105 protein-coding genes and 8 tRNA genes are annotated in these 106,675 nt (G+C 34.9%); 86 read left to right on the top strand and 27 right to left on the bottom strand.

Annotation, left to right across the window (positions count from 1 at the left end; translation table 11 throughout):
* Positions 1-116 precede the first annotated feature (116 nt).
* Complete coding sequence (locus tag H9636_RS07905; RefSeq protein ID WP_191707078.1) at positions 117-887, bottom strand: TSUP family transporter; 771 nt, start codon at positions 885-887, stop codon at positions 117-119.
* A 166-nt stretch (positions 888-1,053) separates the two neighbouring features.
* Here H9636_RS07905 and H9636_RS07900 point away from each other — a divergent pair, with 166 nt between their 5' ends.
* From H9636_RS07900 to H9636_RS07835, 14 genes are all read left to right on the top strand, one after another.
* Positions 1,054-1,401 carry a PadR family transcriptional regulator gene (locus H9636_RS07900; protein ID WP_191707077.1) on the top strand — a complete coding sequence of 116 codons (348 nt, stop codon included), beginning with the start codon at positions 1,054-1,056 and terminating at the stop codon, positions 1,399-1,401.
* Positions 1,388-2,383: an HAAS signaling domain-containing protein gene (locus H9636_RS07895; RefSeq protein ID WP_191707076.1), complete on the top strand. Its 996-nt coding sequence runs from the start codon at positions 1,388-1,390 to the stop codon at positions 2,381-2,383. Before H9636_RS07900 ends, H9636_RS07895 begins: the two co-directional genes overlap by 14 nt.
* 563 nt (positions 2,384-2,946) lie before the next feature.
* Positions 2,947-4,590: a peptide ABC transporter substrate-binding protein gene (locus tag H9636_RS07890; protein WP_191707075.1), complete on the top strand. Its 1,644-nt coding sequence runs from the start codon at positions 2,947-2,949 to the stop codon at positions 4,588-4,590.
* Positions 4,591-4,687: 97 nt separating this feature from the next.
* Positions 4,688-5,617, top strand: a complete 930-nt coding sequence (locus tag H9636_RS07885; protein ID WP_191707074.1) for an ABC transporter permease — start codon at positions 4,688-4,690, stop codon at positions 5,615-5,617.
* Complete coding sequence (locus H9636_RS07880) at positions 5,617-6,552, top strand: ABC transporter permease (RefSeq protein WP_191707073.1); 936 nt, start codon at positions 5,617-5,619, stop codon at positions 6,550-6,552. Before H9636_RS07885 ends, H9636_RS07880 begins: the two co-directional genes overlap by 1 nt.
* Before the next feature lie 14 nt (positions 6,553-6,566).
* Positions 6,567-7,622 carry an ABC transporter ATP-binding protein gene (locus tag H9636_RS07875; RefSeq protein WP_191707072.1) on the top strand — a complete coding sequence of 352 codons (1,056 nt, stop codon included), beginning with the start codon at positions 6,567-6,569 and terminating at the stop codon, positions 7,620-7,622.
* Positions 7,612-8,526, top strand: coding sequence for an ABC transporter ATP-binding protein (locus tag H9636_RS07870; RefSeq protein WP_191707071.1), 915 nt, complete (start codon positions 7,612-7,614; stop codon positions 8,524-8,526). Before H9636_RS07875 ends, H9636_RS07870 begins: the two co-directional genes overlap by 11 nt.
* A gap of 568 nt (positions 8,527-9,094) precedes the next feature.
* On the top strand, positions 9,095-10,717 hold the full coding sequence (locus H9636_RS07865) for a peptide ABC transporter substrate-binding protein (RefSeq protein WP_191707070.1): 1,623 nt from the start codon (positions 9,095-9,097) through the stop codon (positions 10,715-10,717).
* A gap of 124 nt (positions 10,718-10,841) precedes the next feature.
* Positions 10,842-11,771, top strand: a complete 930-nt coding sequence (locus H9636_RS07860) for an ABC transporter permease (protein ID WP_191707069.1) — start codon at positions 10,842-10,844, stop codon at positions 11,769-11,771.
* Positions 11,771-12,706, top strand: coding sequence for an ABC transporter permease (locus H9636_RS07855; RefSeq protein WP_191707068.1), 936 nt, complete (start codon positions 11,771-11,773; stop codon positions 12,704-12,706). Before H9636_RS07860 ends, H9636_RS07855 begins: the two co-directional genes overlap by 1 nt.
* A gap of 15 nt (positions 12,707-12,721) precedes the next feature.
* Positions 12,722-13,780, top strand: a complete 1,059-nt coding sequence (locus H9636_RS07850) for an ABC transporter ATP-binding protein (RefSeq protein WP_225230135.1) — start codon at positions 12,722-12,724, stop codon at positions 13,778-13,780.
* Positions 13,770-14,678, top strand: coding sequence for an ABC transporter ATP-binding protein (locus tag H9636_RS07845; RefSeq protein WP_191707066.1), 909 nt, complete (start codon positions 13,770-13,772; stop codon positions 14,676-14,678). Before H9636_RS07850 ends, H9636_RS07845 begins: the two co-directional genes overlap by 11 nt.
* A 361-nt stretch (positions 14,679-15,039) precedes the next feature.
* Positions 15,040-16,107: a ribosome small subunit-dependent GTPase A gene (gene rsgA / locus H9636_RS07840; RefSeq protein ID WP_191707065.1), complete on the top strand. Its 1,068-nt coding sequence runs from the start codon at positions 15,040-15,042 to the stop codon at positions 16,105-16,107.
* Positions 16,108-16,315: 208 nt separating this feature from the next.
* On the top strand, positions 16,316-16,924 hold the full coding sequence (locus tag H9636_RS07835) for a DedA family protein (protein WP_191707064.1): 609 nt from the start codon (positions 16,316-16,318) through the stop codon (positions 16,922-16,924).
* Between the two features lie 39 nt (positions 16,925-16,963).
* On the opposite strand, the gene H9636_RS07830 is transcribed toward H9636_RS07835, so the two are convergent.
* On the bottom strand, positions 16,964-18,172 hold the full coding sequence (locus H9636_RS07830) for an MFS transporter (protein ID WP_191707063.1): 1,209 nt from the start codon (positions 18,170-18,172) through the stop codon (positions 16,964-16,966).
* Between the two features lie 418 nt (positions 18,173-18,590).
* On the opposite strand from H9636_RS07830, the gene H9636_RS07825 reads away from it, so the two are divergent.
* On the top strand, positions 18,591-19,835 hold the full coding sequence (locus tag H9636_RS07825; RefSeq protein ID WP_191707062.1) for an MFS transporter: 1,245 nt from the start codon (positions 18,591-18,593) through the stop codon (positions 19,833-19,835).
* A gap of 47 nt (positions 19,836-19,882) precedes the next feature.
* On the opposite strand, the gene H9636_RS07820 is transcribed toward H9636_RS07825, so the two are convergent.
* From H9636_RS07820 to H9636_RS07800, 5 genes are all read right to left on the bottom strand, one after another.
* The gene (locus tag H9636_RS07820; RefSeq protein ID WP_191707061.1) at positions 19,883-21,067 is read right to left on the bottom strand and encodes an NAD(P)/FAD-dependent oxidoreductase; all 1,185 of its coding nucleotides are present in this window, start codon (positions 21,065-21,067) and stop codon (positions 19,883-19,885) included.
* Positions 21,068-21,104: 37 nt separating this feature from the next.
* The gene (locus H9636_RS07815) at positions 21,105-21,527 is read right to left on the bottom strand and encodes a DUF1641 domain-containing protein (protein ID WP_191707060.1); all 423 of its coding nucleotides are present in this window, start codon (positions 21,525-21,527) and stop codon (positions 21,105-21,107) included.
* 403 nt (positions 21,528-21,930) lie between these two features.
* On the bottom strand, positions 21,931-22,500 hold the full coding sequence (locus H9636_RS07810) for an isoprenylcysteine carboxyl methyltransferase family protein (protein WP_225230134.1): 570 nt from the start codon (positions 22,498-22,500) through the stop codon (positions 21,931-21,933).
* A 1-nt stretch (position 22,501) separates the two neighbouring features.
* On the bottom strand, positions 22,502-23,584 hold the full coding sequence (locus H9636_RS07805) for a type III polyketide synthase (protein WP_191707059.1): 1,083 nt from the start codon (positions 23,582-23,584) through the stop codon (positions 22,502-22,504).
* Between the two features lie 180 nt (positions 23,585-23,764).
* A complete protein-coding gene (locus H9636_RS07800) occupies positions 23,765-24,529 on the bottom strand; it encodes a MerR family transcriptional regulator (protein WP_191707058.1) in 765 nt (254 codons plus the stop codon).
* Positions 24,530-24,711: 182 nt separating this feature from the next.
* Here H9636_RS07800 and H9636_RS07795 point away from each other — a divergent pair, with 182 nt between their 5' ends.
* The 4 genes from H9636_RS07795 to H9636_RS07780 all read left to right on the top strand — a co-directional run bounded on the left by H9636_RS07795 (position 24,712) and on the right by H9636_RS07780 (position 28,474).
* On the top strand, positions 24,712-25,344 hold the full coding sequence (locus tag H9636_RS07795; RefSeq protein ID WP_191707057.1) for a TrkA C-terminal domain-containing protein: 633 nt from the start codon (positions 24,712-24,714) through the stop codon (positions 25,342-25,344).
* 179 nt (positions 25,345-25,523) lie between these two features.
* A complete protein-coding gene (locus H9636_RS07790; protein ID WP_191707056.1) occupies positions 25,524-26,723 on the top strand; it encodes a quaternary amine ABC transporter ATP-binding protein in 1,200 nt (399 codons plus the stop codon).
* Positions 26,716-27,567: an ABC transporter permease gene (locus H9636_RS07785; protein ID WP_191707055.1), complete on the top strand. Its 852-nt coding sequence runs from the start codon at positions 26,716-26,718 to the stop codon at positions 27,565-27,567. Before H9636_RS07790 ends, H9636_RS07785 begins: the two co-directional genes overlap by 8 nt.
* Positions 27,568-27,580: 13 nt before the next feature.
* Positions 27,581-28,474: a glycine betaine ABC transporter substrate-binding protein gene (locus H9636_RS07780; RefSeq protein ID WP_191707054.1), complete on the top strand. Its 894-nt coding sequence runs from the start codon at positions 27,581-27,583 to the stop codon at positions 28,472-28,474.
* A gap of 42 nt (positions 28,475-28,516) precedes the next feature.
* On the opposite strand, the gene H9636_RS07775 is transcribed toward H9636_RS07780, so the two are convergent.
* Positions 28,517-29,512: a YeiH family protein gene (locus H9636_RS07775; protein WP_191707053.1), complete on the bottom strand. Its 996-nt coding sequence runs from the start codon at positions 29,510-29,512 to the stop codon at positions 28,517-28,519.
* 97 nt (positions 29,513-29,609) lie between these two features.
* Between H9636_RS07775 and H9636_RS07770 the strand changes: the two genes are divergently transcribed.
* Complete coding sequence (locus tag H9636_RS07770; RefSeq protein ID WP_191707052.1) at positions 29,610-30,482, top strand: LysR family transcriptional regulator; 873 nt, start codon at positions 29,610-29,612, stop codon at positions 30,480-30,482.
* 15 nt (positions 30,483-30,497) lie between these two features.
* Here the strand turns inward: H9636_RS07770 and H9636_RS07765 are convergent, their stop codons facing one another.
* The 5 genes from H9636_RS07765 to H9636_RS07745 form a co-directional block, all read right to left on the bottom strand.
* Positions 30,498-30,947, bottom strand: a complete 450-nt coding sequence (locus H9636_RS07765) for a hypothetical protein (protein WP_191707051.1) — start codon at positions 30,945-30,947, stop codon at positions 30,498-30,500.
* Positions 30,948-31,345: 398 nt separating this feature from the next.
* On the bottom strand, positions 31,346-32,047 hold the full coding sequence (locus H9636_RS07760) for an ABC transporter permease (protein WP_191707050.1): 702 nt from the start codon (positions 32,045-32,047) through the stop codon (positions 31,346-31,348).
* The gene (locus tag H9636_RS07755; RefSeq protein WP_191707049.1) at positions 32,044-32,892 is read right to left on the bottom strand and encodes an ABC transporter ATP-binding protein; all 849 of its coding nucleotides are present in this window, start codon (positions 32,890-32,892) and stop codon (positions 32,044-32,046) included. The genes H9636_RS07760 and H9636_RS07755 overlap by 4 nt, the downstream gene beginning before the upstream one ends.
* A gap of 147 nt (positions 32,893-33,039) precedes the next feature.
* Positions 33,040-33,990 carry a LytTR family transcriptional regulator DNA-binding domain-containing protein gene (locus H9636_RS07750; RefSeq protein WP_191707048.1) on the bottom strand — a complete coding sequence of 317 codons (951 nt, stop codon included), beginning with the start codon at positions 33,988-33,990 and terminating at the stop codon, positions 33,040-33,042.
* A 141-nt stretch (positions 33,991-34,131) separates the two neighbouring features.
* Positions 34,132-34,998, bottom strand: coding sequence for an AraC family transcriptional regulator (locus H9636_RS07745; RefSeq protein ID WP_191707047.1), 867 nt, complete (start codon positions 34,996-34,998; stop codon positions 34,132-34,134).
* Between the two features lie 178 nt (positions 34,999-35,176).
* Between H9636_RS07745 and H9636_RS07740 the strand changes: the two genes are divergently transcribed.
* The 10 genes from H9636_RS07740 to H9636_RS07695 all read left to right on the top strand — a co-directional run bounded on the left by H9636_RS07740 (position 35,177) and on the right by H9636_RS07695 (position 44,985).
* Positions 35,177-36,430, top strand: coding sequence for an MFS transporter (locus H9636_RS07740; RefSeq protein ID WP_191707046.1), 1,254 nt, complete (start codon positions 35,177-35,179; stop codon positions 36,428-36,430).
* A gap of 61 nt (positions 36,431-36,491) precedes the next feature.
* Complete coding sequence (locus H9636_RS07735; protein WP_191707045.1) at positions 36,492-37,331, top strand: putative RNA methyltransferase; 840 nt, start codon at positions 36,492-36,494, stop codon at positions 37,329-37,331.
* A gap of 76 nt (positions 37,332-37,407) precedes the next feature.
* Positions 37,408-37,962 carry a lysophospholipid acyltransferase family protein gene (locus tag H9636_RS07730; RefSeq protein ID WP_191707083.1) on the top strand — a complete coding sequence of 185 codons (555 nt, stop codon included), beginning with the start codon at positions 37,408-37,410 and terminating at the stop codon, positions 37,960-37,962.
* Between the two features lie 51 nt (positions 37,963-38,013).
* Complete coding sequence (locus H9636_RS07725) at positions 38,014-38,472, top strand: low molecular weight protein-tyrosine-phosphatase (protein ID WP_191707044.1); 459 nt, start codon at positions 38,014-38,016, stop codon at positions 38,470-38,472.
* 125 nt (positions 38,473-38,597) lie between these two features.
* Positions 38,598-39,317 (top strand): YebC/PmpR family DNA-binding transcriptional regulator, encoded by a 720-nt coding sequence (locus H9636_RS07720; protein WP_191707043.1) that lies wholly within the window; start codon positions 38,598-38,600, stop codon positions 39,315-39,317.
* A gap of 162 nt (positions 39,318-39,479) precedes the next feature.
* Positions 39,480-41,228 carry a methyl-accepting chemotaxis protein gene (locus H9636_RS07715; RefSeq protein WP_191707042.1) on the top strand — a complete coding sequence of 583 codons (1,749 nt, stop codon included), beginning with the start codon at positions 39,480-39,482 and terminating at the stop codon, positions 41,226-41,228.
* Between the two features lie 151 nt (positions 41,229-41,379).
* Entirely contained in the window at positions 41,380-43,077 is a 1,698-nt protein-coding gene (locus H9636_RS07710) for a M3 family oligoendopeptidase (RefSeq protein WP_191707041.1), read from the top strand.
* A 140-nt stretch (positions 43,078-43,217) separates the two neighbouring features.
* Positions 43,218-44,297, top strand: a complete 1,080-nt coding sequence (locus tag H9636_RS07705; RefSeq protein ID WP_191707040.1) for an AI-2E family transporter — start codon at positions 43,218-43,220, stop codon at positions 44,295-44,297.
* Positions 44,298-44,339: 42 nt separating this feature from the next.
* Positions 44,340-44,798, top strand: coding sequence for a hypothetical protein (locus H9636_RS07700; RefSeq protein WP_191707039.1), 459 nt, complete (start codon positions 44,340-44,342; stop codon positions 44,796-44,798).
* Positions 44,799-44,811: 13 nt separating this feature from the next.
* Positions 44,812-44,985 (top strand): hypothetical protein, encoded by a 174-nt coding sequence (locus H9636_RS07695; protein ID WP_191707038.1) that lies wholly within the window; start codon positions 44,812-44,814, stop codon positions 44,983-44,985.
* A gap of 97 nt (positions 44,986-45,082) precedes the next feature.
* On the opposite strand, the gene H9636_RS07690 is transcribed toward H9636_RS07695, so the two are convergent.
* From H9636_RS07690 to H9636_RS07680, 3 genes are all read right to left on the bottom strand, one after another.
* Complete coding sequence (locus tag H9636_RS07690; RefSeq protein WP_191707037.1) at positions 45,083-46,099, bottom strand: inorganic phosphate transporter; 1,017 nt, start codon at positions 46,097-46,099, stop codon at positions 45,083-45,085.
* Positions 46,100-46,117: 18 nt separating this feature from the next.
* Entirely contained in the window at positions 46,118-46,738 is a 621-nt protein-coding gene (locus tag H9636_RS07685; RefSeq protein ID WP_191707036.1) for a DUF47 domain-containing protein, read from the bottom strand.
* 228 nt (positions 46,739-46,966) lie between these two features.
* Entirely contained in the window at positions 46,967-48,127 is a 1,161-nt protein-coding gene (locus H9636_RS07680; protein WP_191707035.1) for a class I SAM-dependent methyltransferase, read from the bottom strand.
* A 269-nt stretch (positions 48,128-48,396) separates the two neighbouring features.
* Here H9636_RS07680 and putP point away from each other — a divergent pair, with 269 nt between their 5' ends.
* The 11 genes from putP to zupT all read left to right on the top strand — a co-directional run bounded on the left by putP (position 48,397) and on the right by zupT (position 60,398).
* Complete coding sequence (putP, locus tag H9636_RS07675) at positions 48,397-49,890, top strand: sodium/proline symporter PutP (protein WP_191707034.1); 1,494 nt, start codon at positions 48,397-48,399, stop codon at positions 49,888-49,890.
* 123 nt (positions 49,891-50,013) lie between these two features.
* A complete protein-coding gene (hflX, locus tag H9636_RS07670; protein WP_191707082.1) occupies positions 50,014-51,291 on the top strand; it encodes a GTPase HflX in 1,278 nt (425 codons plus the stop codon).
* Between the two features lie 265 nt (positions 51,292-51,556).
* On the top strand, positions 51,557-53,044 hold the full coding sequence (locus tag H9636_RS07665) for a peptide MFS transporter (protein ID WP_191707033.1): 1,488 nt from the start codon (positions 51,557-51,559) through the stop codon (positions 53,042-53,044).
* A 305-nt stretch (positions 53,045-53,349) separates the two neighbouring features.
* Entirely contained in the window at positions 53,350-54,207 is an 858-nt protein-coding gene (locus H9636_RS07660; RefSeq protein WP_191707032.1) for a DUF6612 family protein, read from the top strand.
* Between the two features lie 264 nt (positions 54,208-54,471).
* Entirely contained in the window at positions 54,472-55,425 is a 954-nt protein-coding gene (locus H9636_RS07655) for an ABC transporter permease (protein WP_191707031.1), read from the top strand.
* Complete coding sequence (locus H9636_RS07650; RefSeq protein ID WP_191707030.1) at positions 55,415-56,368, top strand: iron chelate uptake ABC transporter family permease subunit; 954 nt, start codon at positions 55,415-55,417, stop codon at positions 56,366-56,368. Before H9636_RS07655 ends, H9636_RS07650 begins: the two co-directional genes overlap by 11 nt.
* On the top strand, positions 56,365-57,129 hold the full coding sequence (locus H9636_RS07645) for an iron ABC transporter ATP-binding protein (RefSeq protein WP_191707029.1): 765 nt from the start codon (positions 56,365-56,367) through the stop codon (positions 57,127-57,129). The genes H9636_RS07650 and H9636_RS07645 overlap by 4 nt, the downstream gene beginning before the upstream one ends.
* A 177-nt stretch (positions 57,130-57,306) precedes the next feature.
* Entirely contained in the window at positions 57,307-58,332 is a 1,026-nt protein-coding gene (locus H9636_RS07640; RefSeq protein ID WP_191707028.1) for a siderophore ABC transporter substrate-binding protein, read from the top strand.
* A gap of 62 nt (positions 58,333-58,394) precedes the next feature.
* Positions 58,395-58,706 (top strand): antibiotic biosynthesis monooxygenase family protein, encoded by a 312-nt coding sequence (locus H9636_RS07635; RefSeq protein WP_191707027.1) that lies wholly within the window; start codon positions 58,395-58,397, stop codon positions 58,704-58,706.
* 126 nt (positions 58,707-58,832) lie between these two features.
* Complete coding sequence (locus H9636_RS07630) at positions 58,833-59,450, top strand: phosphatase PAP2 family protein (protein WP_191707026.1); 618 nt, start codon at positions 58,833-58,835, stop codon at positions 59,448-59,450.
* 129 nt (positions 59,451-59,579) lie between these two features.
* A complete protein-coding gene (gene zupT, locus H9636_RS07625) occupies positions 59,580-60,398 on the top strand; it encodes a zinc transporter ZupT (RefSeq protein WP_191707025.1) in 819 nt (272 codons plus the stop codon).
* Between the two features lie 68 nt (positions 60,399-60,466).
* Here zupT and H9636_RS07620 read toward each other — a convergent pair whose 3' ends face one another.
* The 3 genes from H9636_RS07620 to thrC form a co-directional block, all read right to left on the bottom strand.
* Complete coding sequence (locus H9636_RS07620; RefSeq protein ID WP_191707024.1) at positions 60,467-61,114, bottom strand: NAD(P)-dependent oxidoreductase; 648 nt, start codon at positions 61,112-61,114, stop codon at positions 60,467-60,469.
* 180 nt (positions 61,115-61,294) lie between these two features.
* Positions 61,295-62,212 (bottom strand): homoserine kinase, encoded by a 918-nt coding sequence (thrB, locus tag H9636_RS07615; protein ID WP_191707023.1) that lies wholly within the window; start codon positions 62,210-62,212, stop codon positions 61,295-61,297.
* Positions 62,209-63,261 carry a threonine synthase gene (gene thrC, locus H9636_RS07610; RefSeq protein WP_191707022.1) on the bottom strand — a complete coding sequence of 351 codons (1,053 nt, stop codon included), beginning with the start codon at positions 63,259-63,261 and terminating at the stop codon, positions 62,209-62,211. The genes thrB and thrC overlap by 4 nt, the downstream gene beginning before the upstream one ends.
* 268 nt (positions 63,262-63,529) lie before the next feature.
* On the opposite strand from thrC, the gene H9636_RS07605 reads away from it, so the two are divergent.
* The 3 genes from H9636_RS07605 to H9636_RS07595 all read left to right on the top strand — a co-directional run bounded on the left by H9636_RS07605 (position 63,530) and on the right by H9636_RS07595 (position 66,929).
* Positions 63,530-64,690: an MFS transporter gene (locus H9636_RS07605; RefSeq protein WP_191707081.1), complete on the top strand. Its 1,161-nt coding sequence runs from the start codon at positions 63,530-63,532 to the stop codon at positions 64,688-64,690.
* A gap of 281 nt (positions 64,691-64,971) precedes the next feature.
* Positions 64,972-65,814 (top strand): MurR/RpiR family transcriptional regulator, encoded by an 843-nt coding sequence (locus H9636_RS07600; RefSeq protein WP_191707021.1) that lies wholly within the window; start codon positions 64,972-64,974, stop codon positions 65,812-65,814.
* A 191-nt stretch (positions 65,815-66,005) separates the two neighbouring features.
* Positions 66,006-66,929, top strand: a complete 924-nt coding sequence (locus H9636_RS07595; protein WP_191707020.1) for a manganese-dependent inorganic pyrophosphatase — start codon at positions 66,006-66,008, stop codon at positions 66,927-66,929.
* 46 nt (positions 66,930-66,975) lie between these two features.
* On the opposite strand, the gene H9636_RS07590 is transcribed toward H9636_RS07595, so the two are convergent.
* Positions 66,976-68,361 carry an FAD-dependent oxidoreductase gene (locus H9636_RS07590; RefSeq protein WP_191707019.1) on the bottom strand — a complete coding sequence of 462 codons (1,386 nt, stop codon included), beginning with the start codon at positions 68,359-68,361 and terminating at the stop codon, positions 66,976-66,978.
* 123 nt (positions 68,362-68,484) lie between these two features.
* Between H9636_RS07590 and H9636_RS07585 the strand changes: the two genes are divergently transcribed.
* Both H9636_RS07585 and H9636_RS07580 read left to right on the top strand, forming a co-directional pair.
* Positions 68,485-69,189 carry a DsbA family oxidoreductase gene (locus H9636_RS07585; RefSeq protein ID WP_191707018.1) on the top strand — a complete coding sequence of 235 codons (705 nt, stop codon included), beginning with the start codon at positions 68,485-68,487 and terminating at the stop codon, positions 69,187-69,189.
* Positions 69,190-69,324: 135 nt separating this feature from the next.
* Positions 69,325-69,963, top strand: a complete 639-nt coding sequence (locus tag H9636_RS07580) for an FMN-dependent NADH-azoreductase (RefSeq protein WP_191707017.1) — start codon at positions 69,325-69,327, stop codon at positions 69,961-69,963.
* Positions 69,964-70,009: 46 nt separating this feature from the next.
* Here the strand turns inward: H9636_RS07580 and H9636_RS07575 are convergent, their stop codons facing one another.
* Positions 70,010-70,357, bottom strand: a complete 348-nt coding sequence (locus H9636_RS07575; RefSeq protein WP_225230133.1) for a DUF2500 domain-containing protein — start codon at positions 70,355-70,357, stop codon at positions 70,010-70,012.
* Between the two features lie 328 nt (positions 70,358-70,685).
* Here H9636_RS07575 and H9636_RS07570 point away from each other — a divergent pair, with 328 nt between their 5' ends.
* From H9636_RS07570 to H9636_RS07530, 9 genes are all read left to right on the top strand, one after another.
* Positions 70,686-70,994, top strand: a complete 309-nt coding sequence (locus tag H9636_RS07570) for a winged helix-turn-helix transcriptional regulator (protein ID WP_191707016.1) — start codon at positions 70,686-70,688, stop codon at positions 70,992-70,994.
* 78 nt (positions 70,995-71,072) lie between these two features.
* Positions 71,073-71,993, top strand: a complete 921-nt coding sequence (murB, locus tag H9636_RS07565; protein ID WP_191707015.1) for a UDP-N-acetylmuramate dehydrogenase — start codon at positions 71,073-71,075, stop codon at positions 71,991-71,993.
* A 56-nt stretch (positions 71,994-72,049) separates the two neighbouring features.
* On the top strand, positions 72,050-72,808 hold the full coding sequence (locus H9636_RS07560; protein ID WP_191707014.1) for an exodeoxyribonuclease III: 759 nt from the start codon (positions 72,050-72,052) through the stop codon (positions 72,806-72,808).
* Positions 72,809-72,953: 145 nt separating this feature from the next.
* Positions 72,954-73,238, top strand: a complete 285-nt coding sequence (locus H9636_RS07555; RefSeq protein ID WP_191707013.1) for a late competence development ComFB family protein — start codon at positions 72,954-72,956, stop codon at positions 73,236-73,238.
* Positions 73,239-73,404: 166 nt separating this feature from the next.
* On the top strand, positions 73,405-73,815 hold the full coding sequence (mntR, locus tag H9636_RS07550) for a transcriptional regulator MntR (protein WP_191707012.1): 411 nt from the start codon (positions 73,405-73,407) through the stop codon (positions 73,813-73,815).
* Positions 73,816-73,857: 42 nt separating this feature from the next.
* Positions 73,858-74,712 carry a CvfB family protein gene (locus tag H9636_RS07545; protein WP_191707011.1) on the top strand — a complete coding sequence of 285 codons (855 nt, stop codon included), beginning with the start codon at positions 73,858-73,860 and terminating at the stop codon, positions 74,710-74,712.
* Positions 74,713-74,923: 211 nt separating this feature from the next.
* Positions 74,924-75,838 carry a DUF1002 domain-containing protein gene (locus tag H9636_RS07540; protein WP_191707010.1) on the top strand — a complete coding sequence of 305 codons (915 nt, stop codon included), beginning with the start codon at positions 74,924-74,926 and terminating at the stop codon, positions 75,836-75,838.
* 90 nt (positions 75,839-75,928) lie between these two features.
* Positions 75,929-76,210, top strand: a complete 282-nt coding sequence (locus H9636_RS07535) for a GNAT family N-acetyltransferase (RefSeq protein ID WP_191707009.1) — start codon at positions 75,929-75,931, stop codon at positions 76,208-76,210.
* Positions 76,211-76,627: 417 nt separating this feature from the next.
* Positions 76,628-76,933: a hypothetical protein gene (locus tag H9636_RS07530; protein WP_191707008.1), complete on the top strand. Its 306-nt coding sequence runs from the start codon at positions 76,628-76,630 to the stop codon at positions 76,931-76,933.
* Between the two features lie 71 nt (positions 76,934-77,004).
* On the opposite strand, the gene H9636_RS07525 is transcribed toward H9636_RS07530, so the two are convergent.
* Positions 77,005-78,525, bottom strand: a complete 1,521-nt coding sequence (locus H9636_RS07525) for a succinate CoA transferase (protein WP_191707007.1) — start codon at positions 78,523-78,525, stop codon at positions 77,005-77,007.
* 293 nt (positions 78,526-78,818) lie between these two features.
* Positions 78,819-79,469, bottom strand: coding sequence for a LytTR family DNA-binding domain-containing protein (locus tag H9636_RS07520; protein WP_191707006.1), 651 nt, complete (start codon positions 79,467-79,469; stop codon positions 78,819-78,821).
* 501 nt (positions 79,470-79,970) lie between these two features.
* On the opposite strand from H9636_RS07520, the gene H9636_RS07515 reads away from it, so the two are divergent.
* The 3 genes from H9636_RS07515 to H9636_RS07505 all read left to right on the top strand — a co-directional run bounded on the left by H9636_RS07515 (position 79,971) and on the right by H9636_RS07505 (position 82,669).
* Complete coding sequence (locus H9636_RS07515) at positions 79,971-80,765, top strand: helix-turn-helix transcriptional regulator (protein WP_191707005.1); 795 nt, start codon at positions 79,971-79,973, stop codon at positions 80,763-80,765.
* Positions 80,766-80,905: 140 nt separating this feature from the next.
* A complete protein-coding gene (yidC, locus tag H9636_RS07510; RefSeq protein WP_191707004.1) occupies positions 80,906-81,658 on the top strand; it encodes a membrane protein insertase YidC in 753 nt (250 codons plus the stop codon).
* Between the two features lie 180 nt (positions 81,659-81,838).
* The gene (locus H9636_RS07505) at positions 81,839-82,669 is read left to right on the top strand and encodes a M15 family metallopeptidase (protein WP_191707003.1); all 831 of its coding nucleotides are present in this window, start codon (positions 81,839-81,841) and stop codon (positions 82,667-82,669) included.
* A 28-nt stretch (positions 82,670-82,697) separates the two neighbouring features.
* Here H9636_RS07505 and cls read toward each other — a convergent pair whose 3' ends face one another.
* Entirely contained in the window at positions 82,698-84,152 is a 1,455-nt protein-coding gene (gene cls, locus H9636_RS07500; RefSeq protein ID WP_191707002.1) for a cardiolipin synthase, read from the bottom strand.
* Positions 84,153-84,229: 77 nt separating this feature from the next.
* Positions 84,230-85,021, bottom strand: a complete 792-nt coding sequence (locus H9636_RS07495) for a YwqG family protein (protein ID WP_191707001.1) — start codon at positions 85,019-85,021, stop codon at positions 84,230-84,232.
* A 459-nt stretch (positions 85,022-85,480) separates the two neighbouring features.
* Between H9636_RS07495 and H9636_RS19250 the strand changes: the two genes are divergently transcribed.
* Positions 85,481-85,612 (top strand): Lmo0850 family protein, encoded by a 132-nt coding sequence (locus H9636_RS19250; RefSeq protein WP_263604146.1) that lies wholly within the window; start codon positions 85,481-85,483, stop codon positions 85,610-85,612.
* Positions 85,613-85,676: 64 nt separating this feature from the next.
* On the opposite strand, the gene H9636_RS07490 is transcribed toward H9636_RS19250, so the two are convergent.
* Positions 85,677-86,867, bottom strand: a complete 1,191-nt coding sequence (locus tag H9636_RS07490) for an FtsW/RodA/SpoVE family cell cycle protein (RefSeq protein WP_191707000.1) — start codon at positions 86,865-86,867, stop codon at positions 85,677-85,679.
* Positions 86,868-87,062: 195 nt separating this feature from the next.
* Between H9636_RS07490 and H9636_RS07485 the strand changes: the two genes are divergently transcribed.
* From H9636_RS07485 to H9636_RS07455, 7 genes are all read left to right on the top strand, one after another.
* Entirely contained in the window at positions 87,063-87,812 is a 750-nt protein-coding gene (locus tag H9636_RS07485; protein ID WP_191706999.1) for a hypothetical protein, read from the top strand.
* A 168-nt stretch (positions 87,813-87,980) separates the two neighbouring features.
* Positions 87,981-89,054, top strand: coding sequence for a D-alanine--D-alanine ligase (locus tag H9636_RS07480; protein ID WP_191706998.1), 1,074 nt, complete (start codon positions 87,981-87,983; stop codon positions 89,052-89,054).
* A gap of 11 nt (positions 89,055-89,065) precedes the next feature.
* Positions 89,066-90,430, top strand: coding sequence for a UDP-N-acetylmuramoyl-tripeptide--D-alanyl-D-alanine ligase (locus H9636_RS07475; RefSeq protein WP_191706997.1), 1,365 nt, complete (start codon positions 89,066-89,068; stop codon positions 90,428-90,430).
* Between the two features lie 104 nt (positions 90,431-90,534).
* Positions 90,535-91,230, top strand: a complete 696-nt coding sequence (locus H9636_RS07470; RefSeq protein ID WP_191706996.1) for an alpha/beta hydrolase — start codon at positions 90,535-90,537, stop codon at positions 91,228-91,230.
* A 353-nt stretch (positions 91,231-91,583) separates the two neighbouring features.
* Positions 91,584-93,089: a DEAD/DEAH box helicase gene (locus H9636_RS07465; protein ID WP_191706995.1), complete on the top strand. Its 1,506-nt coding sequence runs from the start codon at positions 91,584-91,586 to the stop codon at positions 93,087-93,089.
* A gap of 109 nt (positions 93,090-93,198) precedes the next feature.
* Positions 93,199-93,678: a PH domain-containing protein gene (locus tag H9636_RS07460; protein ID WP_191706994.1), complete on the top strand. Its 480-nt coding sequence runs from the start codon at positions 93,199-93,201 to the stop codon at positions 93,676-93,678.
* Positions 93,668-95,146: a PH domain-containing protein gene (locus H9636_RS07455; protein ID WP_318241007.1), complete on the top strand. Its 1,479-nt coding sequence runs from the start codon at positions 93,668-93,670 to the stop codon at positions 95,144-95,146. The genes H9636_RS07460 and H9636_RS07455 overlap by 11 nt, the downstream gene beginning before the upstream one ends.
* Positions 95,147-95,188: 42 nt before the next feature.
* On the opposite strand, the gene H9636_RS07450 is transcribed toward H9636_RS07455, so the two are convergent.
* Complete coding sequence (locus H9636_RS07450; protein ID WP_191706992.1) at positions 95,189-95,797, bottom strand: rhomboid family intramembrane serine protease; 609 nt, start codon at positions 95,795-95,797, stop codon at positions 95,189-95,191.
* 61 nt (positions 95,798-95,858) lie between these two features.
* On the opposite strand from H9636_RS07450, the gene acpS reads away from it, so the two are divergent.
* The 20 genes from acpS to H9636_RS07350 all read left to right on the top strand — a co-directional run bounded on the left by acpS (position 95,859) and on the right by H9636_RS07350 (position 106,506).
* A complete protein-coding gene (acpS, locus tag H9636_RS07445; protein ID WP_191706991.1) occupies positions 95,859-96,212 on the top strand; it encodes a holo-ACP synthase in 354 nt (117 codons plus the stop codon).
* 141 nt (positions 96,213-96,353) lie between these two features.
* Entirely contained in the window at positions 96,354-97,328 is a 975-nt protein-coding gene (locus tag H9636_RS07440; protein WP_404817744.1) for a LolA family protein, read from the top strand.
* 93 nt (positions 97,329-97,421) lie between these two features.
* A complete protein-coding gene (gene alr, locus H9636_RS07435; protein ID WP_191706989.1) occupies positions 97,422-98,543 on the top strand; it encodes an alanine racemase in 1,122 nt (373 codons plus the stop codon).
* Positions 98,544-98,743: 200 nt separating this feature from the next.
* Complete coding sequence (locus tag H9636_RS07430) at positions 98,744-98,974, top strand: transcriptional regulator (protein WP_225230136.1); 231 nt, start codon at positions 98,744-98,746, stop codon at positions 98,972-98,974.
* A gap of 4 nt (positions 98,975-98,978) precedes the next feature.
* Entirely contained in the window at positions 98,979-99,329 is a 351-nt protein-coding gene (locus tag H9636_RS07425) for a type II toxin-antitoxin system PemK/MazF family toxin (RefSeq protein ID WP_122972929.1), read from the top strand.
* A 298-nt stretch (positions 99,330-99,627) separates the two neighbouring features.
* Entirely contained in the window at positions 99,628-100,017 is a 390-nt protein-coding gene (locus H9636_RS07420; protein WP_191706987.1) for an anti-sigma regulatory factor, read from the top strand.
* Positions 100,018-100,021: 4 nt separating this feature from the next.
* The gene (locus H9636_RS07415) at positions 100,022-101,026 is read left to right on the top strand and encodes a PP2C family protein-serine/threonine phosphatase (RefSeq protein WP_318241008.1); all 1,005 of its coding nucleotides are present in this window, start codon (positions 100,022-100,024) and stop codon (positions 101,024-101,026) included.
* Between the two features lie 69 nt (positions 101,027-101,095).
* Entirely contained in the window at positions 101,096-101,431 is a 336-nt protein-coding gene (locus H9636_RS07410) for an STAS domain-containing protein (protein WP_191706985.1), read from the top strand.
* On the top strand, positions 101,418-101,891 hold the full coding sequence (rsbW, locus tag H9636_RS07405; protein ID WP_191706984.1) for an anti-sigma B factor RsbW: 474 nt from the start codon (positions 101,418-101,420) through the stop codon (positions 101,889-101,891). Before H9636_RS07410 ends, rsbW begins: the two co-directional genes overlap by 14 nt.
* Positions 101,869-102,648, top strand: coding sequence for an RNA polymerase sigma factor SigB (gene sigB, locus H9636_RS07400; protein WP_191706983.1), 780 nt, complete (start codon positions 101,869-101,871; stop codon positions 102,646-102,648). Before rsbW ends, sigB begins: the two co-directional genes overlap by 23 nt.
* Before the next feature lie 165 nt (positions 102,649-102,813).
* Positions 102,814-104,988: a Tex family protein gene (locus tag H9636_RS07395; RefSeq protein ID WP_191707079.1), complete on the top strand. Its 2,175-nt coding sequence runs from the start codon at positions 102,814-102,816 to the stop codon at positions 104,986-104,988.
* A 100-nt stretch (positions 104,989-105,088) separates the two neighbouring features.
* Positions 105,089-105,553 carry a SprT family protein gene (locus tag H9636_RS07390; RefSeq protein WP_191706982.1) on the top strand — a complete coding sequence of 155 codons (465 nt, stop codon included), beginning with the start codon at positions 105,089-105,091 and terminating at the stop codon, positions 105,551-105,553.
* 211 nt (positions 105,554-105,764) lie between these two features.
* Positions 105,765-105,839, top strand: a tRNA-Asn gene (locus H9636_RS07385).
* Position 105,840: 1 nt separating this feature from the next.
* Positions 105,841-105,915: transfer RNA gene (locus tag H9636_RS07380), tRNA-Glu, on the top strand.
* A 29-nt stretch (positions 105,916-105,944) separates the two neighbouring features.
* Positions 105,945-106,020 (top strand) — tRNA-Asp (locus tag H9636_RS07375).
* 1 nt (position 106,021) lies between these two features.
* Positions 106,022-106,096 (top strand) — tRNA-Gln (locus H9636_RS07370).
* Between the two features lie 8 nt (positions 106,097-106,104).
* Positions 106,105-106,179, top strand: a tRNA-Lys gene (locus tag H9636_RS07365).
* Between the two features lie 56 nt (positions 106,180-106,235).
* Positions 106,236-106,321 (top strand) — tRNA-Leu (locus tag H9636_RS07360).
* Positions 106,322-106,341: 20 nt separating this feature from the next.
* Positions 106,342-106,418: transfer RNA gene (locus tag H9636_RS07355), tRNA-Arg, on the top strand.
* A 14-nt stretch (positions 106,419-106,432) separates the two neighbouring features.
* A tRNA-Gly gene (locus H9636_RS07350) sits at positions 106,433-106,506 on the top strand.
* The last annotated feature ends 169 nt before the right edge of the window (positions 106,507-106,675 follow it).

The raw sequence follows: 106,675 nt of genomic DNA, 5'->3' as shown, positions 1-106,675 counted from the left end.
AAATACCCGAAAAACGTTCAAAATTACAAAAGGCCTTCAGAATGTGACCATTCTGAAGGCCTTTTGTCGACAATCTGAATCGAGATTGCTTTAGGGCATCTCGATTTTATTTTTGTTTAATTAGCAAAATAATCATATGTATTTTTAGCTAATAGAAGTACGGTTACGGTGATAAATAATATTCTTACATATCCACTACCTTGTTTAATAGCAAATTTAGAGCCACAAATTGCTCCGATAATTTGCGCTACCCCCATAATAAGACCGTAAGCAAAATTAATTTGCCCTAAAAATAGAAACATGACAAGGGCTCCGATATTACTTGCAAAGTTTAACAGCTTTGAGTTTCCGGCAGCTTTTAAAAAGTCAAATCCAATCATAAGAAAAGCGAAGATAAGAAAGGAACCAGTACCAGGACCTAGAAAGCCATCGTAAAATCCTATAGCCGCAACGAGGGCAATAAAGCCTATATATTTTTTAGGAGATAGTTTTTTATATGTAGATATATTTCCCCAATCTTTTTTAAAAAAAGTGTAGACAGCGACAGCTGCTAACATGATTAACATTAATGGTTTTAATACATTTGGATCCATTAAATGTACCGTCCATGCCCCAAAAGCAGATGCAATAAAGACAATTGGGAAAATTTTAGCGATTGGTTTTAGATCAATATTTCCAGAACGATAAAAAGTAATCGTACTCGTTAAAGAACCTAAAGTACCAGCTAACTTATTTGTGGCTACGGCTGCTGATGGGCTTAACCCCGTAAACATGAGCGCTGGCAACGAAATAATTCCCCCTCCGCCTACGACAGAATCGATAAAGGCAGCTAAAAATCCGAACAGAAATAAAATAATAATGAGTGATAAATCCAAGTCAAATAGCATCCTACAACCTTCTTTCTCTATACAACAGAAATCGTATAGGAAAATAAAGTGGAAGTAAATAGCCGGTTGTTAAAAATTTTCAACTAATTAAATAATATAATTTGTATCATAATACTGTATCATATACACTGTATAACGCATAGTATATATAGTAGGGGGTGGCATTTTGAGCAATTTACTGGATTCATTAAGCACTGAATTAAGAAGAGGTACATTGACTTTGGCTGTTTTAAGTCAATTACAAACGCAACAGTATGGTTATTCGTTAGTCCAGTCACTAGAAGGTTCTGGGGTTACAATCGAGCAAAGTACGTTATATCCATTACTCCGTCGATTGGAGAAACAACAGCTTGTTGAGAGTAGTTGGGATACGACGGAAGCAAGGCCGAGGAAATATTATATATTAACAGATTACGGGTTAGAAGTTTATAAAGAGTTAAAAAATGAATGGCTGAGTAATTCTAAACAATTATACAAATTGCTGAAAGGAGATGGTTTAAGTGAATTTGATTGATGTATACATTCATGAAGTGACACGAAGGTTACCAGAAAAAAGTCGTGAAGATATTGGGTTAGAGTTGAAATCTAGTATAGAGGATATGCTGCCAGAGGGACATTCGGAAAAAGATATAAAACAAGTGCTAGATCAACTAGGGAACCCTGCTACTTTAGCAAGTAATTATAGTGACCGTCCAATGCATCTAATCGGACCAAAGTATTTTGATCTTTATATTTCGTTTCTGAAAATGATTGTTCCAATTGCCGCAGTAATTGCTTTAATTTCTGTAGCGGCAACACAATTTTTAGCATTTGAACGGGGAGATACAGTACTTAATGTTGCACTGGATATTTTCGTTCTTAGCATTTGGAGAATTATAGAAGTATTCATCCAAGTATTCTTTTGGCTAACAGTAATGTTTGCTATAGTGGAACGGGTAGATGGGATAAAGGATAACCAACCACGGACAATGAGTTTAAATAAATGGACCTCAGATGACTTAAAAAATATAGTTTATATTCCAAAGAAAAGAGCCATTTCAAAAAGATATATATTCGTTAGTTTATTATGGACTGCTATTTGGGCAACATTTTACTTTTTTGCCAGCCATTTAGTAGGAGTATATGAAAAAACAGATGAAGGTCTTACATTCATTATGCCTTCCTTGAATCAAGATGTATTAAATTCATTTTCGTCATTAGTTGTCATCGTTATCGGGGCGGAGATTGCATTAGCCCTATATCAATTGTTTAAGGGGCAATGGACGAAGAAGGTTGCCATGTTAAATGTTCTGCGGGAAGTGATTGGATCGATTGTGTTAATTATCGTTATAATTCATCCTAACTTATTTAATCCCGATTTCTTAACATATTTAGCGGATAATTTTACTATTTCAAGTGAAGATGTGAGGAAGTTTATTATCATGGCGGTCATGCTATTTCCTATCTTCTCGATTTGGAATTGTGTGGATGGTTTTAGAAAAGCAAATAGCCGGTAAAAAGAAGGGGTGTCTTGGCTTTTTAAGACACCTTGATATTATTGTTTTGAAAGGGATATTTCCTTCATGATTGAATGGTTTTTAAGGAGATGGGGGTTTAATCAACCTTTCATAATCCTTTTTTCCTACTTGCATTCAGTTTGTACTAAACATTTTTCCTTAACAAAGTGGCGGAAAATTTTAAAAAAATGTATTTTTCCTAATAAAACATTTCTATAGTACTATTTTACATTTTTTAACATTTGCGAAGTGGAATTACGGGATAAGTATTAACACTTTATATTAATTGAATATTCTGAAATTAGAATGAAAACCTTTGTATAATCGTATGTTTTAATGAATATGCTTTTTAAGAAATAGTTTTTATTCCTTCGATATATTCGCAATTCAAAGTAATAGATAGATAAACTGTCAGAATAATAGCAATTATATTAGGATAGTGATTTATTTAAATTTTCTTAGAAAAATGAATTTTTAGTTTATTTATAAAAAAATCTTTGCTATGATGTTTATGTTAATCCTATTATCTGAAAATAGGGAATAAACAAAAAAGGGGGATTCTCGTGAAAAAAAGAAATCTATTTTTAATGTTGATGTTACTAGCTTTAACTCTAGTATTAGCAGCTTGTAACTTCGGCTCTGAAAAAGAATCTACAGATGATACAAAAGAAGGAGCTTCTGAAGAGGGCGGTTCAAAAGAACTGAACTTAGTCATTCCATCAGAACCACCTTCATTACATCCACAATTAGCAACAGATAGTACTTCGAATGCAATTTTACAAAACGTATTTGAAGGTTTAACTACTCTTAAAGATGGCGAAGCTATCGAGGCAGCAGCAGAGAAAATTGACGTTAGTGAAGATCAATTAACTTATACGTTCACTTTACGTGATGCAAAATGGTCAAATGGTGACCCTGTCACTGCTGAAGATTTCGAATATGCTTGGAAATTTGCTTTAGATCCTAAAAATGCATCTGAGTATGCATCAATTCTGTACCCAATTAAAGGTGCACAAGCTTATAACCTTGGAGAAGGAAAAGTAGAAGATTTAGGAATTAAAGTAATAGATGAAAAAACTTTGGAAGTTACTTTAGAAAACCCAACTCCTTATTTCTTAGAGTTAACTGCATTTAAAACATATTATCCAATTCACAAAGCAACTGCAGAAGCTAACAAAACTTGGTATGCTGAAGCTGGTGATTCTTATGTAACAAACGGTCCATTCAAATTAACGGACTGGCAACATAGCGGTTCCATTACTTTAGAGAAAAATGAAAATTATTGGGAAGCTGACAAAGTTGCTTTAGATAAAGTGAACATTTCGATGGTTGAATCTGAAACAACTACAGCAACAATGTTTGATGCTGGTGAAATTGATTGGATCGGTTCTCCATTCCAAACAATTGGATTAGATGTGATCGATCGTTATAAAGAAGAAGGAATTTTAAACATTTCGGATCATGCTGCTATTTATGTATATAAATTTAATACAACAGAAGGTCCAACAGCGAACGCGAACATCCGTAAAGCGTTAACGCTGGCAATTGATCGTCAAGGTTTAATCGATAACGTTACAAAAGGGGAACAAACGCCTGCATTAGGTATGGTTCCTTCAGCGGTAAAAGGTTTTGAAGAAGATCGTGGTTACATGAAAGATAATGATATTGAAGAAGCGAGAAAAGCATTAGATGCAGGTTTAAAAGAACTTGGTCTATCTGATCCAAGCGAACTGAAACTAAAACTTTCATTTAACACGAGTGAAGCTCATGCTGCGATTGCCCAATTCATTCAAGAAGGTTGGCGTACAAATCTAGGTATCGAAGTAACTCTTGATAACTCAGAGTGGCAAGTGTTCCTAGATAAGTTAAGTAACCTAGATTTCCAAATTGGCCGTTTAGGTTGGATTGCAGACTATAACGATGCTTACACATTCTTAGAAATGTACGATTCTGCAGAAAACGGTAACAACGATACTGGTTGGGAAAATGCAGAATATGCAGAGTTACTTAAACAGTCTAATGCTGAAACAGATCCTGCTAAACGTCTTGAATTGTTGAAACAGGCTGAAAGCATTATTATGTCTGAAACTCCGGTTGCACCAATTTATTACTACACAAATCTTTCAGTTAAGAAAGACTACGTTAAAAATATGGAACAAAATGCACTTGGTAACATGTACTTAAAATATGTAGATATTGAAAAATAATCTATTAAATTAGGAAAAGGTTACTAACATTTGAGGCTGCTTTCTATCGAGTAATCGATTCAGAGCAGCCTTTTAATATGAAAAGGAGGGGAAAATAATGTTGCGGTATATTTTTAAGCGATTAATTTATATACTCATTGCTTTATTTATTATCGTTTCAGCTACATTCTTTTTAATGAAATTAGCACCCGGTAGTCCGTTTGCTAGTGAACGGGATTTTCCAGCGGAAATAGAAGCCCAATTAAACGCAAAGTATGGATTAGATAATCCTTGGTATATTCAATATAAAGATTATTTAGTAGATACCATTAGCTTTGATTTTGGTGAATCGATGAAATATAAAGGTCGTTCTACTAACGATATTATTTCAGAAAGTTTTCCTATTTCATTAACATTGGGAATCGAAGCGATGATATTATCGATCGGTTTAGGTGTTTTACTAGGAGTAATTGCAGCTCTATACCATAATCGTTGGCCAGATTATTTAGCGACAACAATTGCCGTTCTAGGTATTTCAGTACCTTCATTTATATTAGCTGGTTTAATGCAATATTTTTTAGCGTACAAATTAGGCATGTTTCCTGTAAGTGGGTGGAAAGGGTTTAACTATAGTATTTTACCAGCCCTCGCAATTGCTATTACCCATGCAGGTTTTATAGCGAAATTGATACGTTCTAGTATGCTTGAACAAGGAAATAGTGATTATGTAAAAATGGCTCGTGCTAAAGGTCTTGGAAAATGGACGACCGTATTCCGCCATACGTTAAGAAATGCATTGCTACCAGTTGTTACATATTTAGGCCCGCTTACAGCTGGAGTTGTAACGGGAAGCTTTATTGTTGAACAAATTTTTGCTATCCCAGGATTAGGAAGACACTTCGTTACAAGTATTACGAATCGTGATTATACCGTTATTATGGGTACTACTGTCTTCTATTCTATTATCCTATTATTTGCAGTTTTAATTGTCGATATTTTATACAGTGTAATTGATCCGCGGATAAAGCTGAAAGGAGCGAAAAAATAATGGCACAAAACGACCAATCATTTGAACAAATTTCACCGGATAAGTTTAAAATTGTCGGCGGCCGTTCGGATGAAAATGAAAAATTAGCTGATAAATCCGTGTCTTTTTGGAAAGAGGTGGTGCTTCGCTTCTCTCAAAATAAATTAGCGATTTTTGGGTTAATCGCGTTATTCGTTATTGCATTATTAGCTATTTTCGTACCAGTTTTTTCTCCTTATAGTTACCGGGAACAATTAGGGTTATATAATGCAGCGCCATCAGCTGCCCATTGGTTTGGTACGGATGATTTAGGACGAGATGTTTTCGTTCGTGTATGGCAAGGGGCACGTATTTCCTTATTCATCGGGATTACTGCTGCGATTATTGATTTAATTATCGGTGTTTTATGGGGAAGTATTTCAGGCCTTGCAGGTGGAAGGTTGGATAACATTATGATGCGTATTGCCGATGTTTTATCTGCTGTTCCTTATTTACTAGTCGTTATTATTTTGCTAGTTGTACTACAACCAGGTCTATTGCCGATGATTATTGCGTTATCGATTACAGGTTGGATTAATATGGCTCGTATCGTACGTGGTGAAGTATTATCAATTAAAAATCAAGAATATGTGCTAGCTGCCCGTACTCTTGGTGCAAATACTTGGCATTTAATTAAAAGGCATCTTGTACCGAATGCCCTAGGTGCCATATTAGTGACGATGACTTTAACGATTCCGTCAGCTATCTTCACAGAAGCCTTTTTAAGTTATTTAGGTTTAGGTGTTCCTGCACCAAGGGCAAGTTGGGGTACGATGGCCTCTGAAGGGAATAAGGCATTAACTTCAGCACCATGGCGACTGTTCTTCCCAGCGTTCTTTATCTCATTAACAATTTTTGCATTTAATGCTGTTGGGGACGGATTACGTGATGCCCTCGATCCAAAATTACGTAAATAGAAGAAGGTGAAAAGATGACAAAAAAGTTATTAGAAGTAAATGACTTGAAAATAAATTTTAAAACGTATGCGGGAGTAGTACAAGCGGTTCGAGGAGTAAGCTTTGAACTGTATGAGGGAGAAACGTTAGCGATTGTTGGGGAATCCGGTTCAGGGAAAAGTGTTACAAGTAATGCGATTATGAAGCTCATACCACAGCCTCCAGGAGTATATGCGGGTGGACAAATAGTATTAGAAGGTCGGGACTTAATTCCATTATCAGAGAAAGAAATGTCAAAGGTTCGGGGAAATGATATTGCGATGATTTTCCAAGATCCGATGACCGCCCTAAACCCTACGATGAGGGTGGGAAGACAAATTACAGAAGTGATTTTAAAACATAAAAAGATTTCGAGTTCTGAGGCAAAGGATAGAGCATTGAAATTGTTAGAATTAGTTGGAATCCCAATGCCAGAAAAACGTTTCCGTCAATATCCACATGAATTTAGTGGTGGGATGCGTCAACGTGTCGTTATTGCCATCGCGTTAGCGGCAGACCCAAAATTATTGATTGCCGATGAACCGACAACAGCTCTTGACGTAACGATTCAAGCGCAAATTTTAGAATTAATGAAAGACATTCAAAAGAAAAGTAAAACATCGATAATATTCATTACCCACGATTTAGGTGTCGTAGCGAATGTAGCAGATCGAGTAGCGGTTATGTATGCAGGACAAATTGTTGAATATGGAACGGTAAATGATATTTTCTATAATCCGAAACATCCATATACATGGGGGCTTTTAGGTTCGATGCCAGACTTGAAAAACAATGTAAAAGAAGAATTGCGAACAATTCCAGGTTCACCACCAGATTTAATTCATCCACCTCAAGGAGACGCTTTTGCGCCGCGTAATGAATTTGCGATGGCGATTGATTATGAAATGGAACCGCCAATGTTCCAAGTATCCGAAACCCATTATGCAAAAACGTGGCTATTACACCCAGATGCTCCGAAAATACCTATACCAGAAGAGATTGCGCGTAGAATAGAAGGTTATTTAAAGGAGGAGCAAGATGATGGCAAATAAGTTGCTTGAAGTAAAAAACTTAAAACAGTATTTTGGTTCTCCTAATAATCCGATAAAAGCTGTAGATGGAATTAGCTTTGATATATATGAAGGGGAAACATTAGGGTTAGTTGGTGAATCGGGATGTGGTAAATCTACAACGGGAAGATCCATTATCCGTCTTTACGACATAACGGATGGAGAAATACTCTTTAAAGGGAAAAATATTCATGCAGGAAAATCTCGTAAAGAGTTAAAAGAATTTAACCGTGAAATGCAAATGATCTTCCAAGATCCGTACGCTTCATTAAATCCACGTATGACGGCTGGGGAAGCGATTAGTGAAGGTTTCGACATTCATGGTCTTTATAAAGATAAAAAAGAACGTCGTGAACATATCGGAAATTTACTAGAGGCAGTTGGTTTAAACCGAGAACATGCCAATCGTTATGCCCATGAATTTTCCGGTGGTCAACGTCAACGGATAGGGATTGCACGGGCATTAAGTTTAAATCCAAGCTTTATTATTGCCGATGAACCAATTTCAGCACTAGACGTATCGATTCAAGCACAAGTTGTAAATTTATTGAAAAGAATACAAAAGGAACGTAACTTAACGTACTTATTTATCGCCCATGATTTATCCATGGTGAAGTATATTAGTGATCGTATTGCAGTAATGTATAGAGGGAAAATTGTAGAGCTTGGTGAATCTGATGAAATTTATAATAATCCTATCCATCCATATACAAAATCATTACTTTCCGCAGTTCCACTTCCAGATCCACTAACAGAAAGAGTACGTGAAAGAATTCCTTATGTACATGAGGAAACAGATGAATCTGCAAAGCTTCATGAGGTCCTTCCAAAACATTTTGTTTATGGAACGGAAAGTCAAATGAATAAATGGAATAAAAGGCGATAGTGAAAAAAACTTTTAATAGAATATCGAAGGGAAATGAAAAATCATTCCTCTCCTGTTTTGTATGGAACCATACATTGTCAGAGAGGAATGATTTTTTTATGTTTTTTAATAGAAAAAGATTACCAAACAAATTACTTCATTAAGTTTATGTAGAATTGGGTATTTAAATGGATGGGAAATAGTATGAAAGACACCCTTTATTTAAGATAAAATTACTAGCTTTGATGGATAAAAAAATCGTTTTGATATAGTAGAAAATTATTATTATTCCGATAATTTATTATCGAAAATTTAAACGATTCATTATATTCAGAAAACAATAATAACTATTATAATTGAAATATTCTGAATTATTCGATACAGAAAATGGTAAAAAAAGAAGAAAAAACAATGTTTTCAGAGAATTTTTTAATAATTATTTAGAAAAATAAAATTTTTGTTTATTTAGCAATAATTTTTTGTTAATATAATATTTATTGAAGCGTATATTTTCTGAAAAATGAAAATTACTAATCAAAGTTTACTGAAAAATGGGAAATATATTACTAGTCAGTTAGGAGGATTTTTTATGAAGAAAAATAGTTTTCTACTATTATCAATGTTATTAGCTCTATCTTTAGTATTAGCAGCTTGTAACTTTGGAGGATCAGAAAAAAGTAGTGATAGTGGATCTGAAGAAAAGGAACTTAATTTAGTTATTCCATCAGAACCACCTTCATTACACCCACAATTAGCAACAGATAGTACTTCTAATGCGATTTTACAAAACGTATTTGAAGGTTTAACAACTATCAAAGATGGTGAAGTTGTCGAGGCAGCAGCAGAAAAAATTGACGTAAGTGAAGATCAATTAACTTATACGTTCACTTTACGTGATGCAAAATGGTCAAATGGTGACGCTGTTACTGCAGAAGATTTTGATTACGCTTGGAAATTTGCATTAAACCCAGAAAATGCATCAGAGTATGCTTCAATACTTTACCCAATTAAAGGGGCACAAGCTTACAACCTTGGAAAAGGTACAGTAGAAGATTTAGGAATTAAAGTAGTAGATGAAAAAACTTTAGAAGTTACTTTAGAAAACCCAACTCCTTATTTCTTAGAGTTAACGGCTTTCAAAACATATTACCCAATTCACAAAGCAACTGCAGAAGCTAACAAAACTTGGAATGCAGAAGCTGGCGAATCTTATGTAACAAACGGACCATTCAAATTAGCTGATTGGAAACATAGCGGTTCCATTACTTTAGAGAAAAACGAAAATTATTGGGATGCTAAAAATGTTGCATTAGATAAAGTGAATATTTCAATGGTAGAAAACGAAGCAACTGCTTCAACAATGTTTGACGCTGGTGAAATTGATTTCTTAGGTTCTCCATTCCAAACAGTTGGATTAGATGTGATCGATCGTTATAAAGAAGAAGGAATCTTAAACATTTCAAATTATGCTTCTATTTATGAGTATAAATTTAATACAACAGAAGGACCAACGGCTAACGTGAACATCCGTAAAGCGTTAACGCTGGCGATTGATCGTCAAGGTTTAATCGATAATGTTACAAAAGGGGAACAAACTCCTGGATTAGGTATGGTTCCTGCAGCAATCAAAGGATTTGAAGAAGATCGCGGTTACTTCAAAGATAATGATATTGAAGAAGCGAAAAAAGCATTGGATGCAGGTTTAAAAGAACTTGGTCTATCTGATCCAAGTCAACTTAAATTAAAACTTTCATTTAATACAAGTGAAGCTCATGCAGCTATTGCCCAATTCATCCAAGAAGGATGGCGTGCAAATCTAGGTATCGATGTAACTCTTGATAACTCAGAGTGGCAAGTATACTTAGATAAAGTATCAAACTTAGATTACAATATCGCACGTATGGGTTGGATTGCTGACTACAACGATGGTTACACATTCTTAGAAATGTACAATTCTGCTGAAAACGGTAACAATGATACAGGTTGGGAAAATGCAGAATATACAAAATTACTTGAACAGTCTAATAGTGAAACAGATCCTGCTAAACGTCTTGAATTGTTAAAACAGGCTGAAAGCATTATTATGTCTGAATATCCAGTTGCACCAATTTATTACTACACAAATCTTTCAGTTAAGAAAGACTACGTTAAAAATATGCAACTAGATGCACTTGGTAACATGTATCTTAAATATGTAGATATTGAAAAATAATCAATATTTTTTAAAGTTACTATTTACTATGTAATAGTACTTAGGCTGCTTAATTCGAATATCGATGAAAAGCAGCCTTTTGTACCTTTATTATTTTCAACTATCCTAAAAGGAGGGGACATATTTGCTAAAGTATATTTTAAAAAGATTAGTATATATCCTAATCGCGCTATATATTATCGTAACTGCAACATTTTTCTTAATGCAACTTGCTCCGGGTAGTCCGTTCGCAAGTGAACGTGATTTCCCACCAGAAATTGAAGAACAACTGAATGCGAAATATGGATTAGATAATCCTTGGTACATTCAATATAAGGATTATTTAATCGATACTGTGACGTTTGATTTCGGAGAATCAATGAAATATAAGGGTCGCTCAACTAATGATATGATTTCAGAAAGTTTCCCTATCTCATTAACATTGGGAATCGAGGCGATGATATTATCGATCGGTATGGGCGTGTTACTAGGGGTTATTGCAGCTCTTTACCATAACCGATGGCCAGATTATTTAGCGACAACAATTGCAGTTTTAGGTATTTCGGTACCTTCGTTTATATTAGCTGGTTTAATGCAATATTTTTTAGCGTACAAATTAGGCATGTTCCCTGTAAGTGGATGGAAAGGGTTCATTTATAGTATTTTACCGGCCTTTGCCATTGCTATTACCCATGCAGGTTTCATTGCAAAACTGACTCGCTCAAGTATGTTGGAGCAAAATAGCAGTGATTATGTAAAAATGGCTCGTGCTAAAGGGCTTGGAAAATGGACAACAGTATTTAAGCATACGTTACGAAATGCTTTATTACCGGTTGTTACTTACTTAGGACCATTAACTGCTGGGGTTGTTACAGGTAGTTTTATTATTGAACAAATCTTTGCCATCCCAGGATTAGGAAAACACTTCGTAACAAGTATTACGAACCGTGATTATACCGTTATTATGGGTACTACTGTTTTCTATTCTATTATCCTATTATTTGCTGTTTTAATCGTCGATATTTTATACAGTGTAATTGATCCGCGGATAAAGCTGAAAGGAGCGAAAAAATAATGGCACAAAACAATCAACAGTTTGAACAAATTTCACCGGACAAATTTAAGATTGTCGGTGGGCGTTCGGATGAAAATGAAAAATTAGCTGATAAATCCGTGTCCTTTTGGAAAGAGGTAATTCTTCGCTTCTCTCAAAATAAATTAGCAATTTTTGGATTAATTGCGTTAGTTGTTATTACATTATTAGCTATTTTCGTACCAGTTTTTTCTCCTTATAGTTACCGGGAACAATTAGGGTTATATAATGCAGCGCCATCAGCTGCCCATTGGTTTGGTACGGATGATTTAGGACGAGATGTTTTCGTTCGTGTATGGCAAGGGGCACGTATTTCCTTATTCATCGGGATTACTGCTGCGATTATTGATTTAATTATCGGTGTTATATGGGGAAGTATTTCAGGTCTTGCAGGTGGAAGATTAGATAACATTATGATGCGTATTGCCGATGTTTTATCTGCTGTTCCTTATTTACTAGTCGTTATTATTTTACTAGTTGTACTACAACCAGGGTTATTACCGATGATTATTGCGTTATCGATTACAGGTTGGATTAATATGGCCCGTATCGTACGTGGTGAAGTATTATCGATTAAAAACCAAGAGTACGTTTTAGCTGCGAGAACTTTAGGGGCTAATACAGGACATTTAATTATGCGTCATTTAGTGCCGAATGCACTAGGTGCCATATTAGTGACGATGACTTTAACAATTCCGTCAGCTATCTTCACAGAAGCTTTTTTAAGTTATTTAGGTTTAGGTGTTCCTGCACCAAGGGCGAGTTGGGGTACGATGGCCTCTGAAGGGAATAAGGCATTAACTTCAGCACCGTGGCGACTGTTCTTCCCAGCGTTCTTTATTTCATTGACAATTTTCGCATTCAATGCTGTTGGGGACGGATTACGAGATGCACTAGATCCAAAATTACGTAAATAGAAGAAGGTGAAAAGGATGAGTAAAAAATTGTTAGAAGTTAATGATTTGAAAATTAACTTCAAAACATATGCAGGGATTGTACAAGCTGTTCGGGGAGTAAGCTTTGAACTGTATGAGGGAGAAACGTTAGCAATCGTTGGAGAATCCGGTTCAGGGAAAAGTGTTACGAGTAATTCGATTATGAAGTTAATTCCTCAGCCGCCTGGAATATATGCAGGTGGACAAATTTTATTTGATGGCCGCGACTTAGTTCCATTATCTGAGAAAGAAATGGCGAAGGTTCGAGGAAACGATATTGCGATGATTTTCCAAGACCCAATGACGGCTTTAAATCCGACAATGCGTGTAGGACGACAAATTACGGAAGTGATTTTGAAACATAATAAAGACGTTTCAAAGGCTGAAGCAAAAGAGCGCGCGATTAAATTGTTAGAGCTTGTTGGAATTCCAATGCCAGAGAAACGTTTCCGTCAATATCCACATGAATTTAGTGGTGGGATGCGTCAACGTGTTGTTATTGCCATCGCGTTAGCGGCAGATCCAAAATTATTGATTGCCGATGAACCGACAACAGCTCTTGACGTAACGATTCAAGCACAAATTTTAGAATTAATGAAAGATATTCAAAAGAAAAGTAATACTTCGATTATTTTTATCACCCACGATTTAGGTGTTGTTGCAAACGTAGCAGATCGAGTAGCGGTAATGTATGCAGGACAAATCGTAGAGTATGGAACAGTAAATGATATTTTCTATAATCCGAAACATCCGTATACATGGGGTCTATTAGGTTCGATGCCAGACTTAAAAAATAATGTAAAAGAAGAATTACGTACAATCCCAGGGTCACCGCCAGACTTAATTCATCCGCCACAAGGGGATGCTTTTGCGCCGCGTAATGAATTTGCGATGGCGATTGATTATGAAATGGAACCACCAATGTTCCAAGTATCTGAAACTCATTATGCAAAAACGTGGCTATTACATCCGGATGCACCAAAAGTTCCGGTACCAGAAGCAATTCAACAAAGAATTGAAGGTTATTTAAAGGAGGCTGAAGAGAGTGGCAAATAAGTTACTTGAAGTAAAAAACTTAAAACAATATTTCGGTTCTTCAGCTAACCCGATTAAAGCGGTTGATGGTATTAGTTTTGACGTCTACGAAGGGGAAACGCTTGGTTTAGTAGGGGAATCAGGTTGTGGGAAGTCTACTACCGGCCGTTCAATTATCCGTTTATATGATATAACGGACGGTGAAATTTTATTTAAAGGGAAAAATATTCACGCAGGAAAATCTCGTAAAGAGTTAAAAGAATTTAACCGAGAAATGCAAATGATCTTCCAAGATCCGTATGCTTCATTAAATCCTCGTATGACAGCTGGGGAAGCAATTAGTGAAGGTTTCGACATTCATGGTCTATATAAAGATAAAAAAGAACGTCGTGAACATATCGGAAATTTATTAGAGGCAGTTGGTTTAAACCGAGAACATGCCAATCGTTATGCCCATGAATTTTCCGGTGGTCAACGTCAACGGATAGGGATTGCACGGGCATTAAGTTTAAATCCAAGCTTCATTATTGCCGATGAACCAATCTCAGCTCTAGACGTTTCAATTCAAGCACAAGTAGTCAACTTATTGAAAAAACTACAAAAGGAACGTAATTTAACGTACTTATTTATCGCCCATGATTTATCCATGGTGAAGTACATAAGTGATCGTATCGCTGTTATGTATAGAGGGAAAATTGTAGAGCTCGGTGAAGCGAACGAAATATACAATAATCCAATTCATCCATATACAAAATCACTATTATCAGCGGTACCACTTCCTGATCCGTTAACGGAAAGAAAACGCCAAAGAATTCCGTACGTACATGAAGAAACAGATGAGCAATTAAGTGTTCATGAAGTATTACCAAGCCATTTTGTACTTGGCTCAGATAGTCAAATTAAAAAATGGACAAAATAATTGGGAGGGACATTCTCGTAAAAGAGATGTCCCTTTCATTATTTCGATAAATAGAACTTCTAATGGTACTCTAACTTTAAATTGACATTTCTGGAAAATAAGAATATAATAAACAGAATAATAAGAAAAGAGAGGTGTAGTATTATGGCAAATATATATTCGATTGTTGAAAAGCGATTTGGTTTGTCTAATTTCACTCACCTCAATAATGGATTTTAAAACGACCTCGCATATTAGGCTTGGGAGTATTTTAATTTACCTCTTGAACGTGATGAACCCTTATGACTGCCAAATCGCAGCTTATAAGGGTTTTTAATATGCGGAAAATAACCGCTAATTCATTATTCAGGAGGAATATCCATTGAACTTAAAATCTTTAGGTTTTACAACATACTTTGAAGAACAATATAACTCGTTTTTAAAAGAGGAAAAATATAAAAATTGTGTCCCTGCCAGAGTTCTTTTAGAACATAAACATTCCTATCGAGTACTTTCAGAGCAAGGCGAGTGGTTATCAACAGTAGCGGGACATTTAGCTTATGAATCGTATTCTCAAGCGGATTTCCCTGCTGTCGGGGACTGGGTGTTAGTAGAAAAAATGGATGGTGAGGAAAGAGCAATCATTCATAAAGTCTTTAAACGGAAGTCGCAGTTTTCAAGGAAAATTGCCGGTAGAAAAGTGGAAGAACAAATCGTCGCATCGAATGTGGATATCGTTTTCCTTGTCATGAGTTTAAATGCAGATTTTAACATTCGTCGATTAGAACGTTACTTAATAGCAGCATGGGATTCAGGTGCGACCCCTGTCATTGTTTTAACGAAAGCGGATTTATGTGAAAATGTTGATGATTATATACAGCAAACAGAAGCGATTGCCTTAGGTGTTGATATATTTATTACAAGTTCTTTTACAGGGGAAGGGATTGAACAAATCCGAGCATTTTTTAAAGAGGGAGTAACGGGCGCATTGCTAGGTTCCTCGGGTGCTGGAAAATCTACTTTAATGAATGCTTTATATGGTGAGGATATTATGAAAGTATCCGGTATTCGGGAAGATGATGCAAAGGGAAGACATACAACAACTCATAGAGAGTTAGTATTTTTACCTGGTTGTGGGTGTTTGATTGATACACCAGGAATGAGAGAATTGCAATTATGGGATCAAGGTGAAAGCTTAGCTTCAAGTTTTCAAGATATCGAAGATTTGTCAGCAAGTTGCCGTTATCGAGACTGTACCCATAAAAAAGAACCGGGATGTGCAGTCGTTCGTGCAATTGATGACGGGGATTTAGAATTCTCTAGGTTACAAAGTTACTTCAAACTCCAAAAGGAACTTGCCTTTATCGAACGAAAGACAAATACCCAAGAAAAACTAGCTGAAAAGAGAAAATGGAAGCAAATTTCAAAGGGGTTTAAGAAAAAGCATTAGTATTTTTTATCCTTTTACTTTGGAACCATTTTCCTTCAAGAAAGTCATATATAATAAAGCCAATCGATTTTTTTCGTTGGCTTTTTTCATTTTTATTCATGTATTTCTTAAAGAAAATTTGAATAGGGTTGTATAATAGAGTAGCATTAGATTGGAATTAGGAGAATAAATGAAAGAAAAAATATGGATGAAAATAAGGAGAGTATGAATGGAAAATTGGATTACTACGGTTATGGAGGAGTTTGGATACATAGGTGTTTTCTTATTAATCATGTTAGAAAATTTATTTCCTCCAATACCGTCAGAAGTTATTTTAACCTTTGGTGGTTTTATGACGACACAAACGGATTTATCTATCTTTGGAGTAGTTGTCGCATCTACAATTGGTTCAGTAGTAGGGGCAATCATTCTTTATGGAATCGGTGCTCTTGTTGGTATTAAAAGAATCGAACGATTTGTGGATCGATGGGGGAAAGTTTTACGTCTCACAAGCAAAGATATTCATAAAGCCAATTCTTGGTTTGAAAAGTATGATGTATGGACCGTATTCTTCTGCCGCTTTATTCCTTTAATCCGTAGCTTAATTTCATTACCAGCTGGTCTAGCGAAAATGAACTTCTTTACCTTCCTTTTACTCACAACGTTAGGAACGTTAATTTGGAATATGGTATTAGTAAACATAGGTGCTGCTGTCGGAGAATCATGGGAAACGATCGTTCATTATATGGACATCTATTCAAATATAGCGTATGCAGCTCTTGCGATTATTTTCATTGTCGTCGTGATTCGATTTTATCAAAAGAAGATGCGAAGTTAAAAAATGGAGGCACCTAATTAAAAGGTGCCTCCAATATTTTTACACTGGTTTATCAACTTTGTCCTTCGGTAAAAAGAATGCAACGATAAGGAGCAGTGGTAAAACGGAAACGATTTGAATGGTCGTTTCAATACCAATTTTATCAAGTAAGAAGCCGATAACGACCGCACCAATTGCACCCATCCCAAAGGCAAAGCCTGTTGTAAGACCAGCCATTGTCCCAATTTTGCTTGGTACTAATTCTTGGGCATATACAACCGTAACGGAGAAACTAATCATAATAAGCGTTCCGATAATAATTAAGAAAATAAGTACAACCCAAATAGGCATATATGGTAATAGTAAGCAGAAAGGAAGGGGACCTACTACCGAAAGAATAATCACGTTCTTTCTTCCGATACGGTCAGAAAGTGACCCTCCAAAAAAAGTACCGATCACACCAAAGGCCATAAAGATAAATATAAACACTTGGCCGGTTTTTAAAGTTAAATCATAATGGTCCATTAAGTAAAAAACGTAAAAGTTCGTAATGTTCGTTGTATAAAAAGAGCGGGCAAATATAATGGTAAGTAATAACCCTAGTGCAATACCCACTTGTTTTTTAGTTAATGGAGGTAAGGATGAAATTAATATTTTTTTCTTTTTTTTCTCCAATTTTTCTGCCTCTAATTGTCGTATATACCATCTAGATATTTGGAGAAGGAGGGCAATACCAATCGCTGCTAAAAGTAATACAATGGCTGCCCCATGTTGACCGTAAACATTTAAAATAAAGGCACTAATTAATGGCGCAAGGGCTTGTCCTGAATTTCCCCCTACTTGATAAATCGACTGGGCAAGACCCCGTTTATTCCCAGCGGACATAAAGGAAACGCGAGATCCTTCAGGATGGAAAACAGCTGAACCAAAACCTAAAAATAGAACAGAAATTAAAATAAGCCAATAACTTTCTGCTAAAACAAGAAGCAATAAGCCAACAAAGGAACTCATCATTCCAATAGGTAATGCAAAGGGCATCGGTTTTTTATCACTAACGAATCCTACTACTGGTTGAAGAGCAGAAGAAAACATATTTAAAACAAAGGAGATAATTCCTAACTCAGTAAAGGATAAACCTAAATCTCGTTCTAGAAGTGGGAACATGGCTGGTACTACGGATTGCATCGTATCATTAATTAAATGGGCTACTCCAATTGCAATCATAACAGGATAAATCGGATTGTTTAAAGTTGCTTTTGTATCACTCATTTTTTCACACCTTCATATTTGACTCGTATTTACAATTATACCCCTCTCATCTCATTTTCATATAGATATTTATAGTTATGGAAAATATTATGCTATAATGGGCTTACTTAAAGGAATGGAGGGTTTCAAAATGCAATCAGTTAGACTACGTTTCCAAAATTCGAACCGTTAATGAAAATACGTTCAAACCTCAATTGATTTGTGGGGTAAATGGAATTGGTCTAACTTTTAACGAACAACTTATTTCAAAAGTCTTCACTTTGAATAAGTATTATCAACTGGCATTTTGTTAATCAATGATCCATTTACTTAAAACTAGAAATATCCACCTGTATTTTGGTTTCAGAATAGTATTAGAGTTAACGATTCTAAGCGATTTGACAAAAATAAAATCAATTAGAAAAGGATGTTTAATTTAATGAATCAAAATGAACAGGTAATGAATGAAAATTGGAAGAAAAACATTACGCTCTTTCTAGGAAGCCAAACGATATCGCTATTTGGTTCATCTTTAGTGCAATATGCGATTATGTGGTATATCACATTAACAACTCAATCAGGAATCATGATGACAATTTCGATTATATGTGGTTTTGTTCCTACTTTTTTCCTTGCACCTTTTGCAGGGGTATGGGCAGATCGATTTAATCGTAAATATTTAATTATCATAGCGGATTCGATGATTGCGATTTCAACATTAATTTTAGCCATCTTATTTTTAAATGGTTATAATTCGATGTGGTTATTGTTTGTTATGTACGCAGTAAGAGCGATAGGTACAGGAATACAAACCCCAGCAGTTGGTGCAATACTGCCTCAAATCGTACCGGAAGATAAACTGACAAAAGTAAATGGGGCAAATGGTAGTATACAGGCATTTGTCATGTTACTTTCACCGATGATTAGTGCAGGATTATTGTCCGTGACAACATTAGAAATGATATTCTTTATCGATGTGATTACAGCTGCCGTAGCAGTACTCACTTTGCTATTCTTTTTAAAAATTCCCCCTCATGCAAAAGCAATGGAGTTACAGAAAGTTGGATATTTTAACGACTTTAAAGAGGGTTTAAGCTATATTCATCATCATGCGTTTTTAAAGAAATTTTTTACGTTTTTTGCCTTTTTCTTTGTGTTAGCTGCTCCTGCCTCCTTTTTAACACCATTACAAGTAACGCGAACCTTTGGAGCAAATGAATGGTATTTATCTGCGATTGAGGTTGCCTTTTCTATTGGAATGATAGTAGGTGGGATCATAATTGCTTCTTGGGGAGGATTTAAAAACAAAACCCATACGATGGCTTTATCCGCATTTGTTTTTGGACTTTGTACATTGCTATTAGGAATCGTTCCGGTTTTTTGGATCTACTTAATTTTTATGGGCATTGTTGGAGTGGTAATGCCATTGTTTAATACGCCGGCAACCGTTTTACTTCAAGAAAAGGTCGAGCAGGATTTTTTAGGTAGAGTTTTTGGTGTATTAACGATGATCTCAACTTCCATGATGCCATTGGGAATGTTAGTATTTGGACCGATTGCTGATATAATCGCGATTGAATGGCTGTTAATTGGTACAGGTATTTTCATTTTCATATTAGGCTTCTTCCTATTAGGAAATAAGGTTTTAATAGAAGCGGGAAAACAAAATGAAAACGTAGAATAAATAAAAAGAAGATTTCGTTCGTTAACGAAATCTTCTTTTTTGTGTAATTAGTATGCTAAGCCGTATAAAGCTTTAATATGTGCTAAGTAACGAACGTGACTTGCTTCTTTCATTAATGAAGCTGGAAGACCTTTTAAAGGAATATTGTTGCCACCAACTGTTGCTACACCATCTTTGCGTCCAAGGCTAGCAAGAGTACCAGAGTTAACAGGGCTAAATACTTCTAGTTTTTGACCTTCGATTGTTGCATATAAATTGTAACCAGCAGTTTCACCCATTTGCCATGCAATTTGTGCAGTAGGTGCGAATAGTGGACGACCACCATCAGCTGGTAAAGCAACAGAAGCATCACCTACAACAAATACTTCTGGATGAGAAGTAGATTGTAAGTATTCGTTAATGATTGCTTTACCACGGTCACAAGCTAAACCTGATTCTTGAACAAGAGGAAGAGCTGCAACGCCACCTGTCCAAATGAATGTGTTTGCTTCGATTACCGTACCGTCTTTTAATGAAATTTTGTTTCCTTCCACGCCCGTAACAGGAAGGCCAGTTAAGAATTCAACACCACGAGCTGATAAGCTTTCAGTAGCGCGTTGGATTAAGTCATCTGGAAGTACTGGTAAGATTTTTGGACCTGCTTCAACTAACTTAATGTTTAAGTCTTTAAAGTCGATACCGTATTTTCTAGCAACTTTCGGGAAGTTATCAACGATTTCACCAACTAATTCAACACCAGTTAGACCGCCACCGCCGATAACGATTGTTGCATCTGCAGGATTTTTTGATTTAGCATAAGCAGCAATTTTACTTTCGATATGTTTGTTAATACGATTTGCATCTTCAACAGATTTTAATACCATGCTGTTTTCTTCTAATCCAGGAATTCCGAAGAAACCAGTTTGGCTACCAAGGGCAACAACTAAGTTGTCGTATGATAATACAGAACCATCTGCTAAATAAACTTCTTTATTGGCAACTGAGAATGATTTCACTTCTTGGATAACTACATTAACATCTTTATCTTTAAATAGTTTAGTTAAAGGGAACGAAATTGCAGGTTCTGAAATAGTACCACCTGCAAGACGGTGTAATTCTGTAATAAGCTGATGAGTTGGGTATTTGTTTACTACTGTAACTTTTGCTTCATCTTTATTTAAATATTTACGTAATGTTAGAGCAGTTAATAATCCACCATAACCTGCACCTAAGATGACGATTTCTTTTGACATGATTAATCCTCCGTCCATACGATTGTTTAAAAGTGAACTAGCTTTGTGATTTGCGTTCTGCTTGGATTTCTAAAAATGCATTGGCGAAACGGAAAAGTTTTTGAGCTTCTGGATCTTTCATTAATTTTAATAATCCAAATAAACCGATGTTTTCGTTTGTTGCATCAGCACGGTCTTTCGCCTCAATAGCTGTTGCAGCAAGAGTTTTAACTGAACCGATAACGGGTTCAGACATTTCTTTAATAGCGTTTACAGTATCGCTCTTTAATACTTCATCGGTTGCTACTAATTGAGCAAAGTCATAAGCTTTTGTTAATAGAGTGACAACCTCAGTTAACTTTGGTAATTGTTCAACTAAAGTCGTTAATGATTCCTGAACTTCAGGTTTTAATAATTGATCAAGTAAATCTTGTTTTCCTTGGCTTACTGCTTGCTGAGCTTGAGTCAATTCTTCTGACATATCCAATTCTCCTTTACATTTTGCATTTTATGCATTTTGTTAGTTAGAAAAAGTTTGAAAATCATTTCACATATAGTCACACATGAATAGAAATCCAACTATATTTTTACATGATGTGAAATTTGTATCATCGTATATCATGATAGTATAAATATGTTTTAAATCATAGTTCTTTCTAAAAAATGTAGTTGGAATGGTACAACTATGGATTATTTTCTAAAAAAAGCAATTACTAAGAAGCTTAATGAAAAATAGTATTATCTAAAAATTTAATAAATTGGTAAAATTGGTGTGAAATAGTCATTATGTGTGCTGTATAGTTTGCATTATACGACTTTTTTCATGGAATTTCTAATAAATATATATTAATTTTGGTTATTACATGATACGGTTCATGAAAAATTTAACATTCATTTGATGAATCATTTGAAACTGAAGTCGATACTTTCCTATTAAAAGCTTTACTATAGTTAGTTGCTTCTATAAGTGCCTTTTCTTCAATAGGAATACGCACCGATAGCATTATAAAATTCAATATTGTGAAACATATAGCTGTGAAATAAGCTTGAAACATTAAAGGAAGAAGTAAAATTTCCATACATACAACGAGATAGTTTGGATGTCGAAGGAATAAATAAGGTCCCTTTTTAATTACTTTAGCTGCTGGAAGTATAATGATTTTTGTATTCCAAAAAGGTCCAAGGGAAAGTAAACACCATATTCTTAAAGCTTGTACTAGTAAAAACGCTAAAAAAAACCAAAAAAACCATGGTGAAATGGTACGTTCAAAAATGATCACTTCACCAATTAAACTAATAAAGAAACTAACGTGGAGTGCAATCATAAAAGGATAATGGGATTTTCCCACTTCATAGGCACCGACTGATAACATTTTTTTCTCATTTCTTTTAGCGATAATAACTTCAATAATTCTTTGCAAAATGACAATTGAAATAAATAGTAAAATGAACAATTTAATCCCTCCATTGCAGTAATACTGCTTCTCCACTAAAGCCGGGCCCTAGGGCAACTAATAAACCATAAGAATTTAAATTCGTTTCTTTTAGCATAAATTGTTCCAAAACATAGTGGACAGTGGGAGAAGACATATTTCCGTTTTTTTGTAACACTTCCCGAGAAACAGCGGTATGTTGTTCTGTCATGTTTAAAGTTTGTTCGTATGCTTTTAATACTTTTTTTCCTCCAGGATGGGCTACAAGATATTCCAGTTGGTCCTTTGTCACATGCTCTTCATGTAAAAAATCATCAATAAATGGTCCTAACCATTTATTAATAATAGTAGGAATATCTCTCGAGAAAATAACATGTAACCCATTATTTTTTAAATCCCATCCCATCACTTCCTCCGAATTGGGCATCCATTTTGAAGCTGTATTTAAAATGTGAGGTACTAATTTTTTCGTTTTTATTACCGTTTCATCACCGCATACTAAAAGGCAAGCGACCCCATCGGCAAAAAGGGAGGCTCCAACTAAATTACTTTTTGAATAGTCATTTGGTTGAAACGTTAAACTACAAAGCTCTACACAAACGACAAGTACTTTTTCCGTTGGATGGGCTAAACAATAGTCATAGGCACGGCTTAGACCAGATGCCCCACCAGCACAACCAAGTCCCCATATTGGTATTCGTTTAATTCGATCTGAAAAGTTTAGTTTATTCATTATTCTTGCATCAATACTTGGTGTAGAAATACCGGTACTTGATACAAAAATAATGGCATCAATTTCGGAAGATGACAGGGGCTGTGTTAAAAATGATGTATTTTGAAGGCAAGATTCAATAGCTTTTATACTATATTCAACCGCTAACTGAATATATAATTCATTTCGCTCTTCAAAGGTGTGTTCTGTACGGTGCCACTCTAATGGAACACAAAAATGACGCTGTTCTATTTCGCCGTTTTTGAACACTTTCAATAACCGATCGAGGTGCGGTATTTTACCTTGAAAGAGTTCTTTAGTAAGTTGTTCTATATTTGCTTGTTCTAAAGTATAGGGTGGATTATATGTACTAACAGAAGCAATTTTTGGCATACTAAGTCTCCTTTTTACTATAGTCTTTCCATAGCAAATTCAAATATGCAAAAGGAGTGTATATTAAACTTTTTTTGTAAACGGATGAGGGAATGTGCCAATTTCCCTTTAAGCAAAAAATAGGTGCCAACACTAAAGTTGGCACCTGTGCTCGTAGTTTTTTTAGCTTTAAACAATCGGTTATTTTTGTTGATTAACGAAATTAGTAATGGCGTCTCTTAAAAATTCAGTTCCACCATCAATAACTTTATCGTAATATGCTTTAAAGCGTTCGTCTGCAACATACATTTCAGCAAGTCCGATATGTGCTTCCTTAGAGTAAGAAGGCCATGTAAAGGTTAACCACTCTTTATGCTTTTTTGCGAGTTCATTAGCCAGTGGTGATGTTGGATCTCCTGTTTCGAAAGCTTTAGGAAGAAGTTCAAGAATTTCTTCTCCTAATCGAGTCATCTTATCGTAATCTTCCTTTGACATATTTTTAAACTTGGCGTTGGAATCTTCTACTACGTTGTTACCATATTTTTGACGTATTTCCTCACCGTATTTTTGTTCATTCTCCGCAATTAATTGATCTTTAAATGCCTCAAACTTTTCATTGTTTTGCATTATAATTTCTCCCTTCTCGTGAGCAATCGTTTTCTCAACGGTCTCGATTAATTTATCCAGGCGGGCACGTTTCTGTACAAGTTCTTTGTAATGACGCTGTAAAGCTTGTGTTTGATTGAAATTTGGGTTATTCATAATGGTCGTAATCGTTTCTAAATCAACATCTAATTCTCGAAAGAAAAGAATTTGTTGTAGACGATCGACTTCCTTTTGTCCGTAGATTCGGTAGCCAGAGCTATTTATTCTTGCTGGTTTGAGTAAATTAATTTCATCGTAATAGCGCAATGTTCGAGCACTAACATTCGCTAATTTGGCTAATTTACTAATCGTGTACTCCACTTGTATCCCTCCTGTTGATAACAGCATAAAGGTTAACGTAACGAGAATGTCAATAATAAATAATAACTTTTTTATTATGTAAAATAAAATACTAGCTACTTGACCTCGTTGTCGATTACTATAAGATTCAAAGACCATACTGCGCATTAATAAATGAATAAAGCTTCGGAAGGTAAATCAAAATGGAAAATAAAAAACTACAAGTAAAGCAACCTAAATATCAAAAGATTGCTGCAGATATTGCATCTAAAATTGTAGAGAAAAAATATTTAGTCGGTGAAAAAATATATGCTAGATCCTCTTTGGCAAGCCAATATGGAGTATCGGCAGAAACGGCTAGACGCGCAATTGCCATTCTACAGGATTTAGAAATTGTGGAAGCTACAAAAGGTAGCGGTGTTGTCATTAAATCATACGAGAAGGCAGCCCAATTCGCTCATCAATTTTTGGAAGTACAATCTATTTATCAAGTTCAATTAGAAATGCTTGAAAGTATTAAAAGACAAAAGGAAGAGCTCAACGTCTTACAAGAAACAACGGAATTGCTTGTGAACCGTACTGAACGTTTTAAATCAGTAAATCCCTTTGTTCCCTTTCAAGTAGAAATAGAAGAAAATTGCCCATACATTTCTCAGTCTATTGGGATGATTAATTTTTGGCAAAATACAACAGCTACCATTGTAGGTATACGAAGAGAGAATGATTTAATTATTTCTCCAGGTCCATATGCTACTTTTGAACATCACGATATCATTTATTTCATTGGAAATGATGAATGTTTAGAGCGAGTACAAAATTTTTTATATCCCAATTAATGTAAGCTACAGATGCTAATGACATAGCGTCTGTAGCTTTTTTAACGAGTTTTGCTATTTTCTTCTTAATAGTTTACAAGGTTGTAAATTTGACACAAGTAACAACCTTTTGTTAGCATTAAGTTGTCACTTTTGTTGTAACCTTTTTGTAACATACAGAAATAGGAAAGGAGATTGGTATGGAAAAGATTAAAGTGCAGCACGTCACAAAAATATTCGGTAAGCACATTACGAATGCCTTAAAGCTTGTCGAAGAGAAAAAAAGTAAGACAGAAATTTTAGAAAAAACAGGAGCGACGATTGGAGTATACGATGCAAACTTCACCGTTAATGAAGGTGAAATATTTGTCATTATGGGCCTTTCTGGTAGTGGTAAATCTACATTAGTAAGATTGTTAAATAACCTCATTGAAACTACAAGCGGCAGTATTTACATAGATGGTGAAGATATCTCCAAAATGAATAAACAACAGCTCAGAAAAATTCGACGTGAAAAAATGAGTATGGTGTTTCAAAACTTCGGTTTATTCCCACAACGTACAGTCCTTGCAAATACAGAATATGGTTTAGAAGTGCGCGGCATTCCTAAAGAAGAGAGAAGATTGAAAGCAGAAAAGGCTTTAGATAACGCTGGTTTATTACCTTATAAGGATCAATATCCGAGCCAACTTTCAGGTGGTATGCAGCAACGTGTCGGTTTAGCAAGAGCATTAGCTAATGACCCTGATATTTTATTAATGGATGAAGCTTTTTCTGCTCTCGATCCACTTATACGTAAAGAAATGCAAGATGAATTATTAGATTTACAACAAAAAGTGAAGAAAACCATTATTTTTATTACCCATGATTTAAATGAGGCATTACGTATTGGTGACCGTATTGCCCTTATGAAAGATGGAAAAATCATTCAAATCGGTACGGGAGAAGAAATATTAACAAATCCCGCTAATGATTATGTCAAAACTTTCTTAGAAGATGTTGACCGTTCAAAAGTATTAACAGTTGAAAATGCGATGATACGTCCAATTACGGTCAATATTGAACTGGATGGACCGAAAGTAGCGCTACAACGTATGCGAGAAGAAGAGGTTAGTGTTTTGTTAGCGATCGATAAAAAAAGAGCGTTCAAAGGTTATATAACTGCAGATGATGCGTTGGAAGCTGCAAAACGTGGTGAAAAAAGCGTTGTTAGTTTCTTGAAAACTGATATGCCAACAGTACCGAAAGATATGCTAATTCAAGATGTGTTAGGGCTTATTTCGGAATCACCGACTCCAATTGCAGTAGTAAATGAAAATAAATTAGTCGGTGTGTTAATTAGAGGCGTTGTCATTCAATCACTTGCTTCTGAAACTGAGGGGGTGACGAAGGATGAGTAAAATGCTAGATAGTATTCCTACATTACCTGTAGCAGATACTGTTGAAAATGTAATGGACTGGTTAACTGGAAGTTTTTCACCACTCTTTGATTTTGTTCAAAATGGTGGTAAAACAGCAATGGAATTCATTACTGGGATGCTCGTTGCGATTCCACCAGTTGTATTTATTTTAATGATTGCGCTTATAGCGTTTTTTGCAACAAAAAGGAAATTTGGCTTAGCCATTTTCTCCATAGTCGGTTTGTTTTATATATATAACCAAGGTTTATGGGATGAGCTGATGAATACAATAACTCTTGTTATATTTGCAAGTATCATTGCCATCATCATTGGTATTCCAATTGGGATCTTAATGTCTAAAAGTTCAGTTGCAGAAGCCATTATTAAACCGATATTAGACTTCATGCAAACAATGCCTGGTTTTGTTTATTTAATACCAGCTGTTGCTTTCTTCGGTATTGGTGTAGTACCAGGAGTTTTTGCTTCCGTAATCTTCGCATTACCTCCAACAGTTCGTTTTACCAACTTAGGTATTAGACAGGTACCAAAAGAATTAGTGGAAGCTGCAGATTCTTACGGAAGTACGGGTTGGCAAAAGTTATTGAAAGTTGAATTACCACTAGCAAGATCAACTATTATGGCAGGTATTAACCAAACCGTACTTCTATCATTATCAATGGTTGTCATTGCATCAATGATTGGTGCACCAGGATTAGGACGAGAGGTTTTATCTGCTTTGCAACGTGCTCAAGTTGGAAATGGCTTTGTTGCAGGACTTAGTCTTGTTGTGTTCGCCATTATTATTGACCGTTTAACGCAAAGCTTGAATAAAAAGAAATCATAGAGAGGAAGATTAGATGAACTTTAAAAAGTTAAAAATAATGGGCTTAGCTTTAGGCATGGGGGCATTGCTCGCTGCTTGTAGCGGTTCCGATGAAGGTGCAAAAGGTTCAGAAGATGGAGCTTCAAAAAATGATTCAAAAGAGATTAATTTAGCTTATGTTGAGTGGGATACAGAAATTGCTTCAACCCATGTAGTTGGAAAAGTGTTAGAAGACTTAGGTTATGATGTATCACTAACTCCACTTGATAATGCGATTATGTGGGAAGCTGTTGCAAAAGGAGAAGCTGATGCGATGGTAGCAGGATGGTTACCGAATACCCATGGCGCACAATATGAACAATATAAAGATAGTTTAGTAGAATTAGGCGAAAATTTATCCGGTGCTAAAATTGGCTTAGTAGTACCTTCTTATATGGATGTTAATTCAATCGAAGATTTAACAGATGAAGCAAACAAAACGATTACTGGTATTGAACCAGGTGCAGGGGTTATGGCCGCAACGGAACAAGCGTTAGAAGAGTATGCTAATTTAGCGGATTGGGAACTACTTCCATCATCTTCAGGTGCAATGACAGTGGCTTTAGGTCAAGCAATTGAGAATGAAGAAGACGTAGTTGTTACAGGTTGGTCTCCACACTGGAAATTCTCTTCTTATGATTTGAAATATTTAGAGGACCCTAAAGGTGTATTTGGTGGAGAAGAAACTATTAATACATTTGCTCGTAAAGGGTTAGAAGAAGATATGCCAGAAGCGTTTAAAGTAATAGATGCTTTCCATTGGACTCCAGAGGATATTGAATCTGTCATGCTTGAAATTAATGATGGCGTTGACCCTGAAAAAGCTGCAGCTAAATGGGTTGATGAAAATCCAGATAAAGTTGCTGAATGGACTGAAGGAATCGAATAAAAATAAAAAATGTACTTTCCTGAACGGAAAGTACATTTTTTTTTATAAAATCCACCACGCGAATAAACTTAATAAAATAGAAGTGAGAAGTAGGGTGCAGAGCGGTTTTAACGCATTCTTTTTTAATTTTTTAAAATCAACAGACATCCCTAAGGCAGCCATAGCTACAGTTAATAAAAAGGAAGCGAAGGAAGAAACATTATTTTGAAAAGAAGTAGACAGCCATTTATTTTGTAAGCCGATTGTACCGATAATGGAAACAACGATAAATCCTAATAAGAAGTAAGGAAAAGATGCTTTCTTATGAGCGTTTTTATTTTTCATTGAAAGAAAAAGGACAATCATCATTGTGACAGGGAAAAGAAGTAATACACGGCTTAACTTACTAAGTAGGGCAGGTGTTAATGATTCATCACCGAAAGAAGAACCCGCAAGTAGTGCGTGGGCAATTTCATGAAGACTAAATCCTACCCACTGTCCATATAATTCGGGAGTCATACTCGTTATTGCAGCAATAACTGGTGCAGCTAAAGCGAATATCGTTCCTACACATGCAATCATACCTATTGCCATTGCAGTATCATCTTCGTCTGAATCAATGATAGAAGATATAGCGCCAATTGCAGCAGCTCCACATATACCAGTACCGGAACCAAGTAATAGTAGAAGTTTACGATCAACACCAAATACTTTACCAATAGTAAATGTTATAAAAAGAGCAAAAATGATAACAATCGCAGCGCGGATTAGTAGGGGAAATCCTTCATCGACAATTAATTTAATATTTAGCCTTATTCCATACAATATAATGGCTAAACGTAGAATGATTTTTGAAGAAAACTGAATACCACATCGAAACTTTTCGGGGTATTGATATACATTACGATAAATAATCGCTAGTAAAAGGGCAATTGCTAAAGGACCTAGAAGGGAAAAGACGGGAATAAAACTTAAGCAATAAGCTAAAAGCGTGATAGAAACCATTAATAAAATACCTAAATAAAATCCAGTCGTTGCATATTTCGTCATACGATTCATGCCTACCTTTCAATTATTATGGTAATATGGATGGAGTATAAATAAAAATTAATTATATTGATAATATATATAAGTAATTACTTATGTGAGGGGTTTTATGAATCAAAAGATAATGGTCTTTTTAAAAATCGTGGAGCTTGGTAGCTTTTCAAAGGCAGCGGAAGCTTTATATATGACCCAACCCGCCGTTAGTCAATTTATTAAGAGTTTAGAAAAGGATTTAGGTGTTATATTATTTGACCGTTCGTCCAAGTCATTACATTTAACTGCTGCCGGACAAATTGCCTTTCAATATTGCCTTGAGATGAAAAAGCTATCCGAAAATATGACCCAATCGTTAGATGAGTTAATGAATGTAGTGAAAGGCCCGTTAATAATCGGTGCAAGCTATTCCTATGGGGAATATATTCTTCCTTCAAAATTAGCGGAATTTATAAAACGGTACCCTTTAGTGGAACCAAATGTCTTAATAAAAAACACATCGGAAATCGCACAGGAAATGATAGATAAAAAAATAGATATTGGGATTATAGAGGGAATGATTGAACCATCCCGTATCGTAAGTGAAAAGCTTGCAACGGATAGAATGGTAGTTGTTTCAAATGAACCGATTACTGAAATAGGACATGAGACTACTTGGATTGTAAGGGAAAAGGGGTCAGGTACGCGTGCTGCAACCGAACGTTTTTTTCAGCAACATCGTTTAAAACCGCAAAAAATGATGGAGTTTGGCAGTACGCAGTTAATAAAAGGAGCAGTTGAGGAAGGGGTAGGAGTATCCCTATTATCAAAATGGACTGTTCAGCAAGAAGTAGCCAATAAAAAGTTATTTATAGTGGATGAAGAACAACTTTATTACGAGAGGGATTTTTATATGATTTATTTAAAAACCCCCTTTCAATCAAAAACGACAGAAATGTTTTTGAATTTTATAAGAGAAACATCAAAAAAAGGTGATGAATTAACTTAAATTCATCACCTGAGTTTATTTATTGATGTAATCATAACCAACTACAGTCCATATACCAGTAGGATCTTGTCGAATTAGTCTTTTTAAATAAACATATTTAATCAACGTTTGTGTATCATTGACTTCTACAATAGCTGAATCCGTTGTACTGTGTAAAAGCTTAAGACTCTCTTTGGCAATCGGATAATCTCCCTCTATCCCTTCGGGGGATATTTTTAAACTAACAAAAACTTGCGCCGAAAGTAGAGGATCTAATCGCCAAGGAGAATGTCCCTCATCTACACTTTTTTGAGCATTTCTTTCTTGTGCTAAATCATATGGTACTTCTTCTTGTGGATTGATATCGTATTCTTTGGCTTGAACAGGAAAAATTATATTATTGTATATATCGACACTTTCAAGTTCAATAATGAGCTGATTGGATTCAAGATATGCAGGAATTGCATTTCCCTCTATAATGTCCACAGTTAAAACCTCCGTCTTTATTAGGAATGTTAAGACATTACCGTTATTATTTACAGTAAGTTCTTTTTTATGAATGACCTTTGTATAAAAGACTGTTATTGTATCTCATAGTATCAAATCGAATCCGCATCTTATTTAGTAGTCATTATGATATAAAACAAACATCCCGATTTACAGCTGAAGAAGGTTATATGTGAATTATTCTTTTCAAGTATTGTGCCAATATATTAGGAAATAATACATAATGAAATTCATTTATTTTTATTTTGCTTAATTTTTTTAAGTAAGGAAATAAAAAAGAAATTAATCATTCATAAATAGTGATAAGTTGGTATATCTTTTTCGTTGAAATTAACAGAGAAGAAGGACGACATTGAAATTAGTCAGTCTTCTCTTTTTTAATCAACCATTCTTTTTTTATAAAGGAAGATAGTGGATAACCATATAATGATGGTCCAAATCAGTATGGTCATTATAGGTATTAGTACATCAGAAAGGGTATAGCTTACTTCTAATGACTCTGCTAATAAAATAATTTGAGTACTTGGTAACCACTCTGCCACCTTTAAAACAGGAATATTTTCTGCTAATACTGTTAAGAAGGGACCGAAGGAAAACAATAATATAATTGGTAAAATGACAACGGATGCTTCTAAAATTGTTTTTGTAAAAAGGGCACCTAGTGTTCCTAAACCAGTGTAAAAAACAATTGAAAGGAACAGTGCAATGCCCAAAATAAGCCAATTTCCAGGGTTGTATCCGACTAGAAAAATGGAAAGTAGCACCGTAACCGCAGAAATTGAAAATACAAGTAGACTTTTCCCCAGTAATATATCGAACAATGTTGCTGGCGATAACATTAAACTACGTAGGGTATTTCTTTCCTTTTCTTCGGCAATTAAACAACATTGTACAAAGGCAGTTACAGAAGTAAAGGCTAAATTAATTGGTAAAAAATAAGCTTGTATATTATTTACACCTGTTTTGTTATAAATAAAAGCCATAATTAATGGTAAAAGAACCATTATTGAAACGGCATAATTCCGTGAAAACTCTTTATAATCTTTAATGAAAATTGCTTGTATACGAGAAAAATTCATATTAAATCACTTCCAGTCACTTGTAAGAATATGTCGCCTAAAGTCGGTTCGTTTGTATAAATACGAGATATAAGTCCACTTCTCATCCAATCATAAACTTTTTTTGCTTCATCCTTACAATTTTCAATACAATGCTCACTTCCATCAATTAATTCCACTGTAATCGTGTCATCCCCAAACTGTTTTTTCAATTGTTGGGGTGAACCAATTGCTCGTATTTTCCCTTTATGCAAAAAGGCAATTCGATCACATAAAGTTTCAGCTTCACTCATATCGTGGGTTGTTAAGAAGATGGTCGTACCCATTTCATTAAGTTTACGTAATCCATTATAAATATGTTGTGTATTAACTGGATCAAGGGCAGAGGTAGGTTCATCTAAAAATAATAACTCAGGTTTATGCATAATAGAGCGTGCTAATGTAACCCGTTGAATCATCCCTTTCGATAATTGACTCACCTTTTTCTTCCGTACATCATATAAATTGACAAATTCCAACGCTTCTTTTACAGAACTGTTGGGTAAATTATACAATTTACTATAAAGTGATAAATTTTCCTCTACCGATAATCTTAAATAAAGGCCGCTATTGTCCGTTAATATGCCGAAACGTGCTCGATTGGAACTTTTACTCATTTCTTTAGCGTCTTTTCCAAATACGTATGCTTGCCCTTTATTTTTTGTTAATTGGGCAGTTAAGATTTTTATCGTAGTTGTCTTACCTGACCCACTAGGTCCTAAAAATCCGAAAATTTCTCCTTTTTTAATACTAAATGATACATCACGTAATGCTACTTCTTGATGGAACAGTTTTTGTAAATGTTGAACATCAATTACATGCGTCATTCTCGTTCCTCCTAATTAGTTGAATGTATCCTAACAATAATAAGAAAAAACGAAAACAGCAGTATATTTCCGGTGAAAGGAGTTATTTCATGATAAAAGGTGTCAAAATTTCTTTAAATGGACGATGGAAATTTCCCAGGAAATTGGTCAAATCCCTATAATACGTTTTAATTCGACTAATTTATTTTTAGATAATGGGACAATGTTTTCTTCAGAAGTATGCAGGGATAAACTGTAACTATTACGTGTCCAAGTAATGATTTCTCTAACTTTTTGTAAGTTAACAATATAGGAACGATGGCAACGGAAAAAGCCGAAGGGTGTTAATTTTTGTTCTAATTCATTTAAAGTCATCGAACAAGGATAACGTTCCCCGCCAACATAAACCAATACTTCTCCTTCAACACTTTCAATATAATCGATTTCAGGAGGATTGAATAAAATGATTTTCTCGTTTTTCTTCGTTGGAATTTTTTCAAAACGAATCGGAGTCAACTCGGATTTTTCAATCATTAACGGTTCTTCTTCTTTTACGTCTAACTTATGTAATCCTTCTGAATCTAATCGAAAAACAAAATCACTTGCTAAAAGGACATTTTCCATATTATTTGATAACAATATGACAGTTTTTTGTTTTTCTTTTAATGATAGAAGGTAATTCAAGACAGTCTCTTTGGAATGTTCATCTAAGTTTTGAAACGGTTCTTCTATTACTTGAATAGGCTTTTCGTTAATGTAACAAGGGATTAATCGCAATCTTTGTTTCTCACTATAAGTTAATTTTTCCAACCTTACGTTTCTTCGATCAACGAAATCCAATAATTGTAGTAAATGGTTATTCTCGACGGTAGCATTGTAAATACCTTTGACAAAATTAATGTATTCATTAATAGTTAAGCGTTGATACAAACCGCTTTCTCTATGTTCCATATGTATTTCTGGATTGGAAGCAAGTTGTTTTGTTAAAAAGTTAATTTTTGCCACATCTGAGTAAATACCAACGATCGACTCTTCCTCCAGTTGCATTTCAATCTTTGGGGAAATTAAATTACCTTCTATAAAAAAGGCATCAATTGTAATAGCTAAGTTTGTTTTCATTGTAAAGCCCCCTAGTTTTTTTGAAAAGTTAGACTATAATACGATTATACACAATAGGAAATAATAGGAAAGTTTCGCTATTTTCTAATAGGTAAAAAACATAAAGACGCCCGTTAAAAGAAAACGAGCGCCTAGTCATGATTATTTGATTGGAATCCAAATTTCTGAGTAGCAATTTGGATCGTTTGGATCATCATCTGAATATACTTCTAACTCCGTAGTCCCTGCTTGTTCGTATGGGTTGGAAGGGAACCATTCAGAGTAAATTTTCTTCCAAGTATCTTGCATGGCATGGGGCATTGGTCCATGAACTTCAAAAATAGCCCATTTAGACGAAGGTACTTCATATGCTTCTAATCCTTCCGGTACTTCGCCATTATAGGCAGTTGCAATCCAATAATCCATTAATTTTTCATCTTGTTTATATTTCTCTACACTACAAACTCCAAGAATTCCTTTTACTTCTCCGTTATTTAATTCAAACAACCGATCATTCGTTCCATCCTTGTGTACATCATTCCAAAAATGAGGTATGTTTTGGGTGTTCTCCCCGTTTTCAAAATTATACGTTCGTTTTACTCCAACAATTTGAAATGCATCTTTCTCAATAATTCGGTAGTTCATAGGTACTGCTCCCTCCAATTGTATTTTAATAACGAGGCGATTATAGGATTGTAAAGTCCCTTTTTTTTTACGTGCTTCTGATGGGGAAATATGATGTTGTTTTCGAAAAGCTTTTGTAAAGGACTCAGGTGTTTCATATCCATATTTAAAAGCGATGTCGATAATTTTCTGGTCTGTATTGATCAGTTCTTGTGCTGCTAATGTCAACCGCCGTCTACGTATATAATCGCTAACAGTAATATCTGTTAATATTGAAAATGTACGTTGAAAATGAAATACAGAAGAATTAGCAGCTCGAGCAATCGATTCGATTGTTAGTTCATTGTCTAATAAATTCATTTCTATATACTGTATTGCTTTTTGAATGGACTCTAACCACCCCATAATGCTCACCTCTATTGTTATGATAATTTGTAATGATTACATATTCTTGTCTTTTTGTGCTCTCATCGGACAGGTTTAAACTAAATGAACTACTTTGAGAAAATAATTTAGAATTTTCTATAAATATTATATATGACTTCGTGTACAATGGAAGAAAACAATTTTTAAGGGTGGAGAAATGAGAAAAATCCATTATAGTTGGATTGTATTAGCAGTAACATTTATAGCAATTATTGTTGCGGGGATTATTCGATCATCTTCAGGAATCTTTATCGATCCTTTTGAAATCGAATTCGGTTGGGATAGACCAACAATATCTTTTGCAATTGCTATATGTTTGTTTTTATATGGTTTTTCTGGACCTTTTATGGCAGCCTTTGTGGATGTTTTTGGTTTAAAGCGAATGATGCTTTATTCGATGGCTATTTTGACAGTAGGTTTAGGCTTAACGTTTATCATGCAAAGTAAATGGCAGTTAATAGTTATTTGGGGTGTCATGTTAGGTGTCGGTTCAGGATTATTTTTAACAGTTCTGAGTACGCAAGTAGCGAATCGATGGTTCGTGAAAAGAAGGGGTCTTGCCGTCGGTATTTTAACGGCGGCTACGGCAACAGGACAATTAATTTTACTACCGGTTTTAGCGGCATTTGTAGATAATTATTCTTGGCGTGCTGCCATTGCATTCATTTTCTTTTTAAGCATCGCAATGCTTTTTGTTATCGCGATATTTATGAAAAGTTGGCCAAAGGAGATTGGAACGACTCCCTATGGTCAAGATGAAGAACTAGAACAGCCCCCTTTATCAACAAATCGCAATCCTTTTAAAATGGCGATTATATCATTAGTTGAAGGGTTAAAAGTAAAAGAATTTTGGTTGCTCGCGGGAAGTTTCTTTATATGTGGTTTATCTACTAGCGGTATTATTGGTACCCATTTCATTTCCTATTGTGTTAGTTTTGGTATTCCTTTAGTGACAGCAGCGGCAATGCTTTCATTTATGGGAGTATTCGATTTAATTGGAACTACCATCTCCGGTTGGTTATCTGATCGCTTTGATAATCGGTGGCTATTATTTTGGTACTACTTGCTTCGAGGACTCTCCTTAGTCTTTTTACCCTTTGCACTTGCTCAAGGGTCTTACACATGGCTAGTCATTTTTTCAATCTTTTACGGATTAGATTGGATAGCAACTGTACCGCCAACAATCGGATTAACGAGGCAAAAATTTGGGGTAGAAAAAAGTGCAATGATGTATGGGTGGATTACTGCAGCTCATCAAGTAGGTGCAGGTGTAGCAGCCTACTCAGGGGGTGTAGTATATAAAGTGTTCGGTTCCTACATGTGGGCATTCGCTTTGGCAGGAGCTTTCTGTTTACTAGCTAGTTTATTTGTCATCCTCATTAAAAAACAATCTCCAAAGGAAATTGTTTAGTTTTTCATTCTATGGGAATAGATGATATGATACTTACAGCAACTTAAAAAGGAGCATGAATGTGGGGAAAGTATCAAAAAGAGCTGCTAGCATTTTATATATGAAAGAACATGAAACACTTTTTTCATGTCCGATTTGCCAAAAGGATATGCATGTAAGTGACGATGGCCATGTGTTATGTCATAATCATCATTCTTTCGATATTGCAAAACAAGGATATGTGAATTTCATGATTAAACCTTTCACATCCATGTATAGTAAAAATCTATTTGAATCTCGTCAGGAAGTTATGAATAGTGGTTTATATGAGCCGGTCCAAAAGGCGATTGCGAAATATGTAGGGAACCGTACGAAAACGATTTTAGATACTGGCTGTGGTGAAGGTTCTCATTTAAATAAAGTTATAAATGAATTGGAACAGCAAGTGTTGGCTGTTGGGATTGATATTTCTAAGGAAGGAATCCAATCTGCGGCAAAATTTTATGAGCATAAAATTTGGTGTGTAGGAGATTTAGCCAACAGTCCTTTTAAAGAACAATCCTTTGATTGTATATTAAATATTCTATCCCCTGCTAACTACGGTGAATTCAGTAGATTGTTAAATGAAAAAGGGAAATTAATAAAAGTAGTACCCCAATCAGACTATTTAAAAGAAATACGCAGACAAGCATTTGCGAACTCGGAAAAAGAACATTATACAAACGAACAAACGGTAGAGAGATTTAAAGAACATTTTGCTAATGTCAAACAGGAGCGTATTACATATACAATGCCTTTGGATGAAAAGCTTGTACCTAAGCTTCTAGAAATGACGCCCCTTGGTTGGCATTTAGAAAAGGATTTATCTTTAAATGAAATTACAATTGATCTTGAAATATTAGTTGGAGAAGGAACAAAATAAACTAAAGATATTATAAAAAGGTAGGAATGTTGAAGTGTTATATGATATTGGAGCTAATCTTGTTAATGTGTTTTTAATGCTTAATGGCTCAAAAGCAAAGGTATATGGTAAAGAAAATTTACCGAAGGAAGGCGGTTATATTATCGCCTGTACCCATAATGGATATGTAGATATTTTAAACTTAGGTGTATCATTATATCCACGGCACATTCATTTCATGGCAAAGAAACAATTATTTGAAGGGAAATTTGGCTCGATTATTGCCAATTTAAATGCTTTCCCAGTAGATCGAGAGAACCCAGGGCCAAGCGTTATTAAAATCCCACGTCAACTAATAAAAGAAGGAAAAGTGGTTGGAATCTTCCCTAGCGGGACCCGATCAACAGAAAATACAGAATTAAAACAAGGGGCGATTACGATTGCCCAACTATCAAAGGCTCAAATTGTACCGGCAGCTTATGTAGGACCAAGAAACGTTGGCGAAGTGTTTAAGCGTCAAAAAGGCTATCTGATTTATGGAGAACCATTTACAGTTGGAAGTGGTAAAGAGGCAAGGGACGAATCAACTCAATTTTTAGAAAAAGAGCTGGAACGTTTAACAGAAGATTTGAAATCGAAAATTAAAAAATAATGTACATGCACTTTCCATATTGGAAAGTGCTTTTTGTAAGGAGGAATCAATATGACACGTGTACTTTTTGTTTGTTTAGGGAATATTTGTCGCTCCCCAATGGCTGAAGCGGTTATGCGCCACTTAGTGGAAAACAAAGGATTAAGTGATCAAATTAAAGTAGATTCGGCTGCAACTAGTTCTTGGCATATCGGAGAGCCTCCCCATAAAGGCACTAAAGCAAAACTGAAAGAGTTCGGTATTTCAACTAGTGGTATGAAAGGAAGACAGCTCTCAACAGAAGATTTCGAAACATTTGATTACATCATAGGAATGGATAGTAGTAATGTGCGTAACATACGTCAAATGTTAGGCCAGCCAGAACATCCGAAAATATTCCGATTTTTAGATTTAACTGATCATAAAAAAGATGTGCCAGACCCTTACTATACAGGGGATTTTCAAGAAACTTATGAACTGGTAGTAGATGGATGCGAAGCGTTATTGGAGAAAATTTTAAGGGAGAAGTAGGATGGAATATGATACCTTTCTCTTTGTCAAACGAATAGTGTATAATATTACAGTCTCATATCATTTAAAGGTTATCATTATATGCCTTAAAATATAGTTATTAAAATGGAAAGAGAGTGAATCCAATGGGTCGTAAATGGAATAACATTAAAGATAAGAAAGCCGAAAAAGATAAAAATACAAGTCGTATTTATGCGAAATTTGGTACAGAAATTTATGTTGCAGCTAAAAAAGGTGAACCAGATCCGGAATCTAACTCAGCTTTAAAATTTGTATTAGAACGAGCGAAAACATATAATGTGCCAAAACATATTATCGATAAAGCAATTGATAAAGCAAAAGGTGCAGGCGGGGAAGATTATGACGAGTTACGCTACGAAGGATTTGGAGTTGGCGGAACAATGGTCATTGTAGATGCATTAACAAACAACGTTAATCGTACTGCTTCAGATGTACGCGCAGCTTTCGGAAAAAATGGAGGAAATATGGGAGTAACAGGTTCTGTTACTTATATGTTCGATTCAACAGCGGTGTTCGGTATTGAAGATAAAACAGCGGATGAAGTATTAGAAATATTATTAGAAGCAGACGTAGATGCTCGCGACGTATATGAAGAAGATGGTACAGTGATCGTTTATGCAGAGCCTGACCAATTCCATGTAGCGCAAGAGGCTTTAAAAGCAGCGGGTATTAGTGAATTTACAGTAGCTGAGTTAACAATGCTTCCGCAAACAGAAGTGACGTTAACAGGTGAAGATAAAGCGAAGTTTGAAAAAATGATCGATGCATTAGAAGATTTAGATGATGTACAACGTGTCTACCATAATGCAGATTTAGGAGAATAATTGTAAAGTTCGCTAGTTAAATAGAAAAATGAACCAGTAGCTTATTGCTGCTGGTTTTTTTGTTGAAAAGAATAAGATTTGCTTATTTAAATTGGTTTATTAATATCCATCAAAAAGGGTCGATAAGAACTTTGAGTAATTTATTTAAAGGAGCATTTATACATGAACAAAGGGAAACGGTTATCAAGACAAATCCTATCCATTATTATCGTTGTTTTTGTTTTATTATTAGGCATTTATACTTTTACAATGATGTATAATTCGAGGGAATCTGTAAAGGAAGCAGTCGGGGAACGAACAGTTGAAATCGCTAATAATATGTTGAAGTTTATCGATGTTGAACAATATAAAAAATTAGCAGAAAATCCAGAGGAAAACGATTTATATTGGGAGTTAAGAGAACAATTAAATGATTTACGTGAGATGAATGGTGTTCTCTATGCCTATACATACGCAGTTCCTGAAAAAGGAGAAGATGTGACGTTTCTAGTCGACGGTATGCCCGTAGAAGATACAGAAAATGCAGCTACTATTGGTGACGCTTCTGGATCAACCACCTATGAACATTTACAAAAAGTGTTGAAAGATGGTTCTTATCATTCCGATTTATTAAGCAGTGAATTTGGGGAATATATTTCCGGTACGATTCCAATGAAAGATAAAAATGGTGAAGTCGTTGCCTTCTTAGGTATTGATATTGATGCTTCATATGTAGATGAAGTAAGTTCAAATGTGATGATGGGAATCGTCCCAAAAATTGGAGTTATTTTTTTAATGATTATTTTAATCGGATTATTTATTGTTTATCGTTACGTGAATAAATCATTAAAGCCATTAGAAGTGTTAAAAGTAGCATCGGATCAATTATCCGACGGGAATTTAAAAGGTGTCAATGAAACGCTGTCTACTCTAAAGTTAAAACAACATAATGAAATTGCCATCTTTTCGAAAACATTTTCTCAAGCTTTAAACAATTTGTCCCAAACATTATTGAAAATAAATACGAAATCAAAAAATTTGGAACGGGTAGTTGTTGAATTGGAAACTGCAGCAACTCAAGTAGGACAATCGACTACGACCATTGCTTCAAGCATTATTGAAATTGCTTCGAGTAGCGACCAACAAGAAGAAAGTAATAAAGAAGTAACACAAGCGATGAATGAAATGTCTATCGGTATTCAAAGATTAGCAGATACAACTTCTGAAATTGCCGAATCATCTACCGAAATGACTCGTTTAGTCACTACTAGTGTAGAACATGCACAACAAGTTGTTTCCCAAATTCAAAACGTGGAGACATCTGTTCTGCATACTGAAAGTTATGTTCGAGAAATGGGAGAAAAATTCAATTCTATTAAAGAGATGGTATCGATTATAACAAACATTGCTGATCAAACAAATCTTCTTGCATTAAACGCGGCTATTGAAGCTGCACGAGCAGGGGAAGCGGGTAAAGGCTTTGCTGTCGTTGCCGATGAAGTACGAAAACTTGCGGAAATGTCGAAAAGCTCTGCCGATGATATTCAAAACCATCTTCAAAAATTCGTTCAAATTAGTAATAAAGCTTTAGAAGAGATGGAAAACAGCACAGAAGAAGTAAAAATGGGGAACCAGTCAGTTATGGAAATTGGGCAAATGTTAAATCAAATTTCATCCGTTGTATCCGCAGTAGACTCAAAGATACAAGATGACTCAGCCGTAATTGAACAAATGTCTGCAAGCTCAGAGGAAATTTTAGCATCTACAGAAGAGATGAATAAACTTGTATCGAATACGACTAATCAAACAAAAGAAGTGGCCGGATCAACAGACATTCAAGTAAATATGGTTGATAAACTTGAAGAAGTTGTTGCATTACTTGAATTAACTTCTAAAGAAATGATGGAGGAAATAAGTAAATTTAAAATTTAGTTTAGTGAAAAGTACATTCGATGTTTCAGAATGTACTTTTTATTTTCTACATCCTATTAATCTTAAAAATTATCAGAATAGTTGCTCTTCTGGAAGAAATCGTTAATAATAGATGATGAAGTGAATTGTGAAAAAAGAGGGGTGCAATAGGATGGTAACATTTAAAGATTATGAATATAAAAGACCAAACCTAGATGAACTAAAGAAAAACATTCGTGAACTAATCGAGCAGTTTAAAAATGCAGATTCCGTTGAAAGCCAAAGTGAAATCATTAAAAAAATTAATGCTTTCCGAAATGATTTTTCAACACAAGAAAATTTAGTATATGTACGTGCTTCAATTGATACGAATGATGAGTTTTATCAAAAGGAACGGGACTATTTAGATGAAGTTTCACCTCAATTTGAAGAACTCAAATTTGAATACTATAAAGAGCTGGTGAAATCTCCTTATAGAAAGCAATTAGAAGAAAAATGGGGGACTCAGCTATTTGCATTGGCTGAAAATCAAATTAAAGCCTTTTCCCCAGAGGTTATTGAACTAATGCAACAGGAGAACAAACTTGTTTCCGAATATAACAAGCTAGTAGCCTCTGCACAAATTGAGTTTGATGGGAAAACATTAACCCTTGCTCAATTAACACCGTATGGTGAATCAACAGATCGTGAAGTACGTAAAGAGGCAATGAAAGCAAGATTTAACTTCTTTGCAGAAAATGGGGAAAAGTTCGATGAGATTTATGATAAGTTAGTTCATCTTCGCCATAAAATTGCTACGACCCTCGGCTATAAAAATTATGTTGAGTTAGGTTATGTGAATATGGATCGTGTTGATTACGACGAAGAAATGGTTGCGAATTTCCGAGATCAAGTTCAAAAACTCATTGTACCCCTAGCGACAAAACTTTATAAAAGACAAGCAAAGCGTATTGGAATTAGCGATTTTAAATTCTATGATGAAGGATTGAACTTCCTTTCAGGGAATGCTAAACCACAAGGTGATCCTGCATGGATCGTAAAGAACGGTAAAAAAATGTATGAAGAACTTTCCACTGAAACAGGTGAATTTTTCAATTTTATGATTGACCGTGAATTAATGGATTTAGAGGCGAAAAAAGGGAAAGAAAGCGGCGGTTATTGTACATTTATCGATAATTACGATTCACCGTTCATTTTCTCTAACTTTAATGGAACTTCTGGTGATATTGATGTACTAACACACGAAGCGGGTCATGCGTTCCAAGTGTATTCTAGCCGCAATATCGGCATTCCAGAATATTTATGGCCAACTTATGAATCTGCTGAAATCCATTCCATGAGTATGGAGTTCTTTACTTGGCCATGGATGGAATTATTCTTTAAAGAAGAAACAGAAAAATATAAATTTAGCCATTTAAGTAGTGGGCTATTATTTTTACCATACGGTGTTGCAGTCGACGAATTCCAACATGTTGTTTATAAAAATCCAGCAATGACACCGGCTCAACGTAAACAGGCATGGAAGGATATTGAAGAAAAATATTTACCTCACCGCGATTACGACGGTTATGAATATTTAGAGACAGGCGGATTCTGGCAACGCCAAGGGCACATTTACGGTAGTCCATTCTATTATATTGATTATACATTAGCTCAAGTTTGTGCGTTCCAATTTTGGAAACGTTCAAGAGAAGATTTCGAAGCAGCGTGGAAAGATTATATTCACTTATGTGGCTTGGGTGGTTCCATGTCGTTTACGAAATTAGTAAAAGAAGCAGGATTAATTTCCCCATTTGAAGATGGATGTGTGGAATCGGTAATTGGTGCTATTGAGGGATATTTAAACTCTGTAGATGATGCCGCATTATAGTTTTTAAACTCTCGAAAGTAAATCTTTCGAGAGTTTTTTTGTAGTTTCTTTCGATTCCATATTATAAAATCAAATATAGTATATAATGGTTGAATAGGAAATAATGATTGATGGAACAATGTGGAAAGGGGTGAGCGTATATGACAAAAAAAGTATGGTTTCAAGTTGGTATAGGGATTATCATAGCACTTTTAATTATTAAATACGTTGTTGAAATTCATTGGATTTTTAATCCGATTTTTATCATTATTAAAACGATATTTATCCCGTTATTGTTAGGCGGTGTACTTTACTACATATCCGAACCGTTACAAAGAATTATGGAAAAAAAGGGCGCTCCAAGATGGGCGAGTATCTCTACGATTATTTTATTATTAGCAGGAATCGTAACAGGAATTCTTTTATTAATCGGTAATCCAATTTCGGAGCAGGTAAATAATTTAGTGAAAAATGCTCCTTATATAGGAGATAAAATAATGGATACAGCCGACATTGTACTAGATAACAAAGATAATTTACCTCCACAGGTAGAAAACTTTGTTGACTCCATTTCAAATTCCATTCAAGACATTGCAATGACGGGAAGTAAATATATTGTTTCTATCGTCAGTGGGACATTTTCAGCAGTGTTTACTTTAATCTTAGTACCGTTCTTTTTTATTTATATGTTAAAAGACCATGAAAAGTTTGCTCCGAATATTTATAAAATCTTTTCAGGTGAAAGACGTACATGGGTGAAAGAGACTTTATCCGATATCGACAATGTATTACGAAATTATGTTCAAGGACAAGTATTGATTAGTTTAATTTTAGCTTCGATGATGTTTATCGGATACTTAATTATCGATCTGGATTATGCGTTATTACTATCAATTTTTGCTTTCTTTATGAATATGATTCCTTTTATCGGACCATGGATATCATTAGCACCTGCCCTTGTCGTTGCCATAGTGCAAGATCCAATTTTAGTCGTTTGGGTTGGTGTAATAACTTTAGTTGCTCAACAAATTGAAAGTAACCTAATTACACCAAACATTATGGGGAAAACATTGGATGTGCATCCGTTAACGGTTATTACAATTGTTCTGGCAGCGGGTAATATTGGTGGCTTTATTTTTATTATTATTGCCATTCCAACTTATGCAGTTATTAAAGCGGTGGTAAAAAATATTTACGAAGAACGGAAAAAAATAAAAGAGGCTGCTACTAAGTCGGTATAATGAAAAAGCGATTGCATAGTAGAGATACGAAGGAGTTTATTCATGTTATCATTTGAAGAAAAACAATCTATCATTGAATCGTTTCCTGAACTAACCAAAAAGGAAATTTCATTAAAGCGATTGAACTATCATTTCGAAGAAAGCTTATACGAAAAAACGATTGTTATTGAAAAGATGCATCCGAACGGTAATGGATTTGTTTATGTTGGAGACTTGCTAAAATATGAGGAGTTGGCAAATGATAAAGGATTAGTCAACATTCGCGATTTTGATGAAAAATCTTTACGGGAAATTATTCGTGACTCAATAAACTACTTATCGGAAGAGACCGATATACCAATTGAGGAAACATGGGTTTCCCGTGACGGTACCATTTTAAAACTAATCCACGATCAATGGAATTGGGATATTTACCATCAAAATAATTTAGAAGAATCCTTTGGAACGCGAGAAGCAGCAGTGAATTATTTACATGATGAAGGATTTGTCTTGAAAAAATAAAAGGGGAAACAGAATGAGCGGAAAAAAAGTAGCCATTTATTTTGTTGCATTTATCGTAGTAATTTGTTTATTAATTGTCATCGCGATGCAAATATTTTTTGCAACATATGAACCGAAAAAAGATACGACAATTAATGAGACTTCCTTAATAACACCAGTTAATAAGGAAGAAATTAGCCGATTATAAAATCATAAAAGAGCTGGAGAAGGATAAACTTCTTAGCTCTTTTTTTAATGCAAAATAAAAACCAAACGAAAACTTTCGTTTGGTTATAGTATGATTTTTAGAAGAATAGGTTGAGGATAAGGAAGAAAATCCCGGCCATAACCGCAGAAATTGGCATTGTAATAATCCAAGTCAGAACGATTTTACGAGCAACTCCCCATTTTACACCTTTAACCCGTTGTGCAGATCCAACCCCCATAATTGCAGAAGAAATTACGTGAGTCGTTGAAACTGGTAAATGAATCAGTGTTGCACCGAAAATAACGGATGCAGAAGCTAAATCTGCCGCAGCCCCGTTTACAGGGCGGATTTTCATAATTTTACCCCCAACGGTTTTGATGATTTTATAACCACCAACTGAAGTACCAAGACCCATTGCAATTGCACAGGCAATTCGTACCCATTCTTGCACTTCATCTGTTGATTGTAAGCCGGCAGCAATTAAAGCCATCGTAATAATACCCATTGCTTTTTGAGCATCGTTTGTACCGTGAGTAAAAGATTGAATAGCCGCTGTAAAAATTTGTACTGTACGGAACCCTTTATTCGTTCGATAAAGGTTGAAATTTTTAAAAATGACTTTAAATGCAGACATAAAGATAAATCCTATAGCTAAAGCAAGAAATGGTGAAGCGATTAAACCGACAATGATACTTGAAAAACCATTGTAATTTAATATTCCAAATCCAGCTGCCGCAATTGCTGCACCGGCAATAGAACCGATTAATGTATGGGAAGAACTTGATGGTATACCGAAGTACCAAGTTAATAAGTTCCAAGTAATAGCAGATAATAAAGCAGCCAAAATAACGACTGTACCAGTTGTATCATCTGGCGTAACGTTCAATGAAAAGGGATCAACGATATCTTTTGCAATGGCTTTTGCCACTCCAACGAAAGTAATTGCCCCAATAAAGTTCATAATAGCAGCCATTAATACAGCAACCCGTGGAGGTAATGCACGAGTTGATACGGATGTGGCGATTGCGTTAGCTGTATCATGGAAACCGTTTATAAAGTCGAAAGCTAAAGCGAAGATTACGACTAATATTGTAAGTATTAATATAGTATCCATTTATAAAATCTCCTGATCCTACGCGTTACGCATAATAATTGTTTCTAATGTATTCGCTACATCTTGAGTAGAGTCAGCGATTTCTTCTAGTTGATCATAGATGTCGCGCATTTTAATTAGACGGATTGGATCCTTTTCATTTAAAAACAGTTGCTTTGTAGAAGAACGTGAAATTTCATCACATTCGCGTTCATAATCCTTAATTAGGATAATATGTTTACGCATCGCAACTAAGTCCTTTTTATTTAAAAGATCTGTTGCTGAAACGATTTCATCTGCACTTTTTGAAATATAGTCTAAGAATTTTTTCATCGATTCATCGATTTCAGTAAATGAAAACATTTCGAAATGGGCGATACAATGCTCCGCTCCATCGAGTACATCATCCATTTTGTTGGCTAATGCTAAAATATCTTCACGTTCAATTGGTGTCATGAAAGATTTGTTTAACATCACGATTAACTCATGGATTAATTTATCGCCATCCGTTTCATACTTCTTCATTCGAACGCTAAGTTCTTTTAAATCAGCAATAGAATTAATTTTAAATTCTCTTGCGTAATGAACAGCCTCTCTCATATTTTCCGCTATCTTGTGTAAAGATAAGAAAAATGGATCTGATTTTTTTGGACTAAACATGGAAATGCCCCCTGGTATATGTGCAAATTTTTAATAGTTAATGTAAAACCTAAATAATCATAACAAAATTTTTAAAAAATCTATACACCTTAAATGTTTCATTTCACAAATTTTACATTGCTGTAACATAAAAAGGTTCACAAATAGAAAAGCAAGTACATTACAGTGTAGATAATTCTCCTACTATAATATACTTGCCCATTAATTTGATTTTATGAAGTGTTCCAATTAAAAATATTGCTGAAGTTCCTTTTGTAGAAATGGTTCTGCAGATAAAAACTGAATAAACGAATTGTAGCGTTCGCGTTGTTCTAATGTTGGTTTTTTCCCGGTTAAGTAAGCACGAATTAATATGTTTTTTGGTGTATGTTCAATATCAATAAATTCCAAAAGTTGTGTATCGTAACCGACTAAGGTTAAAATTTCCGCACGAATAGAGTCAGTTGCAAGGGAAGCAAAACGTTCTTTGACTAACCCGTGTTGCGTCATTATATCTAAAGCGGGTGCATGAAGTTGTCTGTTTAATTCATGCTGGCAGCATGGAACGCTTAAAATTACCTTAGCTCCCCACTTTACTGCACGTGCCAAGGCCATATCCGTTGCAACGTCGCAAGCATGTAAAGTGACAACCATATCGACGGCATTTTCCTCATTATAATCATTAATATCACCAACTAAAAATTCAAGCTGATCATAATGCAGATCATGAGCAATTCGATTACATTCCTCTATAACTTCTTTCTTCAAATCTAAGCCAGTTACCCGAATATCCAATCCCTTCTCGATCTTTAAATAATGATATAAGGCAAAGGTTAAATAGGACTTCCCTGAGCCAAAGTCGAGAATTCGAATTTGTCGGCCTTTGGGCAAATGTTGTAAAGAATCATCGATAAACTCTACAAAACGGTTAATTTGTCTGAACTTATCAAACTTTTGCTTTTTCACTTTACCATCTTCCGTTTGAACGCCAAGACGAATTAAAAAAGGATAAGGTGTTGAGTCGTCAAGTAAATATTGCTTTTTCCGATTATGGGAAAGATTAACTTGTTTTGCATTTTCGAGTTTTTCCACTTTCCAAAGCACCTTATTTTTTTTCGACAATTGGACTTGTATTTTTTCATCCGTAAATTGGGCGTGGATTTGACGAAATTGCTGTAAAAGTATTTCGAAGGAGTCAGAAAATTTTTCTAATAAAACATTTTCATGTTTTAATATACGTTCATATTGATATTCCAACTGAATATGGTATTGCCCTTTCAGTTCTATTGGTTTTAGTTTTACACGTTTTAACTCATTTGATTTTTGCCGTGGTTGGCTAAAGGTCGCATGAATAAGTTGCTTACTATGAATGCGATTTAAAAATTGTTCTTTCATTTGTTCAAAATCCATTTGAATCAGCCTCTACTTTTAAATTGTTGAAAATAGTTTAACATAGCTGTATTAGTTAGTGTTAAATTCAAGATTTCAATTCCTAATAAGGTGCTTTAAACTAAATAATAACAACAGTATATTGAAAATTTTATTTTTTAAAAAAACTTACATACAATTATTATGAAGTATGATAAATTATAAGCAAATAATAGTGTTCTAGAATACGCGGTTATTTTCTATTATTCGACACTATTTTCAAAAATGTTTTGTATTAAGGGGGATGGATTATGTCAGATCATGCATTTCAATTGTTAGCGATCGTTATTTATATGCTAGCGATGATTATTATTGGTTGGTACGCCTATAAAAGAACAACGAATTTAAATGATTATATGTTAGGCGGACGTGATTTAGGTCCAGCTGTTACGGCATTAAGTGCTGGAGCAGCAGACATGTCTGGATGGCTACTAATGGGGTTACCTGGTGCAATCTATACGGCAGGTTTAGTAGAAGCATGGATTGCAATTGGATTAACAGTGGGAGCTTGGTTAAACTGGTATTTTGTTGCACCACGTCTACGGGTTTATACACAAGTTTCAAAAAATTCCATTACGATTCCTAGTTTTTTAGATAACCGTCTTCGTGATAAGACGAAATTAATTCGTATAGTTTCAGGTATTGTTATTTTAGTATTCTTCACGTTTTATGTATCTTCAGGTATGGTATCTGGCGGTAAATTTTTTGAAAGTTCCTTTGGTTTTGACTACCATACAGGTTTATTAGTAGTAGCACTGGTTACAGTTGGCTATACGTTATTTGGCGGATTTTTAGCAGTTAGTTACACAGACTTTTTACAAGGTCTGATTATGTTTTTAGCTTTAGTTTTAGTACCAACAATTGGTTTGTTTTTCACTGGGGGAATTGGCGAAACAATCAACTCCATTCAATCGGTGAAACCAGAGCATTTTAATTTGTTTGCTTCAACGGCTACAGCAGCTGGAGTTATTTCTTCTGTTGCGTGGGGGCTAGGTTACTTTGGGCAACCGCATATTATTGTACGATTCATGGCCATCAAATCGGTAAAAGAAACAAAACAAGCCCGTCGTATCGGAATCGGTTGGATGATCTTAAGTTTATTTGGTGCAATTGGTACTGCGTTAGTCGGATTAGCCTACTTCCAACAAAATGGTGGAAAAATTGAGGATCCTGAAACAATTTTTATTGTCATGGGGCAAATTTTATTCCATCCATTTATTGCTGGTATTATGCTAGCTGCCATATTAGCTGCAATTATGAGTACGATTTCTTCCCAATTAATTGTGACATCCTCTGCACTAGTGGAAGATATGTATAAAGCGTTATTTAAAAAGGATGCGACGGATAAACATTATGTATTGGCTGGTCGCTTAGCGGTTCTTGTGGTTTCCGTTGTTGCTGCGATATTAGGATGGAACCCTAACAGTTCCATTTTAGATTTAGTTGGATTTGCATGGGCTGGATTTGGTGCAGCCTTTGGACCAACCATTTTACTCGCTTTATATTGGAGAAAACTAACAAATGTTGGTGCACTAACAGGTATGGTAGTAGGTGCTGTTGTTGCCTTTGTATGGGGGCAAAATGAAGTGCTATCTAGTAGGCTGTATGAAATTGTACCTGGTTTTGCTATTAATCTTATTTTAGCGGTCATCATCAGTTTAATTACTTATAAACGAAATGATGAAATTGAACAAGAGTTTGATGAAACTTTAAATCTTTTACATTCAGAAAAAGAGAAACAATAAAATTTTAAAAGACCTATAACAATCGATGTTATAGGTCTTTTCTTATGTAAAATGGGATATAATGTATGATACGATTGTGGAAAATACCCTACTTTTTACAGGGAGGAATCTTTAGTGACGAATATGCAACAGATTGAAACAATTATTGAAAAGGCCGTTTTAGTTGGCGTTAATTTACAAAATGATCCCAATTTCCATTACTCAATGGAAGAGTTAGCCAGTTTAGCTGAGGCTCTTGATGTGACTGTAATGGGAACGGTCACACAAAATTTAGAACGTATAAATCCATCCCATTATGTAGGAACTGGAAAAATTGAGGAAATAAAAAGTTTTATAGAAGAGTTAGACGGAAATTTAGTTATTTTTAATGATGAACTTTCCCCATCACAAATTAGAAATTTGGAGCATGATTTAGAATGTAAAGTCATTGATCGTACGATGCTTATTTTAGATATTTTTGATCGCCGCGCAAAAACAAGGGAAGCGCAAATGCAAGTAGAATTAGCTCAGCTTCAATATATGTTGCCAAGACTAGTAGGCCTTCATGCTTCATTATCTCGTCAAGGTGGTGGTACGGGTGGAGGTTTTAGAAACCGTGGTGCTGGAGAAACGAAATTAGAGTTGGATCGACGGAAAATCGAAGATCAAATTTCAAAGCTTCGAAAAGAACTTGAAGGTGTAAAAGAACAAAGGGAAACCCAAAGGAAAAAAAGAAGGAAAAATGAAATTCCAGTCGTTTCTTTAGTCGGGTATACGAATGCTGGAAAATCAACCATAATGAACCGTCTATTGAAGAAAATTGGACAAGAAGACAATAAACAAGTTTTGGAAAAAAATATGTTATTTGCAACTTTAGATACTTCTGTTCGAAATATTGAATTGCCAGATAAAAAGACATTTTTATTAACGGATACGGTTGGATTTGTTAGTAAATTACCCCATCATCTAGTAAAGGCGTTCCGTTCCACTTTGGAGGAGGCAAGGGAAGCCGACTTATTATTACATGTAGTAGATGTATCCAATGAGCAGTATCGGTTTATGATGGATGTAACGAACAAAACATTGAACGAAGTCGATGTAGAGGACATTCCGACTATTTATGTATATAACAAATCGGATATTGCAAACGTAAAATATCCATTAGTAAGTGGTGACAATATTTGGATTTCCGCCCAGGAAGATAGTGGTTTAGACGAATTAATCGAAATGATCAAACAACATATTTTTTCTCATTATGTTGAATGTGAAATGATGATTCCTTTTGATCGGGGAGATGTTGTTTCGTACTTAAATGCCAATGCACAAGTGAAAGAAACAGAATATGAAGAACACGGAACAAGGCTAGTAGTTGAATTAAAAGAGTCTGATATGAAAAAGTACGAAAACTTTGTAATAAAATAATGAAATTGGGTAACGATGTATTTGTCGTTGCCTATTTTTTATGAATAAAAAATTATTCTTATATATCAATAAGAACCCTATGAATTACAGTTCTTAAGGAAAAATGATAGAAAATAAAGAAGAAATTGAAATTTCGAACTTTTTTATAATATATTGAAAAAACATTCATTTTGTTTTAAGGTAATAAAACGAGTTTTCAGACTGCGATTTTAATAATCTAAATTGTTTGAAAATATAAAAATATTAACGGAAGAGGGATTTCTTTATGTATAGTAAAGACGAAATTGTCAAATCCGTTCCTCAAAAAGGATTTTTTGGTCAACCAAAGGGTTTATTCACTCTATTCTTTACTGAATTTTGGGAAAGATTCTCATATTATGGAATGCGCGCCATTCTTATACTTTATATGTATTATGAATTACATGATGGTGGATTAGGGTTAGATCGAGGAACAGCGAACTCTATAATGGCTCTATATGGGTCTTTAATTTATATGTCTGGTATTATTGGCGGTTGGTTTGCTGACCGAGTTTGGGGAACACGTAAGACTGTATTTTACGGTGGAATATTAATTATGATCGGCCATATTGTATTGGCGTTACCGTTTGGTCTTACTGCTTTACTCATTTCGATGGCATTTATTATTGCCGGTACGGGTTTATTAAAATCGAATGTCTCAACGATTGTTGGAGATATGTATGCTGAGGGTGATAATCGCCGTGACTCAGGATTTAGCATTTTCTATATGGGTATTAATATGGGGGCATTTATTGCACCGTTAATTATTGGTACAGTTGGGGAAGAATATAATTTCCATTTAGGATTTGGTTTAGCTGCTGTAGGTATGTTCATTGGTTTAATCGTTTTCTTTGTCACACAAAAGAAATTTTTAGGATTAGCGGGTCTTGAAGTACCAAACCCATTAACAGAGCAAGAGAAAAAGAAAACGATTCGTAATGTGATCATTGCCATTATTGCTATTTTAATTGCCGGGTTCATTTTAAATGCGACTGGTAATTTAACAATGGCTGTGTTCAGTTTAATTATTACAACACTTGGTATATTAATTCCAACAGCGTTCTTTATTGTTATGTATCGTAGTCCAAAAACGACGAAAGATGAAAAATCTCGAGTATTAGCTTACATTCCTTTATTTATTGCTGCGGTTATGTTCTGGGCTATTCAAGAACAAGGAGCAACAATTTTAGCAACTTATGCGGATACTCGTACAGATTTAACTGTGGGAAGCTTTGAAATCCCAGCGTCTTGGTTCCAATCCCTTAACCCATTATTCATTATTATCTTTGCACCAATCTTTGCTTGGATATGGTTAAAACTTGGTAATCGTCAGCCTTCTACTCCGAAGAAATTTGCTATTTCATTATTCTTTGCAGGTTTATCATTCTTAGTAATGATTATTCCAGCGAAAATGTCTGGTGGCACGGAACTTGTTAGCCCTTGGTGGTTAGTTCTATCCTTCTTCCTTGTTGTAGTAGGGGAGTTATTATTATCTCCAGTCGGTTTATCAGCGACTACTAAATTGGCACCAGCAGCATTCGCAGCTCAAACAATGTCTTTATGGTTCTTAACTAGTGCGGCTGCCCAAGCGATTAATGCGCAACTTGTTCGTGTTTATGAAGCAGTAACAGAAATTACGTACTTCGGAACACTTGGTGCATTATCTATCTTCTTAGGTCTTCTATTATTAGTATTAACACCTATCATTGCCAAGGCGATGCGCGGGGTAAATTAATATAAAAGAGGTGTGATTTATTCACACTTCTTTTTTTTTATTTCTTCAGGAAAAATTGACACCTTTTACACTCTTTATACGTACTAACAAATAGTGGGTATTCTCCTATAGAATAGAAGATTCATATAGAGAAATAGTAGTAAATAGGAAAGAAGTAAAAAAGTAACATTTTATATGAAAATAACAAAAATAGATAGGAAAATATTGTAAACACTGTTACTCTATGAAATGTAATCATAATTTTGTCAAACAAAGTTATGTTCATAGCTAAAAGAAAACTAAAGGTTTGTGAAAGGAAGGGTATTATGAAAAAATGGGGTTATTTATTAATCGCTATCATGTTATTCGTGTTAACAGCATGTAATAGCACTGCAAAACCACAGTCAGGTGCGACATCGAAAAGCAGTGATTTGACGTTAGATGAGGTTTATAAAAATGCAATCGACCGACAAAATGAACTGAAAAGTCTTAGTGGATCAATTAAGATGGACCAAACAATCGGATTTGGAACTGGCGAAGAAAGTATTGAAATGACAACGAAAAGTGATTTAAAAATGGATATGGTAACAGATCCCGTTTCTATGTACATGGATGGAACAATGACGATGGGTGAGCCAACAACAGAAGGCGATGCATCAATGGGAATGGAAATGTATATGACGAAAGACGGAATGTACATGTTCGACTCTGAAGCGAACCAATGGGTGAAGCTACCATCTGAAGAGTTTGATGCGATGATGGGACAAACAGCGAATCAAGTAAATACATCTGAACAGCTGGAACAAATGAAATCGTTTATTAATGATTTTACATTTGAACAGTCGGATGATCAGTACATTCTTACATTAGATGCTGCTAGTGATAAGTTTACAGAGTACATGTTAGAGCAAATGCAAATTAATCAATCATTAGGACTTTCTGAAGAGGATACTCAAGTTCTTGAAAAAACGAAGGTTGATAGTTTAAATTATAAAATTGAAATTGATAAAGAAACGTTCGATATTACGACAATGGACATGAATGTCACTTTCACGATGGATTTAGAAGGTCAGCCAATGAAAATTACGACGGATATGGTTAGTCAATTTGATAATTTCAACGGAGTGGAAGAAATTAAAATTCCACAGGAAGTAATTGATAAAGCGATTGAAGTTCAATATTAATTTATTTGTAAGCTTAACTCGAATCGAGTTAAGCTTTTTTTATTAATTGTTCGATTTTTTCAAAAGTAAGAATGTAGATGGATTAAAGAAATCATTTTAATATAAATAACCGTTACAAAGTTTAAAATTTAACCTCTTATTTTTCAAGTTCGCAAGTTATCGTCATTGATTTTTCAACTTTTTCAACTTATAATGAAATACGTACTCGAGGTTGAGAATCATTTTCATTACATACTTGAGAATAAATAGAATATGGGGATAAAAATGAGACTGTGGATGTTAATTATCGCAGCGATCATCCTGTCGTTTATCTCGCTATTTATTGGCGCGATTGATATAAAGCCAACTGATTTACTTGACTGGCAATCAGAAGAAACACAAATTTTCTTAATCAGTCGTGTACCACGTCTAATGGCGATTATTTTAGCGGGGATAGGGATGAGTATCGCGGGCTTGATTATGCAAAGCTTAAGTCGAAACAAATTCGTTTCTCCAACGACAGCTGGAACATTAGATGCCGCTAAGTTAGGGATTCTCATTTCGATGCTGTTCTTTACAAATGTAACGTATACACAGCAAATTATTTTTAGCTTTGTATTTGCGTTAGTTGGAACTTTGCTATTCATGCAAATTTTAGATCGTATAAAGTTTAAAGATGTAATTTTTGTCCCTTTAATCGGGATTATGTATGGAAACATTTTATCTTCCATCACAACGTTTTTTGCTTATGAAGCGGATTTACTTCAAAATATTTCTTCTTGGTTAATGGGAAGCTTTACTTTAGTTATATCAGGACGTTATGAATTACTATATTTAAGTATACCAGCTGTGATTTTAGCCTATTTATATGCGAACAAATTCACTGTTGCAGGTATGGGTGAAGATTTCGCCAAAAACTTAGGTTTAAGTTATAAATTCGTACTAAATATTGGCTTAATTCTTGTGGCAATTATCGCTACAACAGTCGTACTAACAGTCGGAGTGATTCCATTCCTCGGATTAATTGTACCGAATATCGTCTCCCTTTATTTAGGGGACAATTTGCGGAAGACGATTCCGCATACAGCGGTTCTTGGTGTTGTTTTCCTATTAATCTGTGACATTTTAGGACGCGTCATAATATATCCATATGAAATACCGGTAAATGTTACGGTAGCGGTAATCGGCAGTGCGATCTTCTTAATTATGTTGTTTAGGGGGAGAGCATATGCGAAATAGTACTAAACTAATTATTTTAGCTGTTGTAGCAATTATTTGTATTTTGCTATACGGATTTTACGATATTAAAGGTGGTTTTGATTACGCATTCCCAAGACGTATGATGCGTGTCGGTGCAATGATCGTAACGGGGTTTGCTATTGCTTATTCGACGGTAGTATTCCAAACAATCACACATAACCGTATTTTAACTCCCTCTGTAATGGGTCTTGATTCTATGTATGAGGTTGTACAAACGCTCATATACTTTTTAGCTGGATCAATGTCTATTTGGGTGTTAAATCAATATTTAAATTTTGCGGTAGCGATAGGGGCAATGGTTCTATTTGCATTGTTTTTATATCGTTTCCTATTTCGAGCGGATAAACATCCGATTTATTTATTATTATTAATTGGGATGATTTTAGGAACATTGCTTGGAAGTCTTGTAACGTTCTTGCAAGTATTAATTGACCCAGTAGAATATTTAAGCCTACAAAATCGATTATTTGCAAGTTTCTCGAATATTAAAGTCGAGTTATTATATATTGCCATTGTAATATTATTAATTGCCTTCATATACGGATATCGTATTATGGGTCAGTTAGATGTTATGTCCCTTGGAAGGGAAAATGCGATAAACCTAGGAATAAATTATGACCGTTTAGTGATGAATGTATTGATTTTATCATCGGTACTCATTGCTACATCGACTGCTCTCGTCGGTCCAATTACGTTCTTTGGTTTAATCGTAGCGAATCTTTCTTATCAATTTTTAGTCACATATAAACATTCAATTCATATTTTAGGGGCCGGCTTAATGAGTGTCATCGCTTTAGTCGGTGGTCAATTTATCGTTGAACATGTGTTTGAAATGAGTACTACATTAAGTGTTATTATCAACTTTATTGGTGGTATTTACTTCATTTATTTATTACTAAAGGAAAGTAGGGCAGCAGGATGATTGAAATCAAAGGTTTAACTAAGAAGTTTGGTAACAAGCCTGTTGTAGAAGATGTTTCCGTAACGATTCAACCAGGTTCGATAACTTCCTTTATTGGTCCAAATGGTGCGGGTAAATCCACGTTACTATCAATGGTGAGCCGTTTATTAGATGCAGATACAGGGGAAGTATTACTCGATAAAAATGACGTAAAACAATGGAAATCTGTTGAATTTGCGAAGCGAGTATCCATTTTAAAACAAGCAAACTTTATCAATGTTCGTTTAACGGTACGCGAACTGATTTCGTTTGGTCGTTATCCTTATTCAAAAGGTCGTTTAACACCTGAGGATGAACAGTTTGTCGAACAAGCAATGGATTATATGAATTTAACGGATATGCAAGACAAGTTTTTAGATGAGCTTTCAGGGGGACAAAAACAAAGGGCTTTCATCGCGATGGTCATTGCCCAAGATACAGATTATGTTCTTTTAGACGAGCCTTTAAATAACTTGGATATGAAGCACTCCGTACAAATAATGAAGATCTTACGTAAGCTAGTGGATGAGCTAGGTAAAACAGTTGTCATCGTATTGCATGATATTAACTTTGCTTCAGTCTATTCAGATTATATTGTTGCATTAAAAAACGGTAAAGTTGTAAAAAGTGGTCCGACAAATGAAATCATTAATTCAGATGCTCTTCGTGAAATTTACGACATGAATATTCCGGTACAGGAACAAAATGGATGTCGTATTTGCGTATATTTTAACTCGCATTAGTTATCATAATGATTTAGAAAAGTATTTAATTTCTATGCTTTTCTAAATCATTTTTTAAAATAAAATTGGTTAAAATAACTAAAAAACTATTGACCTTTATTTTTGAAGTGCTATAATTTTCATTAGATTGATAATGATTATCATTATCGTTAATAAGAGATAGGAGAGAAAAGTTAAATGAAGAATTGGAAGTTATTGACAGTCATCTTGGCAAGTTTACTATTCGTACTTGCAGCATGTGGTTCTGACGATAAAAAAGAATCAGATACAAACTCTACTACAGGGGAGAAAACAACAACTGAAAATGCAGAGGGTCCTACATACCCAATGACAATTTCTCCAACTGTTGCAGAAAGCCAATCTGAAGAAGCAGGAACTATCGCTTATGAAGATGTAACTCTTGAAAAAATGCCTGAAAGAATGGTTGTATTCGATTACGGTTTCTTAGATACACTTGATGCACTTGGAGTAGAAGGAGTTGTTGGTGTTCCCAAAGATTCTACTCTTCCAGAACATTTATCAAAATATGCTAGTGATGAGTATGCAAACGTCGGTACTTTAAAAGCTCCATTATTGGAAGATATCGCAGAACTTGAACCAGATGTAATTTTCATCTCAGGTCGTCAATCTGCATTTTATGATCAATTAAAAGAAATTACACCTAATGTAATCTTTGTTGGTACATCTCAAGATGATTACTGGAATACATTTTTAGCATCTGTTGATGTTGCAGCAAAAATGTTTGGTAAAGAAGAAGAAGCAAAAGAAAAAATTGCTGAAATTGAAACGGCTATTGAAGATGTAAAAGCTTTAGCTGGAAAATTTGATACATCATTAGTTACAATGTATAACGAAGGTAATTTATCTGGTTTTGCTCAAAACTCTCGTTTTGGCTACATTTATGACATTTATGGATTTAAGCCTGTAACAGATAATATCGAATCTTCATCTCACGGTTCAAACTTTGGTTTTGAAGCAATTTTAGAATTCGATCCACAAGTATTATTCGTAATTGACCGTACTGCTGCAACAGGCGGAGACACTAACATCGAAGCAGATATGGAAAATGACATCATTAAACAAACAACTGCATATAAAGAAAATCGAATTGTTTATTTAGATGGCCCACTTTGGTACTTAAGCGGTGGCGGTTTAGAATCGGAACTTGCTAAAATCCAAGAAATTAAAGATGAATTAAAATAGTTTGTTAACCAATTGAAGCTGTCCTGATTGTAGGGCAGCTTTTTCTCTAGGGAGGTATGAGGATGTTTGTTCAAATGAAACGTTTTGTTGTTGCTGAAGGGAATGCCCAAAAAATTATTGACCGTTTTGGGGCTAAAAAAGATGGCCCATCCTTAATGGAACAACAACCTGGTTTTATCGGTAAAGAAGTGTTAGTGAAAAAATCCCGTCGTGGTGATGAAGAAGTCATCATTATGGTACGCTGGGAGTCTGAAGAAGCTTGGAAAGGCTGGGAAAAGAGTCCTGAACATATCGCTGGCCATAAAGCTAAAATAGGACAACCAAAGCCAGATTATATTATTGATTCATCCAACAGTTTATATTACGTACAATAAGCTTTTAAACCTCGGCAATCTGTCGAGGTTTTTTCTATTTTTCCATATCAACAATATGCTTGCATAGGGTAAGATGTAATTAAATATGTTAAGTAGTATAGTGATTTTACAAAGGTGGAGTAAACATTGAAGCCATGGAATTATATTTTAGCATTAGGTACATTTGTTATTTTTTTAAGTTTGTTAGTGAGTTTTGAATCAGATTTTATACAACAGCTTGATAAAACGCTAGCAGAAATTTTGGGTGGGAATCGATTTATTACTGCATTTCATTATATGGGGGATACATGGTTTGTTATAGTCATGGGATTATTATTACTTATCGTACTCTGGTTGAAGGAACGAAATTATCATGGAATGATCTTTGTATTATTAACGATAGCAGCTGGAAATGTACTAAACCAATTAGTGAAAAAATGGATTGAACGCCCTCGACCAGAAATAGTTGATCAATTGACCACTTATAGTTTTCCATCGGGACATGCTATGCTCTCAATACTTTATTTATTTACAATTGCTTATTTAGTAGCAGAATGGATTGGAAACAGTAAAAAAAGTCGAATTGTTTGGGTCATCGCGACTATTCTTTTCCTTCTTATTGGATTTTCCCGTATCGCAGAAAGTCGTCACTTCGGGTCCGACGTCATTGCAGGATGGAGTCTTGGATATACTTGGTTTGTCCTTTGTGTATTTTGGTATGAACAAAGAAAGAAGAAATTTAATAAGCTAAAAGATAACACCTAAAAAGGTGTTATTTTTTTGCATAAAAGTTTTCTTTGTGAATAATATGTAACCGAGGCGAAAAAAGTTTCACTAAGGAAACTTTTTGTGTATAATACAATTATAAAATGATAAGAGGAGACGACAAATTAAATGGATGGAAACGTGCTTTTAGCTTTAGGTTTAACACTTTTTGCTGGCTTAGCAACCGGATTGGGGGCATTAATTGCTTTCTTTACATCAAGAACAAATAAGAAATTCCTATCTGTTGCTTTAGGATTTTCTGCTGGTGTTATGATTTATGTCTCTTTAGTCGAAATATTTGTTAAAGCAAAAGATGCATTAACTGCTTCTTTAGGAGAGACCGAAGGATATTGGATGACGGTTATCGGTTTTTTTGGAGGAATGGTGTTTATTGCTTTAATAGACCGATTTATTCCGAAGAAAAATAATCCCCATGAAGTGAAAACAGTGGAAGATGTTCATGAAGCAGAATTAAACTCTAAAGTAATTGATGAACAAAAGTTAATGAAAATGGGAGTCTTTACTGCTTTAGCTATTGCTATTCATAACTTTCCTGAAGGAATTGCAACATTTATGTCAGCTATTCAAGATCCGAGTGTCGGGGTTGCAATTGCAATAGCTGTTGCGATACACAATATTCCGGAAGGTATAGCCGTTGCTGTCCCGATTTATTTTGCGACAGGAAATCGAAAAAAATCATTTAAATTGTCATTCCTTTCAGGGTTAGCAGAACCAATTGGGGCTGTTGTCGCTTATTTAATTTTAATGCCGTTTTTAACGGATACAATGTTTGGTATTATTTTTGCAGCAGTTGCAGGAATAATGGTGTTCATATCGTTAGATGAGTTGTTGCCAGCCGCAAAAAAATATGATGAAACCCATTTATCGATTTACGGTTTAGTTGCCGGTATGGCAGTCATGGCGCTAAGTTTGTTACTGTTAGCATAAAATAAAAGAATGCCCTAAAAGTTCGCCGAAAGCTTTTAGGGCATTCTTTTTAATTTTTAAGGAATGTTTTAGGAACTGATTGTTGCGTTTTCAGATGCAACTGTAAAACGTTGATTTTCGTGCTTCGGGTTTTCTAATTCATCTAAAACAGCTACAGCATAATCTGCATAGCTTACATAACTGATATGTTGGGAATTTAAAAGGAGATGGTCTTTGCCTAAAATGTAATGGCCAGTTCTCGGTCCGTCTGAGTCAAATAGAGCGGAGGGACTTAAAAACGTCCATTTTAGAGAGGATTGTTTCAATTCTTTTAAATGTCGTAACTGTTGGAAAGCGATTGTTTTATACTCTTCCGGGTAATCAGGAATATCGATTAGTCGTGTATTTTTTTCGTCGATGAATAAGCTTCCGGCTCCACCAACTACAAATAACTTTGTATCGCTACTTTCTAAAAGGGAGATGAGAAAACTGCCAATCTCAACATGTAAATGTTCTTCTCCATAGTCAGGAACAAAGGCATTTACAACGACATCAAATTGTATCAAATCCTTTCTAGTTAAATTGAATATTTCCTTTTCTATAATGTTAACATGTTGTTGGTTTTTTAATTTGTCTTTATTAGGTATAATCGCTGTAACATCATGATGCCTCATCCTTGCCTCGGTTAAAATATTGTTGCCGGCCTTTCCAGTTGCCCCAATAATGCCAATTTTCATTTCGATACTCCTTTCAATTGAAATTAAGTACATATAACGAAATGACTTCCCTCATTTTTGAGGTGTACGGAAGTTAGGGTATTTATGAACATCTTTTAGGTGAGTACTTCAAAATAGAAAAAGATGTCCAATAGTTCATATATATGAATAATTGGACATCTATATTAATGAGTTTTCTACTTAAGCAAGTACATCCTCAATAACTTCTGTTACTGAAATCCCATGATTATCTGCTTTTGTTAGTATAATTTCAAGAGAGGGGAACAGTTCTTTCATTTTGAAAATAAATGTTTCCCCCAAAGAGCTCGGTACGATGGAAATAACAGTTGGTCCTGCACCACTTAATGCAGTTCCATAAGCACCAGCTTCTTTTGCTGCATGCCGAATATCTTCAAAAAATGGAATTAACTTTGCACGGAATGGTTCATGGAATAAATCTGACTCCATATAATAACCAACCCGTTTATAATCCTTTGATATGAAAGATGCAGCTAGCATGTTTGCATTGGCACTCGCACGGACCGCATAGTGACGCTCGAACTGTTCTGGCAATACTCTACGAGCGTCGGATGTTTTTAATTCCACATTAGGTATAAATACGACAAAAGAGACATCTAAATCTTGGACATGAATCGTATCCACGTGACCTTCATCATCCATTGTAGAAATCGTTAAACCACCAAGTACGGATGCAGTAGCATTATCCGGATGCCCTTCAAATTGAGAAGTGATATTTAATTTATCTTGGGTGGATAAATTCAGCTGACAAACAAGATTTGCTAACTCGACTCCCGCAACAATCGCCGCTGCACTACTACCTAAGCCTCTTGCGAAAGGCAATTCACTTTTCATTTCAATGTGGCATGGAGGAAGTTCTTTATTAAAACGAGCAGCTGTTTCTGATGCAATTTCATAAATTAAATGTTCTTCAATGACGATATTTTGTGGAAGATGATCAGAAAGATGGATAATTTCCCACTTATCTGAAATGGACACTGTTAACTCTAAATATAAAGATAAACTAAGTCCTATGGAATCAAATCCAGGTCCTAAGTTAGCTGTGCTTCCAGGGACAGTGATTTGCCATTTTTTACTCATAAAATCTCCTCGATATACTGGCGAATTTCTTCCTCATTGTTTTGAAGGGATACTAAATGAACGTTAGAAACGTTCATTGCAGTATCTGGATCTTTTAATCCGTTACCTGTAAATATTGTAACAACCTTGCTACCTTTTTCAATCTTTCCGTTTTGAACCGATTTAATCACTCCGGCTAAAGAAGCGGCAGAACCAGGTTCAACAAATATCCCTTCAGTACTAGCGATTAATTGATAAGCTTCTAATATTTCATCATCCGTTACAGAATCGATTATTCCACCTGATTCATCACGAGCGGCTTCAGCTAATTTCCAACTTGCTGGATTACCGATGCGAATTGCTGTTGCCACCGTTTCTGGATTGGAGATAGGTTCTCCAGTGACAATCGCCGCGGCACCCTCTGCCTCAAAACCATACATTTTTGGCAATCCTGTATGTTTTGCCTCATTATATTCTTTAAAACCTTTCCAGTAAGCGGTAATATTACCGGCATTACCTACAGGTATACATAAATAATGTGGAGCTTGTCCTAAACTGTCTACAATTTCAAATGCAGCTGTTTTTTGGCCTTCAATACGATATGGGTTGACAGAGTTCACTAATTTTACAGGGGTCGTTTCACTTACTTGGCGAACAATGGCAAGTGCATCATCGAAATTCCCGTCGATTTCAATAATTTTTGCACCATACATACAAGCTTGTGCCAATTTACCAAGTGATACTTTTCCTTTAGGGATAACGACAATCGATTGAATTCCAGCGCGGGCAGCATAAGCGGATGCCGCAGCTGAAGTATTACCTGTTGAGGCACAAATAACACATTTTGCGCCTTCCTCAATTGCTTTCGCAACAGCGAAAACCATACCACGGTCTTTAAATGAACCAGTCGGGTTTGCCCCTTCGATTTTACCGTAAAGCTCAATCCCTAACTTTTTTGACAGATTTACTAAATGTATAAGTGGTGTATTCCCCTCATTTAAAGTTAGTGATGGTGTATTTTCGGTAACAGGTAAAAATGATTTATATTCTTCAATAAGACCTTTCCACATATCGAATTTGCTCCTTTTGTTCTCACTGAATGAACAGTTGTTTTTCTATAAGAGACATTTTAGCGCAATATGGATGTATATTTCAATAGAAAATGAGAAATTTACCTAAATGTAAATATTTCAAATTTATCTTGTAAGTCTATTGAAAAAAATGTATTGTTATAGTGTAAATTCAAATGTAAAGACAGGTGAAAACTAAGTGAGTAAAAATACAAATTCAGCACCAATCTCACGTAACAAATTGTTAGGAGTAGCTGGTGTAGGTTGGATGTTCGATGCAATGGACGTAGGGATATTATCGTTCGTTATAGCTGCCCTTGCAGCTGATTGGGGTTTGACTTCTTCACAAATGGGATGGATTGGAAGTATTAACTCCATCGGGATGGCAGTAGGGGCATTAATATTTGGTGTATTTGCTGACAAAGTAGGACGTAAGAAAATATTCATGTGGACGTTGATCATCTTCTCCGTTGCCAGCGGTCTCTCTGCTTTCACTACTACTTTTATCGCATTTATGTTATTAAGATTTTTTGTAGGGATGGGTCTTGGCGGTGAGCTACCAGTTGCCTCTACATTAGTTTCAGAGAGTGTGGAAGCAAAAGAAAGAGGTCGGGTCGTCGTTTTACTTGAAAGTTTTTGGGCGGCTGGCTGGCTGATTGCAGCAATTATATCTTATTTTGTTATTCCAGCTGAATTTTGGCCGATTGAAGGGTGGCGTGTAGCGTTAATCTTAACGGCTATTCCTGCGCTTTATGCCGTTTATATTCGCATGCATTTACCGGATTCTCCCCAATTTACTGCACGATTGGAAGCAAAAAGTCGTACAATACGGCAAAACATTGCAGGTGTTTGGGAAAAGAAGTATGCACGATCTACATTGATGCTATGGATTCTTTGGTTTACAGTCGTCTTTTCATATTATGGCATGTTCTTATGGCTACCAAGTGTCATGGTCGGAAAAGGTTTTGATTTAATATCGAGTTTTAAATATGTGCTCATTATGACAATCGCCCAATTGCCAGGTTATTTTACAGCTGCTTATTTCGTAGAAAAGTTCGGACGGAAATTTGTCCTTGTAACTTACTTGATAGGAACGGCAGCAAGTGCATATGTGTTCGGTAATGCGGAAACGGTGACAGTATTATTAATATCTGGAATTTTATTATCCTTCTTTAACTTAGGGGCATGGGGGGCTTTATACGCCTATACACCAGAACAATATCCTACGGTAATTAGAGGAACAGGAGCTGGTATGGCTGCAGCAGTTGGCCGTATTGGCGGTATTTTTGGTCCACTTTTAGTTGGCTATTTATTAAAGGCAGAATATGAGATTGGTTTTATCTTTGGAATTTTCTGTATCTCCATTTTAATAGGAGTTGCAGCGGTATTATTATTAGGTAAAGAAACAAAACAATTGGAATTAGAGTAACGAATAAAAAGACTGATTCAAAGGTTCATTTGAACTTTGAATCAGTTTTTTTGTTGTTGTTAAATATTGGTTAAGTTATTGTTATGTCATTTTATAAAAAGATTTGTTTCTTGGCATAGTCGAATTATAATCGGATTTGACAAATTTTCAACTTTTATCATTTAAAGTGTTGAAGTTTTTTCTGAAAAATCATTGTATTCAATCAATGTTAATGATAATCTATCAATTATCAAACTATTTTGTATACAAAATATAAAATAAAAGGAGGAAATGAAGCTAAAATGAGCTTTTGTGACGAAGTAAAAAAAAGGTTTATACGACTTTCTAGAGGACAGCGTAAAGTTGCTCAATTTGTAATTGATAATCCCAATATTATAGCAACTCATATAGCTTCAGATGTAGGGAAGCAAATTGGAATTAGCGAGTCGACCGTTATTCGGTTTTGTTATTCAATGGATTTATCAGGCTACCTAGAATTACAGGAAAAGATTAAAGAGGATCTGTTACAAGCCGAAGTAAAACTAGAATATGAACATCCTCTTATTTCAAAGAAACATGAACATTTTCTTAGTGAAGTAATGAATCGCGATATTAAAAGTATTTTAAATACGATTCATGTTATTGATGAAAAACAGTTTGAATATGCCATACGACTAATGCATGAATCAAACTATTTGTATGTGCTAGGATTTAGACAATCTTCACCTTCTGCTAGTTTTGTCACTTGTACGTTAAGTCATTATCGTAAACATGTGAAGCAAATCGAACATGATGTTGAAAACATTGTTCAACAAATTAGTACGATGGATGAAGAGTCTCTTTTGATTGTTATCGCATTGGACGGAATTTATGAAGATGATTTAACCATCATCCAATTAGCAAAAAATAAAAACGTAAAAGTCATTGCGATTACGAATACAAACCATTCTCCTATCATTGAACATGCAGATGTGCTATTTAAAGTAGGGGGACAAAAGCAGGAAACATCAGAAACCATTATGGCATCCCATTCTTTAATCCATGCATTGGTAGAAGGAATGGTTGCACAAAATAGAGGTCAATATACAAAGTACAATAAGAAGAATCAACAGGATTCCTCCTTAGGAAAGATAAATATGATGTAGTGAGAGTTAGAGCGTATTCGTAAATTGCGGGGGCATTTACGAATGCGCTTTGTTGCCTTATTTTCAAAGATAGAGTTTACACACCTTTACCCTTTCGAAATGGTGTCTATGTTCTATTTTTCTATTCTTGCCTAGGTATGATAAAATAAAATCGAATAAATATGAACATTGTAAATAGGAGGACTCATCTAATGGGTAAAGTATTAGTTTTCGGTCATAAAAATCCGGATACAGACACAATAACATCCGCTATAAGTTATGCTTATTTAAAACAGCAATTAGGTGTTGATGCAGAAGCAGTAAGACTTGGCGACGTTAACAATGAAACGAAGTTTGCTTTAGAAAAATTCGGTTTTGAAGCACCACGTTTAATTGGAAATGTAGCAAGCGAAGCAAAGGAAGTTATTTTAGTAGACCATAACGAACGCCAACAATCTGCTGATGGCATTGAAGAAGTAAAAGTAACAGAAGTAATTGATCACCACCGTATTGCAAACTTTGAAACTTCAGATCCTCTATACTATCGTGCAGAGCCAGTAGGATGTACGGCTACGATTTTAAATAAGATTTTTAAAGAAAATAATGTAGAAGTACCTTCTGATGTTGCAGGTTTAATGCTTTCTGCCATTATTTCGGATACTTTATTATTTAAATCTCCAACTTGCACAGAACAAGATGTACAAGCTGGTAAAGAATTAGCTGAAATAGCTGGTGTGAATTTAGATGAGTACGGTTTAGCAATGCTAAAAGCAGGAGCTGACCTTTCAGATAAATCGTTAGATGATCTATTATCACTAGACGCTAAAGAGTTTACTTTTGGTGAAGTGAAATCAGTTGTAGCTCAAGTAAATGCAGTTGATATTAATGACGTATTAAATCGTAAAGATGAGCTCGTAAGTTTATTAAATAAAAATATAGCTGACAATGGCTTAAACTTATTCTTCTTCGTTGTAACAGATATTTTAAACAATGATTCTACAGCGATTGTTGTAGGGGATGCTGCTGAAGCTGCAGCGAAAAGCTTCGGTAAAGAATTAGTAAATGATTTAGTAGAGTTACCTGGTGTTGTTTCCCGTAAAAAACAAATTGTTCCTGTCTTAACAGAAGGACTTTAAGAGTACCACCATAAATAAAACCTCGAAGAAGAATTTCTTCGAGGTTTTATTTTGCTTTATCAATTTTTAATGGATAGACAGCTGGACCTTCAATAACGTCTCCGTTTTTATCAAACCTGGAACCGTGACATGGACAATCCCATGTTTCATCCCCTTCATTCCATCGAGTTTTACATCCGAGATGGGTACATTTAGGGGCTTCCATTCGGGTTAAATATCCGCCAGCTAAATTTGTCGTAACAAACCCAATTATTTTTAATGCTCTTAATAAATTTTTGCCAAATTGACCTCTAGAAGGACTATAAAGATCCGCAGCTCTATGTCTTTCCTGCGCGATTAAGCTCGATATAATTTCTCCTGCAACGAGGGAATTGGATAAACCCCATTTTCGATAACCAGTTGCAATAAATATATTTGGCTCATCTTCAGTAATTTGACCGATATACGGAACTAAATCTGGCGTATCCGGATCTTGGGCACTCCAATAATATGGAGGATCGGATAAATGAAAAACTGATTTCATTTCCTCTTCTAATGTTTTGTAATACGATTTCGTATCTTTTTTTGTTCCCGCTTTATGACTACTTCCACCATAAATGAAGTAAGGTGTATTTGATACTAATGCAGTACGTATCGTACGGGAAGGGTTTTCCACGGATAAGTATTGTCCTGTTAGTAATTCGCTTGTTTTCGAAGCAAGTAAGTAGGAACGTTCGATTGATAATTTAGTTGTAACTAATCCTTTAATCGATTCAATTGGGTAGTGGGTACATAATAATAATTTTTTAAATGTAACGATATTTTCCTTTTCTGTTAACACATATTTTTGATCGAGAACAACTTTTGTAACACGTGTTTTGACATAGATAGATGCCCCTGCTTGTTGGGCCATGTTTACAAAATGATTTGCAAATTTTGTCGGATGTATTTGATACGTATCTGCCATTTTTAATGAAGATGTAATGGAAAAGGGCAGCTCGGTATTCGTTGTTTCAAGTCCGGGTATTTTCAATTTTTTATAGGCATCTAATTCATCTTGTATCGTTTGTTGTCCTTGATTTGTAGTAGCGTACAAATAAGAATCCGCTTTTTGAAACGTATCTTTTGACGCGTATTCAAGGGCATTATCAATTGCGGTTTTATTTGCGTTATAATAGGTTGCTACTTCATTTTCAGAAAAGGATTTTATTAATTTAGAATAGACGACTCCATGTTGTGGAGTTAGTTTTCCCGTAGAATGCCCCGTTGTTCCAATTGCTAAGGAAGGTTTTGCTTCTAGCAACACAACATTAAGCCCTCTTTTAGCAAGTAAATAGGCAGAATAAATCCCTGTTAGTCCGCCACCAACAATACAAACATCACAATCTAAAGAAGTGGATAATCCGGATAATTGATGTGATTCATTATCTTTTAACCAAAGAGAGTTTTGCATAAGTGCCCCCATTTTGCTTATTTTTTATAAGTATTCCGTAAATATCAATCCATTATTCAATGAGCAAATTAATTGTGGGGAAAATATTATATTCGTACAATGGGGAAAAAGGGGGATTCCACAATGAAAGTTGAAGTATGGTCAGATTATGTTTGCCCATTTTGTTATATTGGTAAACGTCAGCTAGAAAAATCAATCAAAGACTCAGGGTACGAAGGTCAAATAGAAGTAGAGTTAAAAAGCTTTTTATTAGATCCTACAACGCCAGTCGATTCAAACCAATCTATTTATACAGCATTAGCGAAAAAATATAATGTTTCCGAAGAGCAAGCAAAAAATATGACCAATAATATTGTAGAAAGAGCAAAAGATATTGGTTTACATTATAATTTTGACATTATGAAGGAGGCAAATACAAATGCCGCCCATCGTTTAGCGAAGTGGGCTGAAACTAAAGGCAAGGGTACTGAATTGAGCGAGCAACTTTTACAAGCTTACTTTTCAGAAGGTGCTGCCATTGGAAAAGGGGAAGTGTTATTAGATTTAGCCGAAAAGGTTGGTTTAAGCCGTTTAGAAGCTGAAGAAATTTTAAATAGTAACCAATTTGAAGAGGATGTTGAAAGGGACATAATGGAAGCACAAAGTCTAGGTGTGCGCGGAGTCCCATTCTTTGTCATTGACAATAAATATGGAATTTCAGGTGCCCAACCTCAAGAGTTATTCGATCAAACCATCTCTAAAGCTGCGAGTGAAGCTGGATTAAAGCCAAGGTTAAAAATGGTTGGAGATAGTGGCTCTATATGTGCTGATGGGCAATGTGATTTATAGTTGGTGATGTAAAAGAGAAATTCGGTCAAAAGTATGAGTGCTGTTTTATTGAAATAATATTTTATCTCCTTTAAGATGACATTATGTCTTGATTTCAAGATACATAATATTGAGATTAAAGGAGAGTTATATAAAATGACAAATGTCTTAGTAATTAAAGCAAACAATCGTCCAGACGGCGTTTCAACTAAAATGTTCGAAACTTATGTAGAAGAAGCGAAAAAGGTATCAGGTTTAAACGTTACGGTTTACGACGTATTTGAAGAAGATACACCTTACTTCGGACAAGAACTTTTCAACGCATTCGGTAAAGTTCAAAATGGGGAAGAGTTAACAGAACTAGAATCTCGTCTTCTAGCTGCAAAACAAAAGGCTATGGATGCAGTAACTGCTGCAGATGTAGTTGTACTTGCTTTCCCATTATGGAACTTAACAATTCCTGCTAAATTACAAACATTTATTGATTATGTATATGCTGCTGGATTCATGTTTAAATATAATTCAGAAGGCCAAATGGTTCAATTAATGACTGACAAAAAATATGTTGTATTAAACGCTCGTGGAGGTTACTACTCTGCTCCTGAAGCACAGCCGATGGAAATGTCAGCTAACTACATTAAAAATGTATTTAGTGGCGTAGCAGGTATGGAACTTCTAGACGAAGTGATTATTGAAGGTCACAACGCAGAACCAAACCGTGCACAAGAAATTATTGCTGAAGGTATGGAACGTGTTAAAGCTTCTGCACAAAAATTAGCTACAGTTACTGCATAATGTTTACAAACAAACCCGACCATAAAAAGTGGCCGGGTTTGTTTCATTATGAACGGTTTCGCTCGAAACTTTTTAATCTTGTTCCTTGGAAAGTAAGTAGTCCTATATCACCCTCTGCTAGTAAGCCATATTCTTTACCAGTGATTTTAAATTCCATACGATCGCCACTTTCAACTTCAAAAGTTGAATAATAACGGGTAAAAGAATGGTCACCTGTAACTTCCGTTCGTTTTGCAATGACTTGTGCAGGAACTGTTAAAACGGGTGCTGCATTATTATCAACATTTTGTTTAATATTCGAAGTTAATTGCCACAAAATAAGTCCAAATACGATGATAAAACAAGCAATAATAAAAAATGTCGTAAAACTAGCAAACATATCCCCTGTATACATTTTCATCCCCCTAACTTTCCTATTGTCGAAATGAATAGAATCATATGTTAAAACATAAAATCATGGAAGTGAGCGTTTTGTAAGGGTAACATATATCTTTTTGAGCAGTCGTCTCATATTAGAAAAAAATCTTATGTTTTATACGTTTGTATTTTTATAAAAGTTTCACCTGTTGTAATAATCATCGTACTTTAATTTGGAAATATTAGTTACTTTTCGTAAGTAAGTGTAAAATGTTATACTATATAGTAGAAAGCTCATAGATAAGTTCATCCAAAAAGCTAAATGATATAGATGATTTACTGTCGTAAAGGGAAGGTGAACAATCTTGAAAGAAACGACAATCTGTCCACGTTTATCGAAAGCAATGGAATTGTTAGGAAAACGTTGGACGACATTAATTTTATATCAATTATTAGACGGCTCCCAACGCTTTAACGAAATTGAATCTGCTCTTCCTGTAAGTGGCCGACTACTTTCCGAACGTTTAAAGGAATTGGAAAAAGAAGGATTAGTTGAACGGAAAGTATTTACAGATGTACCTGTCCGAGTGGAATATTCTCTTACAGATAAAGGGAGAGCGCTAGAAGGGGCAATCCGAGAAGTCGAGAAATGGTCACAAACTTGGATAAATTGATCTGATGTATTACTTGTCAAAAAGCTTTTGATTACCCATACTAATATAGAGTATGACGTTAGAAAGGACTTTGCTTTTATGACAATTCAACAATGGGCAAAAGATTTAGCTCAAATAGTTAATCCAAACAATATAAAACTTAATGAATCTTTAAAGAAATACACGATGACAAAATTAGGGGGCAATGCGGATGTATTTGTCCTACCTGAAACAGAAGATGAGGCAGCAGCAATTGTAAAATATGCTCATAATCATAATGTACCGATTTTAATGTTAGGAAATGGTTCTAACATGGTAGTACGTGATGGTGGTGTAAGAGGAATTGTTGTGTCTTTTACTAGATTAGATGAAATACGAGTGGATGGAAATCGAATTTATGCACAAAGTGGCGCTTTGATTAAAGAAGTTTCACGTATTGCGGCAACAAATAGTTTAACAGGTTTTGAATTTGCTTGTGGAATACCTGGCTCCGTTGGTGGAGCAATGGCGATGAATGCCGGTGCATACGGTGGAGAAATAAAAGACATTATTGTTGATTGTACCGTTTTAACAAAGGAAGGGGAGCGCATCGTTTTAAGTAAAGATGACTTAGAATTAGGATACCGTAAAAGTATTATTGCGCAAAAAGGATATTTTGTCCTATCTTCTAATTTCCAACTAGCAGAGGGCAATCAACAAGAAATAGACGAAAAAATTGCCGATTTAACCTTTAAACGAGAATCGAAGCAACCTTTAGAATATCCTTCAGCTGGAAGTGTATTTAAAAGACCACCTGGTTATTTTGCAGGGAAATTGATTCAAGATAGTGGACTACAAGGTAAAGGTGTAGGTGATGCAGAAGTATCAACAAAGCATGCTGGCTTTATTATTAATAAAGGTAATGCAACGGCAACTGATTACATTCAAACAATCCAAATGGTACAACGTGTCGTAAAAGAAAAGTTTGGGGTTGACCTTGAACTTGAAGTGAAAATCGTCGGTGAAGAAAGAACACAATAATGATTATGGGGCGCCTCTCTAACGATGGGCGCTTTCTTACATAGAGAGGGTTAAAAATGAAATTTATATCTTGGAATGTAAACGGAATACGTGCATGTGTAAAAAAGGGTTTCATGGATTATTTTAAAGAAATGGACGCAGACTTTTTCTGTATCCAAGAAACAAAATGTCAAGATGGACAAATTGATTTACCATTTGAAGGCTATTATCAATATTGGAACTATGCTGAGAAAAAAGGTTACTCTGGGACAGCGATTTTTACTAAGCATGAGCCCCTTTCAATTAAATATGGTGTAGGGGAGCAAGAAACAGAATCAGAAGGTCGTATTATTACGTTGGAATATGAAAAGTTTTATTTAGTAAATGTTTATACCCCAAATTCAAAGCGGGATTTAGCCCGTCTATCAGAACGCCTTGAATGGGAAGACAAATTACGAGATTACTTGAAACAACTCGATCGAATGAAACCGGTTATTTACTGTGGTGATTTAAATGTAGCCCATGAAGAAAAGGATTTAAAAAATGCAAAATCAAATGTAGGAAACTCTGGTTTTACCTTTGAAGAACGAGGGAAAATGACAGATTTACTTCAATCAGGCTTTACGGATTCTTATCGCCATTTTAACCCGGAACGGGATGATGCATTTACATGGTGGTCCTATATGAATAAAGTTCGTGAACGGAATATAGGTTGGAGAATTGATTATTTCATCGTTTCAAATAGACTAGTAGAAAATGTTCAAAATACAGAGATTCATGCCCATGTTTTAGGAAGTGATCATTGCCCAATTGTTTTGGAAATCGATTGGGAATAAAGTTGTTGTCATAACGTTCAGCAAGAATAGGGAAATGTGGGAAATTCCTATTAAGATAGTTGACAATCGAGAAACATCAGTTACTATTAATGAGTAATGTTTTGTTGCAATTTGTAAATAATAAGGGTGGGTTGAAGTAAGGTCTATGACAAAGCCGATATTAGTAAACGTCACAGAAGAAATTGTACAGGGCCTTGTTAGATTTTTATTACACGGTCCGGAATATCAAACTTTTTGTCATTGCGAATTTTGCCAAATGGATATTGCGGCCGACGTTTTAAATCATTTGCCAACAGTATATGTATCAACGAGCAGTGCTAGAGAAGAGGCGTTCCAATTATTAAAAACTCCTGAAGAAATGGAACGAATTAATAAACAAATTATATTATCGGTCCATAATGTTGGTAAAAGACCTCACCATAAAATGTAGCATGTCCAATTTGTCTAATAAGGCTTATTGGACATTTTTGGCTTATAAAGAGGGAAGAATTTATAGTAATTTCTATAATAAAACCGTCTATTATTGTTTTAAAGTTACCTTTTTAGATAGGTTGTAGTAAAATGAAACTGATATTTTGAAAGTGAGGAGACATGTTATGCCAACACCTAGTATGGAGGATCATATCGAGCAAATTTATTTGTTAATCGAAAGTAAAGGATATGCGAGGGTGTCTGACATAGCTGAAGCATTATCTGTTCTTCCTTCCTCAGTAACGAAAATGGTACAAAAACTAGATAAAGACGGTTATTTAGTATACGAAAAGTATAGAGGGCTTACACTAACAACGAAAGGTGAAAAGCTTGGAAAACGTTTAGTAAAAAGACATGAGTTACTGGAACAATTTTTACGACTAATTGGAGTAGATGAAGATCATATATATGAAGATGTGGAAGGGATTGAACACCATTTAAGCTGGAATTCAATCGACCGCATTGCAGATCTTGTACAACTATTAGATGAAGACAAACAATTAGTTAAAAGGCTAGAAGAAATGAAAGAATCATAAAAGCAATAAAAAGATTGAGGTATGTGGAAAGGAAAGTCGAAATTGAACGAATTAAAATCAGGTCAAGTTACGGAATTAACCGTACTAGAAGAGCAAGGTTCAAAATGGATATTAACGGATGGTCACCATGAAATTCCTTTAAATAGCTCTGAAGTACAAAGTCCTTTAAGCATTGGCGAACGTTTAAAAGTTTTCCTTTATGCAGATCGTCGAGGAAATTTACAGGCGACAACAGCGATTCCAGCTATTTTACAAGGTGAATACGGCTGGGCACGTGTCATTAAAGTTACAAAGGAAGGGGCCTTTGTCGATATTGGATCATCTAGAGAAGTTTTAGTAAAAGCAGAAGATTTACCTCTGATCGACGATGTATGGCCAGAAGTAGGTGACCATTTATTTTTAACCCTTCGTACAGATCGAAACGGAGATTTATTTGGTCGTTTAGTAACAGAAGAAAAAGTAAATGAGCTGTATGAAGGTGCATTTGATGAGCTGCATAATAAAAATATAAAAGCCCGCCCTTATCGTTTATTACCTGTAGGGTCATTTTTACTTGGAACAGAGACACCTTATCGAATTTTCGTACATAATTCGGAAATGGAAGCTGAACCAAGACTTGGACAAGAAGTCGAAGTGCGGGTTATAGCAGTAAAAGAAGATGGTTCTTTAAACGGTTCTCTGTTACCACGTAAACATGAGAGACTTGGAAAAGATGCAGAGAAAATTTACGAGTATTTACAAAGCGTTGGAGGGAAAATGCCCTTCGGAGATAAATCAACACCTGAAGAAATTACAGAAATGTTTCATATGAGTAAAGGAGCTTTTAAAAGAGCTCTTGGCTCCTTAATGAAAGCAGGAAAAGTAAAACAGCAGGACGGTTGGACAGAAATTATATAACGACAAAATATGCTGTGACGATACATATTGTCACAGCATATTTATTAAAAAAGCTATGCATATTTAATAACTTTAAAACTAGAATAGTATAATGGATGGTCAATGAAAAGTGAGAATTGGTTTGCTCTGGAACCTTTTACTTTTTCTAACGTACTAATTGGAGAACAATCGATTTTTTATATGATGATTGTTTTGAAAGGGGAAATGAAAGTTGAAACAAAAATGGTTATCTATATTAGCGGTACTCATACTGTTCGTCACGATAGTTGTTCCATCAAATGCTTTTGCTGCTGCAAATAACAGTCAAAATGCAATTAACGAAAAATTAGGTGTACCAATTGTAGTATATGGAGCAAATTTATCTGAAGCTGAAAAAACATTAGTAAAAGATGCCTTACAGGTTGATAAAGATCCCGAAGTAGATGAAATAACGGTCTCTGGTGAGGACTTAGTAAAATATATTAGTGATAGTAACCCAAGTTCTAGAATGTATTCTTCTGCAAAAATTACACGGGAAGAGGAAGGAAAAGGGTTAGTTATTAGCATTGTTACACCGGATAATATAACAGAAGTAACTTCAGAAATGTATGCCAATGCAATGCTTACAGCGGGAATTGAAGATGCAACAGTAGAAATTGCTGCACCAAAGCCGGTAACGGGCCATTCTGCATTAGTTGGGATTTACAAAGCATATGAAGTGAAAACAGGGGAAACACTAGACACAGAACGTACAGATGTGGCAAATGATGAGTTATCAGTTGCGACAGAAATTGCAGATAATGCCAATATTAGTGATGAGAAAATCGCCGAACTATTAACGGGGATTAAACAACAAATTGCTGAATTAAACCCTGCTACAAAAGAAGAAGTAGAAAAAATTGTAGAAGACCAATTAGCGAGTTTAAATATTGAATTAAGTGAACAAGATCGTCAATTATTAGTAGATCTAATGGATCGTATTAGTAAACTAGACATCGACTTCTCTAAATTATCCGATCAATTATCTGATTTAACTACGAAGTTTGAGGAAAAGTTTGGAGAAATTATGCAAGATGAAGGATTTTGGGATGGTGTGAAAAACTTCTTTAATAATTTAGTTGATACAGTGTCCTCTTGGTTTAAATAAATTATTAAAGAAAACTTGTTGATAGGGAAGCGTTCAAATGACAAAATTTCTTCAACTATGTTATATTTTTAGCAAATGGGAGGGATGAAAATGGAATTTAAATTAGCAGAAAGAAGTCCAAAACATTTTGCTTTTGAATATGAACAAAATGGGGAAAAGTTAGCAGAAATAGAGTGGACGGAGCATGAAGATATTATGGATATGAAGCATACGTACGTATCCGATGTGCTACGTGGTCAAGGGGTTGCAAAAAAATTGCTCGATAAAGCTGCTGATTATGCTAGAGAAAACAATTTAAAAATGAATGCGATTTGTTCTTATGTTGTATCGGCCTTTGAAAAAAGCGATACTTATAACGATGTAAAGGCATAATGATAAGGGTGTCAATCAGTATATTTTAAACTGATTGACACCCTTTATTTTATGTTAATACACATTGGTGAACGTATAAATGAAGATCGTTAAAACTGTCGATACAACGAAAATGGAGCTTATTTCTTTCCAGTCATAGGTAATATCTTGAAAATTCATCATAATTCCTCCTTTAACCTCGATTCATTTTTATCGAATTTCAGAGTAAATTGATTATTTCGTTAAAAAGTAGGAATGTTGTAATGGAATAGTGCAAGATATATTGGTTGGATTAATAGATTTGTTATATATAATTATTCAATTGATTTCAAGAATATTCATATATTTATATGAATTTTACTTAATCAATAAAAAATAGTTTTAAAATAATAAAATTGGGGAAAAGTATAACATAACAAAAAACTGGAGGGATTCAAAATGGCTAAACTAAGAGGAAAAGGTTTTGTTATTTCGGCATTAGTGGCTGGAGCGGCTTCGTTTTTAAGGAAAAAGGAAAACCGTGATAAAACAATGAAGTTCATTCATAATTTGAAAAACCAAGCTAGTTCTCTTCTAGGTTCGAAACAGCTAAATACAGCAACAGGCCAATCATTAAAGGAAATTGCAGAAACTCCAGCAAGTGCTAATACGACAAAAATACGAGAAAACAACTTTATTGGAGAAGGTGGAGGTCAAACAGCCCTTGCCTATTATAATGAAAATGATCAAAAACCAATTCAGTAAGTTAAAAATGTTTATCTTAGAAATAAAAAAGGTAGCTTCACTTGAGAGTGAAACTACCTTTTAAAATTAATTTAAGCGTTTGTTGTTTCTTTTTTCATTGTTTTATTTTTAGCAAGATTTACATGCCAAGAAAGTGCTTCCTCTAAAATATGAGGAGTTTGTGCGTTGCCAGTAGCTTCTACAGCGCGATTGTAGTAATCCCATAATTGTTCTTTGAAATCTGGATGTGCACAGTTTTCAATAATTAATGCTGCACGTTCTTTTGGAGCTAGACCACGTAAGTCAGCAATCCCTTGTTCAGTTACGATTACGTCAACGTCATGCTCTGTATGGTCTACGTGAGATACCATTGGAACGATGGATGAAATTGCGCCGCCTTTAGCATAAGATTTCGTTACGAAAATTCCTAAACGAGCGTTACGAGCAAAGTCACCAGAACCACCGATACCGTTCATCATTTTTGTACCGCTAACATGTGTAGAGTTTACGTTTCCGTAAATATCTAACTCTAGTGCAGTATTGATAGAAATTAATCCGAGACGACGAATTACTTCTGGGTGGTTTGAAATCTCTTGTGGACGTAAAACTAATTTATCCGCATATTTTTCAAGGTTGCCGTACACTTTTTTCTGTAATTCTTCAGAAATTGTGATCGATGTTGCAGCTGCAAAGCTTACTTTACCAGCATCGATTAGGTTAAATACCGCATCTTGAAGTACTTCAGATGCTACAACTAAGTCTTCGAACTCAGAGTCTGCAAAGCCATCTAATACTGCGTTTGCTACAGAACCAACACCAGATTGTAATGGCATTAATTTATTTGTTAAGCGACCAGCTTTAATTTCAGAACGGAAGAAATCTAGTAAAATGTTAGCCATTGTTTGAGTCTCTTCGTCTGGTGGTACGATTAATGAAGGAGCATCTGGCTCTTCAGAAATAACAATTGCTTTAATTTTCGCAGGATCTACTTTGATACCGATTTCACCAATGCGTGTTTTTGCATCTGTCATTGGAATTGGTTCACGTTGTCCTTGTGGTGCAGGAACATAAATATCGTGAATTCCGATAAGGCTCTCTGGGTGAGAGATGTTTAATTCAACAATGATATTTTCTGCATACTCAGCAAAAACTGGTGAGTTTCCTACAGAAGTTGTAGGAATAATTAATCCATCTTCAGTAATGGCAGCAGCTTCCACAATTAAATATTTAATAGGGCCAATAATGCCTTGGCGAACTAATTCAGCATTATGAGATAGGTGAGCATCTACATATAAAACGTCACCAGAGTTAATTTTGTTACGAATACCTGGGTCAGCAATGAAAGGTCCACGTTTACGAATAACCCCTTCTTCTGCTAAGTACTTATCTACTTCTGGACCAAGTGATGCACCAGTGTAAATGTCAATTTTGAATTTTTCATTTTTAGCACGTTCTACTAATGCCATTGGTACAACTTTTGCATCGCCAGCACGAGTAAAACCGCTCATTGCAACTACATCGCCATCAGAAATAAGTTTTGCAGCTTCTTCAGCAGATACGACGTTATTAACTAATTGTTTTAATCCTAAACGTTTCTCAACTCTTGGATCCATATTAAAATCCTCCCCTAAATAGATATGTTAGTCATAAAAAAAGAAAATTATGTAAAATTTTCTGTACATTTAGTAGAGTAACTACTCAATTTGTATAAATAATAATAACATCAAAATGTCACAAATTCTTCAAAAAGCGCATGAAAGTGCTTAAAAAACGATTAATAGAGAAAAAAATGTAATTTTCGATAAAATAAGAGCTTTAATAGACAAAAATGACGAATTTTCAGTTGTATAAAAATACAAAACACCCTTTGAGCATGTCAAAGGGTGTTTTAATTCGACTTTTATTCTTAAAATCCTAATGAACGACGGAAATAACTTGCATATCGTTGGCTTACAGGAATTCTTGTTCCATCTTTCATAATCAATAGGAAAGTGGAATGGGAATCCGGTTGAATTTCATCGATAAAATCAATATTTACAATGTAAGATCTATGACAGCGTATAAATGAATCTTGAGCTAGGAAAAGTTCAAGATCGCTTAAATTTAAACGGTGGTATCCTTCGCGGTTCATTGTTTTTACAAATGTTTTACGCAATTGTGTTTCAAGGTAAATTACTTGGTTGTGTTTAATTGGATACCAACAATCGTCAATTTTAATTGTAATGTAGTTTGTTAAAAATGGTGATGGCTTTTGAGGGAAGATAGCTGTAATGGCACCCTTTGTTTCTCCTTCCTCAATTAAAGGAATACTCATTCCGTAATAAGGAACTCCGAATACATCAGGCTCGATATAAGTATTAATTTTTTGGCCATATGTAAGAGCTTTATGAGCGGCAGATCCTTCTTTAACTGGGTCACCAGGCTTAATTTTTAAATCTATTTTCTTACTAGGTTGATAATACAAATATTCATTTGTATCCGAAACTGCAATTGACGTATTTTCTGGGAAGAAATCTTTAATAATATCCATGATTTCTTCAATCTGTTTTGGATCCACTTTTTGACACCTCATTTTGTATACATTTTTCTATAATATAACATATATTTTACTACATATTTAAATAATTGAAATAGAGAAGATTGTGGAATAAATAAGGATTTTTCAGCAACTTAGAAAAACACATTGTTATTTTGCCTCGTTTTTTATTTTTTAGAATAAAAAACATATAATTCAATAAGAAATTAACGATAGTATTTCTTCTGAACAACATTCCATTACTAGTTTTTAACAAAAAATTGAGTTGAAAAAATATGAAATTATGGTAATATTCACTTTAGTTAAACATATTTAATTCTTTATTCTCATTTATCTTATAATATAAATGAAATTTATAGCATAATCTACTCAATAAGTAACATGATATCATTTCATAGGAAAAAGTATTAATCATTTTATATTCTATTTTGAGGATATAAATTTTATTTTTTACTTTTATGATGATATTAATAATTGGAAATTAATTATGCATTTGCATTCTGAAGAAAGATGGGGTATTCTATGCAGCTACACCAACATTCAATAACTGAAACAATTTCTAAACGGTACTTTCAAGAAATTGACAGTATAAATCAATATAACGGGATTGAGGATTTCTTTAATATTGAATCTAAGCTGTTATTTGAAGTCTTTCACTTAGAGTCGGCAAAAGCAAAAAAATCTTTACACGAAATGATTGATATATTATCAATTCGATTTGGTAGACAAGTAATTAAAATTGTCAGAAGTTATTTTATCGTTCTATCATCAATTGTCGCACGTAAATTACTGGATAACCAAGTTCCTTCGAGAAAAGCCTTTGCCTTTAATTTAGCTTGCGCAGATATGATTGAAAATAAAATGAAAGATGCTGAATTTCTGCAGTTTGCAGATGATTTAATTGATTTTTATGTTCATTTTATTGCAGATCGTAAACAGCCTACATTCCGACATCAAACAGTTAATAAAGTCATTATGTACATAAACGATGAACTTGAAAATGATTTAACGGTGGAAAGCATCGCACAAAAATTCCATATTAGTACGAGTCATTTGTCGCGTATTTTTAGAGAACATGTAGGGATAACTTTAGTTGAATATTTAAATGTAAGAAGAGTAGAAGAGTCCCAATATTATTTACGACATACTAATAAGAGTATCACTTCTATTTCGGAGCAATTCCATTTTTGTAACCAAAGTTATTTTACAAGAATTTTTAAAAAGTATACTGGTGTTACGCCGAAGCATTTTCGCGATGAATTACATCATGAGTTTTATCGTTTTGAAATACCAGAAGCAGAGCTGGAAAAAGTATAAAATCAACTTGATACAGTTGGCAATGATATTGCCAACTGTATTTCAATTTTATGGAATTGAATAATACGAGCTGTAATTTGATATTCATATTCTTAATACGGTATACTTCAAATTAGCTAAACTTAATAGTAGGTGGAAAAATGAAAAAATTGAAACTTATTTCAATGCTAGGCCTTTTGTTATTTGTGCTGACAGGGTGCCAAGCGGTTGAAAATCAGGAAGGCTTCTTTTATAGCACTTTTGTTAGACCGATGAATTGGTTACTAGAGTTTTTAGGTAATGATTTATTTAATGGTAGCTACGGTTTGGCAATTATTGCAATTACAATCGTCATTCGATTAATTTTAATGCCTTTCATGTTAAGAAACTATCGTCAACAATCAAAAATGAAATCTAAAATGGATGTCGTTAAACCGAAAATGGAAGAGATCCAAGAAAGATTAAAAGCAGCTCAAACAAAAGAAGAACAAATGGCTATACAGCAAGAGATGTTAACATTGTATCGTGAAAATGGTATTAACCCATTAAATATGGGATGTTTGCCAATTATCATTCAAATGCCAATCATTACTGGATTATATTTCGCAATTCTTTATTCTCAAGATGTGAAAGCTCATGAATTCTTATGGTTTAGTTTAGGATCACCGGATATTTTAATGACTGCGATTGCGGGTATCGTTTACTTTATCCAAGCGAAAGTATCCCTATGGACTGTTCCTGAATCACAAAAAGCCCAAATGAAATTAATGATTTATATTTCTCCGATTATGATTGTATTTATTTCATTCTCTTCAATGGCTGCATTACCTTTATATTGGTCAGTCAGCGGGTTAATTTTAATTATTCAAACGTATATCGGCAGAAAATTTTATTCGGAACATCCAGCTAAATAAATGTCAAGTTAAAACCGAGGAGTTTATCCTCGGTTTTTTATTATGACAATAAAAAAAATAGGGAATTTCATGTTTCTTTTCTTAATAAAAAACGTCATAAAGAACTAGATAAATTGTAAAGTCAAAATGCATGAACAGTGCTAAAATAAAAGCATTGTATAGGAAAGAGGCAAACCGAAAATGAAGCGTTCAATTTATGTAAACAAAAAGAAAAACGATAAGAAGAAATATATTTGGATAGGTGTTAGCACTGCCATTGCTATTATTGTAGTAGTTGGTGCAATCCTATTCTTAAAACAGTATCCACAAGCGATAGAAACGAAGCCAAACACAACGGATGTAGTTAAAGAAAAGACGGAGCAACCTGAACAACCAGTTGAGGAAGATGTTGTACCACCAGAACAAACAGAAAAAACGGAAGAACCGATCAAACAGCAGGAACAACCTTTAGAAAATGGTGGCTATATAGAAGGACAAGCTTTACCGAAGGAGCCTACTTATGTAGATGGTGTATTAATTGCCAATAAGAAATATCCTTTACCAGCTGATTTCGCACCTGGAGAAAGTGAAGAGGCGCGAGCAGCTTTCGAAAAAATGGCAGCCGATGCTAAAAAAGCTGGTTTTGATATCACCGCATTTAGTACATATCGTTCATATGAATACCAGGATACGCTATACAATAATTATGTAAATCGTGATGGAAAAGAAAATGCAGATCGTTACAGTGCGAGACCTGGATATTCTGAGCATCAAACAGGTTTAGCTTTTGATATCGGTGAAAAAGGGAAAGAAGATCTATGGCTAACTGCTGAATTTGGTGAATCAGAAGCGGGTAAATGGTTAGTAGAAAATGCTGATAAATACGGATTTATATTACGTTATCCGAAAGGAAAAGAAGCAATTACGGGTTATATGTACGAATCGTGGCATTTCCGTTATTTAGGTGTAGACTTAGCAACAAAAGTGAAAGAATCTAATTTAACTTTAGAAGAATACTTAGGTATCCAATAAAAAAGGATGACGCTTATGCGTCATCCTTTTATAGTATTGGTGAAAGTAATCGAGAAATGGATTCTTTAAATTTAATAATATTAGACCGATTTTCATATTTTTCTATTGTTAGTTCTGTGCAATCCAATATATCTTTCTCGAAAATCTCAGCGATTTCGTGAGAAATGGGGCGATTATAAATAAATGCATTTACTTCAAAATTTAGACTGAAACTACGAACATCAATATTTGCAGTTCCAACGGTAGAGATTTCATCGTCAATCACAATCATTTTGGCATGGATAAACCCTTTTTCATAAATAAAGACCTTTGCCCCAGCACGTAATAGTTTTCCGACATAAGAATAAGTAGCCCAATACACAAACATATGATCAGGTTTGTTTGGAATCATAATTCTTACATCAATTCCGGATAATGCAGCAATTTCAATTGCATTTAGGAAACTATTATCAGGTATAAAGTAAGGTGTTTGTATATAAATATACCGTTTAGCACTCATCAACATTTTCAAATATCCATTTTTAATTGCTGGCCATTCTGTATCTGGACCACTGGATACAATTTGCATGGCAACATCGCCTTTTTTCGGAATAGCAGGGAAATACCTTTCAGAATAGACAATGTTATTATGACTTGCTTGGTTCCAATCAAGTAAAAAACGAGTTTGTAATGGATGGACGGAACTCCCTTCAATTCGTAAATGAGTATCACGCCAGTAGCCAAATTTTTTATTTAACCCTAAATATTCATCGCCTACATTAAAACCGCCTATATAACCGACCCGTCCATCAATAATCACGATTTTTCGGTGATTACGAAAATTGAGTCTAGGATTAATGAGAGGGAGAATAGAAGGGAAAAACACTTCTACTTCTCCGCCTAATTCGAATAACTCTTTGAAATGTCGTTTTTTAACCCCACGTGAGCCCATTTCATCATAAAGAATTCGTACTTTAATACCTTGTTGTGCTTTCTTTTTTAAGGCGGTAATAATACGATTTCCAAGATGATCAAGTTTAAAAATGTAATATTGAATATGGATATGATCTTTCGCATTTAAAATATCTTCGATTAAAGCTTCGAACTTTTTTTCACCATCATCAAAAATTTCAATATGATTATCTTGTGTTAACACCGAATCACTCGTTTTTAAATTCATATGAATTAAACTTTTATGTTTACCGACTTCTTCGGAATGAAAGTCTAATGTGTTTTCTTCAAGAGCCTCTATTTGATAGGTAATTAACTTATCGATTCCAATATCTTTTTGTCCTTCCCATCGAAATAAATGTTTTTTGCGCATTTGTCTTCCAAGAGATAAATACAAAATAAACCCAACTAAAGGAAGGAAAAATAATACAAGAATCCAAGCCCAAGTAGAAGTTGGGTCTCTTCGTTCTAAAAAGATAACTGTGATTGCCAAGACAATATTTAAAATAAGAATAATCGGAATAACAGTTATGGTATTAAAAAAAATACTCATATGACTGCACCTACTTTATATTTAGTCACAGTAATTATAACTTAATTATCTATCGAATTGTAACAAATGAAATATTGTTAATATTGCTCCATTACAAAATAGATGGAAGAAAAGTCAAAATTTTGTAACTTTTTATGGTTAATAAAAAATTTTATGACTCCTGTGTCGCCAATCATAATTCCGTCTTCGTCATTAGAAACAATTTGAAGTAATAGTGTATCGAATTTTTCTAGTAAAGCCGACCCTTTTCTCGTATCGGATTCAATAAAGTACGGATAGCCTCCAATTTTATGTTCTGCAGCTAAAAACTCTTTCAAATAAATTTCTTCTAAAGGAAGTTCATCCATTTCGAATGGTTCAGGTAACTGAAAATAGTTTTCGCGTCGGTAATCAGTAGCAGATACAGGTTCGACTACATTTTTATATGATAATCCCATTTCTTGTTGAATTGGAAAGTGCTTTATGAAACGTAAATAAGTAAAATCTTTTTCTAAGTTTGGGTCAGTAAGGAGAGTTGGAAAGTAGCGAACTTTAAAATCTTGTTGAAAAAGAAGTTCAATTTTCCTCTCATTCCCATAACATAATTTTTTAGAAATATAGAATTGTAGTAAACCAAACTTTGGAAAAAAGGGAAGGGGTGGTAATTCTGAAAAATTAATTTGGGCTAATAACAACATATAATCTCCGTTGGAATCCTTAGGATGGGTATATGTTTTTGGCAAATAGGGGTATCCTGCCAATTTACTTTTAGTTAATGAAGGGTTGGAATGTATAGGAGTAAGAAGGGTGGCATCCATTGCAGAGGGTTCAATTTGATCTCGAAAACGCTCTAATTGATATGGTAATTTTATAAAAGTTCGAGTTGCCACTTTAATCCTCCAAAAATGTACGTACTTATATCTTAGTATAAAAACATTTTTCACATCTTTTCTTAAATTAAACATCAATTTTTTAAATAATATTAAGAAAACAATGCGCATAGTAATATACGTATTATTTTTTTGAAATATGCCTAAATGAAAAGGTTTTCTTCAACAAAATATTCTATTGTATAAAATTACATATTCTTTAAAGTGGATTTGTTTAAAATAAGGATTATTTGGTTAAATTAACATTAAGAAATAAAATAAAAAGTATCAAAATTGGAATAAATTAATAAGGCAATTTAGTTGACAATTTACAAGTTGTAACAAAATTGAAAAATTTATTTATGAAGAAACGTGTTATGATGGACATAAATGAAGAAGTTAGACCTTTTAGTAAGTTGAAACTTTTTTACAGTTAGAACGTTAATGATAATATAACTGGAAGGTTAGGTGGAAAAAAGTATGACAAAGGAAGTAGACTTAAAGAAAATCGTATCGAATTTATCTAAATTAGGTGTTACTGCAACAGTTACAAAGTCGCGTCTTGAATTACTTAAAGTATTAACACCACCAACTCAATCCCCACAAGTATAAAAATTATTTAAACTAGTATAAAACAAAAATTCCCGACTATAATTAAGTCGGGAATTTTTGTTTATTATTCATCATCATCATTGCCAGCAAACATGTATGTTCGGTAATGGAATTTCATACTAAATACTAAACCAATGGCGAGGGCATTCCCCATTAACGAACTACCTCCGTAGCTTAAGAATGGTAGTGGAATACCTGTAATCGGTAAAAGTTGGATCGTCATGCCGATATTTTCGAATACATGGAAAGTAATCATAGCAATGATCCCTGCACAAACATAAGTACAAAATGGGTCTTTTAATGTTAACGTTGTTTTTGTTAAATGATAAATTAATAAGAAATATAAACAAATAACAAAGCTTGAACCAATGAATCCCCATTCTTCCCCTATAACAGTAAAAATGAAGTCAGTATGGCTTTCAGCAACATACACTTCTCGGTCCATATAGCCTTTACCGAAAATTTCCCCAGAACCAATTGCATTTAATGAAGTAATGAGATGGTAACCAGAATCCGAAGAATAAGAGTATGGATCTAACCAAGAGTAAATACGAGCGAATTGATAAGGTTGTAATCCGAATTTGTCCTCAAGGAAATCTTGCATATAAAGAGCCATCCATAGTAAAGCTCCTCCGACAGAAACGCCCGCTACAAAAACTGGTAAAATAATTTTCCATGAAATACCAGCAACGATAATTAACGCAGCTGTTATCGCTAAAAATACGAGGGAAGAACCTAAATCTGGTTGCGTCATAATGAAAGCTAACGGAATAAATAAAGTAATAGCAATTTTCCCTAACAATATGAAATCCGTTTTAATCGTTTTCATTGAATACTTTTCATGGTGATGGCTAATTAATTTAGCCATAGCTAATATATAAAATGTCTTCATAAACTCGGACGGTTGAATATTACCAATTGGTAAGTGGTACCAACTCTTTGCCCCATTTATTTTTTCAGCAATTTGACCAGGGCCATCCGGTAAAAAGACGAGTACGAGCAAAAGAAATATACCAAATCCATATAAGTACCAAGACATCTTTTTATATTGATCAGGTTCAAAATACATAACAAATGCTACAATACATGCTCCGATCACATACCATTGTAGCTGTTTAATTACAAAGTTTACCGCACCATATTGACCTGTAGTTTGAGCAGATGAAATGGCTAACAAACTGATAATTAAAAAAGTAAAAATTATAAAAGCAAGCTTCCAATCGAATCGGCCTGCAAAATTTCGATTATTTTCCATTTTCTCCACCTAATTAATCTTAAGATTATTCATAAAACCCTTTTAGCACTTGCTTATTTTACTTTAACATATAAATGATTAAAAAGGGACTTCCTATTATATCTAAAGTTGTGACGAAAAAGGGATGAAAATGTTTCAAATTTAAAGATTACATCATATAATAGCTATTGAGCGAATTATTGGGAGAGTGATCGTATGGCAAAAAAACAAAAGACTGCTGAAGACTTTATTCACCATTTATTTATACATATGAATGATGTCGATCATTTTGTAATATACAGTGGTTTATCATTAAAGCAGTTTGTAAACGCGGTCGATCCAATTCCAAATTTACTATTATTAAAACATAGTTACGAAGACGGCTCATTCAACATGCATACACAATTTGATTTTGTTTCTTTAGAAGATTTAAATGATTTTGTTAAGAAATCGGCGGATAGTAATTTAGATTTATGTTGGGTTGACTTTGCAAATGAAAAGGGGTTAAACCAACTTACCCCGACTGAACAAGCTGAACTACTTTATATAAGTCATAAGAAAGAACCTATTCATTCGGCATTCTTTTCGAAATTGCAAAATCGGTACGTGTATTATTCATCTGAAAATGATAAATTAACGAAAGTTTATTTCCGTTATTTAAATGACTCAGAATTTCTCGTTTCCAATTTATTTAATCAGTTAATCAAAGAAAAAGAGATTAATGGAAGTTTTTGGAGACGAAAATCAAAAGATGCCATTCCGGCACTTGATCCGGTCGTTTTAAAGGCTTATCGCCCTTTTGCAAAAGAGGGAGCTTTGCTTTCACTTTATAAAATGGAAAAACCAAATAACAGCTACGGTATAGAAATACGTACTCTTTCTGACTATGATTACCCAGATGAAGTATGGGATGATTTGCACGTAATATTAAAACAAAACTACGATGAACTAATTAAAATCACTTAAACTTTCTGTCATAGCACCTTTTTTGACAGGGAGTTTTTTTAACTTATTTGTGAAAGAGCTGTAATATAAAATTGATAAAATGAAGTAGTTTGAAGTGAATCGAGAAATTTATTTTGTTCATCAAATTTCATGGTAAACTAGAACTACTCAATATTTGGAGGTCAAAAAATGAAAAAGCGCGTTGGTTTATTATATGGAGGGAAGTCTGCTGAGCATGAAGTGTCTTTATTAACAGCAACAGCAGTTTCAAAGGCGATTGATTATGGGAAATATGAAGTTCATCCGATTTTTATTACCTTAGATGGACAGTGGCTAAGAGGACCTCAGTTAACAAAACCGGTTGAATCAGTCGAACAATTACAATTTACACGTGAAGAAAATTCGCCAAATAATATTGCCGAATTTATTTTAGATAAAAATATGCAAGCTCAATTTGACGTAATTTTTCCATTATTACACGGAACAAATGGGGAAGATGGTACAGTACAAGGTTTATTAGAAGTATTGAATTTTCCTTATGTAGGGAATGGTGTTTTAGCTTCTGCAGCAGGTATGGATAAAGTAGTGATGAAACAATTATTTAGTGTAGCTGGCTTAAAACAAGTTCCGTATGTTTATTTTATCCGTAAAGAGTGGGAGGACAATCAAAAGGCAATTATAGAAAAATGCGAAAATGCATTAACATGGCCAATGTTTGTAAAACCTGCCAATTTAGGTTCAAGTGTAGGGATTAGTAAAGCATCAAATGGAGAACAATTAATTAAAGCGATTGAGTTTGCGCTTCAATATGACCGTAAAATAATTGTGGAGCAAGGTATTGAAGCACGTGAAGTTGAAATGGGTGTGTTAGGCCATAACGACCCGAAAGTATCGGTTCCTGGTGAAATCAAGCCAGTAACGGAGTTCTACGACTATGACTCTAAATATAAAGATGATTCAACGGAATTAATTATTCCTGCCAAAATATCTTCAGCTGTTGAAGAGAAGATGAGAAAAATGGCAATTGATGCTTTTAAAATTTTAGATTGTTCAGGACTAGTACGTTCTGATTTCTTCGTTACAGATAATGATGAAGTATATATAAATGAAATCAATACAATGCCTGGCTTTACTCCTGTCAGTATGTACCCGCTTCTATGGCAACATACAGGGGTAAGTTATCCTCAATTAATCGATACGTTAATCGAGCTAGGAATTGAACGTTATACAGAAAAACAACAATTACAATACAATCGAGATTAGAGTGATAAAAAATGAAAAGAACGATAAAAGAGATTGCCAATTGGTTATCAATTGATTCTAAAGATTTTATTGATACAGTAGTGACAGGTGTTTCAATTGACACACGTACCATTTCGCAAGGGGATTTATTTATCCCGTTTCGTGGTGAATCGGTTAATGGGCATAAATTTGTCGAGCAAGCTTTTGAAAAAGGAGCTGCTGCATCTTTATGGTTAAAAGATGAACCGAATCCTCCCAAAGATAAACCGATTTTGTTTGTAGATGATGCAGAAGTTGCTTTACAACAAATGGCACGAGCATACCGAAATCAACATAAGGCGAAGTTTATTGGCGTTACAGGGTCAAACGGAAAAACTTCTTCTAAAGATATTTTAGCAAGTATGTTAACACCCTTTTATAAAGTTCAAAAAACGCTAGGTAATTTTAATAATCAATTAGGATTACCAATTACTCTTTTAAATTTGGATGAAGATACTGAAATCGCCGTTCTAGAAATGGGGATGAGCGGATTCGGTGAGATTGAATTTTTAACGAAGCTGGCAAAACCTCATTATGCTATTATTACGAATATTGGTGAAGCCCATATGCAAGACCTAGGTTCTCGTGAAGGGATTGCGAAAGCGAAATTCGAAATTATCCAAGGATTAAACCAAGAGGGCATTTTATTTTATGATGGGGATGAACCTTTACTTCAACATTTAGTAGGTAAAGAGACGAATTTACAATCTAAATCGTTTGGTTTTCAAGGAACAAATGATTTAGTTGCCACATCCATTGAAACTACGGAAAAAGGAAGTCGTTTTACTGTAAGTGGAGAGTTGAACGGTGAATTTTTCATTCCAGTACTAGGTAAACATCAAGTGAAAAATACATTAAATGCGATGCTTGTAGGAAAATCGATTGGGCTTCTTGAAGAACAAATTCGTCAAGGATTGGCACAAGTCACTTTAACAGACATGCGGATGCAACTAGTCCCAACGGAAAAAGGGATACTATTTATTAATGATGCTTATAATGCGGCGCCAACTTCTATGACAGCGGCTATTCAATTTGTTCAAACTACTTCTTTAAGAGAAGATAAGTGGCTAGTTTTAGGTGATATGCTGGAATTAGGAGAGAATGAAAAACAGTTCCATGAGCAGATTGCATCGGTAATCGATGAATCAAAAATTTCAAGAGTTTGTTTATTTGGTCCGCGGATGAAGTGGCTTTATGAACAATTAAAAGATAAATTTGCTGAAACGAATTTACTTTATACGAACGAAGATTACGAACAAATTGTCCAATTTATAAATCAATATGCGGATGATCAATCATTAATTTTGTTAAAAGGTTCCCGTGGAATGAAATTAGAGACGATTTTAAAATCATTTTAGTGATTTAATCTTTAAAAGATGTCTATTAAGCCATTTAATGGTTTAATGACATCTTTTTTAGTATTGTCAATGTATGTAGATTTATGATAGTTGGAGGACTATAAATGAAAATCGGTGTTCTAATGTTACATGGCTTTTCAGGTGGACCCTACGAAATTGAGCCCTTTGCAAAATATATAGAAAACCATACGAATTGGATAATCGAAAAACCAACTTTTATCGGTCATGGTGATCAACTTTCGTTAAAAGGTTATAAAGCCGAACATTGGCTAATGGATGCTGAAATAGCTTATCGTCAATTAGCGAAAAAGGTAGATGAAATTATTATTGTTGGGTTTTCAATGGGTGGTATGATTGCCCTTTATTTAGCGACGAGATATAAAGTGAAAAAACTCGTTTTATTAAGTGCTGCTGCAAAATATATTGCCCATAGTCAGCTTATGGCGGATATGCGGTTAATGGCAAGGGAGGCAATGTATGGGCAATTAAAAGACAACGAATTATTTAATCGATATAAGAGCAAAATAAAAAATGTACCTGTTAGTGCAACTGTTCAATTTATGAAAATTGTTCGTGAAGTAAAGTTATACATGAATAAAATCGAAGTTCCGACCTTTATTGTTCAAGGTCAATTAGACGGTATCGTCCCTTATGTAACTGCACAACTTTTATATGATCAACTTCCTTCAAAGGAAAAACAGATTTATTTTTCACCAAAAGGGAAGCATCACATTTGCTACAGTGAGGATTGTGACTTATGGTTTCCTAAAGTGATTAATTTTTTACAGGAAAAAGTATAAATTAAGAATATTACAACTAGAACAATATCGTTGCATTGCAGTGATGAGCCATGATAGACTAAATGAAGCAATGGATACATTTTGTGCGAAGGCTCTTCACAAATTTCTGATGAAGAGTGCTTTTTTTTGAATTTAACGGTTTTATTCTATTGATTATGAAAGAACAAAAATGTATAGAATTGAACCGCTCGGCAAAGACCGGGCTTTCCTTTTCATATAAAATCGCTCTCTGAACGCAAGCAGAGAATTATTAAGTATCGGAAACGTTCCAAACTTAGGCCCTTAGTTTGCCGACATTTCATCTGAAAATGTAACCATTTGTCAACTTAAAGGAAAAAAGGAGATTGAAGAGTTTGACAAATTTTTCAGAATTAAATATTAGCGAATCGACATTACGTTCATTAAAACGTATGGGATTTGAAGAAGCCACACCAATCCAAGAAGGTACAGTTAGGTTTGCAATGGAAGGCCGAGATATTATTGGCCAAGCGCAAACAGGTACAGGTAAAACTGCAGCTTTTGGTATTCCACTAATTGAACGAATTGACCCTAAAAATCCATCAATTCAAGCATTAATCATCGCTCCTACTCGCGAATTAGCAATCCAAGTTTCTGAAGAGCTTTACAAAATCGGTTATGACAAACGTGTAAAACTATTATCAGTTTACGGTGGTCAAGATATCGGACGCCAAATTCGTGCGTTAAAAAATAAGCCACAAATTATTGTTGGTACTCCTGGTCGTATTATTGACCATATTAATCGTCGTACTTTAAAACTAGACAGTGTTCAAACGCTTGTATTAGATGAAGCGGATGAAATGTTAAATATGGGATTCATTGATGATATTAATGCAATTTTAGAAAACGTTCCTGAAGAACGCCAAACATTATTATTCTCGGCTACAATGCCGCCTGCAATTCGTAAAATTGCAACGAACTTCATGAAAAACCCTGAAGAAGTAAAAATTAAATCAAAAGAAATGACAGTTGAAAATATCGACCAATATTTCGTTAAATCACAAGAACGTGAAAAATTCGATATTTTAACTCGTTTAATCAATGTTCATCAACCGGAACTTGCTATCGTGTTCGGACGTACAAAACGCCGTGTTGACGAATTAGCCCAAGCTTTAAGTATTCGTGGATATTTAGCAGAAGGAATTCACGGTGATTTAAGCCAAGCAAAACGTATGTCAGTGTTGCGTCAATTTAAAGAAAATAAAATTGACATTTTAGTTGCAACAGACGTTGCTGCTCGTGGTCTTGATATTTCTGGTGTAACCCATGTATATAACTTTGATATCCCACAAGATCCAGAAAGTTACGTTCACCGTATCGGACGTACTGGCCGTGCGGGTAAATCTGGTTTAGCTGTTACTTTTGTAACGCCACGGGAAATGGGTTACTTACGTATTGTTGAGGAAACAACGAAAAAACGTATGACACCTCTTCGCCCACCAACTGAATCAGAAGCTTTAGTTGGCCAACAACAAGTTGCAATGGAAAATCTAATTGAAATTGTACAAGCAAATGACCTAGGTGATTACCGTATTTTAGCTAATCAACTGTTAGATGATCATGATGCAGTCGATATAGTTGCAGCTGCGATTAAATATATGACAAAAGAACCTGATGATACACCAGTAACGATTACTGAAGAACGTCCATTACCAATGCGTAAAACTTCTTCTGGTGGTCGCGGTGGCCGTAGTGGAGATTCACGTGGTCGTCGTGATTACGGTCGTGGTGGTAGCCGCACAGGTGGTCGCCGTGAAGGTGGTCGTAAAGATGGTCGTCGCGAAGGCGGTCGTCGTGAAGGTGGAGAACGTCGCCGTTCACCACGTCGTAGAGAAGACTAATATTTTCTATAAAAGTGCCCTAGCATATTTAGGGCACTTTTTTTATATATTGAAACAATTTTCTTATTCATCCGTATAAAATGGAAGAGAGATGAGGTGGATGTTTTATATGCGAAATCAATTGATGTTTCAAATACCTAAGAAAGGATTAACCGTTTGGCGCTTATATGGTCTTTTTAATACACTTTTTATAGCCGTTTTAGCAGGTGTAGTAAGTTTTCTAACGTATAAATTTGAATGGTTATCAATTATTTACTACATAGCAGTAGCTGTCGTTATCATCGTCGCCATTACATCTATTTGGCTTTTCCCTAAAATTCGTTGGGATCATTGGCGCTATGAAGTTCGGGAAAATGAAATTGAGATTCAAAGTGGATTATTTGTCGTAAAGAGAACTTTAATACCGATGGTAAGAGTTCAACATGTTGATACGACACAAGGTCCTATATTAAAGAAATACGATTTAGCGAATATTTCTATTTCAACGGCAGCCACAACCCATATCATTCCGATGCTCATTACAAAAGAGGCGGATGATTTACGAGCACGTATTTCCATTTTAGCAAGGGTGGCTGAAGATGATGTCTGAAAAACGTTACAAACTTCATCCAGTCGCGGCTATTATTAACTTTGTTAAAGGGTTAAAGGAATTGATCTTCCCATTTATCATTCTTGTTGTTGCAAATGGTTTAAACTTTTCCTTGAATCCGCTTGAAGAAGGATTTTGGTCGAATATTTTCCCTTTAGCAATACTTAGTTTAATTTCGATTGTTTACTTATTTTCTGGAATCGTTAAATGGTGGACGTTTGTTTATTGGTTTGAAGAAGATGAGTTGCGTGTAGAATATGGTCTTTTTATAAAGAAAAAGCGGTATATTCCTTTTGATCGAATTCAAAGCTTTAACTATAAAGAAGGAATTTTTCATCGGATTTTTGGCCTTGTCCAAGTAATGGTCGAAACGGCGGGTAATACGAACGGTAAACCTGAAGTCGTATTAACAGCTATTACAAGAGAGGCTGCTAATGATATTGAGGATATAACACGTAAGGTTAAACAACAGGAAACTGAACATCTTGAAATAAATGAAAATACCGTTTTAGAAGAACCCACTATCCAAAATGGAAAAGTGATTCACAAAATGAACACTAAGGATTTAATAATACTAGCGACAACTTCGAATAGTATTGGTGTAGTACTCGCGGGGATCGTCGCTTTGTTATCCCAATTAGGGGACTTAATCCCATATGAAAAATTATTCGAAGAAGTTTCTGCCCTTATTAAATTTAGCTTTGTTATTGTAGCCTTATCCGTTATAGGTGCTCTTTTATTAACTTGGCTTGTATCCGTATTAATTACATTCCTTAACTATTATGACTTTACGGTAGTAGAAGAAAATGACCGATTGATCATTACAAGAGGTTTATTAGAAAAGAAAAGGGTAACGATTCCTTTAAATCGTATACAAGCTATTAAAATAGTGGAAAATCCATTAAGACAATGGTTCGGCTATGCAGCGGTTACCGTTGAAAGTGCAAGTGGGGGATTTGGGGATAAGGATCAAAAAATCACTTTGTTTCCGCTTATTTCGAAAAAAGAATTATTCCAACCACTTCAAAATTTATTTCCCCATTTTGAATGGGAGCAGACATTAACAAAACCACCAAAGATAGCAAAACCTTTCTTTTATCGAATTGACTTTTTATGGCTTATTCCGTTAGTGGCAATTTGCTCGTACTTTTGGTATCCATACGGACTGTTGTCCTTTTTAATCGTCATCCCTGCCATCTTGATTGGGTTATGGCAATATCGTACAACAGGGTTTGCAATGAATGGACAACAATTGACAATTGTCTATCGTATGTTGAGCCGTGTAACCTTTGTTGTAGAAAAAAAACGAATTCAAGCTTTGGAAAGTAAACAAAGTTATTTTCAAAAACGACGAAATATCGCCACGTTTGAAGCTACAGTTATGTCTGGAATGCTGGGGGCGACTGCTCGGGCGAGAAATTTAAAAATAGAAGATGTCGAAGAAGTAATGGAATGGTTTGAAAAGTAAAATTTCTGAACAAAAAAAGGCAATCGATTCGATTGCCTTTTTTTATAAATTTTTTCTCCAGCGAATAATATTTTTCGGGGAAAAATAAGATAACCCGAGTATAAACCCAGTAATTAATCCGCCGAGATGACTTGCAGCATTTACATTTGGTGATAAAAACGTAATAATCACACTTATAATAATAAGGGGCATAATGATTTGTTTTAGTTGCGGCATCGTACGCCGTGTATAGTAAACTAGTGCGGCAAAGGCGCCAAAAATACCGAAGATTGCCCCGCTAGCACCTACACTACTGTAAAATCCCTCTTGGAAAACAAATGTAGCAACATTGCCGAAAATGCCAGCTAGTAAATAAATCGTAATAAAACGTGCTTTCCCAGCGATCTTCTCTAGCTCTGGACCAAATAAAAATAATGAAAACATATTAAATAATACGTGTATAAAACCACCGTGGATAAAGATGGAAGTTAAAATACGCCACCATTGTCCATCACCAATTAAATAGTTAACACTCATACCCGAATAAAATATATAATCTCCGATAAAAGGGAGAATGGTTAAAATATATACAATGAAATTAATCGCAATGAGAGTAGTTACAACAGGGTAAAACTTAATAAATTGGCTAAAATTTTCTCTACGAATAAACATATATCCACCTCTAACTCCATTATACATTGTATTTTATTAATAATAAAAGGAGAATATCCATATGATAAAAGGAATTGGACTAGATATAGCAGAAATCCCAAGAATAAAAAAGGCAATGGAACGTTCGGAGAAATTTCAAAATCGAATATTATCTGAACGGGAATTGGAACTATTTCACCAATTGTCAGAACAGAGAAAAGTTGAATTTTTAGCGGGGAGGTTTGCGGCCAAAGAGGCATATTCAAAAGCGAATGGTACGGGCATAGGAAAAGGATGTGAGTTTCGTCAAATTGAAGTGTTAAAAGATGAATTAGGGAAACCAACTTTATTTTTCGACGGAAAAAAAGTGAGTGGACATGTCAGCATTACTCATACAAAAGAGTATGCAGCAGCCCAAATTATCTTAATGCAATAGTTACATAACAGAATAATAATTTGGGATGTTGTCCAAAAGTGATAGCATAAAGTTAGACAACCACTCATATATTTGACGTACGGAGCTGAAAGTAGAAGAAAGGATGGAGTTTTGCGACACAAATTAATCGCTTTTATTGTCATGTTGTTAAGTGTGCTAGTGCTTGCTGCTTGTGGTGGAAATTCACAGGAGGATGTTTTAAAGGATTTAAACGACAAATGGAATGATGTAAAAGGATATGAACTCGATGCCTCAATGGAAATTAAAACAGGTACTGAGCCAAGAGTGTACGATGTAAATGTTTGGCATACTGAACCAGATTTTTATCGAGTGAAAGTTACTCAACAAGGTGAAGATGTTACACAGATGATTATCCGAAATAAAGAGGGCGTTTTTGTGGTTACACCTTCTTTAAGAAAAACGTACAAGTTCCAAAGTGAATGGCCAAAACAAAATAGCCAAGCCTACCTAATAGGAGCATTAGCAGAAGATCTATTGGCAGATGAAAAAGTGAAAATGGAAGAAAATGATAAGAGTTATATCTTTACTGCAGCAACAAGAAATAACCATAAAAGTATTATGCCGACGCAAAAAATTGTAGTAAATAAGAAAACAATGCTTCCAACTTCAGTTTCAGTATTAAATGAAGCTCAAGAAGAACAAATGGTCATTACATTTAAAAATATTGACCTAGGAATGCAACATAAAGAAAGCGAGTATGCAGTAGAGAAGTTTTCCGATGAGGAAGAAACTGCTAGTGCAAGTGCAGAAGTAGTCAATACAGAATTCCAAACATATTATCCTACGATAGACTGGGCAACATTGGCGGACGAGGAAAAGGTTGCTGAAGAAGGGTCAGAACGAGTTATTTTAACCTTTGATGGGGAAAAATCCTTTACCCTTGTACAACAACCAATCGTTTATGATGAGACTTCTACATTACCTGTATATGCACCTGGCGATCCGGCGGATTTAGGATTTACAATTGGTGCAATTACGGATAACTCGATTAGTTGGGAACGAGATGGCATGTCATTCTTTATTGCGTCGAATAATTTGACGAAAGATGAAATGATAGCAGTTGCAAGTTCTTTAACGCCAGGCGGTCTAAAATAAAAAATAGGTGGACAGGATAGTTGGAGAAAATATAATATATTAAAAATGACAAAAATTTGAAGTTTGAAAATTGTAGAAGAGGGTAAAATAAAAATGCAAAACATACAGCACTTCCGTCCAACCAAAGCCATAATTAATTTAGAGGCAATAAAGCGTAACGTTCAACATTTAAAAGAACATCTTAAAAAGGGTGTTCAAATTATTGCAGTTGTGAAGGCGAATGCTTACGGACATGGAGATGTAGAGGTGGCTGCCACAGCAATAGAAGCTGGTGCAAGCATGCTAGCTGTAGCAACACCTGAAGAAGCACTTCATATCCGCAAGCATTTCCCTAATATTGATATTTTGATTTTAGGTTATGCCCCTGTTTCCTTTGCTCCTTATGCTGCAAAGGAAAATATCACTTTAACCGTATTTTCTTCTGATTGGGTAGATCAAGTGAAGGCATTAACCCTATCTAATCCATTAAAATTACATATGAAAATCGACACAGGCATGGGTAGAATAGGTGTCACGACGATAGAAGACTTAATGAACTTATATAACGCAATTTCCTCTTCTTCAAATTTACTTGTTGATGGTGTATTTACGCATTTTGCTACGGCCGATGAAGAAGATGAAACTTACTTTAATCATCAAGTATCCAAGTTTGAACAGTTTATTAGCTCTTTACCTGTTAAACCGCGAATTGTACATGCTGCCAATACTGCAACAATGCTAGTAAAGGATCAACGACTCCAATATGATGCAGTACGATTTGGAATTTCTATGTACGGGCTTGCACCTTCTGCCTATGTAAAAACGAAATTACCGTTCCCGTTACAACCAGCTTTCTCATTAGAAACTGAGTTAGTTGAAGTAAAATTAATTCAACCGGGCCAGTCGATTGGTTATGGAGCAACTTTTACGGCTACTGAACCATCTTATATTGGGACAATCCCAATTGGCTATGCTGATGGTTTAATTCGGAAATATAGTGGTCAACATGTATTGGTAAATGGAACACGCGCACCAATAATTGGTCGAATTTGTATGGATCAATGTATGATATTATTACCAGCTGCATATAATATAGGTGAAAAAGTAACTTTAATTGGAAAACAACAAAACGATGAAATAACAATTGACGAATGGGCAGAAAAAGTAGAAACAATAAACTACGAGGTTCCTTGTATCATTACCTCGAGAGTGCCTAGAATTTACAACAGAAAATAATAAATTGCGACAAAATCTTCATCAAAAACCGTTAAAACTACATGGATTGCCACATTTTTTTTATATCTATCTTTTCAACTCCCTTATTCGGTGATAGAATGAGAAAAGAATTTGGAAATGGTACGGTTTTTGTGGAGGTGCTTGTTTTGTACGCGAAAAAAGTAGAAGAATTAAAGGAAGTTTTAGAATTTCCTCAAGAAATGTTAGTGGAATTTAATCAAACTCTTGAGCAAAAATCTCGAGATAATGAAAGTTTTGTTTATATATCATCTCGTAGATTATCTACGCACAAGCAACCAAATCAAATACGGGAAGCTTTAATGAAAGGCTATGTGGAAATGTCGCAAATCAATTTGTCTATTTGTAGCGAATGTCTACATGTAGAATATGAAGCGGAACATATGGTAGAGCGTCTCGTAAGCGGGGGATGACATTTTGATTGTAAAACGAGGGGACGTGTTTTTTGCAGATCTTTCTCCAGTAATAGGATCTGAACAAGGCGGTACTAGACCCGTATTAATCCTTCAGAACGACATTGGAAATAGATTTAGTCCAACTGTAATCATCGCTGCGATTACTGCGCAAATTCAAAAAGCAAAATTGCCGACTCATGTCGAAATTGATGCAAAAAAGTACGGCTTTGAGCGCAATTCGGTAATTTTGCTTGAACAATTGCGTACTATAGATAAGTCTAGGCTAACGGATCGGATTACACAGTTAGATGAAGAGCTTATGGATAAAGTGGATGTTGCATTGGAAATAAGTCTAGGATTAATGAAATTTTAATACATAAAAAAAGAAATGACCTAAAAGTCCTGCTTTTAGGTCATTTCTTTTTTATTGGAAATTTGAGGTTTTAAATATATCTAGGAAAACAGGAGGTGACAAGATATAAATAGTATAGAAGAAGCTACTCAACTATGAAATATAGCCTGGTGTATTTTTTTGATATTTAAGACTTTTCTCCCTTGAATTATCGGAATTTTAAGCTAATTATAGATTTAAATTTGATGTTAAGTAACTCGATAATATATATTAGGTTTATAACAAAAATTACTAAAATCTACTAAGATGGGGTGCAGTAATGGCAGAGAAGGTAACGGTTGAAATAGTAACAGAATTAGATATTGTAACTGCACGTAAACTAGGTCGTAAACAAGCGAAACAAATTGGTTTTAATAAAGTAGATCAAGCTAGGATTACTACCGCTATAGGTGAATTAGCTAAAAATATTTTTCAATATGCCTGTGAAGGAAAAATTATTATTGAAAGAATTAACAAGGAAGGTAAGAAAGGGGTTTCAATTACCTCAATAGATCAAGGTCCTGGAATAGCCGATGTACAAAAGGCTCTTGAAGATGGGGAATCTTACGGAGCAGGACTGTCTTCTGTTAAAAGATTAGTAGACTCTATGCATATTTTTTCTGAAGAAGGGAAGGGGACAACTGTAAAAGTTGAAAAATGGCTAAGATAGGATGGTGGATTACTTGGAACAGCTAAAGCTTGATTACAAAACAATATTATCGAATTATATTCATAATCAAAATGAAAGAAATTTATATATTGGTCAAAATTTTATAAAACGACTTATTCAAAAAAATGTGACTCCAGAAGAAGTTATAAGTATACATAAGCAGGCACTGGAGGACATCATTGAAGATCTACCGGAGTATACAATTCATGCTTATGATTTTTTAATCGAGGTAATGGTCCACTTCGGGTTGAAACTGAAGGAACATCAAAGTTTATTGATGAAACAAGAAGAATTGCGTATCGAAATGGAAGTCGCAGCAAAAATTCAAAATACATTATTGGAAACAACAATTCCAAATCCGGAAGGCTTAGATATAGGAATGATTTCTGTCCCTCTTCGAAAAATGAATGGGGATTATGTGCATTTTATGCATGATCATAAAAGGTTTTTAAGTATTGCTGTAACGGATGTAGTAGGAAAAGGAGTTCCCGCTGCGCTTTGTATGTCGATGGTTAAGTACGGTTTGGATACATTGGAATATGCAAATAGTAATCCTTCTTACGTTCTTGAAGTATTAAATCAATTGATTGAAAAAAGTGTAGATGACGGTATGTTTGTATCAATGTGCTATGGTCGATACGACTTAGAAAAGGACATTTTTACATGGAGTTCAGCAGGGCATGAACCACCCCTTTATTATCATTCAAGGGAAAATGCTTATTATGATTTAGAATCAAAGGAATTACTATTAGGAATTTTACCTGACGTAAAATATTCTCAAAAGGATATTAAGTTAAATGACAATGACTTTATCATTTTGATGACTGATGGAGTAACGGATTTCCGAAACCGGGAGGAGTTTGATCCTCGGCAATATATTAAGGAACTTGCTTTATCCTGTAGGCATCTAAATGCTCAGGAGATGTGTGATAACATTCATAAACAACTACAAGTTTTACATAATTACAAACTAGAAGATGATTTTACAATCGTCATTATTAAAAAATAATTTTAAAAAATATGTTTAAATACTTTTTAGTAGGGAATAGAAAAAACAGGGAAACTGGAGGTGTTCCGAATGGATATCAATATACAATTTCGGGAAGAAGGGAATCTACTTTTAGGTTTAATAGAAGGGGAAATAGATACTTTCACAGCACCAATTCTTAGAGAGGAACTAGAAAAAATTGAACTCTCTAATGAAATATCTGTTGAGTTAGATTTATCAAAGGTAAGTTATATGGATAGTACGGGGCTCGGAGTATTTGTCGCCTTTTATAAAAGAGCAACAAAAGAAGATGTAAACTTAAAATTAGTAAACTTATCGACTCGACTAACAAGATTGTTTGAAATTACAGGACTTAGTGAATTAATGGATATTGAAAGAGGTGGGATAGGCCATGCGAGCATTTGACTACATTGAAATCAGAGTTCCTGCAAAACCGCAATATGTTGGTGTGATTCGGTTAACGGTGTCTGGTTTAGCATCTCGTGTAGGCTTCTCCTATGACCAAATAGAAGACTTAAAGATTGCCGTTAGCGAAGCTGTTACAAATGTAGTTCAACATGCTTATGACTCTTACGACGATGGAGAAATTGTTATAGGCCATGCTTTATATGATCATAAAATTGAAGTGATGGTATCTGATTATGGGAATGGTTTTAATTTTGAAGAAATTAAAGCCCAAATTGGACCGTATCAAGAAGAGGAAAATGTCGAATTTTTACGCGAAGGTGGTCTTGGCCTCTACTTAATGGAAACTTTAATGGATGAGGTGAGAGTAAATAACAACGAAGGTGGAGTCACTGTTTTCATGACAAAATATGTCACGAGAGAGCAGGTGATTGATGATGTCAAAACAATCATCACATAATCAAACATCTAAGGATGATATATTAAGATGGATTGAGCAATATCAACTTTCAAAAGATGATGATTCTTTAAATAATTTAGTTATTCATTATAAAAATTATGTAGAATCGATAGCGAAAAAATATGCCTATGGTAAATCGAATTATGAAGATATTGTTCAAGTAGGCATGCTTGGACTACTAGGAGCAATACAACGTTTTGATAAGTCTTTTGGTAAAAGTTTCGAAGCATTTGCCGTTCCCACGATTGTGGGAGAAATTAAACGTTATTTACGAGACAAAACTTGGGATGTCCATGTTCCTCGACGTATTAAGGAATTAGGACCGAAAATAAAAGCTGCTGTCGAACATTTAACAACTGAATTACAAAAGTCTCCTTCTATTGAAGAAATAGCTACATACTTAGATGTCGAAGAGGAAGAAGTCTTAGAAGCGATGGAAATGAGTAGTAGTTACCAAGCGCTTTCTATGGATTATTCTATTGAGGCAGATTCTGATGGGGGCGCAGTGACCCTACAAGATATAATCGGTAAAGAGGACGAAGGTTTCGAAAAGACGAATCAAAGAATCGTAGTTGTAGAAGCGATGGAAGTTTTGGATAACCGTGAGAAAGAAATATTAAAGTTAACTTATTTCGAAGAACTAAGTCAAAAAGAAACAGGCGAGATACTAGGAATTTCCCAAATGCATGTTTCGCGAATACAACGTAAGGCGATTAAAAAACTACAGGAAGCTATTGCAGTTGGGAATAATAGCTGATTTTTATAAAAGCTCGAAATTCAAAAAAAGGACAAGTCTACTCTTTTAAATGTTTATCAAAGAGTAGACTTTTTTATTTTAAACAGATTGAAATGATGAACAATAGAAGAAAGTAGTAAGTAAATGTTAAAATGATTTTATGTAAACTAGAAAGGCTGTGGAATGATGGAAGAAAAGAAAATGTTACAAATCATTGCAACTGAAACAAAGGTAAAGCCACATCAAGCAGAAGCAGTGATTAAGTTATTAGAAGACGGAAATACCGTTCCATTCATTGCTCGATATCGTAAAGAGGCGACGGGTTCACTAGATGAAGTTCAAATTAAATCAATTGAAGATCGATATCATTACATACAACAATTAGAACAGCGAAAGGAAGAAGTAATCCGTCTAATCGATGAACAAGGAAAATTAACTGAAGAATTACAAGCATCCATCCAGGCTGCTACTGTGCTACAGCGGGTGGAGGATTTATATAGACCGTACAAACAAAAGCGTCGCACAAAAGCAACTATCGCTAAAGAAAAGGGATTAGAACCTTTAGCAGATGAACTGATGAAATTTTCTAAAGAAAATGTTGAAGATTTGGCCTTAACCTTCCTAGATGAAGAAAAGGGTGTTAATACAGTAGAAGATGCAGTAATGGGAGCAAAAGATATTTTAGCTGAACGTTTTGCAGATGATGCCGCTATACGGGATCAATTGCGTAAGCTTTCTTGGAGAGAGGGGCGTATTGTTACTTCTGTTAAGGATGCGGAAAAAGACGAGAAGAAAGTATTTGAAATGTATTATGAATATGAAGAACCAGTAAAATACATTGTGCCGCATAGAACATTAGCTATTAACCGTGGGGAAAAGGCAGATATTTTAAAAGTGACTATCCAAGTGCCGCTGGATCGTGTAGTTCAATTAATGGAAAAGGCATGGTTGCCTATAAATTCTTCCTCCCCATCTATATCCCATGTAAAAGAAGCGATTGAAGATGGATATAAACGATTAATTCAGCCTTCGATTGAGCGGGAGTTACGAAATGAATTAACGGAGAAAGCAGAAGAACAAGCCATTCATATTTTCGCTGAAAACCTGAAAAGTCTACTATTACAGCCACCGATGCGCGGTAAAATGGTGTTAGGGGTAGACCCGGCTTATCGAACAGGTTGTAAATTAGCAGTAGTTGATGAAACGGGAAAAATGTTAGAAGTAACTGCTATTTACCCACACCCACCGAAGCCCGATGTGGAAAAATCAAAATCAGTAGTTAGGGAGATTTTAGAAAAGTATCCAATTTCAATTATTGCTATTGGAAATGGGACGGCTTCTCGGGAAACAGAACAATTCATAGCAGATGTGTTAAAGGAAGTTGAAAGGGAAGTTGCTTACGTTATAGTTAACGAGGCAGGGGCATCTGTTTATTCCGCATCTGAAGTTGCAAGAAGTGAGTTTCCTGACTTACAAGTTGAACAAAGAAGTGCTGTGTCCATTGCTCGTCGATTGCAAGATCCTTTATCCGAACTTGTAAAAATCGAACCAAAAGCTGTTGGGGTTGGCCAGTATCAACATGATGTTTCACAAAAGAAACTAGCAGAGTCATTAACTTTTATTGTAGAAACGGCAGTAAACCAAGTAGGGGTCGATGTAAATACAGCATCCGCTTCCCTTTTACAGTATGTATCTGGTTTGTCAAAGACCGTAGCTGAAAATATTGTAAATGCAAGAAGTGATAATGGGAAATTCACTTCCCGGACCCAATTAAAGAAAATTCCTCGTTTAGGGGCAAAAACATATGAACAAGCAATCGGTTTCTTACGTATTCCAGAGGCTAAAAATCCCCTTGATGCAACTGGAATCCACCCAGAGAGCTATAAGTTAGCTGAAGAAATTTTGGCAACTGTTGGATTAACGAAGAAGGATGTCGGCAGTAAACAGTGTGAGGAAGCACTTGGTGCTATAGATTTAACGGCATTAAGTAATCAATTAGAAGTAGGTGAAGTAACAGTCAAAGATATTGTTGACACATTAATGAAACCGACTCGAGATCCACGCGATGCATTCCCACAACCGTTATTGAAAACAGACGTATTAAAAATGGAAGATTTAAAAGTAGGGATGGAACTACAAGGGACTGTGCGAAATGTGGTCGATTTCGGAGCTTTTGTCGATATTGGTGTAAAACAAGATGGTTTAGTTCATATTTCTAAACTTCAAAAACGCCGTATAAAACATCCTTTAGAGGTCATTTCTTTAGGTGATATTGTCACAGTTTGGGTAGAGAAGGTAGAAGTAGAAAAGGGTCGCATTTCTTTAACGATGATTCCCCCTGAAAACCAAATAAACCAATAATACACCAACTCTGATTAATAGTTTGCTTATTAATCAGAGTTTTTTCATATTTTGCAGCGATTTGAATGGATATGGTACATTTGTACGCGGGGGGATAACGATGACGGATCAGCAACTACAATTATTAGTAGAAAAATTATCAATGGAATATTTTAAGCAACCTTTTTTACATAAAGCATATTTCAATAGTAGGTTGCGTACAACTGGTGGTCGTTACTTATTAAGAAGTCATAATATAGAATTTAATAAAAAATCGTACGAAAAATTTGGGATGGAAGAGTTAAGGGGAATTATTCTTCATGAACTATGTCATTATCATCTTCATATAAGAGGAATGGGTTATAAACACCGCGATACAGATTTTAGAACATTGTTAAAAAAGGTAGGGGCACCACGTTTTTGTTCTACGATAGAAGAAAAGAAGAGCCGTAGTACAAAGCTTTATATTTATGAATGTGTTCAATGTAAACAACGGTATGAAAGAAAAAGAAGAATGGATGTAAACAAATATCGTTGCGGAAAATGTCGTGGGCATTTAATCACTGCTTCTCATAAAGATAACTGAAATGAAAAAGAGTTAAATAAATGATTGTATGTTTTTTTATAAAAGTGTACATTCTATAATAGCTATTGTTTTACTAGTAGCTTACGAACCCTTAAGAAATAAGGGGTTTAAAGGCTTTTTATAAAAAAATAAAAAAAGTTTGTTTAAAGTGTTGACATTATTTATAACTCTCTCTATAATAATAAAAGTCGACAAGATGAGTCGCAAATATTCCGAAGTAGCTCAGTGGTAGAGCAATCGGCTGTTAACCGATCGGTCGTAGGTTCGAGTCCTACCTTCGGAGCCATGGCCCGTTGGTCAAGTGGTTAAGACACCGCCCTTTCACGGCGGTAACACGGGTTCGAATCCCGTACGGGTCACCACTTATATTTTTAAAAAAATTCAAAATGTTGGTCCCGTGGTGTAGCGGTTAACATGCCTGCCTGTCACGCAGGAGATCGCCGGTTCGATCCCGGTCGGGACCGCCATTGGGGTATAGCCAAGCGGTAAGGCAACGGATTTTGATTCCGTCATGCCCAGGTTCGAATCCTGGTACCCCAGCCATTTTTGAAGAGCCATTAGCTCAGTGGTAGAGCATCTGACTTTTAATCAGAGGGTCGAAGGTTCAAGTCCTTCATGGCTCACCAGTTTTTATTTGACAAATGTATTTATTGGTGTATAATTAATAGTGTCTTCATTGAACGCGGTCGTGGCGGAATGGCAGACGCGCTAGGTTGAGGGCCTAGTGGGGGCAACCCCGTGGAGGTTCAAGTCCTCTCGGCCGCACCAAGTTGCAATACATTTCATACGCGCCCGTAGCTCAATTGGATAGAGCGTCTGACTACGGATCAGAAGGTTGTGGGTTCGACTCCTGCCGGGCGCGCCATAATATTTTCATACGCGGGTGTAGTTTAATGGTAAAACCTCAGCCTTCCAAGCTGATGTCGTGAGTTCGATTCTCATCACCCGCTCCATATTTGAACCTTGAAAACTGAACAACAAAACGTTAATGAATATAGTTTCAACTTAATTGTTGAAACAAAATTTTGGACATCATTATGATGCCAGCAAAAATTTGAGCTTTATCAAATTTTCTTTTATGGAGAGTTTGATCCTGGCTCAGGACGAACGCTGGCGGCGTGC

The organism is Ureibacillus galli, from assembly GCF_014836845.1.
In the GTDB taxonomy this organism is placed as follows: Bacteria; Bacillota; Bacilli; order Bacillales_A; family Planococcaceae; genus Ureibacillus; species Ureibacillus galli.
The sequence above is the reverse complement of the archived record's forward strand: the minus strand, read 5'-3'. Positions and strand labels throughout refer to the sequence as shown.

Bases quoted from the DNA above. Each gene is read 5' to 3' on its own strand.
- H9636_RS07905 (WP_191707078.1), bottom strand. From the start codon at position 887: ATGCTATTTGACTTGGATTTATCACTCATTATTATTTTATTTCTGTTC.
- H9636_RS07885 (WP_191707074.1), top strand. From the start codon at position 4,688: ATGTTGCGGTATATTTTTAAGCGATTAATTTATATACTCATTGCTTTA.
- H9636_RS07880 (WP_191707073.1), top strand. From the start codon at position 5,617: ATGGCACAAAACGACCAATCATTTGAACAAATTTCACCGGATAAGTTT.
- H9636_RS07875 (WP_191707072.1), top strand. From the start codon at position 6,567: ATGACAAAAAAGTTATTAGAAGTAAATGACTTGAAAATAAATTTTAAA.
- H9636_RS07870 (WP_191707071.1), top strand. From the start codon at position 7,612: ATGGCAAATAAGTTGCTTGAAGTAAAAAACTTAAAACAGTATTTTGGT.
- H9636_RS07865 (WP_191707070.1), top strand. From the start codon at position 9,095: ATGAAGAAAAATAGTTTTCTACTATTATCAATGTTATTAGCTCTATCT.
- H9636_RS07855 (WP_191707068.1), top strand. From the start codon at position 11,771: ATGGCACAAAACAATCAACAGTTTGAACAAATTTCACCGGACAAATTT.
- H9636_RS07850 (WP_225230135.1), top strand. From the start codon at position 12,722: ATGAGTAAAAAATTGTTAGAAGTTAATGATTTGAAAATTAACTTCAAA.
- H9636_RS07835 (WP_191707064.1), top strand. From the start codon at position 16,316: ATGGAAAATTGGATTACTACGGTTATGGAGGAGTTTGGATACATAGGT.
- H9636_RS07830 (WP_191707063.1), bottom strand. From the start codon at position 18,172: ATGAGTGATACAAAAGCAACTTTAAACAATCCGATTTATCCTGTTATG.
- H9636_RS07825 (WP_191707062.1), top strand. From the start codon at position 18,591: ATGAATCAAAATGAACAGGTAATGAATGAAAATTGGAAGAAAAACATT.
- H9636_RS07820 (WP_191707061.1), bottom strand. From the start codon at position 21,067: ATGTCAAAAGAAATCGTCATCTTAGGTGCAGGTTATGGTGGATTATTA.
- H9636_RS07815 (WP_191707060.1), bottom strand. From the start codon at position 21,527: ATGTCAGAAGAATTGACTCAAGCTCAGCAAGCAGTAAGCCAAGGAAAA.
- H9636_RS07805 (WP_191707059.1), bottom strand. From the start codon at position 23,584: ATGCCAAAAATTGCTTCTGTTAGTACATATAATCCACCCTATACTTTA.
- H9636_RS07795 (WP_191707057.1), top strand. From the start codon at position 24,712: ATGGAAAATAAAAAACTACAAGTAAAGCAACCTAAATATCAAAAGATT.
- H9636_RS07790 (WP_191707056.1), top strand. From the start codon at position 25,524: ATGGAAAAGATTAAAGTGCAGCACGTCACAAAAATATTCGGTAAGCAC.
- H9636_RS07785 (WP_191707055.1), top strand. From the start codon at position 26,716: ATGAGTAAAATGCTAGATAGTATTCCTACATTACCTGTAGCAGATACT.
- H9636_RS07780 (WP_191707054.1), top strand. From the start codon at position 27,581: ATGAACTTTAAAAAGTTAAAAATAATGGGCTTAGCTTTAGGCATGGGG.
- H9636_RS07775 (WP_191707053.1), bottom strand. From the start codon at position 29,512: ATGAATCGTATGACGAAATATGCAACGACTGGATTTTATTTAGGTATT.
- H9636_RS07770 (WP_191707052.1), top strand. From the start codon at position 29,610: ATGAATCAAAAGATAATGGTCTTTTTAAAAATCGTGGAGCTTGGTAGC.
- H9636_RS07760 (WP_191707050.1), bottom strand. From the start codon at position 32,047: ATGAATTTTTCTCGTATACAAGCAATTTTCATTAAAGATTATAAAGAG.
- H9636_RS07755 (WP_191707049.1), bottom strand. From the start codon at position 32,892: ATGACGCATGTAATTGATGTTCAACATTTACAAAAACTGTTCCATCAA.
- H9636_RS07750 (WP_191707048.1), bottom strand. From the start codon at position 33,990: ATGAAAACAAACTTAGCTATTACAATTGATGCCTTTTTTATAGAAGGT.
- H9636_RS07745 (WP_191707047.1), bottom strand. From the start codon at position 34,998: ATGGGGTGGTTAGAGTCCATTCAAAAAGCAATACAGTATATAGAAATG.
- H9636_RS07740 (WP_191707046.1), top strand. From the start codon at position 35,177: ATGAGAAAAATCCATTATAGTTGGATTGTATTAGCAGTAACATTTATA.
- H9636_RS07730 (WP_191707083.1), top strand. From the start codon at position 37,408: ATGCTTAATGGCTCAAAAGCAAAGGTATATGGTAAAGAAAATTTACCG.
- H9636_RS07725 (WP_191707044.1), top strand. From the start codon at position 38,014: ATGACACGTGTACTTTTTGTTTGTTTAGGGAATATTTGTCGCTCCCCA.
- H9636_RS07720 (WP_191707043.1), top strand. From the start codon at position 38,598: ATGGGTCGTAAATGGAATAACATTAAAGATAAGAAAGCCGAAAAAGAT.
- H9636_RS07715 (WP_191707042.1), top strand. From the start codon at position 39,480: ATGAACAAAGGGAAACGGTTATCAAGACAAATCCTATCCATTATTATC.
- H9636_RS07710 (WP_191707041.1), top strand. From the start codon at position 41,380: ATGGTAACATTTAAAGATTATGAATATAAAAGACCAAACCTAGATGAA.
- H9636_RS07705 (WP_191707040.1), top strand. From the start codon at position 43,218: ATGACAAAAAAAGTATGGTTTCAAGTTGGTATAGGGATTATCATAGCA.
- H9636_RS07700 (WP_191707039.1), top strand. From the start codon at position 44,340: ATGTTATCATTTGAAGAAAAACAATCTATCATTGAATCGTTTCCTGAA.
- H9636_RS07695 (WP_191707038.1), top strand. From the start codon at position 44,812: ATGAGCGGAAAAAAAGTAGCCATTTATTTTGTTGCATTTATCGTAGTA.
- H9636_RS07690 (WP_191707037.1), bottom strand. From the start codon at position 46,099: ATGGATACTATATTAATACTTACAATATTAGTCGTAATCTTCGCTTTA.
- H9636_RS07685 (WP_191707036.1), bottom strand. From the start codon at position 46,738: ATGTTTAGTCCAAAAAAATCAGATCCATTTTTCTTATCTTTACACAAG.
- H9636_RS07680 (WP_191707035.1), bottom strand. From the start codon at position 48,127: ATGGATTTTGAACAAATGAAAGAACAATTTTTAAATCGCATTCATAGT.
- putP (WP_191707034.1), top strand. From the start codon at position 48,397: ATGTCAGATCATGCATTTCAATTGTTAGCGATCGTTATTTATATGCTA.
- hflX (WP_191707082.1), top strand. From the start codon at position 50,014: ATGCAACAGATTGAAACAATTATTGAAAAGGCCGTTTTAGTTGGCGTT.
- H9636_RS07665 (WP_191707033.1), top strand. From the start codon at position 51,557: ATGTATAGTAAAGACGAAATTGTCAAATCCGTTCCTCAAAAAGGATTT.
- H9636_RS07660 (WP_191707032.1), top strand. From the start codon at position 53,350: ATGAAAAAATGGGGTTATTTATTAATCGCTATCATGTTATTCGTGTTA.
- H9636_RS07655 (WP_191707031.1), top strand. From the start codon at position 54,472: ATGAGACTGTGGATGTTAATTATCGCAGCGATCATCCTGTCGTTTATC.
- H9636_RS07650 (WP_191707030.1), top strand. From the start codon at position 55,415: ATGCGAAATAGTACTAAACTAATTATTTTAGCTGTTGTAGCAATTATT.
- H9636_RS07645 (WP_191707029.1), top strand. From the start codon at position 56,365: ATGATTGAAATCAAAGGTTTAACTAAGAAGTTTGGTAACAAGCCTGTT.
- H9636_RS07640 (WP_191707028.1), top strand. From the start codon at position 57,307: ATGAAGAATTGGAAGTTATTGACAGTCATCTTGGCAAGTTTACTATTC.
- H9636_RS07635 (WP_191707027.1), top strand. From the start codon at position 58,395: ATGTTTGTTCAAATGAAACGTTTTGTTGTTGCTGAAGGGAATGCCCAA.
- zupT (WP_191707025.1), top strand. From the start codon at position 59,580: ATGGATGGAAACGTGCTTTTAGCTTTAGGTTTAACACTTTTTGCTGGC.
- H9636_RS07620 (WP_191707024.1), bottom strand. From the start codon at position 61,114: ATGAAAATTGGCATTATTGGGGCAACTGGAAAGGCCGGCAACAATATT.
- thrB (WP_191707023.1), bottom strand. From the start codon at position 62,212: ATGAGTAAAAAATGGCAAATCACTGTCCCTGGAAGCACAGCTAACTTA.
- thrC (WP_191707022.1), bottom strand. From the start codon at position 63,261: ATGTGGAAAGGTCTTATTGAAGAATATAAATCATTTTTACCTGTTACC.
- H9636_RS07605 (WP_191707081.1), top strand. From the start codon at position 63,530: ATGTTCGATGCAATGGACGTAGGGATATTATCGTTCGTTATAGCTGCC.
- H9636_RS07600 (WP_191707021.1), top strand. From the start codon at position 64,972: ATGAGCTTTTGTGACGAAGTAAAAAAAAGGTTTATACGACTTTCTAGA.
- H9636_RS07595 (WP_191707020.1), top strand. From the start codon at position 66,006: ATGGGTAAAGTATTAGTTTTCGGTCATAAAAATCCGGATACAGACACA.
- H9636_RS07590 (WP_191707019.1), bottom strand. From the start codon at position 68,361: ATGCAAAACTCTCTTTGGTTAAAAGATAATGAATCACATCAATTATCC.
- H9636_RS07585 (WP_191707018.1), top strand. From the start codon at position 68,485: ATGAAAGTTGAAGTATGGTCAGATTATGTTTGCCCATTTTGTTATATT.
- H9636_RS07580 (WP_191707017.1), top strand. From the start codon at position 69,325: ATGACAAATGTCTTAGTAATTAAAGCAAACAATCGTCCAGACGGCGTT.
- H9636_RS07575 (WP_225230133.1), bottom strand. From the start codon at position 70,357: ATGTATACAGGGGATATGTTTGCTAGTTTTACGACATTTTTTATTATT.
- murB (WP_191707015.1), top strand. From the start codon at position 71,073: ATGACAATTCAACAATGGGCAAAAGATTTAGCTCAAATAGTTAATCCA.
- H9636_RS07560 (WP_191707014.1), top strand. From the start codon at position 72,050: ATGAAATTTATATCTTGGAATGTAAACGGAATACGTGCATGTGTAAAA.
- H9636_RS07555 (WP_191707013.1), top strand. From the start codon at position 72,954: ATGACAAAGCCGATATTAGTAAACGTCACAGAAGAAATTGTACAGGGC.
- mntR (WP_191707012.1), top strand. From the start codon at position 73,405: ATGCCAACACCTAGTATGGAGGATCATATCGAGCAAATTTATTTGTTA.
- H9636_RS07535 (WP_191707009.1), top strand. From the start codon at position 75,929: ATGGAATTTAAATTAGCAGAAAGAAGTCCAAAACATTTTGCTTTTGAA.
- H9636_RS07530 (WP_191707008.1), top strand. From the start codon at position 76,628: ATGGCTAAACTAAGAGGAAAAGGTTTTGTTATTTCGGCATTAGTGGCT.
- H9636_RS07525 (WP_191707007.1), bottom strand. From the start codon at position 78,525: ATGGATCCAAGAGTTGAGAAACGTTTAGGATTAAAACAATTAGTTAAT.
- H9636_RS07515 (WP_191707005.1), top strand. From the start codon at position 79,971: ATGCAGCTACACCAACATTCAATAACTGAAACAATTTCTAAACGGTAC.
- yidC (WP_191707004.1), top strand. From the start codon at position 80,906: ATGAAAAAATTGAAACTTATTTCAATGCTAGGCCTTTTGTTATTTGTG.
- H9636_RS07505 (WP_191707003.1), top strand. From the start codon at position 81,839: ATGAAGCGTTCAATTTATGTAAACAAAAAGAAAAACGATAAGAAGAAA.
- cls (WP_191707002.1), bottom strand. From the start codon at position 84,152: ATGAGTATTTTTTTTAATACCATAACTGTTATTCCGATTATTCTTATT.
- H9636_RS19250 (WP_263604146.1), top strand. From the start codon at position 85,481: ATGACAAAGGAAGTAGACTTAAAGAAAATCGTATCGAATTTATCTAAA.
- H9636_RS07490 (WP_191707000.1), bottom strand. From the start codon at position 86,867: ATGGAAAATAATCGAAATTTTGCAGGCCGATTCGATTGGAAGCTTGCT.
- H9636_RS07485 (WP_191706999.1), top strand. From the start codon at position 87,063: ATGGCAAAAAAACAAAAGACTGCTGAAGACTTTATTCACCATTTATTT.
- H9636_RS07480 (WP_191706998.1), top strand. From the start codon at position 87,981: ATGAAAAAGCGCGTTGGTTTATTATATGGAGGGAAGTCTGCTGAGCAT.
- H9636_RS07475 (WP_191706997.1), top strand. From the start codon at position 89,066: ATGAAAAGAACGATAAAAGAGATTGCCAATTGGTTATCAATTGATTCT.
- H9636_RS07470 (WP_191706996.1), top strand. From the start codon at position 90,535: ATGAAAATCGGTGTTCTAATGTTACATGGCTTTTCAGGTGGACCCTAC.
- H9636_RS07460 (WP_191706994.1), top strand. From the start codon at position 93,199: ATGCGAAATCAATTGATGTTTCAAATACCTAAGAAAGGATTAACCGTT.
- H9636_RS07455 (WP_318241007.1), top strand. From the start codon at position 93,668: ATGATGTCTGAAAAACGTTACAAACTTCATCCAGTCGCGGCTATTATT.
- H9636_RS07450 (WP_191706992.1), bottom strand. From the start codon at position 95,797: ATGTTTATTCGTAGAGAAAATTTTAGCCAATTTATTAAGTTTTACCCT.
- acpS (WP_191706991.1), top strand. From the start codon at position 95,859: ATGATAAAAGGAATTGGACTAGATATAGCAGAAATCCCAAGAATAAAA.
- H9636_RS07440 (WP_404817744.1), top strand. From the start codon at position 96,354: ATGTTGTTAAGTGTGCTAGTGCTTGCTGCTTGTGGTGGAAATTCACAG.
- alr (WP_191706989.1), top strand. From the start codon at position 97,422: ATGCAAAACATACAGCACTTCCGTCCAACCAAAGCCATAATTAATTTA.
- H9636_RS07430 (WP_225230136.1), top strand. From the start codon at position 98,744: ATGTTAGTGGAATTTAATCAAACTCTTGAGCAAAAATCTCGAGATAAT.
- H9636_RS07420 (WP_191706987.1), top strand. From the start codon at position 99,628: ATGGCAGAGAAGGTAACGGTTGAAATAGTAACAGAATTAGATATTGTA.
- H9636_RS07410 (WP_191706985.1), top strand. From the start codon at position 101,096: ATGGATATCAATATACAATTTCGGGAAGAAGGGAATCTACTTTTAGGT.
- rsbW (WP_191706984.1), top strand. From the start codon at position 101,418: ATGCGAGCATTTGACTACATTGAAATCAGAGTTCCTGCAAAACCGCAA.
- sigB (WP_191706983.1), top strand. From the start codon at position 101,869: ATGTCAAAACAATCATCACATAATCAAACATCTAAGGATGATATATTA.
- H9636_RS07395 (WP_191707079.1), top strand. From the start codon at position 102,814: ATGGAAGAAAAGAAAATGTTACAAATCATTGCAACTGAAACAAAGGTA.
- H9636_RS07390 (WP_191706982.1), top strand. From the start codon at position 105,089: ATGACGGATCAGCAACTACAATTATTAGTAGAAAAATTATCAATGGAA.